Here is a 115,343-nt window from a genome sequence, read left to right as displayed (position 1 = left end):
ATGCTATTCCTAATCTTTACTAAAATACTGTGCATAATCACGTGGTTTAATATTAATCACGTTTGTACCTAAATGTAAGTCATATTTGAGGTGATTAGCAATGATGCAAAATGCCTCCGTAAGATGAGTAAGTTATCGTGAAAAAACAGAAATTAACGCTAATGCATGTGCTGACTACATCAGTACTACTCTCTATGAGCTCATTGAGCTTTGCAGAATTAATTAATCATGCTAATTCTGCACCGGGGCAGGCGAGCATCAGTTGGTCATCTGAAGATGCAAGCCAATTCTTAAATAATGATAGTCTCAAAGCTTCTACTTCCTCTTCAGAAGAGTATACCCCTCAAGCAACAACCACGATTACAACAACAATTCGTAAATCTACAGGCCCTGCGACCTCAACATCACCAACCTCTCAGATTCTTGATAACAGTCGCTATAGTAATCAACCTTCTGTGAACGCGCGTGCAGCATTGGTCATGGATGCAAATACGGGTGAGGTCTTATTTAGTAAGAACACGAATACTGTTCTACCGATTGCGTCTGTTACAAAATTAATGACAGCTGTTGTGATCGCAGATGCACAATTAAATATGTCTGAAAATATTACGCTGCAAAGCATTGATTTTGCAGGTGCGGGTGGTAAAAACTCAAGCTCGACATTGCGTGTAGGTGACACAATGAATCGTGCTGAAGCCTTATTATTCGCTTTAATGAAATCTGAAAACCCTGCAGCTGCGGCTTTGGCTCGAACATATCCAGGAGGTCGTGCGGCTTTCGTCTCTGCTATGAATAATAAAGCACGTGCCTTAGGGATGTATTCATCTAAATTTACTGAGTCTACAGGTCTAGATCCTCGCAATGTTGCTTCTGCGCGGGACTTGGGCATCTTGGTGAGTACCGCATCACAGTACGGTCTTATTCGTCAATTTTCTACGACGCCAACCTATGATTTTAACCTCGGTTATCGTGTGTTGAAATCGAATAATACGAACTCTCTCGTTCGTAACGGTGGCTGGAATATTAACATTTCAAAGACGGGATTTATTAATGAGGCTGGGCGTTGTGTGGTGATGCATACGACTTTGAATAATCGTCCAGCTGTAGTTGTGCTTTTAGGGGCAAGCAATACTCAAGCTCGTAATGATGATGCTGTTCGCTTAATGCGTTGGACCAGTCAGTTACCACGTGCGATCTAGACCATAAATAAAAAACCCTGCATCTGCAGGGTTTTTTATCATGCAATCTTACATATTAGACAAAATTGAATCGCGTACTTGATCCATTGTTGCATCAATAGAAAGCATAACAGCATCAGAACATTGTTTGATTGCAGTATCAGGATCTTTAAGACCATTACCTGTTACAGTACAAACGATGACTGAACCTTCAGCAATTTTACCCGCTTTAATATCGCGGATTGCACCACCAATCGAAGCTGCAGACGCAGGCTCAACAAATACACCTTCATACATGGAAAGCAAACGTTGAGCTTCTAAGATTTCAGCATCTGTTAATTCATCAAACCAACCTTGAGAGTCACGTACTACCGCTTTCGCATGGTTCCAGCTTTGTGGGTTACCAATACGGATTGCTGTTGCAACAGTTTCAGGGTTTTGAACAGGTGCACCACGTAAGAATGGTGCTGCGCCAGAAGCTTGATAGCCAACCATCGTCGGTAAACCTTCAGGTTTAGGACCAGTGAACTGATCAGTTTCAGCATCATAAATTACTTGCTCAAATTGATCCGCAGGTTGGTTTGCAACAGCTTCAGTATAACCCATCCAGTGTGCAGTGATGTTACCTGCGTTCCCTACTGGTAAGCAGTGATAGTCAGGTGCACGACCTAATTCATCAACGATTTCGTATGCAATCGTTTTTTGACCTTGCAAACGGTAAGGGTTGATTGAGTTTACGATAGTTACAGGTGCTTGGTCAGCAACTTCTTTAACAAGGCGCATACCGTCATCGAAGTTACCACGAATTTGCATTGTGATCGCACCATACATCATTGCTTGAGCCATTTTACCCATTGCAATTTTGCCTTCTGGAATTAAAACAAATGCTTTAATACCAGCGCGAGCAGCATAAGCGGCAGCGGCAGCAGAGGTATTACCTGTAGATGCACAGATAATCGCTTTAGAGCCTTCTTCAACCGCTTTAGTGACTGCCATGGTCATACCACGGTCTTTAAATGAACCAGTCGGGTTTAAGCCTTCGTACTTCACATAAATTTCAACATTTTTGCCAATTAAACGTGGAATATTCGCAAGCTTAATCAGTGGTGTATTACCTTCGCCTAGGGAGATTGCACGAGTAGTTGCAGACACTGGTAAACGGTCGCGATAACGGTCAACTAAACCAGTGTAACGATTGGCATTAGACATGATGATGTTCCAATTGTGTGTAGAGCTGGAGAGGGCAGCAGTACCCTCTACCCGAGATGATTAATTATCAAGCGATTCTAAACGAATTCGTACAATTTCGCCATGGATGACGGGTAATGCTTGAATTTGTGAAAGCGCTTCATCCATTTTTGATTCAACAATAGGATCTGTCAGAATCACGATAGGAATAAGGTCTTTTAAGCGAGGTTGCTGCATAATGGCATCAATACTGATTCCTGCACGACTCAAGATCGTAGTAACTTCAGCAAGTACGCCTGTTTGATCTTCAGCATTAATACGGATGTAGTAACCCGTTGTCATTTCTTCACGACTTAGAATTGGTAAGTCTGTGAGTGCTTCAAATGCTAATTGTGGAATAGTTCCAGCACCGTCTTCAGTATAAGAAATGTCACGAACGATATCGACAACGTCAGCGACTACGGCAGAAGCAGTTGGACCAGCACCAGCACCAGCACCATAATATAAAGTTGGGCCGACTGCGTTCGCTTGTACGAGAACAGCATTTTTAACGCCGTTTACATTTGCGATCAACTGGTCATCTGGAATGAGCGTTGGGTGAACACGTAGTTCAATGCCTTTTTCTGCACGACGTGCAATACCTAAATGCTTAATACGGAAGCCAAGATCTTCGGCGTACTTCACATCTTGAGCAGTAACTTTGCCTATTCCTTCAGTAAAAACTTTATCAAATTGAAGTGGAATACCAAATGCACAAGATGCAAGAATGGTTAACTTGTGAGCAGCATCAATCCCTTCTACATCAAAGGTTGGATCTGCTTCAGCGTAGCCAAGTTCTTGCGCTTCTTTCAGAACGTCCGCAAAAGCACGTCCTTTTTCACGCATTTCACTTAGGATAAAGTTGCCTGTACCATTAATGATGCCTGCAAGCCAATCGATTTTGTTGGCAGCTAAGCCTTCACGAATTACTTTGATAATTGGAATACCGCCAGCAACAGCTGCTTCATAGGCGATCTGCACAGCATTGTCTTCAGCAAGTTTAAATAATTCGTTACCATGTTCAGCTAAAAGCGCCTTATTTGCAGTGACAACTTGTTTGCCATGAACAATTGCTTCTTTGATGACTTCATAAGCAGGGTGAATACCGCCCATGACTTCAACAACAACATCAACATCAGGTTGACGAACGATATCAAGAAGGTCGGCACTTTGTTTAACTGAGTCAGGAAGATTTAAATCTGGGCGAGGGCGACGAGTACCCACATAAGTAATTTGAATTTCACGACCGGTGCGACGTCTAATTTCAGCAGCGTTTTCTTGTAATAGTTTAAGGGCACCACCACCTACGGTTCCAAGACCGAGTATTGCCAGACGAACTGGTTTCACGTCACACTCCAAAAAATATGTAAAATTTTATTGAACCTAGATCATAGCTAAAAAAAGAGGCAGACTCTAGGGTCAATCGAGTTAAATATTGATGTATAAAAAGCAGTAATTTATCTCATAAATATTAGTTATTTAAGCTACGTAGTATTTCATCTGCTGTCATGTATCCACCAAGATAAACACCTTCTGAGCTGTAAATTGCAGGCGTTCCATTTACACCCATTTTTAAACCCATTTGGTACTGATCTTTAACAGGATTTTCACAGTTGGTATTGTCCAATTGTTGACCTGAAATAGCTTGATCAAATGCAATTTTACGATCTTTACTACACCAGACACTTTCCATTGCTGGGAAATATTGTTCTCCACGTGGCCATGCGATATAACGAACTTCAATTCCTTTGGAATTGATTTCATCCATATGTTCATGCAATTTATGGCAGTAAGGGCAGCTGATATCTGTAAAAACGTAAACGATATGTTTGGTTTTAGATTTAGCTGGATAAATAATGAGATCTTCAGCTTTTAACTGGCTTAGTAATCCTTTACTCAATGCCGACTGGAAGGATTGTCCAATATCTTCAACTTTTTTATTACCTAAACGTAGTAAATCACCTTGGAAAATATATTGACCATCTGCAGTAGTGTATACCGCAGTCATACCCTCTAAATTGACCCAGTAAAGATTTGGTACTTCGGTTGGTTGAATGTCGATAATTTTGGCATTGATATTGGCAGTTTTAAAATTTTTCTCTAACTTTTGAATCAAGCGTTGTTGCGCATTTCGCTCAGTTAAATTTGATGCTTGGCCCGTTGCTGGTGCAGTTGCCGTTAAAGTCCCATCTGATTTTTGTGTGTCTTCAGATTTGGAGCATGCACTGATAAAAAGCGTCGTTGCAAGGGTAGAAGCGAATAAAATTTTCGAACGGGTAAATAACATAAACAACCCTTTTAAAGTTTTCAGCATTATTTTTACTGTGCTAAGCATAACAAAAAATATTCTCAAATCGTAAATTATAGCTTAGTGCTACAAAATTCAGATCGATGACTTAGCCACGGGGATGATGCTGAGCATGAAGTTGTTGCATGCGAATTTGTGCAACATGCGTATAAATTTGTGTTGTCGATAAATCACTATGCCCGAGGAGCATTTGTACCACTCGGAGATCTGCACCGTGATTGAGCAGGTGAGTTGCAAAAGCATGTCTTAATGTATGGGGGGATAGCTCTGTCGCTATACCTGCTTGGAGGGCATAACGTTTGATGGCATACCAAAAGTTTTGACGGCTCATAATCCCGCCATGTTGGGTCAGAAATAAGTAATCTGTAGCACTTTTATAGAGTTGGGGGCGAGCTTCTGCTAAATATTTTTCAATCCATTCCACAGCAATTTGCCCCAAAGGAACTAAACGTTCTTTATTTCCCTTGCCCAAGATTCGCAAAAAACCCTGATTGAGATTGATGTGATCTATTCTTAAATTAATCAGTTCGCTCACGCGTAAACCACAAGCATAAAGGACTTCAAACATCGTGCGATCACGCAAGCCTAACGCTGTGTTTGTATCTGGTGCTTGAATGAGTGATTCAACATCTTGCTCAGATAAATCTTTAGGTAACGCTCGTCCTAACTTGGGTGTTTTATGTGCGGCTATAGGATTATCTGTTCTTAAATTTTGCTCTCTTAAAAATTTATAGAAAGACCGAAGTGCCGATAAAGTGCGAGCAATTGATCGAGGACTTTTCCCTTGTTTGGTGAGCTCAATCAGTACATCTGAAATATCATCATGTGACCATAAGGTCATGGGGCTGATTAACAGAGTACTGCATTGGACTAAATCTGTGAGATAGGCATTTCGGGTGTGTGGGCTAACAGACTGAGCGATTAAATAATCTCGAAATCCGTGTAAGAACGAAAGTTGTTCTGGAATTTGAATGGGTGCAGGAACTCGAGGTTTCTTATTAATCATAGGGATATTCGATTGGGAAATTCGATTGATTTAATTGAGATTATCTAATGTAGTGTAATTTTCTATGCATGTCGATGTGTTATAAGAAGATGCGAATCATTCTTGATGAGAGTGCGGTAATAATTCTCATTTGTATGTATACTGTTCAAAATTTTTTAGGGTTAGGTACGGTGCGTTTATCTGATTTGAAAGTCAAACAATCTGCCATCATTACGCAAGTGCATCGCACTGTAGATGGTACTTCTACAGATATGGTGGCAAGTCGTTTAGAAACGCTAGGATTTGTTGCCGGAACTAAAGTACAAGTCATTACGAAAGGACTGTTTGGCGGTGATCCAATTCTCATTCAAGTGGGTTTTACTCGCTTTGCCTTAAGAAAAAATGAAGCACAAAAAATTGAAATAGAAGGAGTGTCGGCATGAGCGATGCGTTGCGTGTTGCCCTTGTTGGTAATCCTAACTGTGGTAAAACTTCATTATTCAATCATTTGACTGGAACACGCCAAAAAGTAGGTAACTATGCAGGTGTAACCGTTGAGCGAAAAATTGGTCACTTCACGCTAAACTCTGGTAAAGCGGTTCGTGTTTTAGACTTGCCAGGAACGTATAGTTTAGACGCAACTAGTCCAGATGAAGAAATCACCCGTGATGTTGTTTATGGGAAAATTGCGGAAGAAGGTCATCAAGATGCATTTTTATGCGTTGTTGATGCAACCAATCTGAAGTTGCACCTTGGTTTAGTTTTGGAGTTGATCCAATTGGGTCGTCCAATGCTACTCGTACTTAACATGATGGATGAAGCTCGTCGTCGTGGAATGCAAATAAACACCCAAAAGCTTTCTGAGCGCTTAGGCATTCCAGTTGTAGAAACGGTTGCTGTGCGTCGCTCAGGTATTGAAAACCTGATGAATGCGCTAGATCATGGCAAATATGCTGTTCCTCAAACTGAGCTGACAGGTTTGAAAGGATCTGATCACGACAAAGTTGAAGCGATTGTCAAAGATGCCGTTCAATTTGTTGAATTTGATGATAAACGTTCAGTTTTTCTCGATAAAATCTTTCTGCACCCAGTACTTGGTCTATTCAGTTTAGCGGTGATGATGTTCATCATTTTCCAAGCAGTTTTTGCTTGGGCGGCACCCTTCATGGATGGTATTGAGACGTTCTTTGGCTGGTTGGGTGAAGTCGTTGGTGAGAATATTGCACATCCATTACTCAATAGTTTAGTGGTTGATGGAATTATCGCGGGTGCAGGTGGTGTAGTTGTCTTTTTGCCTCAGATTCTCATCTTATTCTTCTTTATCTTGGTGCTTGAAGAATCAGGTTATTTACCCCGAGCGGCATTCTTACTTGATAAGTTGATGTATAAAGCAGGTCTTTCGGGACGTGCATTTATTCCATTACTGTCGAGTTTTGCGTGTGCAATTCCTGGAATCATGGCATCACGGACTATTAGTGATCCAAGAGACCGTTTGACCACGATCTTTGTTGCGCCATTGATGACTTGTTCAGCTCGTTTACCCGTCTATGCGTTGTTGATTGCAGCTTTTGTGCCTTCTCAAACGGTTTGGGGACTATTTAACCTTCAAGGTTTAGTGCTGTTCGGTCTATATATGGCAGGGATTGTGAGTGCACTGATCGTATCGTTTGTGTTGAAGTTTTTCCAAAAAGATAAATCTCAACATATGTTATTGATGGAACTTCCAAGCTATCGTTTTCCAGATTTGAAAAACGTGTGGATTGGCTTGCTTGATCGAGCAAAAATCTTTTTGAAGCGAGTCGGTGGAATCATCTTTGCGCTTTCTATTTTATTATGGTTCTTGTGCACATTCCCACAACCACCAGAGGGTGCAACATTACCTGCGATTGATTATTCATTTGCGGGGATGTTAGGTCATTTGATGCAACCAATCTTTGCGCCATTAGGCTTTAATTGGCAGATTTGTATTGCTTTAATTCCAGCCATGGCTGCGCGTGAAGTTGTCGTTGCTGCTTTAGGCACCGTGTATGCTTTGTCTGCTGTTGATGAGGATGCGATGTCGGAAGGCTTGGCATCACTGATTAGTAGTGGTGGGGATTTGGGCTGGTCTTTAGCAACAGGATTATCACTTTTGGTCTGGTTCATTTATGCACCACATTGTTTGGCGACATTAGCGACAGTGAAACGCGAAACAGGTTCTTGGAAGACAGTTGGCTTTATGACCGTCTATTTATTTGGTTTAGCGTATTTTATGTCGTTTTTAACCTATCAAGTCGCGACCAGCGTGTTAGCTTAAATCTGAAGAGTTGAGGAGACTGAGATGATTGAAATTCTAATTATTACGGCATTGGTCCTTTGGAGTGCATTGGTCGTATTCAAAAAGGTTTTTCCACAGACGTCAAATTCAGCCTTTATGAAACTGTCAGATGCCACGGAAAGAAAAGGGTGGAAGGCACTATCAAAGTGGCTTAAACCCAAAATGACTGCTGGTTGTGGCGGAAATTGCGCTTGTCCTGTTTCAGACAAGGAAACACCCAAGTTAAACCCTCAAGCTGTGAAATGGAAGTAGTTTACTTCAATAAAAGAACCGCCTAAATTGGCGGTTTTTTTACGCATGGACACAAAATAATGTCAAGATTATGAAATCAAAAAAAGCATTCAAAGCAGCAAAGTGCTAACATTTCGGCAGTTTCTAATTAGACTAAAATATGGGGCAGAAATGTTAATACAGCGTGGTGGATTAAAAGTTGTCGCAGGACTCGGAATTTCGGGTGTTGCTGCGGTAAATTTTCTACATGAAAAAGGCTATCACGTTGCAGTAACAGATTCGAGGACCTCTCCACCTGGACATGATCAAATTCCACCTGAAGTCCAAACTAGCTTTGGGAAATTTGACGAAGAAATGTTGTTGTCTGCTGAGGAAATTATTATCAGTCCAGGGCTTGATCCTAAACTGCCAGTGATTCAAACAGCGCTTGCACAAGGCATTCCTGTTGTCAGTGAAATTCAAATTTTAAGACGTGCGACTGAAAAGCCTATTGTTGCAATAACAGGTTCTAATGCAAAAAGTACAGTGACCACCTTGATCGGCTTAATGGCGAAAGATGCAGGCAAAAAAGTCGCTGTAGGGGGGAATTTAGGACGTCCAGCCTTAGATTTAACCAAAGATGATCCAGAGCTATATATCTTAGAACTATCCAGTTTCCAATTAGAAACTACATCGAACTTAAATGCTGAAGTTGCTGTCGTCTTAAATATGAGCGAAGACCATCTCGATCGTCATGGCGATATGATGGGATATCACACGGCCAAACATCGTATTTTTCAAGGTGTCAAGAAAGTGGTCTTCAATCGGGATGACTCTTTGACACGTCCCTTAGTACCTGATGCAACGCCAATGCAGAGTTTTGGGCTCAATGCACCAGATATGAATCAGTATGGTGTACTCAGAGATACTGATGGCACGATGTGGCTAGCAAGGGGGCGTGAACGTTTATTGAAAAGTTCTGAGATGTATATTCAAGGGACACACAATGTCGCAAATGCACTTGCGTGTTTAGCTTTAGGTGAAGCGATAGGTCTACCATTAGAGGTCATGCTGGAAACTTTGAAAACCTTCAAGGGGTTGGAACATCGCTGCGAATTTGTCAAAGAAGTGCAAGGTGTTCGTTATTATAACGACTCAAAAGGTACAAATATTGGGGCAACCTTAGCAGCATTAGACGGCTTAGGTGCGGCGATCGCAGTACAGAAAGCTAAAGTTGCCATCATTTTAGGTGGTCAAGGTAAAGGGCAAGATTTTACTGCTTTAAGAAAATCATTAACGGAATTTGCAAAACTCGCGGTACTCATTGGTGAAGATGCGCCAGTGATTGAACAAGCAATTCAAGGCACAACCACAATTCTTCACGCTACATCATTAGAAGAAGCAGTAAAATTATGTCAAGCAAATACACAGCAACATGATGTGGTATTGCTTTCGCCGGCATGTGCAAGTTTTGATATGTTTACTGGCTATCCACAACGCGGACATCAATTTGTTGCTTGTGTGAATGCGCTGCACGAAGAACAATAAGGACGAAGATATGGCTGAGTCAGCTCAGACAACGATTGATAAAGTGAATAAAATTTACCAACGTTGGTTACCACGTATTCCAAGTGAAATTACATCAAGGAATGTTCTAATTTTTTGTGTGATTGCACTGCTCTGTATTGGAACGGTGATGGTTGGTTCAGCTTCTATGCCTTACGCAGAAAGATTGCATGAAAATCCATTCCACTATGTCATCCGCCATGCCATATCCATCGTGGTTGCGTTTGTCGCAGCAATTTTAGTTTATCGTGTTTCGTTAAATACCTGGTTTAAGAACACATTTCCGTTATGGATGATGACTATGGCATTGCTTGTCGCGGTGTTATTAGTCGGTTCGGAAGTGAACGGTTCGACGCGTTGGATTCGAATCGCAGGATTTACCTTCCAGCCTACTGAAGCTGCGAAAGTGATGATGGCTATTTTTACTGCAGATTATGTTGTCCGTCGGGCAGAAGAAGTGCGGAATAATGTGAAAGGGCTGGCACGATTAGCAACAGTAATGCTATGTACAGTTGGTTTGATTATTGCTGAACCTGACTTAGGTGCAACGGTAGTGGTTGCCTTAACGATGTTAGGGGTGTTCTTTCTTGCAGGTGCGCCACTAATCCAGTTTGGTATTGCATTGGGTGCCATTATCATGGCATTTGTAGTGCTGGTTGTGTTCGAGCCTTATCGTTTCGAGCGTTTAATGTCTTTTACCAATCCATGGGCAGATCCTTTAGGTTCTGGTTATCAGCTTTCAAATGCGCTTATGGCCTTTGGACGTGGTGAATGGTTAGGGGTAGGCTTAGGCCATAGTATTCAAAAAATGTCTTATCTCCCTGAGGCGCATACGGACTTTATGTTGGCTATTTTGGCAGAAGAGTTCGGTTTCATGGGTATTACGGTTGTTCTCGCACTGTCATTTCTTATGGTGGGTGCGTGTATTCGAATTGGGCATCGTGCCATTCAGCATCAATTTTTGAGAGCGGGTTATTTGGCTTACGGGATTAGCATTATTTTTGTTCTGCAAATTATGGTAAATGCTGGCATGAATATGGGGCTGCTCCCAACAAAAGGTTTAACTTTACCATTTATTAGTTATGGTGGTTCATCTCTGATTATGTGTGCTGTCATGGTCAGTTTAATGCTGAAAATTGAAGCAACAACCCAAGAAAAGAATCAGGCTAAGGAAGTATCTAGCTTTTAAAATACACGATTGTATCTTAAGCATTCAAATCTGATGATGGTGGAGTACTATTTTGCTGCAACACCATTGTTGGCATATGTGTGCCACAGTTTAAACAGGTGACTTGACCAGATTTGGGTTTTGATAGTGGAATCAATGGAATAAAAAATAAAGAAAAATAATTGCGTTGTTGTTTAATTTCATAATTGCTATGTGTACGACAGACTGGGCATAGAAATTGCCCCTTTTCCGTTTTGATGGTTTTAGGTCCTACCCCAAAAATAAAAAACATAATGAACTCCTGATTAATCTATCTAAATGGAATTCAAAAACATTTTCAGCTGAATAACAAGCATGATTCTGTATGGACACTATTCAAAAACATCTTGTATTGTGGTGCCAACTGGAATTTTCTTACGATCCCATTGTTGAATTGCCTGTAGAAGCATGCGATTTGGTTGATCTAGATCAACTGGATCTTGTCCTAATGCATGAATAGCTTTGTTCAAGAGTTGGGGGGCTTGGGTGAGATCAAGTGCTACAGCTAAATTTTGCTTAGAAAGCTTTGTACCATCTTTATTCATTGCTAGGGGCAAATGCATATACTGAAGTTCAGGGTAGCCCAATAATCGCCCTAACCAAATTTGTCGTTCAGTGTTATCCAGCAAATCAGCACCACGCACAACATGAGTCATTCCTTGTAGATAATCATCCACAACCACGGCGAGCTGATAATTAATAATACCGTCGCGACGTTTAAGAACAAAATCTCCTAATTCATTGGTCAAATTAGAGCAATGCTGACCTTGTAAAAGATCCTCAAAACAAATCAACTCGTCTGATGTTTTAACCCGAATGGCTTGTTGATCGTGTGGTAGTTTTAAATCGCGGCAAGTACCGCTATAGATATGATTAGAGCCTAAGATTTTGCGTGTACATTGGCAGGCATAGGTGAGGTCACGTTGCTGAAGATCATTTAAGACCGATTCATAGATGTTTAAACGGTCTTTTTGAAAGATAATTTCGTCATCAAACTCGAAACCGAAAGCTTCAATACATGACAAGATATGTTCTTCACTACCAGGATATATGCGAGGGATGTCTGTATCTTCAATTCGTACAACCCATTTGCCTGCATGAGATCTTGCTTCACAATAGCTTGCAACAGCTGTAATGAGTGATCCAAAATGAAGAGGGCCGGTTGGCGATGGCGCAAACCGGCCCACATAAGCCATCCTGTTGTCCCCCTCCTTTATCAAAGGAGGGGTTAGGGAAGGATTATTAAATAACATGATTAACCGTTATTTTGTTTCTCTTTAATTTCAGCTAAAGTTTTGCAATCAATGCAAAGCGTCGCTGTTGGACGAGCCTCTAAACGACGTAAGCCAATTTCGATTCCACAGGTTTCACAGAAACCATAGTCATCATTTTTGATTGCTTCGATAGATTGTTCAATTTTGCGAATTAACTTGCGTTCACGGTCACGAGTACGAAGCTCAATCGCAAACTCTTCTTCTTGCGTTGCACGGTCATTTACATCAGGCAATGCAGTATTTTCATCTTGCATTGTATTTAATGTTCGATCCACTTCTGACATTAACTCGTCTTTCCATGCCAATAAAATTTGACGGAAATGCTCAAGTTGACCTTCAGACATGTATTCTTCATTTTTTTTCGGCTGATAAGGCTCGATGCCAAATAGACTCGCTGTAGTACCGCCTTCGGAAGTCTTTGGCTTGGTCTTACGCACGCGTTTTACTTTTTCAGCAACTACGTTGTTTTCTTCCAAGACTTGATTTTGGTTGTCATTCGCCATAAAGGGCATTCCTCATCATATGCGTGTTTGCGTACGCAAAAAATATGGTGATATGCAAGTGTTTTTATCGCTTCCGATAGATTGTTGCTATCGGGGGCGTCATCATATAGATTTTTTATCAAAGATGAAAGCTATGAATATCTGTTTTGGACTGTTCAGATTCCATTCGGACAGATAACTTAATCCAAAACACTTTAAAAGAAAAGCTAATAACCTGAAATTTCTTTATTAATATTTTGCGCGAAATTTTGTAGGCGATGAACACGTGTTTCAAAGCTACCGTCAGTTTTCAGTAGTAGGCTGCGATAGCCTGGTGCAAGGTCATCAAAGGCAAAATCTTCAGTCTTTGGTTTAAACTGAACGGAGGTAGAGGGCGTTGACAAAAATTGAATATTTTTCCAAACATTCAACGAATCTTGGTGCACATGTCCAAAGATCACTGCTTGAATGTGTTGATACTCTGCCATGATCTGTGTCAATTGATCTGAATTTTTTAAGATGTGTCGATCAATCCACTTGGACTTCATTTCAAGTGGGTGATGATGACACGCCAAAATGACAGGATGCTGCTGTGTTTCCTGAAGAATCATTGATAAATGATTCAATTGTTCTGCTTTAATCCAACCATCTACTTTGTGGGGCACAGCACTATTTAATAGGACGATTTTCCACGTTTCGAAAGTTAACACGGCCGGTATAGGATCAGGCGCTGCAAAAGGAAAATATTCGGCATCATCATGATTGCCTGGAATTTGATAAAACGGAATATTCAAATTTTTCATGAAACTCAAATATCGGTGATAAGTTGCCTCATGTGGTACCTGTGCCAAGTCACCTGTATGAATAATCGCATCAATGTCTTGATAGCGATTTAAAATATCATTGATCACTGCATGAAAACTTTGTTCAGGATTTATCTGAACAAACGGCGTGTCAGGATGATCCATGAGATGAGTATCGGTAATTTGGATAATGAGCTGATCATTTTTATTCTGTTTGATTAAAGGCGTCATAAATTACCTCAGCGCTATAGAGGTAGTGGCAATGTGCTGTTTGAGCCATTGCAGAGCCATGATGACAGGTGCATTACACAATCGTTTGGATGCCAATAATTGTTCAAGATCTGAATAAGCTAAGATATGCAGTTGGATATTCTCACCTTCATCTGGCATACCATGAATACCACCTTGCTCAGGAAGATCTGCTTCTGCAACATACAAATGAAAAACTTCATCGCACGCACCAGCAGAAGGGTAGAAGGTAAATAAATGTTCCAGATTACGAATTTCACAACCAGACTCTTCTAAACTCTCACGCTGAATGCATGTTTCAGGTGATTCATCGCCATCTAATACGCCTGCAATGATTTCTAGTTGCCATGGGGAGATAGGATCATCGATTGCACCAATTCGGAATTGTTCAATCAGTGCAAAGCGCTTGAGTGCATCATTGTAGATGAGTACACCAGCAGCTTCTTTTCGATGCACTAATTCACGATGAATTGTTGGGGTATAAGTATTCTCACCAAATAAACGATGTGTGATGCTCACTTTCTCTATACGAATGAATCCTTGATAAAGGGATTCGCGAGAATGGACCTTAAAATCTTTATTATTGTAGGTGGCTTTTTCAAGAATTTTCATTCGTATACGTTAGGACAAAAATTTATTTCATCCTAACTGAGATTGCATTAAAGAAAAACAGATTTTTTAATTTTTACAGCTTCTGATACAACTTTTGTCCTTGCTTATGATACTTATTTTTCATGGCGTTGAGACCTGATTCAATCTCTTGATTTAACTTGAGATCTAGGTTATCAGACTGCTGATTTTGAGCGTATTCACGCACATTTTGGGTAATCTTCATTGAGCAAAATTTAGGTCCACACATCGAACAGAAATGCGCTGATTTATGTGCCTCTTTAGGCATGGTTTCATCATGCATACTACGTGCCGTATCAGGATCTAAACTTAAGTTAAATTGATCTTCCCAACGAAACTCAAAACGTGCTTTTGAAAGCGCATTATCACGGACTTGAGCACCTGGGTGTCCTTTGGCGAGGTCTGCAGCATGTGCTGCAATTTTATAGGTGATAATGCCATCTTTGACGTCCTTTTTATTGGGTAGACCTAAATGCTCTTTAGGTGTTACGTAACAAAGCATCGCTGTTCCATACCAACCGATCATGGCTGCACCAATTGCTGAAGTAATATGATCATAACCAGGTGCAATATCTGTTGTTAATGGTCCTAATGTATAAAAAGGTGCTTCTTTGCAAACCTCAAGTTGTAAATCCATATTTTCTTTAATCATATGCATAGGAACATGACCAGGACCTTCAATCATGACTTGCACATCGTGTTCCCAAGCTCGATGGGTTAATTCTCCTAATGTACGTAGTTCGGAAAATTGGGCTTCGTCATTGGCATCTTGAATGCACCCAGGGCGCAAACCATCACCTAAGCTGAATGAGACATCATAGGCTTTCATGATCTCGCAGATTTCATCAAAATGGGTGTATAAGAAATTTTCTTTATGATGTGCAAGACACCACTGCGCCATGATTGAACCACCGCGTGAAACGATGCCCGTTAAGCGATTGGCTGTGAGAGGAACATAGCGCAATAAAACACCAGCATGAATCGTGAAGTAATCAACCCCTTGCTCAGCTTGTTCGATTAAAGTGTCTTTAAAAATTTCCCATGTAAGATCTTCTGCTATTCCATCCACCTTTTCTAATGCTTGATAAATCGGAACAGTTCCAATAGGTACAGGGGAGTTACGAATAATCCACTCGCGTGTTTCATGAATATTTTTACCAGTAGACAAATCCATGATGGTGTCAGCACCCCAACGTGTTGCCCATGTCATTTTTGCCACTTCTTCATCAATGGATGAACCCAGTGCTGAGTTGCCAATATTGGCATTAATTTTCACTAGGAAATTGCGTCCGATAATCATCGGTTCGAGTTCAGGGTGATTGATATTGGCAGGAATAATGGCACGACCTGCAGCGACTTCTTGGCGTACAAATTCAGGTGTAATTTCTAATAAATTTTTTGCACCAAAGTTTTGACCAACATGTTGGCGAATATCCACACCTTCGCGTTGCTTTTGGTTTTCTCGAATCGCAATGTATTCCATTTCAGGCGTGATAATACCCTGCTTAGCATAATGCATTTGCGTGACGTTATGTCCTGGTTTAGCTCGACGAGGTTTCTGGATATGTGCGAAACGAATGCCAGCTGTACGAATATCTTGAAGACGTTCTCGCCCAAATTTTGAGCTTAATGTCGCGAGTTGTTCTGTATCTGCGCGCTCTTCAATCCATGTATCTCTGAGGTTTGGTAGGCCTCGATTTAAATCAATTTGAATCTCAGGGTCGGTATAAACACCTGAAGTGTCATACACCAAAATGGCAGGATTATACTCACCGCCTAAGCCCGTTGGTGTATCGGAGAGTGCAATTTCACGCATGGGTACGCGAATATCTGGACGAGAACCTTGAACATAGACTTTTTTTGACGCTGGTAAAATGCGGGTGAGATCTTGAGCATCTTGCTCATGTTGAGCAGAGAGATCTGTATTTGAAAGATTCGTTAATTGGTTCATTGCAATGATCCTTATGAATGACATCAACGAATCAAGCACGACCAAAAACGGTGGCGGAATTATCCTGAATGAATAACCTAGAACAAAGTTTTTAGATGGCTTGATTCCTACGCAGGTATTAACCTGATCAGGTTCAACGGTACTCACCATCAAAACAATGTTTTAGGTGATCTCAGCGAGTTATTACTCGCGCTCCGTCAAGCGATGCCAAAATATTAACATATAAAGTCAGATTAAAGTCATCAGACTATGATGCATAACAAATTGCGTCTTTAAAGCAATTACGACGATTTTCAAGATCAACAGTTTTTAAGTTTAAATAGTGACTTAGCTGTATAAGAACTTGCGGATTTTGATCAGTCTGATTTGAAGTTAATTTACTTTTTTGTTGTGAATCCAGTTCGATAAATTTTAAGAAAAGTCTCGCTTGATCTGCTAAACGACTATTTTTCATATTTGCGAGTTGTTCGATTTCAGCTAAAGCATCGGGTGCAATTTCAACACGTCCTTCAAAATCATGAGAAACAGGATCATGTTTGAGACCTTTAAATAATAGATTTGAATAAAAATGATAAAGGTACTCTGCATCTAAACGGAAACTGCTTTGAGGGTATTTTTTTAGATAATTTTCCCAATACTGGGCACGTCTAGAAATCTCTTGTGCTTCAAGATGAAAATGAGGATCTTCAAATTGTGCTTGCTGATTTTGTTCAGCAAGTTCTTGCATAAATGCTTGTTCTGCCTCAGGGAAATAGGGGGCAAATACTCGTGCTAAATAATATGGGTTTCTTTGATAGGTTGCTTGGTGGTTAATATCGACGAGATCAATATACGCTTGACCCTTATGCCGAAGTAAATATTGATCTCGTGGATGTAATTTTTCAATTTGTGATTGTTGAATCGTCGGAAATTGCGACTGGTCATGAGCATATAAATCAAAAGCTTTCTGCTGTTCAGGTGATCGATCTAAACTTAAGAAATTTCTATACATGATGTCTGCCAAACCAATCAATTCTTTCTGTTCCTGAAATGGCATTAAGGGAAGACAAAGTCGAATATCTTGATTGATTTGCTCAATGGCGAATGTAGTCCGTTGAGCAGTTATCCCGAGCATTTCTTTTTTGAGTTTTTGACAAATGAGGTTGAGATCAGGTGTGGTGTTCTGGTTTTGGGTTGGGTTTGGAGATTCAGTAGGTATTTCTTCGGAAATCGGTTTTTGACACGCAGTTAAGCCAAGACTTACGACTATAAGAGTCAATAATTGACGAATAGGCTTAAACGTGTGCAAAAATGACTTCATTGAGATATCAAAATACAGTTAAAGTGTGAAATGAGGCGCAAATAGATTTTCACTTATTTTAAAACCGTACAGTGAAATTTATTGTAGTTGCTTCGCAATCAAGCGTTAAAATAATGTATGAAAAACATACATCAATGCGCATAATTCAAAATAATTCTCCGGATTAAATGAAAAAATAATAAAATTGATACGTAAAAAGTTCGATTAAAGATTATATTTGCAACATCCTATTCTAATTACTTGTTATTCAAATGCTTAAGGTACTGTGAAGTCATTATCATGAAAAAAACTCTACTTGCAGTCAGTTTAATTGCGCTTAGCCCGATGAGCTTTGCATTGAACCTCGTTGAAGCCTATGAGCGAGCAAAGCAAACCGATCCAAATTGGCAAGCCAACGTTTTGCAGTATGAGGCTGATCAGTTAAATATAGGTTTAGCAAAAGGTAATTTGCTGCCGACAGTAACTGTTTCAGGAAATGTGACGCGTAAAAACCAAGATGTAAATCATTCAAGTACAGAATCGAATCCTTTTTTTAATAGTTCTGACCTGTTGGCATCGACATCGACCACTCGTCAAATTGCGATTACTGCACGACAACCCATTTTCAGAATGGATGCTTGGCAGGGATATAAACAGGTAAAAACCTCAGTTCAACTGAGTGAAGTCACTTTAAAACAGCAACAGCAACAACATATATTAAATGTCTCTGAAGCTTATTTTAATGTACTACGTCAACAGGCTTTAACGCTCACTAACGCTCAAGAAGAAAAAGCATTATTCGAGCAGCTCAATATGATGAATGCCAAACTCAAAGAAGGTTTAGTTGCTGAAAGCGATGTGAGCGAAGCGAATGCACAATATCAAAATGCGCGAGCAAATCGAATTGCGACAGGTGTTCAATTAATCTTGGCACAAGAGCAACTTGCTCAGTTGATTGGACCTTACCAAGAAAAGCTCGCTGTTTTAAGTGATGATTTCGAGTATCAAAAGCCTGTACCGAATATCATGAGTGAATGGACTAAATTAGCTCAAGAACAGAATCTTGAAATTCTACAAGCGCGTTTGCAACGTCAATATGCCAATGATCAGCGACGTGTAGAGCAAGCGGCGCTTTATCCTCAAGTCGAAGCCGTAGCCACTTATGGATATAGTGAACAGTCACCACAAACAGCTATATCGAGTGATGGACAGTTCGATCAGGTGGGTGTAGAAATGAACTGGAATGCCTATACCGGTGGGCGAACTAAAATTAATATTGATAAAGCGACAAAAAATGTTGAAAAGTCGGAACGCCAATTAGAAGCTGCGATACGTAAAGCAACCACAGATGCTAAAAAATCTTACCTACAAATTGATATGGATAGTGCTACATTGCAAGCGCGCAAAGCTGCCATGGATTCTTCAGCATTAGTCGCGAAAGCATCCCAAGCTCAGTATGATGAAGGGCTTAAAAGTATGGTTGATGTGTTGCTTGCGCAAAGAAATGCTTTTGCAACGCGATTAGATTTTGTGAATGCTCAATATGATTATGTGTTGAATGTGTTGAGGTTGAAGGCTTCTGTGGGACAATTGAATGAAAATGAGCTTCGTCAAATGAATGCATGGTTAGTTGAAAAATAGAATAAATTGATTGTTTTGTCATCAAATATTCACAATTGATATGCTTTAATATGGCAAAAATTTCAATCCATTCACGCTGTGTGGAGTAATAAGACTTTGAGCTCTAATAATCCTGTACTTAGCCACCATATTTCTTCTCAATTTAACGAAGATTTGCAAGATGTCCATACCAAATTTATGGCGATGGGTGGTTTGGTTGAGCAACAAGTTGCTAATGCCATTCATGCTCTTTTAGATACAAATGTGAATTTAGCTGTAGATGTCCAATTTCAGGATAATACGGTAAATCGCTATGAGCGTGAAATTGATGAAGGTTTGACTTTGATTTTAGTGCGTCGCCATCCTGCTGCAAGTGATCTGCGTATGGTGATTGCAATGAGCAAGGCCAATACCGATTTAGAACGTATTGGTGATGAAGCAGCTAAAATTGCACGTATAGCCCAAAATCTATGTGAAGAAGGTGAATCACCTCGTGGTTATATGGAAACACGTCATATCGGTAATCAAGTGCGAGTAATGATTCATGATGCATTGGATGCATTTGCACGTGTTGATGCAGAGCAAGCACTTAAAGTATTGTTGGCTGACGCAGATATCGATCGTGAATATCAATCTGCTACACGTACATTAATGACCTACATGATTGAGGATCCTCGTCATATTTCTCGTGTTCTGAATGTCATGTGGGTGCTGCGTTCTTTGGAGCGTATTGGTGACCATGCGCGAAATATTTCTGAACAAGTGATTTATATGGCTAAAGGCTATGACGTACGACACACCAGTGTGGAAGAGATTGAAGAAAAAGTTCAAGGTAATCATTAAAATAGAATTCATATAATACACAAAAACCTCGAATATCGAGGTTTTTTTATGTGATATTAAACTTGATTTTTGTAAAAGATATAGACAAAAAAATTCCTAGATTTTGGGGGAAATCTAGGAAGGAAAACTGATGAAACAGTACGCTGTTATTATTATTTGTTCACTCATAATCTTGCTATGAAATAATAATATTCAAATTATGTGTAAAGTTCAGCTGCAAAAGTGTGATTTTGTGTAATTTAATATTTGTGAAATGTAAAACTTATCACACTTTAGTGTCCTGCCCAATCCTGCCTATTTCATTAGTTTATGTCAACTATTATTATGATCTAAAAGTATTATAGAATCGTTGAAATAAAAAAAGCCCTGAATATCAGGGCTTTTTTCAAATTCATACTTATGCAGATTTTGCTTCAGCAGGTGCAGATAACATATGACCTGTTTCTTCAAAATTAGAATGCCAAGAGAGCGCTTCTGTAAGTAGGTGAGGGGTTTGTCCACCTTTAGCACATGCACGATCAAAATAGTCGTTTAATGCATCTTTATACAATGGGTGAACACAGTTATCGATGATTGCACGTGCACGTTCGCGCGGTGCAAGACCACGTAAATCAGCAAGACCTTGTTCAGTCACAAGAACGTCTACGTCATGACCTGTGTGATCTACGTGAGATGCCATCGGCACTACAGATGAAATGTCACCGCCTTTAGCGATTGATTTAGTCACGAAGATTGCGATATGCGCATTACGTGCGAAGTCACCTGAACCACCAATACCATTCATCATTTTTGAACCACATACGTGTGTAGAGTTCACATTGCCGTAGATGTCAAATTCAAGCGCAGTATTGATCCCGATAATCCCTAAACGGCGTACCAATTCTGGGTGGTTTGAAATTTCTTGAGGGCGTAATACAAGTTTGTCTTTGTATTTCTCAAGATTGTTGAATACTTTTTCACCATAACGTGCAGAAAGTGTAATTGATGAGCCAGAAGCGAATTTCATTTTACCAGCATCAATTAATTCAAAAGTACAGTCTTGAAGTACTTCTGAGTACATGATGAGATCTTCAAAATTCGATTCTTTAAGACCCGTTAATACCGCATTGGCAATTGAACCAATACCTGCTTGTAATGGACCTAAATTTTTAGGAAGACGTTCTTCAGCCACTTCTTTTTCAAAGAATTCGATTAAGTGGTTTGCAATTGCTTGAGTCTCATCATCTGGTGCAGTGACTGTTGATGGAGAATCATGCAATTCGCTGTTAAATACGATGCCAACAATTTTAGCAGGATCGATATTAATTGCGTGTGTACCAATACGCTCATCGACTTGAGTGAGTGGAATCGGCTGACGTGTCGGACGATAAGATGGGATATAAATATCGTGCAAGCCTTCGAATGCTGGGCTTAAATTTGTGTTAATTTCAACAATTACTTTTTCTGCAAAGATTGCAAAGCTTGCTGAGTTACCTACTGAAGTCGTTGGAATGATGCCACCATCTTCAGTAATTGCTACAGCTTCGATGACTGCAATATCAGGCTTTTTCAATTGTTTATTACGCATTTGTTCAACAGTTTCTGACAAATGCTGATCAATAAACATTACTTCGCCTTTATTGATCGCCTTACGCAAAGTATTGTCGACTTGGAAAGGTAGACGACGAGCCAATACGCCAGCTTCAGTTAACTGTTTATCTAAGTCATTACCCAAAGACGCACCAGTGATTAAAGTGATCTTTAAAGGGTTTGTATGAGCGCGTTTTACCAATGCCAATGGAACTGCTTTAGCTTCACCAGCACGCGTGAAACCACTCATACCTACGGTCATGCCATCTTCAATAAACGTTGAAGCTTGTTCAGCTGAAATGACTTTTTCATGAAGTGACTCTAAACGAATGCGATCTAAAGACATGGTTTACTCTTCTCTTGATATTCTGGATCTGGCACCGATTGTACCGATCAAGCGAGCCATTTTGCATACCTGTTAGGCTAAGGTCTAATTTTTTCAAAAAATGCGGATATAAAGATATATTATGGTTTGTAAGATATTGTTTTTTATTTTTAATTTTCATTGTGGTGAATAATTAAACCAATTCAACCGTTCAACTATTCACCATTCATCAAAATCGTTCGGTGATGGTTTGCCTGATTTTATCTAAGGTGCTATTGGTTGAAATATCAGCAACTTGAGGTGTTGAAAGGGGCAGTAGAATGACCGCTTCAAGACCTCCTTCAGGACGATTATGAATTTTTAATTCACCTTCATGAATATCGACAATTCGTTTTACAATGGCTAAACCAAGACCACTCCCTTGGATGGTACGTGCTTCATTGCCACGTACAAAAGGTTGCATAAGGTCTGCAATTTGATCTTCTGGGATTCCATCACCGTGATCAGCAACACAAATTTTTAGATGATCTCCCTCGACTTTCGCACTTAGCTCAATGGGTTCAGCACCATAACGCTTAGAATTATTAATTAAGTTACCAATTAAGCGCTTGAGGGAAAGCGAACGAGCAGTAATCAGTGGGAGTTCTTCTGGTTCAAAGCGAATATCCAGGGGTTTAAACTGAATAACCAATTCTTGCAAAAGGGTATTGATATTGGTTTCTTTTAGGTCTTCATCTGAACCATCACGCATGTAAGAAATAAACTGATTAAGAATGGCATCCATATCATCCACATCAAAGATTAAGCCTTCTTTCAAGAAGTCATCATCTGACATCATTTCAGCACTCAGTCGAATTCGAGTGAGCGGGGTTCTTAAATCATGTGAAATACCAGCCAACATAATTTGACGATCACGCTCAGTGAGCTCTAATGTATAAATCATATGATTAAAGGCTTGGTTGACCTGGCGGATTTCCAAAGGTCCGTGGTTCGTCTCAAGATAGGGGGCTTTTCCAGTTTTACTATAGCTATTTGCTGCATTTTGAAGTCGGCGTAGTGGGCGATTGAGCTGTCTCACTAAAGTTAAGATAATCATGGCTGAAATCAGCGGTACGCCAAGAAACCATGCCAAAATCAATTCGGGGCTATAATTTGCATAAGTTTTTAACGGTTCTTGAACCCAATTCCCGTTCATTTCTGGGGTTTGAATCCAAATACGTGGGCTAGGTTTAAATTGGAAATAGACGGTGACCTCAGGCACGTCGAGCTCTTTGGCCAAACGTTTTTCAACTTGGTTCGTAAAGAATTCAGCAATGACTTTATCGCGCTGGTTGGGGAACGCAGCAGGGTCTGTAACGTATTCAATTCCAACACGCTGTTTTAACCATGTGTCAACATCAAGTTCAGTGTCACCATGAAAAATTCGAAGGTCGGGGTTGTTGATAATTTCGAGTTCAACCGCAAGGTAGCGTGCATGCTGTTGAATCTCTGGTAAATAGAGGGTTTTCCAAAAAAACCAAAGTGACATAAACAGACTAAAGAACACCACAAAAACAACCAAAACTGTTGTTCGCATTGCAGCGGAGCGCGGCTTGATTTTGTCAAGAAAGCGTTCCCATTTCGTTCGTTTTCGCTCTGAATACGCAACAAATTCATTAAATTTTTGTGGGTCAATAGGATCAAGTTTCACGGTCTAACCTGAGAGTTTGGGCTGAAAAAGAATAAGTGCATGTAATTGTTTAATACATAAAATAAAGACCCCGACATCATTGATGGCGGAGTCCATTGTTTAAAAAATTATTCTGCACCATCTGGTACGAATACGTATCCCACACCCCACACCGTTTGAATATAGCGTGCACGAGCCGGATTTTCCTCGATTAAACGACGTAAACGAGAGACTTGAACATCAATAGAGCGTTCCATTGCTCCCCATTCACGACCACGTGCCAAATTCATTAATTTATCACGTGTCAACGGTTCACGAGGATGTTGCACCAATGCTTTGAGTACTGCGAATTCACCAGTAGTTAAGGTCACCACTTGACCCTCACGAGTCAATGTTCGAGTCGATAGATCGAGTGACCAAGGACCAAATGAAACCACTTCAACATTCTGGCTTGGTGCCCCAGGAACCTCACGCACTTGTCGACGTAGTACAGCTCGGATACGAGCTAACAATTCATTTGGGTTGAATGGTTTTGGTAGATAGTCATCAGCACCTGCTTCAAGCCCTGCAATACGATCAGAGTCGCTACCACGTGCAGTGAGCATAATAATAGGCGTGTCAATGTTAGACTGCCTTAAACGACGACAAATGCTCAAACCATCTTCTACAGGAAGCATAAAATCTAAAACGATGAGCGAGAAAAGTTCACGTTGTAATAACCGATCCATTTGCGTGGCATCATGTGCGGTTTTAACCACAAAACCTTTATCTTCTAAAAACCGTTGTAAAAGGGTACGAAGACGCACATCATCGTCGACGACCAGAATGCGTTCAACTCTGTCAGTGTCATTGTGTACTACATCAGTATTTTCAGCAGGTACAACTAAACTCATGATGCACTCCCTTAAAAGTTGTATTTATAAATAGTCATTTGTCTCAGTATAATGCCTAAGTTCTTGTTAAGACTATGTATCAAATTGCTCAAAATTACAATTTTAAGTGTGTTCTGAAACCAAATCACAACATGTATTGACCTGTTTTTAAGCAAATAATTTAAAATAAAATCGCTATTCAATATGAAGCTAATTTGAAGTGGTATTGAAAGCAAAAAATTTACATCAAAATCAGAAAAATAAAGTGATTATAAAGAGTTAAATGTTTTAGTTCATTGTCAAAGTGATGACACAATGACGCATTACACTCAAATAATTGATCAGAGATCTCACTAGAAGCTTTTTCTCTGGGAGATAAAACTAGAAAAATTGAGACTTTTATTTAAAATTTCATTGCAAATATTCAAAACAATTGTGGATTTTATAGTCTCGGTCTTTATAATCACTAACTTTTAGTCCTTATCCTTGTGGAATTTAACACGATGACTGACTTAGTTCAGCAGTTGGCAAGTGAACTTGCCGTACGTCCAAACCAAGTAGAAGCTGCCATTAAGCTGATTGATGAAGGTTCTAGTGTTCCATTTATTGCACGTTACCGTAAAGAAGTAACTCAAGGCTTAGACGATACGCAGTTACGTCAACTGGATACCCGATTAACTTACCTTCGTGATTTATTTGAACGCCGTGAAAAGGTCATTGAATCACTGAAAGAACAAAATAAACTCACGGATGATTTGTTAGCTCGCGTCAATGCCGTTGAAACAAAAAATGCATTAGAAGAAATTTACGCACCGTATCGTCCAAAACGTACAAGTAAATCATTTAAAGCAAAAGAGGCTGGTTTAGGCCCAATCGCTGAAAAAATCTATAATGAAAATGTTGAACCTGCAGAAGCTTTAGCAGGATTTAATCATGAAGATTATCCTGATTTAGAGAGTCAATTAGACGCTGTTCAGCATATTCTCATTGATGACTGGGCACAAAATATTGCACTCACGACAGAGCTTAAAGCGATGTTTGCAAAAACAGCAGTGTTAAAAAGCTTAGTTGCTAGTGAAGAGAAAAAAGAAGTTGGTAAAAAATTCCGTGACTACTTCGATTTTTCTGAAAATTTAAACAAAGTTCCATCACATCGCTTATTGGCAATGTTACGTGGACGTCAAGAGAATGTACTCGGTCTAAAAGTTGATGGTGAAAATGATGCTCCTTTGGCGCGCATTGAAACTGAATACAATCTTGATCAAGTTCAACCTCAAGCCCGTCAAGATTTTCTGAAGCAGACTGCAAAATTATTCTGGCTCGGCAAAGTCCGCCCTACAATTGAGCATTCACTTCTGACAGAAAAGCGTTTGGCTGCTGAAGCAGAAGCAATGCAAGTATTTGCAGAAAATTTACGTCATTTACTTTTATCTGCACCAGCAGGTTCACGTACTACTTTAGGTGTGGATCCTGGTATCCGTACGGGTGTGAAATTGGCTGTCGTGAATGCATCTGGAGATGTACTGGCACACAGCACGATTTATCCATTCGCACCTAAAGAAGATAAAGAAGGCTCAATCAATGAATTGGCACGTTTATGCCGTGAATTCAATGTTGAGCTAATTGCTATTGGTAACGGTACCGCGAGTCGTGAAACAGAAGCTGTTGTTGCGGAAATGATGGCTGCTCATGCTGATCTTAAATTAACGCGCGTGTCTGTATCTGAAGCAGGTGCTTCAGTATATTCAGCATCTGAATTGGCTTCACAAGAATTACCAGATTTAGACGTATCGATTCGTGGTGCAGTATCTATTGCGCGTCGTTTACAAGATCCATTGGCTGAACTTGTGAAGATTGATCCTAAATCAATTGGTGTAGGTCAATATCAACACGATGTGAATCAAACAGGCTTGGCAAAAACGCTTGAAGCTGTAGTGGAAGACTGTGTGAACTCAGTTGGTGTAGATGTGAATACAGCATCTTCAGCGATTTTGGGTTACATCGCAGGATTAAACAAATCTATAGCACAGCAAATTGTAGACTACCGTAAAGAGAATGGTCGTTTTGATAATCGTCAAGATTTGAAAAAAGTACCACGCTTAGGTGAGCGTACTTTTGAGCAAGCTGCAGGTTTCTTACGTATTCAAGACGGTTCAGAGCCATTGGATGCTTCAGCAGTTCATCCTGAGTCTTATGGTTTAGTCAACAAGATTGTTGAAGCGAAAGCGACCACTGTAAAAGATATTATTGGCAATACTGAAATCATTCGTCAGGTTAAACCTGAAGAGTTTGTTGATGACAAATTTGGTTTACCAACGATCCAAGATGTTTTGGCGGAGCTTGAAAAACCAGGTCGTGATCCACGTCCGGAGTTCCGTACAGCGAAGTTCCGTGATGACATTACTGAGGTTTCACAACTGACTGAAGGCTTAGAGCTTGAAGGTGTAGTGACCAATGTAACGAACTTTGGTGCATTTGTTGATGTTGGTGTTCATCAAGATGGTTTAGTTCATATTTCAGAACTAGCGAATGAATTTATTTCTGATCCACATAAGTTTGTGAAACCAGGGCAAATTGTTCAAGTGCGTGTGTTACAAGTTGATGTGGAACGTAATCGTGTGAATTTATCGATGCGTCCTGCAGGATCTGAAGCACCTGCGAAGGCACCGCGCCAGCCACGCCGTGAAACTCAAGGCCAGCAAGAGCAACGTGGTGAGCGTAAACCACACGCGAAGCGTCCTCAGCAAGCACGTCCATACGGTGATCGCCCACAACATGCGAAAAAACCTCAGCAGCAGAAACCACAAGAACAGAAGATTGGTGGTTTAGGTGCATTATTATTACAAGCAGGGGTTAAAGGTTCGAAGTAATCTTTAATCAGGTAAAAAACCTCCCATATGGGAGGTTTTTTATGCTTATGTTTTTAAATAAATGAAGAACATCAAGGTGATTTATTTTAAATGTAAACTTTAAGATGGTATAAAATAACAATAAAAACTTAATAATCAATTAGTCACTTCAAAATTATTTTTAACTTTATAAGTCATATAATTAAGAGAAATTAAACATGAGTATATCTCAAAATGAAGAGCTGAAACCTCGATTTTATAGTCGTGATTTGCTCTCAGGTCTGGTTGTTTTCCTTGTTGCACTTCCGCTTTGTTTGGGCATAGCTCATGCATCAGGTGCACCACTCATTTCAGGCATCATTGCTGGCGTGATTGGTGGAATCGTTGTTGGTTTTTTTAGTGGCTCACATATCAGTGTATCTGGTCCCGCTGCAGGCTTAGTGGCGATTGTATTGACCCAAATTGAATTACTACAAGGTAATTATCAAGCCTTTTTGTTCACATTGTTTTTAGCTGGAATTTTACAAATATTATTTGGTATTTTTAGGTTAGGTGTTTTCTCAAATTTCGTACCCACCAATGTGATTTTGGGATTGCTTGCCGCGATTGGTCTGTTACTGATTATCAGTCAATTACCTAAATTGATTGGTTTGGATGTCAAAGGCTTTGTTTTGATTGATCAATGGTCAATTCAATCTGTACTGAGTCATATTGATATTGGCTCAGGATTAATTGGTCTAAGTTGTATTGCGTTAATCCTACTGTGGGATAGTAGTAAATTAAAAAAACTGCCGCTGCCTTCAGCCTTGATTGCGGTGATATTTGCTGGACTTCTTAACTTTATCATGTTGAAAATCGGCTCTCCATATGCAGTAAACCCTCAACAATTGATTAATCTTCCGAATATCTTTTCTGGTTCAGAAACGATTTTCCAGTTTCCAGATTTTTCGTATTGGAATAATAGTTTAATTTATACGGGTGCAATTACATTAGCGGTGGTGGCTTCTCTTGAAACACTATTGAATTTAGAAGCTGCCGATAAGATGGATCCACAAAAGCGCTCATCACCACCGAATCGTGAATTATTTGCACAGGGGGTAGGAAACTCCATGTCAGGATTGATCGGTGGTATGCCGATTACCTCAGTCATTGTTCGTAGTTCAGTGAATGCAACCAGTGGAGCTAAAACTAAATTTTCTGCAATCTTTCATGGTTTTTTACTAATTGTTGCAGTGGCGGCGCTCACCCCATTGATCAATGCGATACCGCTATCTTCATTGGCAGCAATCTTAATCTTGACTGGATTTAAACTGGCAACACCAAGTTTATTTAAACGGATTTATGCGCAGGGTTGGAAACAATTTTTACCTTTTATTGTCACGGTAGTTGCAATCATTGCAACTGATTTACTGAAAGGCATCATGATTGGTTTAGTGATCAGTTTATTGATTATCTTACAGAGTCATCTACACCGTGGTGTACGTGTGATCCATGAAAAACATTTGCATGGCTCACTTACCCGTATTGAATTAGCACCGAATTTAAGTTTTTTAAATCGTGCCGCACTCGTCACCGCTTTAGAAAAAATTAAACCGCATGAAACGGTGCTAATCGATGCATCCAATACCTATTATATTGATCCAGATATCTATCAAATTATTAAGGACTTTCAAAGTGAAGTCGCGGTAAAACAGGGGATAAAAGTTAATTTACAAGGTTTTAAAGCGCATTATCCTGAAATAAAAGAGGACGAGCTCGATCTTGATGTGAGTACGCAAGAACTCCAAAAACAGCTCAGTCCTGATCAAGTTTTACAGATGCTAAAAGACGGGAACTTGCGTTTTATTAATCATCAGCGTTTACACCATAATATTGCTCGCCAGATTCAAGTCACGTCAAATGCAGGGCAACATCCTATTGCTGCAGTGTTGGGTTGTATGGATTCTAGAGCACCGACAGAGCGCATTTTTGATGTAGGAATCGGTGATTTATTCAGTTTGCGTATTGCTGGAAATATTGCTGGTCAAAAAGTCGTGGGCTCTTTAGAGTTTGCATGTAAAACCAAAGGTTCAAAACTGATCGTGGTATTGGGGCATACGGACTGTGGTGCGGTAGGATCTGCTTGTCATTTATTTGAGCAAAAAGTGGATTTGAGTCAACTAAAAGATACACCGAACGTTCAGCATTTTTTGAAGCCGATTATGCAGGCGGCGGAAACAGTCAAAAATGATATGAGTAATTATCAACTTACAACCAATTTTATTGATGCCGTAACTGTGTTAAATGTGCGAAATAATATTAATTATATTATTAAAAATAGTGACACGTTAAGAGACATGATTGAGCGTAAAGAGATTGGGATTGTTGGCGCAATCTATGATGTGAAATCTGGTCAAGTCAACTTTTTATCTTAAATGATCTCATTTCATCAGTAAGTGATATTAAAAACCTCCCAAATGGGAGGTTTTTAATTTATCCATTAATCATGGGGACAATCCAGCTGGTTAAGATCAATAAAATCCCGAGATGACCTAATTTTCGTGAAATTTTTACGAATTTTGGAACTGATTGTTCGATCTTTTGTGCATAGTCTTGTAGGTTGGCAGCTTTAGTTTGGCGGCTATGCCACAAGAATACGGCAAGATCGATACAGATGAGAATAGTTCCTACATCTGCGACTACGTCTAAAACTTTAAATTCTTGAGTATAAAAACCGAGAGTAACTTGATAAATGAGGAATATCGCAAATGCGATGGCTGCACATTGCAGCACTAAAGCTAAACCACGCATAAGTACAAAGCATAAAATCAATAAGATGCAAGGTTTATAACATAACTCTGCCGCCTAACGAATGATCTCAAAATTTTTTTTACGCCTAGATTTGAACCCAATCATGATTAGCACTAAATAAGATTCGGTAAGATCAAGCTGAATGCAATAGTGCCTAAACCTATTTTTGACAAATGATATGCATAAGACTTTGGTGCTTTGGCATGATTCATCTGCTGTTGATCCAATTCAGTTTTATTTTGAGCATCGGCTGGTTTTATGTTGAATCCCAGCTCAAGCAAAATTAAAAATAAACCTAGCTGTAATAAGGTGTCGAATGAGTAATGTTGCTGAATAATCATGCTCATGATTTGAGTAAAAATCAAAACAGCAACTGCTAGAAAAAATAATCTAAAAAAATAAATTTGAGCCATGACAAACTCCTATTTTATGTTTTGATCATGGCATTTAATTCTTAAAGAATAATTAAAATCACACAGTGAAAATGTAACAAGATCATCTCACAAAGTACTTAAATTAACTTGTTCGATCACCAATGTTCGCCAGGAAATAGTCGGGCATATGCACGCTGTACAATGTTTAATTTCTCTTGGCGACCGACAGAAGCAGTAGAGCTTGGAAATAAATTAAATCCAATCGACATCAATTTATTATTAATATCAGGTGCAATTGCATAAGTAATTGATGCAAGCTTTCCAAGACCAGTCGCTACCTTTTTTGGACGGTTCACAATAGCACCAGCGATTAAATCTGCAGCTTGATTCGGTGAAAGTGCTGGCACGTATTTATATATTTTAGTTGGAGCGATCATCGGCGTTCTGACCAAAGGCATGTAGACCGAGGTGATAGCGATATTATGCGCATGGACTTCAGCTGATAGGCAACGGCTAAATGCATCCAATGCAGCTTTTGAAGCGACATATGCAGAAAAGCGTGTAGCATTGGCTAATACACCAATTGAACTAATATTAATAATATGTCCACGTTCACGGTCTATCATATGTGGAAGGATATTTAAAATGAGGCGAACAGCACCAAAATAGTTGAGTTGCATCGTGCGTTCAAAATCGTGAAAACGGTCGATGGACTCATGGACTGCACGGCGAATCGAACGACCTGCATTATTAATTAAAATATCAATATGTGTGACGCTATTGAAGATTTGTTGCGTTACAGCATCGATTGAACTCATATCATTCAAATCACAAGGAAAAATGTCAGCTTTTCCCCCTTTTTGCTCAATCTCATATTTTACTTGTTGTAAAGTTTCCTCAGTTCGTGCCACCAATAATACATGCGCACCTGCCGCAGCCAATTGATGTGCAACAGTTAAACCGATACCACTGGACGCGCCTGTAATCAGAATATTTTTTCCATGGACACGTTTTTTAAAACGCTGTTCTAATTTTTTATTCACTTCATTCTCCCTGTAAATGCAATGAATTGTGGAACACGTATTTTTAAACGTGTCATACAAATCAGCATAGTGGAAAAATGAAAATAAACCATGGCATAAGTTTATGAATTTATTGTAAAAATTAGAGTAAATGCTCTAATTTTTTATTGTGGTAATACGAATAAAATAATTGAAAAAGACGATATGGTAAATGAGGATAAAGCCCCAGTCATGAGGCTTTATTTCTAATGTATTACCAAGATTAAACTTGAGCGAGCGCTTGTTCTAGGTCGGCGATTAAATCGTCAGCATGTTCGATTCCAATAGATAAGCGAACCATATCCGTAGAAACGCCAGCAGCTTTTAACTCTTCTTCATTCAGTTGGCGATGCGTTGTAGTTGCTGGGTGACATGCTAAGCTTTTTGCATCACCGATATTCACCAATCGTGTGAATAATTGTAGGGCATCTATAAAGCGAGTTCCGCCTGCTAAGCCATCCTGTACACCAAATGAAAGAATTGCTGAAGGTTTGCCCTTAACGTATTTCTGAGCTAAAGCATGTTGCGGGTGATCAGGTAGTCCTGCGTAATTTACCCATTTTACTTTTGGATGAGCTTGTAAATATTGAGCAACTTTTAAAGCATTTTCAGTATGACGTTCCATACGTAAACTTAATGTTTCTAAACCTTGCAGGATTAAGAAAACATTTTGTGGGCTAATCGCTGCACCTGTGTTGCGTAATGGCACGACACGAGCACGTGCAATATAAGCTGCTTCACCAAGCGCTTCGACATAGTTCACGCCGTGATAGCTTGGATCGGGCGTATTTAACGCTTTAAAACGATCTGGATATTTACCCCAAGGGAATTTACCGCTGTCAACAATGATACCGCCGATCGAATTACCATGTCCGCCGATGTACTTGGTTAGAGAGTGAACAACAATATCTGCACCAAATTCAAAAGATTTTTGAAGTACTGGTGTAGCAACTGTATTGTCCACAATTACAGGAATGCCAAGTTCATGTGCAAGCTTAGAAATCGCTTCTAAATCAATAATATTGCCGAGTGGATTACCAATAGACTCAACGAAGACTAATTTAGTTTTTTCATCAACAAGTGCTCGCAAACTTTCTGGATTTTGATAATCGAAGAAGCGCACTTCGATCCCTTGTTTTGGTAGCGTATGTGCAAATAAATTATATGTACCACCATAAAGTGTAGATACGGAAGCGATATTGTCCCCAGCTTCAGCAATGGTTTGAATGGCATAGGTAATGGCTGCCATACCTGATGCAAGTGCTAATGCGCCGATCCCACCTTCGAGTGCTGCAATACGTTGTTCAAGCACAGCAGTCGTTGGGTTCATAATTCGTGTATAAATATTCCCAGAGACCTTTAAATCGAATAGGTCTGCGCCATGTTGCGTATTATCAAATGAGTAAGACGTCGTTTGATAAATGGGTACCGCAACTGCTTTAGTCGTTGGTTCAGGTGAGTATCCAGCATGGATGGCGAGGGTTTCGTCCTTATATGTCATTTTGAGATCTTCTTGTGGTTTAAAAATTGTTCAATGAGAATATAGCACCCTAATCATATTATAAAATTTATAAATATTGAAAAAGTTATCTAAAATTCTCATATGTTGCTCATTTAAAAGCCATATTCTTGTGCACTTTGAATGGTAAGTTTGATGAAAAAATAAACTTGTAACATTCCTTGCAAGTTCGGGCGTATGGCTTATGTTTTTATCGTATTCATCGTATAATGCTCCCTAATTATTTGTCCGCGATTTGTATTTACAGCGGATTTTGTTTTTTTTATAGAGGAGTCCTACGTGGCCCAATATATTTACACGATGAACCGTGTGTCTAAGATGGTTCCGCCTAAGCGCGAAATCCTTAAAGACATCTCTTTATCATTTTTCCCGGGCGCTAAAATTGGTGTTCTTGGTTTAAACGGTGCAGGTAAATCTACCTTGCTTCGTATTATGGCTGGCGTAGATAAAGATTTCTCTGGTGAAGCTCGTGCACAACCAGGTATCAAGATCGGCTACCTTGAGCAAGAGCCGCCATTAGATGAAACAAAAGACGTTCGTGGCAACGTTGAAGATGGCGTTCGTGAAGCACTTGATGCATTAGCTCGTCTTGATGAAGTTTTCGCTGAATATGCAGCTGAAGATGCCGACTTTGATGCACTTGCAAAAGAGCAAGAAAAGCTTGAAGCAATTATTCAAACTTGGGATGCGCATAACTTAAATAACCAGCTTGAACAAGCAGCGGCAGCGTTAAACTTGCCAGCTTGGGATGCTGATGTCACTAAATTGTCAGGTGGTGAGCGCCGTCGTGTGGCACTTTGCCGTTTGCTCTTGTCTAAACCAGACATGTTGCTTCTTGACGAACCGACGAACCATTTGGATGCATCATCTGTTTCATGGTTGGAACGTTTCTTAAAAGATTTCCCTGGTACAATCGTTGCGATTACGCATGACCGTTATTTCTTGGATAACGTTGCTGAGTGGATTCTTGAGCTTGACCGTGGTATGGGTATCCCTTATCAAGGTAATTATTCTTCTTGGTTAGAGCAGAAAAATGCCCGCTTAGAGCAAGAACAGAAGCAAGAAGAATCTTTTGCTAAAGCATTGAAAAAAGAACTTGAATGGGTTCGTTCTAATGCAAAAGGTCAGCAAAAGAAAAATAAAGCACGTATGGAACGCTTTGAAGAGCTTAACTCTCGTGAATTCCAACAACGTAACGAAACGTCTGAAATCTACATTCCACCTGGTCCACGTCTAGGGAACAAGGTTGTGGAAGTTGAAGGTATTAGCAAATCGTTTGGTGATCGTACGCTTTACAAAGATTTATCTTTTGTTGTTCCACCTTGTGCGATCGTGGGTATCGTGGGTGAGAACGGTGCGGGTAAAACCACACTATTCCGTATGATGACAGGTGAATTACAACCTGATACAGGTACGGTAACGCTAGGTGAGTCAGTTAAAGTGGCTTACGTGGGTCAGATTCGTGACACCTTAGATAACAATAAAACGGTTTGGGAAGAAGTTTCTGGCGGTTTAGATATCTTACGTATTGGTGAATATGAAATCGCATCACGTGCATATATTGGTCGTTTTAACTTTAAAGGCCAAGATCAGCAGAAGCGTGTAGGTCAATTGTCAGGTGGTGAGCGTAACCGTTTACAACTTGCGAAAATTCTACAAATGGGCGCAAACGTTATCCTTCTCGATGAACCATCGAACGACTTGGATATCGAAACTTTACGTGCGCTTGAGGATGCAATTTTAGTATTCCCAGGTACTGTAATGGTCATCTCGCATGACCGTTGGTTCCTAGACCGTATTGCAACGCACATCTTGTCATTCGAAGGTGAAACACCAGAATTCTTCACAGGAAACTATGCTGAGTTCGAAGAATACCGTCGTAAACGCGATGGCGATGATCTAGTGGCTAAGCGCCAAAAATATCGCAAAATTGGTGGTTAATTCCATCTAATAAAAAAACCAGCCTTCAGGCTGGTTTTTTATGAATTAATTTTATGAAAATGCTAAAAGACTATAAGCTTGAAGTAGAGTTCTTTTTGCATTTTCATTTCCAGCATTCGCTGATTGGTTCAGCCATTTTTCAGCAATTTGATAATTTCGATCCAAACCTAGTTCACCATTTAAGTAACTCAGACCTAATTGATATTGTGCTTCAGCATTCCCACGTAATGCATCACGTAGGTATAACCACATTTGATTTCGAGGGTTTAAGGATGTGGATGGCTCGAGATTGGATAAATTAGCCGTTCGAGTACGTTTTAGATCAAAGAATAGTGATTGAAATAGTTTTATTATCATTATGGTTCTCCTTGCTTATCCATGCAAAAATGAGATCTATTTCATTAAATTATGCTCTTTTGAAGGTTTTGTCTACTACTCATATATAAAATTGAAATTTATTTAATTTTAAGTCCTAAAAGCTCAAATGAGCTTTTAGGACTGATGAAAATAAACAATTAATTTTCCCATTCGTGATTACATTCACGACATTTCCATTTCTTTTGAGATTGCATGAAGGCTTGCATCGAAATTTTGAAATCTGGTAAATCTTTCCAGAACATCACACCTGCAATCACTGCAATTAAAAATACGATCACAGTTGCAATTTGAAGTGTCTCGCCAGCACCATTGCTAAAAATCATCAGTACAACGCTAATAATGACCAATAATAGGAGTAAAAATAGAGTGGGTACGAGGATAATTAAGCTTTTAGGAACATTTGGTCGTACAGCAGGTGCATTGGCACTTGCTAAAGGAAGAATTTTACGACTTTGACATTTAGGGCATTGGTACTGCATGAGCGCTCCGTATTTCTTTTGCTTAATTCTATAACATCGAAACTAAAATCAAAAATGTATAGATGAAAAAAAACCACTGATCGAGGTCAGTGGTTTTTTAGAATTTGGCGTCCCTACGGGGATTCGAACCCCGGTTACCGCCGTGAAAGGGCGATGTCCTAGGCCTCTAGACGATAGGGACTTATGAGGCAACACAGTCAATGCTATAAAAGCAATCTAGGTATCAAGCTAAGTGCTCAATCTGTGTGAGCGCTATATTAGGGATATAACACTCATGCGTCAATAAAAAATTTAATTAAGCTTCATCAACTGCATCATTTTTCGGCAATTTTAAGCTTTCATTCAATTTTTCCCATACTTTAAGCTCTTTTTTACTTGGACCGCCAACGATTTCGAGTGCATGACGCAGGCGAGCAAAAGTCAAATCAGGACCAATGGTCACCATGGTTTGCATCACTGGCGTTGAAGCAGTAGAACCCGCAATGGCAATAAAGAACGCAGGCATAAAGTCACGTAATTTAATTTCCATTTGTGCAGCTAAATCCATTAGCGTTTGGCTAACAGTGTCATTATTCCAAGTAAATAAGCTTTCTAAGCGCCAAATTGCAAATTGTAGGCTTTGACGAACTTGCTCTTCAGATAACTTTTTACTTTCGAATTGTGCTTTAGACAGTGTAGGGAAGTGATTAAAATAATGTGCTGACCAATTCACTGCTTCAGACAATAGGTTAATACGTGGTTGGATTGCAGCCGCAATTTCTTCTAACTTGGCACGATCTGCCTTCCACGCCAATAAAGTATCTAAAAGCTCAGCAGGGCTAAGTGCTTTGATCCATTGCCCGTTTAACCAATTGAGTTTTTCTACATCGAAAATTGGACCCCCAAGAGATACACGTTGGATGTCAAAATTCTCGATCATCTCAGCCAAATTGAACTTTTCGCGTTCATCTGGCATTGACCAACCCATACGACCCAAATAGTTTAATAATGCTTCTGGTAATACACCGATATCCTTGTAGTAATTGATTGAAGTTGGGTTTTTACGTTTAGATAGTTTTGATTTATCAGGGTTACGTAAAAGTGGCATGTGGCAAAGCACAGGCATTTCCCAACCAAAATATTGATAAAGCAATTGGTGTTTAGGTGCCGATGGAATCCATTCTTCACCACGAATCACGTGAGTGATTTCCATTAAATGGTCATCAACAACGTTTGCTAAGTGGTAAGTTGGTAGGCCATCGGTTTTCAGCAGAATTTGCATGTCGACTTGTGCCCATGGGATTTCTACTTCACCACGCAGTAAGTCATTAAATTTACAAATCCCTTCTTCAGGTACTTTCATGCGAATAACATGCGGTTCGCCAGCCGCTAAACGTCTTTCAACTTCTTCTGGCGTATGTTTTAGACCACGACCATCATAACGAGGAGATTCACCACGTGCTTGTTGTTCTGCACGCATTTGATCTAATTCTTCAGCAGTGGCAAAACAATAGAATGCATGACCTTTTTCAACCAGTTCTAACGCATATTTTTTATAAATATCCATACGTTCAGATTGACGATATGGCGCATGAGGGCCACCCACATCTGGACCTTCTGACCAATTTAAACCTAACCAGCGCAATGAATCGAGAATCATTTTTTCTGATTCAGGTGTTGAACGGAGTTGGTCTGTATCTTCAATACGTAAGATAAATTCACCGCCATGCTGTTGAGCAAAGCATAGGTTAAATAATGCGATATAAGCAGTACCTACATGGGGGAAACCTGTAGGAGATGGTGCAATACGAGTACGAACTGTCATAGCCAGAAAAAGTTATCAAATAAAAATTGGTTTTATTATAGCAAAAAGCCCAGTGGCTTAATGATTAATTCATTAAATCGGACTGGGCTAAATTTGGCTCAATTGGGGAGATTGAGAAAAATGGTGCTTAAGATGTGTGCTGAGGAAATAAACTTTGTAAAAAACGCGAAAACTGTTGGTGTTGCGATGCTAGGAAGTTTTGCGTTGGAGCATTCTTAATAGAGGTGATCACTTTAATCTGATCCATCTCTGAAGAAGGTTTGTTCTCAGCACGTTCACGTTTTTGTTGAGTCAATGCGCGTTCGATAGGTGTTAAAGACTTTTCAGCAACACTAGAGTTTTGTAGTGATTTGGCAGGGTTTTGTAACGCTGCTGCATGTGTCTGGCTCATACCAAAAACACATAAAGTTAAGCTTAACGCTTGTAAATAGCACAAATTCATTTCAATTTTCCCCTATTTTGAATTTATTGTAAGAGTAATTAGGTTTACATTTTAAACATAAAATTCACAAAAGTACAAATGCATCACACTTTCTTACAATTTGTTATTCAACAATCCTTAAGTTACTCAACCTGTAGCTGAAATAAATTTTGCCTCTTTTTATCAATAAAATATGGAGATTTGGTGAAGATATGATGTTATGCGGTAAATTTTAAAGAGAGTATAAGTGATAAAAATGCAATTCATATGAAGAAAATGTATATAAAATTTAGATATTTACAATGATTTAATTCGTCTATTGAATACATTGTGACTGAAGTAAATAAAAAATATAGTGCAATTCATAAACGTAATAAAAAAGAGATTTTAATGAATAAGCACTTTTTCAATAAATTATTGGGCACAATGAGTATTGGGGCATTGTTGTTCAGTATGACTGCACAGGCGAATACATCATTTTTAAATGTTTCTTATGATCCCACTCGCGAATTTTATCAAGAATATAACCAAAGTTTCGGTGAGTTTTGGAAAAAACGTACTGGTCAAGACGTGCAATTTAAGCAATCTCATGGTGGATCTGGGAAACAAGCACGTGCTGTAGCAACAGGATTACAAGCAGATGTTGTGACCTTGGCACTTGCAAATGATATTGAAGAAATTGTAAAAGCAGGTTATATCAATAAAAATTGGCAAAAAGAATTTCCCAATAATTCAGCACCCTATACATCTACCATTGTTTTTTTAGTAAAAAAGGGCAATCCAAAAAATATCAAAGACTGGAATGATTTAGTCAAACCAGGTGTTGAGATCATTACCCCGAACCCAAAAACAGGTGGTGCGCCACGATGGATTTATTTATCTGCATGGGGCTATGCACTTAAACAGCCTGCCGGAAATGATGCCAAAGCTCGTGAGTTAGTCAAACGATTATACAAAAATGTCAAAGTGTTAGATTCAGGAGCCCGTGGATCACTCACGACTTTTGCTGAACGTGGAATTGGTAATGTTTTACTGTCTTGGGAAAATGAAGCGCTCTTAGCGACGCAAGGTTTGGGGCAAGATAAATTTGAAATTATTTATCCATCCATTTCAATTCTAGCTGAGCCTTCTGTTGCCATCGTAGATAAAACCGTAGATAGAAATGGGAATCGTAATCTCGCAAAAGGATATCTTAACTATCTGTATTCACCTTTGGGGCAGGAATTAGCTGCTAAACATAATTTTCGACCACGTAATGAAAAAATCGCAGCTAAATACAGTACTAAATTTCCAAAGGTACAATTATTTACCATCGATAAAGTATTTGGTGGTTGGGCGAAAGCGCAGCAAACGCACTTTGTAAATGGCGCTATTTACGACCAAATTTCAGCAGAAAAATAATCTATTTTTAGAACTTATGTGAATGGATAGCGATATGCTATCCATTTTTAATTATAAGAAATCCATAAAATACTATATATTTGAATATAGACTGTATTTAAGATGATTTATGAATTAATTCATAATCTTGAAAGAAAAATGGTAGCAATATAACGTAAATCACATGTCCAAATTAAATTGATGAATATGATTTTATTTCATATATTTAGATTAATTATGTATATCTAGATTTTTTGACTATGAAAACTCAATTTAAAGCCTTGCTTACAGCGGGCTTACTCGCAACAGGTTTATCGTTCAGCGTATCTTCTCAAGCAGCACAACGTGATTTCCTGAATGTATCTTATGATGCGACTCGTGAATTTTATGATGAGTTTAATCAGTCATTTGGTCAATATTGGCAGTCAAGAACTGGAGTGAAAGTCAACTTTAAACAATCTCATGGTGGCTCAGGTAAACAAGCACGCTCTGTGGTTGATGGCTTGAAAGGCGACGTTGTCACTTTGGCTTTGGCAAATGATATTGAAGAGATCGTAAAATCGGGTCAAATCAATAAAGGATGGCAAAAAGAGTTCCCTTATAACTCTGCACCTTATACATCAACCATTGTTTTTATGGTGCGTAAAGGTAACCCTAAAAAAATTCAGGATTGGCAAGATCTTGTTAAGCCGGGTGTAGAAATCATCACACCAAACCCTAAAACAGGTGGACTACCACGCTGGGTATATTTATCAGCTTGGGGTTATGCACTCAAACAACCAGGTGGTAATGAAGCGAAAGCAAAAGACTTTGTTGGCAAGATGTACCATAACGTCAAAGTGATGGACTCTGCGGCGCGCGCTTCTATGACGACATTTGCTGAGCGTAAAATTGGCGATGTGTTGCTCACTTGGGAAAATGAAGCACTGGTCACTCAAAAAGCCTTGGGCAAAGATCAGTTTGATATTGTTTATCCATCTATTTCTATTTTGACAGAGCCTTCTGTTGCCATCGTTGATCGTACTGTAGATAAAAATGGCAATAAATGGTTGGCAACTGGCTATATCAACTATTTATATTCACCATTAGGTCAGGAGATGGCTGCTAAGCATTTCTATCGTCCGCGTAATGCTGAAGTGTTAGCAAAATACTCAAAACAATTTCCTAAGTTAAAAACATTCACCATTGATGAGGTTTTCGGTGGTTGGGCAAAAGCACAACAAGCACATTTTGTGAATGGTGCGATTTTTGATCAGATTTATAACAGTCGTCGTTAATATACTGAAGTAATTGAAAATTAATAAAAAAGCCTCCAAGTGAGGCTTTTTTATTTGAACATTCCAGTGAATGAAACGGTTTTGCCTATAGAAAGTAAAATTTACCTACAAAAAGTCGTTTGGAGCTTTATTAAAACAAGGTAATAATGTGCAGTTAAATTTTTAGATGTTCTGAAACGTTATTATGTCGCATATTTCTGTATTACTTCATGAAACTGTAGATGCCCTATTGGGTGGGCGTAATACAGGGATTTATGTAGATGGCACCTTTGGTCGAGGAGGTCATACTCGACTTCTCTTGTCCAAATTAGATGAACATTCTCGTGTCTATGCCTTTGATAAAGATCCGCAGGCTTTGGCTGTGGCTGCTCAGTTAGAACAAGAAGATCCAAGATTTACCATTATTCATGCAAGTTTTGCAGATATTAAAATAGCCTTAAATCAACGTGGTGTTGAAACTGTGGATGGTGTTATGGCAGATTTGGGTGTGTCATCGCCACAACTTGATCAGGCCGAACGTGGTTTCAGCTTTATGAAAGACGGTCCACTGGATATGCGAATGGACAACTCTCAAGGCTTAACTGCAGCGCAATGGTTGGTTGAAGTTGATGAAGAGCATTTAGCGAATATTATTTTTCAGTATGGTGAAGAACGATATAGCCGCCGCATTGCGAAAGCGATTAAAGCAGCAGGTTATATTGAGACTACAGGTCAATTGGCTGAAATTGTAAAAGTTGCCCATCCGAAATGGGAAAAAAATAAGCATGCTGCGACACGTACATTCCAAGCAATTCGAATTGAAATCAATAAAGAATTAGAAGATGTGCATGCTTTTTTACCTGAAGCACTGGATATGCTTCATAATGGAGGTCGATTAGCGGTCATCAGTTTCCATTCCTTAGAAGATCGAATTATTAAACAATTTATTCAAAAAGAGTCGACTTTAGCTGAGGATGATGGTTGGGGCTTACCTCAGAAACCTAAAGAAACTCGTCGTTTGAAAAAAATTGATCGCGTACGTGCAAGTGAAGAAGAAGTGAAACAAAATCCGCGTTCTAGAAGTGCTTGGTTGCGAGTTGCAGAGCGAATAAATTTTAAAGGCGAATAATGAAAAAGGAAAAAGACGTAGAACAACAGGAACTGGTAGCAACGACCTTGGTGCGTAAAAAAATACTGATCTATAGCGTTTTAACCGCTATGGTCATGGTGAGCGCATTTATGGTGGTCTATCAGGTCTATTCTTATCGTCAAGATTTTCGTGAATTCAATACGCATATGCGTGAGCTTGAAGACATCAATGCTGAATGGGGTCGTCTACTTATTGAGCAACAGACATTTGGAGCGACTGCACAAATTGGGACACGTGCAGTGACACAATTACGTATGTATTCACCACCAACATCACAGACTGTGGTGATTTCACTTCCTGCTGAAACCGCGAAAAATCAATAGGCACGCTGAATGGTTGATAAAAGCAAAACAAAACAAACACGTAAAAAACAGCAGCCCATTACACAGAAAAGAACCGTTGCTGTAGATATGTGGCGTTTCTATTTAATGTGGGGCTTAGTCCTGACATTTTTTGTAGTATTGGTTGCACGTGCCTTTTATGTTCAAATTGTGAACAAAGACTTTTTGCAAAATAAAGCCAATGCCAAAATTTTACGTACTGAAAAATTAAGCGCGATGCGAGGGGTTATTAGCGACCGTAATGGCGTTCCCTTGGCTATTAGTACACCAATTATGAAGGTGGTGATTGATCCTCAACATTATTTTGAAACTAAAGCAACTTTTGATGAAATCACTGAAGAGTTAAAAAAGAATCCAACCAGCCGTAAATTAAAAAATCAGTTACCACAGGAAAACCTGAATTTAGATGAGCTAGCAGATGCAGTTGGGTTGGATCGAGCTGACCTCAAAAAGCGTGTTCAAGATCGAGCTCGTTCACGTTATTTAGTATTGAAAAAAGAAGTACCACCTGCTCAAGCGGCTCTGTTAGCACAACGTAATTTTGCTGGCGTATATTCTGAAAAATCATATAAACGTTATTACCCACAACCACAACCCAACTCTCAAATCATTGGTTTAACCAATACCGAGGGAACAGGGATTGAAGGTTTGGAGATGCAGCTGAATAAGCGGCTTGCAGGGGTCAATGGCGAACAGAAAATTGTACGTGATAAGCATGGTAACCGTGTTCAAGTTCCAGAAGTTATTAAAGAAGTTGAAGCTGGGGAAAATATTACACTGAGTATTGATTCTCGATTGCAATACATTATGTATCGAGAGCTTACCGCGGTAGGCGTGGCAAATAATGCACGTTCTGCTACAGCAATTGCGGTCGATGTCAAAACCGGTGAAATTCTAGCGATGACCAGTTGGCCGTCGTATAACCCGAATGATAAAAAAAGTTTATCCAATAAAGATGCAATGCGAAATCGCGGTGCAGTTGATTCGTTTGAACCAGGTTCGACGATGAAACCATTAACGGTGGCGATGGCGCTTGAAAGTGGTAAGTACACTGCAAACTCAGTCGTTAATACCACGCCAGGGTCGATGCGTGTCGGTAATCATACAATTCGTGATACACATAATTATGGAGCGCTTACTTTAGGTGGCATTATTCAAAAATCCTCCAACGTAGGTGTAGCGAAAATTGCCTTATCTTTGCCTTATCCGACTTTACCAACGTTCTATAAGCGTCTTGGTTTTGGACAGCGTTCGGCTGTCAAATTCCCTGGTGAAAGCCCAGGTCTGATCTTACCGCCAAGTAAATGGAATATTTCAGAAGTTGCAACCATGTCCTATGGATATGGTCTTAATGCCACGGTACTACAATTGGCAGACGCTTATGCCATGTTGGCAAACAAAGGGAAGAAAGTTCCATTAAGTTTGTACAAGTTGGATGAAGCTCCTCAAGGTGAACAAATGATTGATCCTAAAATTGCGGATCAAGTCTTGTTAATGATGGAGACAGCAACATTACCAGGCGGTACAGCGACTCGTGCTCAAATACCAGGTTATCGCGTTGCAGGTAAAACGGGTACAGCACACAAATTACGTGCTGACCGTAAAGGTTATTCGACCAATGAATATCGAGCTTTATTTGCAGGTGTTGCACCTGTAAGTGATCCACGTTTGGCGATGGTCGTCGTGGTCGAAAATCCAAAAGGCACATATTACGGTGGTACTGTCTCAGCACCTGTTTTCGCAAAAGTAATGCAGGAGTCGCTGAGACTGTTAAACGTACCATTGGATAAACCCTTAGATACTCCAAAATCCATTCCATAGGTGATGAATGTCGATTACATTTCAACAAATCTACGCTGTAGATCATCCAGCAGAATGGATGCAACAAGCATTTAATGGCTTCCAATTAGATAGTCGTAAAGTTGAAGCAGGACAAGTGTTTATTGCTTTGACCAGTCTTTCTCAACCTGAAAAAACTGCAGAGTATGCACAGAAGGCATTAGATCTTGGTGCTTTGGCTATTATTTCAGAACAAGATTTAGGTTTAACGCCAAGTTTGATCGTTCCGAATGTGCGTATGCTCATGGGACAATGGCAGAAAGATTATTTGCAACAGACACAGCCAGTAAATCCACTTCGAGTATTGGCTGTCACGGGAACCAATGGTAAAACGACCATTTCAAGGCTTGTTGCAGAGCTACTGATGTTAAGTAAGTACCCATGTGCTGTGATGGGGACGACAGGAAATGGGATTTTGCCTCACCTTGAAGCATCTACACATACCACGTTAGATGCATTGCATATGCAAAATCAATTGCATGCTTATGCTCAGCAGGGGGCTAAGTTTGCTGCTATTGAAGCCAGCTCCCATGGTCTTGAACAGGGGCGTCTCAATGGAACGCCAATTGAAGTTGCAGCTTACAGTAATTTAAGTCGCGATCATTTGGATTATCACAAAACTTTAGAGGCCTATGCTGAGGCAAAATCACGCTTATTTCAGTTTGAGAGCCTTAAAGTTGCAATTATCAATATCGATGATGCTTACGCAAATATCATGCTCAAAGCGGCGGAGCAAAATCCAGCAAAACCTAAAATTTTGACTTATTCCACCACTCGACCCGCGGATTACCGTGTTGAAGAGATTCAATATAGTTTAGACGGTGTTCATTTTGAATTGGTGACCAAGACCCAAAGCTATTTAGTGCATAGTCCGTTATTAGGTCACTTTAATATTGAAAATGTGGTTGCGAGCTTAATCTCTGTTGAACAGGCGGGTTTAGATTTATCTCAGTTAGTCGCTTTAGTTCCTCAGTTAAAAGGCGCGCCAGGGCGTATGCAAGTGTTGCGTGATCAAGATCGTTTGTTTGTCGTGGATTATGCGCACACTCCTGATGCATTAATTCAGGTTCTTAAAACATTAAAACGTCATGTTTCACAGCAATTATGGGCTGTGTTTGGGTGCGGTGGTGATCGTGATCGCGGTAAACGACCATTAATGACACAGGCTGCTTTAGATCATGCAGATGTTGTATTGCTTACCTCAGATAATCCACGTACTGAAAACCCAGAACAAATTTTTGCTGACATGAAGGCTGGAATTGAATTTTCGAACAGAGAGGTTCATGAAATTCATGATCGTCGTGAAGCGATTAAGTTTGCAGTGAAAACAGCGAAAGCAGGTGACATTGTTGTGATTGCAGGCAAAGGCCACGAAAATTATCAAGAGATTGATGGTGTTCGTCATTGGTTTGATGATGTGGTAGAAGTCCAAGCAGCCATTAAGGGTCAGCATGCGACTGAGCCAGCATCTTATCCAGCAGACTAAGGAATCATTATGCACACATCTACTACAAGTACTGCGACACTTGTCCCATGGACTTTGTCTGATCTTGTTGCCGCAACTCAAGGGTATTGGTTGAATGATAAAAAACCGACTGGAGAAGTAAAGCGTATTTTGACAGATTCACGTCATGTGGAGTCGGGGGATGCTTTTTTAGCCCTGAAAGGTGAGCGTTTTGATGCGCATGACTTTGTTCAACAAGTGGCTGAAAAAGGCTGTCAGATTGCGATTGTTGAACGGCCTTTAGATATCGATATTTATCAGTTGGTGGTAACAGATACGAGATTAGCATTAGGTATGCTTGGTGCATTTCGTCGCGCTCAGCATACGCAATTAAAAGTTATAGCACTGACTGGTAGTAGCGGCAAAACGACGACTAAAGAAATACTTGGTAGTATTCTTGCTCGCAAAGCACCGACATTGATCACGCGAGGTAATCTCAATAATGATCTGGGTGTGCCTATGATGCTATTGGAGCTTCGACCAGATCATGAATATGCAGTGATGGAGCTCGGAGCTAGTCATCAAGGAGAAATTGACTATACCTCGAAGCTTGTTCAACCTCATGTTGCGGGTATTATTAATATCGGTACGGCTCATCTTGGTGAGTTCGGTGGGCGTGACGGAATTTGTAAAGCTAAATCTGAAATCTATGGTCATGTTTCAGAAACTTCGATCGTGCCAGCAGCTGATGATTATATAGACCAGATCCGTCAAAGTGTAAAAACAACAAAAACCTTAAGTTTTGGAGAAGGTGGCGATGTCTATGCTTCAGATATTCAGCTGAATCCACAAAGTGCACAATTTAAATTGCATACGCCTGTAGGTGTCCAACCCGTGGATTTACCTTTTGCTGGTGAGCATAATGTTCAAAATGCTTTGGCAGCTGCTGCATTTGCATTGTCATTAAATATCAGCTTGGATGATATTGTCACGGGTTTAGAACAAGCTGTGGGTGCAAAGGGGCGTTTGAATTTTATTCAAAAAAATGATTTTTTATTTATCGATGATACATACAATGCCAATCCGACGTCGATGCGTGCAGCGGGTGAAGTGCTTGCACAGCAAGAAGGTATTCGTGTCATGGTGATTGGGGATATTGGTGAGTTAGGTCCGACTGCTGCTCAACAACATTATTTACTCGGGCGAGATTTGGTTTCGATTCGCGGACTCAACTTTGTTGTTGCTGTTGGTGAGTTTGCACCAGCAACACAGGAAGGCGCACGTAGTACTCAGTACGGGAAAAAGTTACAAGCTTTCCTCAATCAAGAGCAAGCTCTACCATTTTTAATTAGTCTAATCGAAACACATCAACCGCAAAAAATGAGTTTCTTATTCAAAGGTTCTCGTTATACCCATATGGAAACGTTGATGGCAGATTTGATGGAGAAACTCTAAATGCTGTTATGGTTATTTGAACAACTTTCCGGCTATCACAGCTCGTTCCAAGTGGTTCGTTATTTAACATTACGTGCGCTGCTCAGTGTCTTGACAGCACTCACGATAGGTCTAGTCCTTGGTCCTGTCATGATCCGTAAGTTACAAGCTTTAAAATATGGCCAAGCGGTAAGTTCTTTCGCTCCGGAAAACCATGCCAAAAAAATGGGAACACCAACCATGGGTGGTCTCCTTATTTTGCTTTCTATTGGGATTTCAACTTTACTTTGGGCAGATCTTTCAAACCCTTATGTTTGGATTGTGCTTGGCGTGATGGTGATATTTGGCGCCGTAGGTTGGGCGGATGACTGGATTAAAATCCGTTATAAAGACAATGCAGGTTTGCCAGCGCGTAAGAAGTTTTTTTGGACATCTGTCGCTTCTTTGGGTGCAGGGATATCACTCTACGTAATAGCGACTCAGCAAACTAATCCTGTACACACTGCGAATATGTTGGATTTGCTGATCCCTTTCTTTAAAGATCTTACAATTCCTTTATCGGTAATACCTTTAGGGATCGGTTTTATCATATTCACTTATTTAGTGATTAACGGTGCGTCGAATGCTGTTAACCTGACTGACGGTTTAGATGGTCTTGCAATTATGCCAATTGTATTGGTTGCGGCGGGCCTAGGGGTGTTTGCTTATTTGGCGGGTGATGTTCGTTTTGCAAATTATTTACATATTCCCTATGTGAAATATTCATCTGAACTCGTTGTTATTTGTGCTGCAATGATAGGTGCAGGTTTAGCATTCCTTTGGTATAACGCGCATCCTGCACAAGTATTTATGGGTGATGTTGGTGCCTTGTCGCTTGGAGCGATGCTGGGAACTATTGCGGTGATGGTACGTCAGGAAATTGTATTTGCAATTATGGCGGGTGTATTTGTAGTCGAAGCAGTCTCTGTATTCTTACAAATCGGTTCGCTTCGTATGCGAAATAAACGTGTTTTCCTTATGGCGCCGTTACATCATCACTATGAAAAGAAAGGATGGCGTGAAACACAGGTGGTCATCCGTTTCTGGATTATCACAATTATGCTAGTAGTTTTAGGTCTAATGACCTTAAAATTGCGCTAAGCAAGAATCAAATGAGATCAAGTCGGCTTATGCCGACTTTTTTTCATCGCTAAAATTTTTTGGAGAAAATGATGAATCTGTTGATGTGTCCTGTTTGTCGCGAGGCATTGGCACTTGAGGGGAAAACATGGCGCTGCAAGAGTAATCATAGTTACGATATTGCAAAGCAAGGTTATGTGAATTTGCATGTCGTACAGCATAAACATAGTAAAAATCCAGGGGATACCCCTGAGTCTGTTCAAGCTAGACGGTCGTTTTTATCAGCGGGATTTTATGCGCCATTACAGCAAGCTGTCGTTGCTAAAATCCGAGAATTACGTATTGAAAATCTTTTAGATATTGGTTGCGGTGAAGGATATTACACCAATGCAATGGAAGCTGAAGCGATACAAGTTGTGGGGGTGGATATTGCTAAAACTGCAGTTCAGGTAGCAGCAAAATTAAATCAAAATGTCACTTGGGTTGTGGGTACGGGGGCTGTGTTGCCTGTTTTAAGCGAGACTATCGATTTATGTACCAGTTTATTTAGTCCTATTCCCGAGGCGGAAATATTACGTGTATTAAAACCATCGGGGTATTTAATGGTTGTTACCCCAGGTCCACAACATTTATATAAAATGCGAGAAGCACTATTTGAAGAAGTAAAGGCACATGAGCCACATAAATTTGTAGCACAGTTGAGCGAGCACTTTGAGTTAATTGATGAAAGCTTAATTCAGGCACCATTGGTGTTGAACCAAAATGACCTAAAGTGTCTTATCGCAATGACGCCATATGCTTATAAGGCCAAACCTGAACGGCGTGACCAATTAGAGCAAGTTGAAAAATTTGAACTGAGTGCAGAGTTTCAGATCTATATTTTAAAAAAGAAAAGTTAAAAGAAGCCCTCTTTTAGAGGGCTTTATTTTGGTTATTGAACTTGATTAATCAAATTTTCGATTGAATCTCGTTTAACTTGTGGTGTTGAATTCATATCCGGTGGTGTCGACGACGTCGGCGTTAACGGTTGATCGTTATCTGGTAGATCATCAAAATCGCGATCATTCGTTGGTGCTACCACTGGAGCAGGGCGATAAATTGGACGAGCTAAAGGTGGAGTTTTATCTTTTTGCTCATGGTTTAATGTATGTACACGACCACGTTGTTCTCGAGTTAAAGGAGCTTTTGCATTTTTATCTAAACTTACCCAAGCATATGGTGTATTGGCAAGAGACTTCTCCATAAAGTCACTCCAAATTGGAAGAGCAGCGATACCCCCATATTCACGACGACCTAGTGTAGTTGGTTGGTCGAAACCTACCCATGAAACTGCGACTAAATTGCCGTTAAAGCCAGCGAACCAAGCATCTTTTGCATCATTAGTTGTTCCTGTTTTACCTCCTAAATCACCACGACCAATTTTTAATGCTGCGCGACCAGTACCATGCTGAATTACGTCTCGTAAAATATTCGCCATATCAAATGCTGAGCTGGATTTTAAAATTCGATGTGCTTGACGATATTGGCTACGCTCTTCATCAGTTAAAGTGGGTTGCTTATCCTCTAAAGACTGATTGGTAACTTCAATAATTTCGTCGTCTGGTGTTGTTGCTTCAGCAGAGGTTGTATCTTGCTTCTGAGATTTAATACATGAAATACATGCGTATTCTGGATTGGCTTGATAAATCACTTTGCCGTAAGCATCCTCAATACGGCTAATGAAGTGAGGTTGCACGCGGAAACCGCCATTGGCAATTGCGGCATAGCCTGTTGCCATTTGCACAGGGAGTACTTGAGGTGTTCCTAATGCAATCGTGTAGTTACGTGGAATCTGATCTTCCTGCAAACCAAAATCCATAAACAATTGGCGAGTACGTTCTAGACCGACTGTTTGTAAAAGGCGAACAGAGACAGTATTACGTGACAAATATAAAGCCCGACGTAATGGAATCATCCCCAGATAGCGCCCATCAGAATTGCGTGGTGACCATTTACCAATGGTAATGGGATTATCACTAACCATGGTATGCGGCGTCATACCTCGTTCAAGTGCAAGCGAGTAGACAAATGGTTTGATAATAGAGCCAGGTTGACGCCAACCTTGCAATGCACGGTTAAATTTCGATTGATAAAAATTATATCCACCAACGATCGCGACAATGGAACCATCATTTGGATTAAGTGCAATTAACTGACCTTGTACACGAGGTACCTGTACCAAGGACCACATACTACGATTTTGATTTGGACGTAGACGAACAATATCTTTGACTTTCACAATTTGCGAGGCATTGCTCGGTGCGCCACCCACACTATTGGCATTGCGATAGCGTCTCGCCCAAGACATGCCAGACCAAGGAACAGTGACTGATGAACCATCTTGTAAAGTTGCTTCAAAAGAATTACTTAAAACTTTAGTGACTTCAGCAGGGTAGGTGTTTGCAAATGGCACAAAATCTTTTAAGGGTTTGTCATGAGCTTCTGGGCCACGCCAGCCATGACGACGGTCATAATTTTCTAAACCAACACGAACTGCTTCTTCGGCAAAGGCTTGACGATTGTAATCAATAGTGGTGTAAACCTTATATCCAGAATCGATCGCGAGATCGCCAAATTTTTTGACGAGTTCCGAACGAACCATTTCACCGACATAAGGGAATTTATTGTTAATACCGCGATCAGGCATGTCCAAGGCGATAGGCTCTGATACTGCATCTTCATATTCAATTTGACTGATATAACCCAACTGTAGCATACGACCTAAAATCCAATTGCGACGTTCTAACGCACGTTCAGGATTGGCCACAGGATTATACTTAGAGGGTGCTTTAGGTAATCCTGCAATCATTGCCATTTGGGCAATTGAAAGATCGTCTAAATTCTTGTTGTAATAAATTTTTGCTGCTGCGGCAATACCATAGGCATTTTTACCGAGGAAAATTTTATTGACGTAGAGAGTTAGAATTTCTTCTTTTGATAATTTTTGTTCAATTTTACGTGCTAAGAAAATTTCGGTGAGTTTGCGCTTGAGAGTTCGTTCTGGTGTTAAATAATAGTTTTTAGCCACCTGCATGGTAATTGTAGAACCACCAGTTTGAATGTCAGAACCCGTGATCGATTCACTGACTGCGCGTCCTAAACTTTTAAAACTAATACCGCTATGCTCAAAAAAAGAAGAGTCTTCTGCAGCTAAAAAAGCATGAATAAAATCTTGTGGGATTTGCTCATATTCAACTGGAACAGAAAGTTTGCCACCATATTCTGCGATTAATTGGTTATCTGCTGTATAAACTTGCAGCGGTTTTAATAATGGAGCCTTCTTAAAAGCAGTCATCTCTGGCAAAGATGGTGCAATATAGAGATACATTCCATAAAAGCCCATTGGAATTGTGACTAAGATAATGATAATCAGCAAAAAAAAAGGGTGAATCTGTCCACAACAAGATAGCTTTTTCATAACAAGTAAGTTTTAATAGGTGCTAAAGGCAAACTAATAGAAGGTCAGTATAGCTTCTCATTTAACAGAATGTTAGTTGAGTTATTATATCCGCAAAAAAATTAGACCAAGTGTAGTTAGTTTGTATTGTGCTGTTGTTGGGGACAAAAAAATAATAGGAATTGCATTGTGCTTAGACTATATCGTAAGCCAAATAAGGGGTTAGTGGGGGTAGATGTTAGTTCGACCTCTGTTAAGCTATTAGAGCTATCAGTTAAAAACGGTCGCTATTGGGTTGAAAGTTACGGGTTAAGTCCATTGGTTGATGGGAGTGTTGTTGAAAAAAACATCCTCAATCAGGATAACGTGGCTGATGCTTTAGAGCGCGCGATTAATATTGCAAATCCGCAATCGACGAATGCTGCTTTTGCGGTACCTACATCTATGGTGATTCACAAGGTCATCGAGATGGATGCCGACATGAGCGATGATGAGCGTGAAGTTCAGATTCGTATGGATGCTGAGCAATATATCCCATTCCCACTTGACGAAGTCAGTTTAGACTTTGAAGTGCTTCCTGAGCGATTAAACAATCCAAACAGAGTGAACGTTCTACTCGTTGCGACACGTACTGAAAACGTGGACTCTCGTATTGAAGTATTGGATTTGGTCGGCCTTACCCCAAAAGTTGCCGATGTTGAAAGCTATGCACTGGAACGTAGTTTTGAAGTCTTTGCAGATACATTGCCGATTGGTGCAAATCTTGTTGGCGTTCTTGATATTGGTCATACCATGACGACTTTATCAGTCATGCAAAATGGCAAAATTATTTACACGCGCGAACAAGTGTTTGGCGGTAAGCAATTGACTCAAGATGTGCAAAATCGTTATGGCTTATCTTATGATGAAGCTGGGCGTGCTAAAAAAGACAACACCTTACCAGATGACTTTGAAACAGAAGTTTTAATGCCATTCCTTGATGCAGTGATTCAACAAGCAGCGCGTTCATTACAGTTCTTTTTCTCTTCTTCTCAATTTAACGAGATTGATCATATTTTATTGGCGGGTGGTAATGCCAATATCCCAGGTCTTGCAAAAATGATGCAACAAAAATTGGGATATCGCGTCACTATTGCTAATCCATTTTTACAAATGGGCTTTTCTCCTCAAATCGACCTGAAAAAAATAGAAAATGATGCACCATCATTATTGGTGGCGTGTGGCTTGGCATTGAGGAGTTTTGATTAATGGCTAAAATTAATTTACTCCCTTGGCGCGAAGAGCTAAGAGAACAGCGAAAAAAGCAATTTGTTTATATCTGTATCGCAGTGGTATTACTTGCGATTTTATCGGTTTTAGCAGCTTGGTTCTTCTTGAATCATAAATTGCAAGACCAAGAACAAGCAAACCAACTTATTGTAAGCACCAATCAAAGTTTAGACGTTCAATTAAAATCCTTGGAAGGATTGCAAGAACGTCGAAATGCAGTGATTGAGCGGATGAAACTGATTCAAGGTCTTGAAGGTCAACGACCTGTTACTGTGCGTTTAGTAGATGAATTGGTACGTGTTGTTCCTGAAACAGTGTATCTGACGAAATTTACCCGTACTGGTAATAAATTTACCATCGAAGGTAAAGCTGAAAGTCCGAATGCGGTAGCAGAGTTATTACGTGGTTTAGAAGCTTCCCAGTGGTACCGAAATGCATTTATGAATTCATTCTTGGCTGCGCCAGAAGTGAAGGAAAAAGCACCAAGTTCGGTAATCCCTCGAGTTGAAGAGTCTTACGGTACATTTATCGTGACTGTCGACTTGGGTGCAATTGCTCAACCGATAGCAGATATGGACGCGAATAATGTGGGAGGTGCACCATGAGTCGTAATGATTTAAATGACTTTGATTCAGATGTCACTGCACTAAAAAAGAAGTCCATGACTGTTGAAAAGTTCTTTCAGCAATTTAATACTTTGGACTCCAATAACTACGGTAGTTGGCCACTGTCTGTAAAAATTACCTGTTGGATTTTTATTTTCCTATTTGTTTGTGCTATTGGTTACTTTTTGGTGATTAAACCAAAACTTGAATCAATTGATCTTGCTAAAGCACAAGAGGCAAATTTACTGACAGAGTTTAAAGAAAAGGATTCTAAGCTCCGTAATTTGCAGCAATACCAAGCACAGTTGCAACAAATGGAAATGAATTTCAATGAGCAATTACAACAATTGCCAAAAGAAACAGAAATTCCAAGTTTAGTTGAGGACATCAACTTAACAGGTGTAAATTCAGGGCTCAAATTTAAAAATATCCGTCTCGAAAATGAAGTGGCTCAAGAATTCTTCATTGAGCAGCCAATTTCGATAGAAACGACAGGTGATTATCATTCATTTGGGCGTTTTGTGAGTGGAATTGCGTCTTTACCGCGTATCGTGACTTTGCATGATTTTGTGATTACAGCGACGCCAAGTACAGATAAAAAATCTGATATTCCACTGATCAATTATTCATTAAAAGCCAAAACATATCGTTATGTTGCATCGACTGAAGATACGGTAGGTTCAGCGGTTGTTCCACCAGCTGATATGCCAGCAGGAGGACAATAATGAAATCATTTAAGCTTTTGTGCGGATTAATTATTGCAACGACTTTGGTGGGATGTGATTCGCGTATTGATGCGGTCAATCAAGAAATGGCGAATATTCGTAGCCAGCCGCCTTTACCCATAGAACCGGCACCTGTATTTAATCCAGTTCCAAATTTTCTTTACTCGGCACATCAACTTCGAAGTCCATTCTTGCCAAACTCATTGGCAACAGAGCTAAGAATCATGTCGGGTAAACGTGTTTATCCTAATTTTAATCGTCAACCACAGCCTTTAGAAAGCTATGCATTGGAAACGTTAAACTTCAAAGGAAGTTTAAAACGTAACAATGGCCAGATTCTCGCTTTGATTCAAACCCCTGATGGTGAGATTGAGCGTGTGCAACGTGGTAATTACATGGGGATGAACCAAGGGCGCATCGTGAAGATAACGCCGACTCAAATCGATCTGATTGAAATTGTTTCAGATGGTCGAGATGGTTATATCGAAAGACCGAGAAGCTTAGTGTTGCTTGGGCCTGTTGGTTAAGACGAGTTAAGGAATAACAATGAAAAAGAGTATGCAAAATTTTTGGGGTGGGGATCGACAGTATATGAACCGTTTTCTTCGTCAATTCGCTATGACCACTGTTTCTATAGCTGTTATGCAGGCAGCGGCGGCTAAAACTACGATGACTAATATTGTGCCTTTGCAGGTGCCAGGTCAAGGAACAGAAATCCGTGTCATGTTTAACGGATTACCTCCACAGCCACAGTCGTATCAATTGGAAAATCCATCTCGACTGGTTTTGGATTTTATGCAGGCAGGTCAAACACTGGCGAATACTAAAATACCTGTGTCGACCACTGAAGCAAACTCAGTTGAAGTCATTTCTAATGATCAGCGTTCACGGTTAACTGTCAATTTAACGCAGAAGGGGAGCTACACGACACGTGTTGAAGGCAATACCTTTATTTTAAAAATAAATAATCCAAACTCTGCGAAAGTGGCAACACCAGCGGCGCCAGTGGTTACACAAGCCAAAGCAGCAGAACCAGCGCCTAAAACAAGTGTTTTAAAGCCAGTCATACGTCCTAATCTGACGAATAACGTTACACCTGTTGCGGCTACAACTGTGGCAACGACACCTGTAACGCCAACACCTGTGATTCCTGTTGCAGCACAGCAGGTATTGAAACCAACTGCACCAACGCCTACGGTTTTAAGACCTGCCGCTCCACCTGCACCAGTGGTTCGTCAGCAAGTTGCAGCACCTGTACCACCTCCAGTAGCTCCTGTTTATCAGCAGCCTGTTGCGTATACACCGCCAGCACCTGTCGCTTATCAAGCAGTACAACAAGGACTGCAAGATATTGGTTTTGAGCGCGGTAGTGCAGGTGAGGGACAAGTTGTACTGAATTTAAAAACAGCAGATACACCAGTAGATGTACAACAGCAAGGTAGCAAAGTTGTGGTGCGTTTCCTCGGTAACAAAATTCCATCGCATTTGGTGCGCCGTTTAAACGTTAATGATTTTGCGACGCCTGTCTCTACAGTAGACGCTTATAATGATAAGTCGAATGGTGTAATTTCCATTCAGTCGAGTGGTAGCTTCGAATATATGGCTTATCAAACAGATGGTAAGTTAACGATCAGTCTAAAACGCCCAGAAGAGAAAAAAGGCTTAAGCAGCCAAAATCGTACACCTAAATATACAGGTAATAAGATTTCTCTCGACTTCCAAGACATTGAAGTGCGCCGCGTATTACAATTGTTGGCTGATTTTACCGGCATTAATATGGTGACTTCGGATTCAGTTCAAGGGAATATTACATTACGCTTAAAAGATGTGCCTTGGGATCAAGCGCTTGATATTGTAATGAAAACCAAGAACTTGGATAAGCGTCGCAACGGAAACGTGATTTGGATTGCACCTGTTCCAGAATTGATTAAAGCCGAAGAAGAAGAGGCGAAAGCCATTGCACAAAGTGTGAAATTGGCACCATTGCAAACCGAATATATTCAATTGAGCTATGCCAAAGTTGAAGATATTGAAAAGTTGATTACTGAAGGTCGTAACAGCCGTTCATCTAATGGTAATAATACAAATTCAACAACTGACCCATTGGGGGACAGTGTCGGGTCATTATTAAGTCCACGTGGTACAGTTTCAATTGATCCACGTACCAATACATTGATCATTAACGATACAGTTCAAAAAATTGATCAAATTCGCAAGATGATTGATTTATTGGATGTTTCTGTAAAACAAGTCATGATCGAAGCTCGTATTGTACGTGCGACAACAGATTTCACTAAAGAAATGGGTGTGAAATGGGGGGTAGTATCGAAAGGTGTTGCAACCAATAATGATCTTTTGGTTGGTGGTAGTGATCAAACGCTGTGGGATTTAAAATCACCAAGTGAGGATGGTCGTTATAATATTCAACGTCCTGATAACTTAAATGTGGATTTAGGTGTGGCTGGGGCTGCAGGTAAAATTGCATTTGGTTTAATCAATATGTCTGATTTTATGCTGGACCTTGAGTTGTCGGCACTACAAGCTGATGGCTACGGTGAAGTTATTTCTACACCAAAAGTTCTCACTGCTGATAAGCAGCAAGCGAAAGTTGCTTCGGGTCAGGAAATTCCTTACCAAACCACTGAAACTGCAGGTGGTGCTGCAACGGCGACGACTTCCTTTAAAGAAGCATTGTTAAGCTTAGAGGTAACGCCAAGTATTACACCTGATGGTAAAATTCAAATGAAATTGAATATTACCAGTGATTCACCAGCAGGTTATGCACAGAATGGTGAAATCATTTTGAATAAAAATCAAATTGATACCAATGTGCTTGTGAACAACGGTGAAACTGTGGTGTTAGGTGGTATTTTCGAGCAAGAAACGATTTTTAACCAAACCAAGGTGCCTTTCTTTGGTGATATTCCTGCTGTTGGTCGTCTATTCCGTAAAGACAGTAAAACAGAGAATAAGCGTGAGTTATTAATCTTTGTGACACCAAGAATTGTTAATGACAGGCAAACTAGAAACAATTAATATAGTTTCAATGAAAGCAATTCAATAGGTGACTCCTTGCCAAGCAAAGAGTTTGAAACCCTACCGAATATTTATTTGGTAGGGCCCATGGGAGCTGGTAAAACAACCGTTGGTCGACATCTTGCAGATTTACTTCATCGAGAGTTTCTTGATAGTGATCATGAGATAGAAAGAAAAACTGGGGCGACCATCCCATGGATTTTTGAGAAAGAGGGTGAACAGGGATTCAGACATCGTGAATCACTGGTAATTGATGATTTAACATCAAAACAAAATTTAGTTGTTGCGACGGGTGGCGGTGCAGTTACTCAGTCGATTAATCGATCTTATCTAAAAGATCGAGGTATTGTGATTTATCTTTATACTCCCGTAGAAATACAACTTCAAAGAACCTACCGTGATAAAAATCGACCTTTATTACAAGTCGAAAATCCTGAACAGAAATTACGTGAATTATTGAATATTCGTGATCCGCTGTATCGTGAAGTTGCACATCATATTATTGAAACGAATCAAGGTGCTGCGCGTGATTTGGCACAACGTATTCTTAATGTGATTGTCGCAAAAGAATTGAATTAAATTTGTTTTATTGGCTTATAACATCATGCAAACCTTATTCGTTGAACTCGGTGAACGCCGTTATCCTATTTTCATTGGTAGTGATTTAGATCCGCAACAATTACTTGAACCCTATATTCATGGGCAACAGGTCATGATTGTTACCAATGAAACGGTTAAACCGTTGTATTTAAATCACTATGTATCAGCTGTGGAAGGTTTAGGTAAAAAAGTTGAGACATGTGTTCTACCTGATGGTGAATGTTATAAAAATATTGAACATTTGAATTTAATTTTTGATGCCTTGCTTGAGGCAGGATTTAACCGAGATTGTACAGTGCTTGCCTTGGGTGGAGGGGTGATTGGTGACATGGCTGGATTTGCATCAGCTTGTTTCCAACGCGGAGTGTATTTTATTCAAGTCCCGACCACGCTGCTATCGCAAGTCGATTCGAGCGTTGGCGGTAAAACTGGAATCAACCACCCATTAGGCAAAAACATGATTGGTGCATTTCAGCAGCCACAGGTCGTGCTTGCGGATATGGCGCAACTTAAAACATTGCCTGAGCGTGAGTTGTCAGCAGGTTTGGCTGAAGTCATTAAGTATGCCCTATTAGGAGATGTTGTTTTTCTTGCATGGCTTGAGGAAAACATGGATGGTCTCGTTGCACAACATCCAGAATTACTTGCTGAAGCAGTGTACCGCTCTTGTGCACACAAAGCGCGAATTGTGGCCAATGACGAGAAAGAACAGGGTGAGCGTGCATTACTGAATTTAGGTCATACCTTTGGACATGCGATTGAATCTTATCTGGGATATGGTGAATGGTTACATGGTGAGGCTGTGGCGACGGGAATGGTGATGGCGGCAGATTTATCTTATTTAATGGGGTGGATCACAGAAGCTGACCTTGAACGTACAAAAATTATCATTCAACGTGCGAAATTACCGATAAAATGTCCTCAAATTCCACTTGATGAATTTTTGGCATATATGTCTCATGACAAAAAAGTCCTGAATGGTCAATTACGTTTAGTGCTCTTGAAGTCGCTAGGGCAAGCAGTAATTACCAAAGAGTTTGATGTGGAATTAATGAAACAAGCGATTTTACGTAATCAAGCATAATCTTAGGTTTTCTCATGACGGTACGCCACTCATCCCCACGCACAGCGCAACAATATATTTGGTTGATCGGTGGCATACTGTTTTTAGTCGCATCTTTTGTATTCTGGATTTTGACTGATAGCAAAGAGTTGGTTACTCAGTCTAAGCAAATTGAAGAAACTCAAGTCCAGATTCAACCTGAAAAGGTGGCAGCAACAAATTATTTGGGCGGGCTGACTGATCAAGTGCGACCTTTGGAATTAACTGCGCGTAAAGTGGCTTCAGGAAACCATTCGCCTGAATTTAGAGGCACAAAGTTTATTCAAGACAATAAAAATAACTATTATATCGAACTATTTCGCGTTACCAATGAAGATGTAATTAAAAGTTTTCTTAATAAGCAAACTGATCGTAAACCATACATTTATTTTCGTTTGAGTGGTGAGGATCAAGTTGAACAGTACATTTTGGGTTATGGGCTGTTTATGGGGGAAGGTGCTGCCAAGACAACTTTAAATGGATTGGATTTAAAGTTACCACCTTCTGTAGCGCCTAAAGTTGCTGGCTTTAATCAGTTTGTGGGTCAAGTCAATGACATGGGTTCTGAAGAACTAACAACTGCAAAATTATACGAAATTAAATTACGACCTGCAGCTGTACCATTGATTGATGAGTCATTGCTGGTTCGTCCTAAGCCAACCCCTGTGGTTGATCCTGCTAAGGCAACAACCAATGTGACTATTACAAGAAAAGATCAGTCAGGAAATGTGGTTGATGTGAGACGTTCGCAATCGAATGTTGACCCTATTTCGAGCGATAATTCAAAGAATAATACGGATAAGCGGAATCAAGAGGCTCAAATTAGTGATCCATTTAATTAAAATGTTATAAAATGGCGCAAAATTAAACGAAAGCATAATAAATTTGCACATCATTGGTGCGATAAAGTGGTTCTAATTTGGTGCCTTTTCGGTTAATAATGACAAAATAATTGAAATAAAACGCTTGCACGGAATAAATAAATATTGGCATAGATTTTGCTTTTATTGGTGCACTGATTAAGTAAATTGTCCCTATTTTGGAGCGAAGACCTTAATTTAGTGTGCGATTTAGTCAAATTGATCTGCTTTAAATGGGTGCAAATCGTCTCGTACATTTGTGAAATTAAATCAGAAAAGACGTTCAATAACGAAAGACATACAGAATCATGTCTTTGTTTTATAAAGAAATCGTATTTGAAGAATAGATAAGTTTTGCCCAATGAGGGCCATGTTGAAGAAGGGTACGCTATGCACATGCCATCGCCTAATACTGTAGCTCCCGCTAAAGGTCTATACCAACCGGATGAGTTTAAAGATAACTGTGGTTTCGGATTAATCGCCCATATGCAAGGTGATGCGAGTCATGACTTGGTCAAGACCGCGATTCATAGTTTAAGTTGTATGACGCACCGCGGTGGTATTGCTGCAGATGGTAAGACGGGTGATGGATGTGGTCTACTGTTGGCTATGCCTAAGCAATTCTTCCGTGAAGAAGCAAAACGTTTAAGTGATATTACACTCAGTGAAATTTTTGCAGTAGGTACAGTTTTTCTTAGCCTAGATCCTGCAATTGCTGCACATGCAAAACAAGTGCTGACTAAAGAAATTGAATCAGAAGGTTTGCGTGTAATTGCATGGCGCTTAGTGCCAACCAATAATGAAGCATTAGGCTCAATTGCGATGCAGTCTTTGCCAGCATTTGAACAAGTAATTGTTAACTGTCCAATGGGTGTTGAAGAAGTTGAGTTTAACCGTAAGTTATTCTTGGCTCGACGTCGTGCTGAACAAAAATTAAGTCAAGATAGTTCATTCTACGTTACAACACTTTGTTCAACTGTGATCTCTTATAAAGGCTTAATGATGCCTGAAGCGATTGCAGATTTTTATACAGATTTAGCTGATCCACGTTTGGAATCACACATTGTAGTGTTCCATCAGCGTTTCTCAACCAATACATTGCCACGTTGGCCATTGGCACAACCTTTCCGTTACTTAGCGCACAATGGTGAAATTAATACCATTACAGCAAACCGTAACTGGGCGATGGCACGTACACCAAAGTTTGAAAACCCGCTCTTGCCTGGTTTAACTGAGCTCAACCCAATCGTAAATCGTACTGGCTCTGACTCTTCAAGTTTAGACAACATGCTCGAGATCTTGGTTGGTGGAGGTATGGATTTATTCCGTGCACTACGCATGCTCGTTCCACCAGCATGGCAAAACGTTGAAACTTTAGATGCTGATTTGCGTGCATTCTATGAGTTTAACTCTAAACATATGGAAGCATGGGATGGGCCAGCAGGTCTTGTGATTCAAGATGGTCGTCACGCGATTTGTATGCTTGACCGTAATGGCTTACGTCCTGCACGTTGGGTAATTACTAAGAATGGTTACATCACACTTGCATCAGAAATTGGTGTCTGGGGTTATGAACCAGAAGATGTAGTATCTAAAGGTCGTGTTGGACCAGGTCAGATCTTAGTCATTGACACTTTCACTGGTAAATTGCTGGATACTAAAGACGTCAGTAATCATCTGAAAAAAATGCGTCCTTATCGTCAATGGTTGCGTGAAAATTCAGTGCGTATCCAAGGCAGCCCAGAGTTAGAAGAATATCTATGTGATCAAGGCTTAAAAGGCGATGCTTTAAAAGCAGCGCAAAAAATGTTTATGGTGACATTTGAAGAGCGAGATCAGTTATTACGTCCAATCGCTGAAAGTGGTCAAGAAGCGGTAGGTTCGATGGGCGATGATACGCCGATGGCAGTATTGTCTCGTCAAGTACGCCATGTAACAGATTACTTCCGTCAACAGTTTGCTCAAGTAACTAACCCACCAATCGATCCATTACGTGAATCGATCGTTATGTCTTTAGAAACATGTTTGGGTCGTGAACAAAATGTATTTGAACAAGGTCCAGAGCATGCGGATCGATTAATTATTTCAAGTCCTGTACTGTCAAACTCTAAAATGCATCAAATTCGCACTTTAGGTCGTAAGGGCTACGAGATTGCAGATATTGATCTAAACTATGCAGAGACTGAAGGTCTAGAAGCCGCGATTACACGTATTTGTGAAGAAGCAGCGCAAGCAATTCGTGATGGCAAAACCCTATTGGTGATTTCTGATAAGAAAATCCGTGAAGGGTTCTTACCAGCTAATGCAGCGATGGTAACGGGTGCTATCCACCATTACCTCATCCATGCGGGTTTACGTACAGATGCAAACATTATTGTTGAAACAGCTTTAGCGCGTGATCCACACCAATTTGCCGTAATGCTTGGCTTTGGCGCAACAGCAATTTACCCATATCTTGCATATGACGTCATTAACGATTTAATTGCGAAAGGTGAGTTATTAGGTGATCCGATTCATGCACAAGCGAATTTCCGTAAAGGCATTGAAAAAGGATTGTTGAAAGTCCTTTCTAAAATGGGTATTTCGACCGTTGCTTCATATCGCGGTGGGCAGTTATTTGAGGCTGTTGGTTTATCTGAAGAAGTTGTTAATAAATGCTTCACAGGTGTTCCAAGCCGTATTAAAGGTGCGACTTTTGTTGATCTTGAAAATGATTTGAAAAAATTAGCAGAAACCGCGTGGAAATCACGTAAGCCAATTGAGCAAGGTGGTTTGCTGAAATTTGTATTTGATAAGGAATATCACGCATTTAACCCAGATGTAATTAATGCTTTACATAAATCTGTACGTTCTGGGAAATATGAAGATTTCAAAGAATATGCTGAGCTTGTAAATAATCGTCCAGTGGCAACCATTCGTGATTTATTTAAACTCAAAACAGAAAATTCAATTCCACTGGATCAAGTTGAATCTGTAGAAGCGATTCTTCCGCGTTTTGACTCTGCAGGGATGTCTTTAGGGGCATTATCACCAGAAGCACATGAAGCGATTGCCATTGCAATGAATACAATTGGTGGTCGCTCGAACTCAGGTGAGGGTGGTGAAGATCCAGCGCGTTACGGCACAATCCGTAACTCAAAAATCAAACAGATCGCATCAGGTCGTTTTGGTGTAACGCCTGCTTACTTAACGTCTGCTGAAGTACTGCAAATTAAAGTGGCACAAGGTGCAAAACCGGGTGAAGGTGGTCAGTTGCCAGGTGGTAAAGTGAATGGCTTAATTGCACGTTTACGCTACTCTGTACCAGGTGTGACATTAATTTCTCCACCGCCGCACCACGATATTTATTCAATCGAAGATTTATCCCAGTTAATTTTTGATTTAAAACAAGTTAACCCTCAAGCGATGGTCTCTGTAAAACTGGTATCTGAGCCAGGTGTGGGTACGATTGCTGCGGGTGTTGCAAAAGCCTATGCTGACTTTATCACCATCTCTGGTTATGACGGTGGTACAGCAGCATCGCCATTGTCTTCGATTCATCATGCGGGTTCGCCATGGGAGCTTGGTCTTTCTGAAGCGCATCAAGCCCTTCGTGTAAATGATTTGCGTGGTAAAGTTCGCGTTCAAACGGATGGTGGTTTAAAAACGGGTCTAGATGTCGTGAAAGCAGCTATTTTAGGTGCGGAAAGCTTCGGTTTTGGTTCTACACCAATGATTGCGTTGGGTTGTAAATACCTCCGTATCTGCCACTTAAATAACTGTGCGACTGGTGTAGCGACTCAGCAAGATCATTTGCGTCAAGAGCACTATATCGGCGAACCACAAATGCTCATTAACTTCTTCACCTTTATTGCTGAAGAAACACGTGAGTGGTTGGCTGCATTAGGTGTATCAAGTTTGAAAGACTTGATTGGTCGTACCGATTTACTAGAAATGCTACCTGGTGAAACAGATAAGCATGCTCACCTAGATTTAAGTGCTTTACTTGAATCACATCCAGCTGCTGAAGGCAAAGCTCAATATTGCGAAGTCGAAGGAAATGCACCATTTGATAAAGGTGTTTTGGCTGAGTCTATGATTGCAGAAATATTGCCTGCGATTGAAGCTGGTACAGGTGGTGAATACAGTTTTACCATTGGTAACTGTGACCGTTCTATTGGGGCACGTGTTTCAGGTGAGATCGCTCGTCGCTATGGTAACTTAAGTATGGAAGCACACCCTGTTAAAGTGAATTTGACAGGTACTGCTGGACAATCACTTGGTGTATGGAATGCGGGTGGTCTGCATATCAAGCTTGAAGGTGATGCGAATGACTATGTGGGTAAAGGTATGGCGGGTGGTCGTATCTCAATTTTCCCACCGAAGGGTTCTCCTTTCCAAACACAAGAAACAGCGATTATCGGTAATACATGTTTATATGGTGCAACAGGCGGTAAATTATTTGCTGCAGGTACAGCTGGTGAACGTTTTGCTGTTCGTAACTCAGGCGCGTTCGCGGTGATTGAAGGTGCTGGCGATCACTGTTGTGAATACATGACAGGTGGTATTGTGACGGTACTGGGTAAAGTTGGTCATAACTTCGGTGCAGGTATGACAGGTGGTTTTGCTTATGTACTTGATTTAGATAATGACTTTGTTGATCATTATAACCACGAGTTGATCGAGCTTAATCGTATTTCGACCGAATCAATGGAAGAACATAAAGAGTTCTTAAGCCGCATTTTAGATGAGCATATTAAGGAAACTGGTAGTGCTTGGGCGTACAAGATCCGTAACGAGTTTGATTTCTACAGCCGTAAATTCTGGTTGGTGAAACCGAAAGCTGCAAACTTGCAGACTTTATTAAAAACAACTCAAGCTGATCCTCAATAATTCCACTACTGCAGATATATAGGCAGATGCAGCTGAACTAACAACAGACTGCATCTACCCACGGAGAGAGACATGGCAGAACGCCTTAATAATGACTTTCAATTCCTGGATGTCGCACGCCAAGATCCAGAGAAAAAAGATCTCAACGTCCGCAAAGCTGAGTTTGTGGAAATTTATAAACCCTTTACAGCTGAAGTTGCGAAAAACCAAACACATCGCTGTTTAGGTTGTGGTAACCCTTACTGTGAATGGAAATGTCCAGTACATAACTATATTCCAAACTGGTTAAAACTGATTGCTGAAGGTCGTATTTTTCAAGCAGCAGAGCTTTGTCATCAGACCAATACACTGCCTGAGGTGTGCGGTCGAGTTTGTCCTCAAGACCGTTTGTGTGAAGGGGCTTGTACGCTGAATGATGGATTTGGTGCGGTGACCATTGGAAATGCTGAAAAGTATATTAATGATACGGCATTTGCATTGGGCTGGCGTCCTGACATGTCTCATGTCAAATGGACAGATAAAAAAGTCGCGATTATTGGTGCAGGCCCTGCAGGTCTAGGTTGTGCGGACATTTTGGTGCGCAATGGTGTTAAACCTGTCGTATTTGATAAGCGCCCAGAAATTGGTGGTTTGCTGACCTTTGGTATTCCTGAATTTAAGATGGAAAAGGACGTGATGAAACGTCGTCGTGAAATCTTTACAGGCATGGGGATTGAATTCCGTTTAAATACAGAAATTGGCACAGACATCACTATTGATCAATTGCTTGCTGATTATGACGCTGTCTTCATGGGTATGGGAACGTACACATACATGAAAGGTGGTTTCGCAGGTGAAGATTTGGAAGGTGTTTATGATGCGCTTGATTTCTTAATTGCCAATGTGAATCGTTGCCAAGGTTGGGAGAAAGATCCTTCAGAATTTATCAGTGTCGAAGGTAAGAAAGTTATTGTACTCGGTGGCGGTGATACTGCTATGGACTGTAACCGTACTTCAATCCGCCAAGGTGCAACATCTGTCACTTGTGCATACCGCCGCGATGAAGAAAACATGCCAGGTTCACGCCGTGAAGTTAAAAATGCGCGAGAAGAAGGTGTTGAATTTCAGTTCAATCGTCAGCCGATCGAAATCGTGGGTGAGAATGGACAGGTCACAGGTGTTAAATTTGTGACGACTCAACTCAGTGAGCCTGATAGTCGTGGTCGTCGCAGTCCTGAACCGATCCCAGGTTCAGAGGAAATCTTACCTGCTGATGCAGTGCTGTTGGCCTTTGGTTTCCGTACAAGCCCTGCAGAATGGTTTAATGATGTAAGTATTAATTTAGATGGTTCAGGTCGTGTCGTTGCTCCTGAGCAGCAACAATACAAGTTCCAAACTTCTAATCCGAAAATCTTTGCCGGTGGAGATATGGTGCGTGGTTCTGACTTGGTCGTAACTGCGATTTGGGAAGGACGTCAAGCTGCTGAAGGTATTTTAGATTATCTTGATGTTTAAACGAAAACACGCCTTACAAAAAATCCTACTTCGGTAGGATTTTTCATTTATATGCATGACTTGTTTGACAATCTCTTGTTGAATGTTCAAAAGTATCCAATTCAAGAACTATCTTAAGAATCATGTAATTAAATTAAAAAAGAGAATGGAGTTGTAATTTAATTTGCGACTTTATTGGCAAAAAATATAATTTATTTGTCTGTGTGGTTATTTTTGCAATATTAAATCTGATTTATTCTGACAGTATGAATAAGAAATGCTATATCCATATAGGCTCTAAAATGACAACTACACAAATCGCCAAAGATAAATCTTATTTAAATCGTCCAAAAGCGATTGGGATTACCGTACGACGTTTAAATTATAATCCTAAAGCCATTCGACGCCATTTTTTCGCGAATTCTCCTGTCATGTCACATTTGTTGACGGCACTTTCTTCTACCTTTCCAATTGGTGAACAATTCTTTGTTCATAGTGTTCGTAATGTACGAGATAAAGTGAAAGATGAAAAATTACAAGCGCAGATTGCAGCATTTATTGGTCAAGAAGCGATGCATTCAAAAGCACATGCGGAATTTAATGACGCTTGGCGCCGTGATGATTATCAACTTGACAACTTTCAAGCATGGTTAGCGCGACGTGATGAATTTATTCGTACTACCCATCCAAAATTGCAGTTAGCAATTACCTGTGCTTTTGAGCATTTTACAGCGTTATTGGGTGGTTATATTCTTCGTCATCCTGAAGTCCTGTCGACCTTAGATGAAGATGCAACTAAGCTTTGGGTGTGGCATGCAATTGAGGAAATCGAACATCGAGCAGTTGCATTTGATGTCTACCAAGCGGTATACAAAGATACCAAAGTGCGCCGCAATATTATGCGTAGCGTAACCACAGGTTTTGCGAGTCTTACATTTTATTCAGCGACTCGATTATTTTGGCAAGATCGTCGAAAAAGCTTACCGAAGGTCAGTGGAAACTTATATGGTATTTACCTGATTTCTAAAATGATGATCGAGCTAATTCCAGAATATTTATCATATTACAAAGAAGATTTTCATCCTTCTGAAATTGACTATACGGATATCGTGAATCATTGGAAGGCAAAATTAGCTGAAGAATATCAAGTGGAAGGCTTCCAAGAGCATCCCCAACCTGTACTATATAGCTAACAAAAAAAACCTAGCGAAAGCTAGGTTTTTTATTACTTAGATGAGTCTTGATTAAACTGACGCATTCTTCTTTGGCGCTGCCAAGGGAGAGGGCGGTCTAGTGCTTCGGGGACATCGCCTGATGTAGAGCGTAAACGTAAATGTAATGCAGCTTGTGCAATTAAATTTGCCGATACAGGCGCCGTAATAAAGGCAAGTAATGTAATCAGTAGTTCAGCAAACCCAAAGCGACTATGAAAAGCTGAATAAATCATAGCTGCTATTAAAAAACTACCTAAGCCTAGTGTGCTCGACTTTGTAGGTGCATGCAGACGCATGAACAGATCGGGTAACTTTACGATTCCAATTCCACCTACAAGGGTAAAGAAGGCACCGATAAGAAGGAAGAATGAAACTAAGATTTCCATGATGAGCTGAGTATTCATATTGTTCTCCTAGTCCACCACATGGCCTGTCGTAAAATAACGAGCCAATGCTGCTGTGGATACGAATCCAAGCATTGCCACCAACAATGCACCTTCGAACAATGAAGTACTTGCCCAAAAAATTCCAAGTACCACGACCAAGCAGGTTGCATTCAGAAATAAAGTATCTAGTGCGAGTAGTCGATCTACAATAGAAGGACCAATGACTAAACGCATTAAGCAGAGCAGCATTGAAATCGTAATTCCAATCAAACTAATTCCCAATGCATAAAGTAAGATCGTCATGCTGAATCTCCTTGTTTCACATGGAAAATCGCCATAAGTGGTGCTTCATAGCGTTGTTTGATTTCCAAAATATCAGCTTCAGGATCATCTGAGTTAATTGAATGAACCAAAATGTCACCGCGTTCTTGGTCGATTCCAGCACTCACTGTACCAGGTGTAGTCGTAATGATCATTGCCAATAAGCTGTTGACCTGATCATGATCAGTATCTAATGGAACACGATACCACTTGGGATGTAGACGGTCAGTTGGTCCAAGCACTTGCTTAGCGACACGGATATTACTGATGATAATGTCCCAAAGTACGACCAAAATTAATTTGCACGCTAAATCCCAATGAATATTGGGTGTGCGAACGATAAAAGGTTGTACCAATTTTGGGATGACTAAACCAATCACAATGGCAACTAAAATATCAAAAAACTGAGCGCTTTGTGCCAGCATTAGCCAACTTATTCCCACAATCACAGAAACAAAAGGATGCGGGAAAACTCGATCGAGTAGAGAACTTTGTCGTTTCATTTATTGCTCCATCGGTTGAAGTTTAGATTGAACTTCTTCAGGCTGAAGCTGATTCAATTCTTGCTCTTTAATTTGACGTTGCTTGTACTCAGAGATATGTTCTCCTTCGAGTGCCTTCTCGCTTACGATATGTGGAATATAATGCGCATTTTGGTCTGCAGATTCCCCGCCATATTTTGTTTCTGGAAGATAATTGGGATCAAATGGTTGTACACTAATTACTTCACCACGTTCATCCATTTTTAAAACAGCAGTAATATATTGTTCTGAATCATTTAACTGATTTGCAGTTTGTTGAATATACTGTGTGACTGGATGAGCAAATATCACATAAGCGATTAAACTTATAATAAAGACAAAAATTGTGGTGTCATTACGTGGAGGTGCCTTGCTTGGTAACTTTTGATATTCATGATAAGACTCTTGATTAGGGTCATTTTCTGGTACAGTTGAACGCCATAAAATAACGAATCCTAAACGAGTGAAAGCTATGATACTAAGCAAGCTTACAATCAGAATGACAATAATAATGAGCAATTGATAGCTAGATACAGAGGCCGCTTGAAGGATAAATACTTTTCCAAAGAATCCACTGAAGGGTGGAAGCCCTGCCATCATGAGTGCAATAATGAAGAAGCAAATCGAAACTAGCGTCTGCTGTTTCATGATTGGTGCGATTTTTAGATGATCTTTGAATGCACCACGCTGCGAAGTAATCCAACCGCATAGCAAGTAGAATGCAGCGGCAATAATCGTACTATGCACGAGGTAATATAGCGCTGCAGCCCAAGCATCTGCAGTCATCAGAGAAAGGGCGATTGCAATCGTTCCTATAGACGATAGGATCATGAAACCAACAAAACGACGCATTCGCTCTGCACCAATCGCACCAATTACACCATAAATAGTCGTAATTAAACCAATTGGAAGCAGCCAAGTGCTGAGAATTTCTCGCGAAAGCTCATCGGTGAATACGGTTCCATTCACACGTAAAATGGCATAGATACCCACTTTGGTCATGATGGTGAATAATGCGGCTACAGGGGTCGTGGCGACGGCATAAGTTTTAGGTAGCCATAGTCCGACAGGGAGGATTGCAGCCTTGATACCAAAGACTACAAACAGCATTAATCCGCCTGCAACTGCCATATTGTACTGATCACCTTCAAGTGTACGTACAATTCGACCCACATCAGCCATATTCAGGCTACCAGTATTACCATAAATCATCCCTAAGCCAATCAAAAAGAATGCAGACGCTAATAGGTTGATCGTTACATAGTGAATACCAAGTTGGAAACGTGCTTTGCCTTGACCATGTAGAAGCAATACATATGAAGCCATCAACAGCACTTCAAAGAAAACAAACAAGTTAAATAAGTCGCCTGTTAGAAATGCACCACATAATCCCATGAGTAAAAAATGGCTCATTGCATGGAAATAGCGTCCACGTTCATCCCATTCTTTACTTGCAAACCAAATAATTGGTGTCGCAAGAGCATAGGTGAGCACGAGCATAAAGGCTGCCAAACGATCTAGTACAAGTACAATGCCAAAAGGAGCTGACCACTCGCTTAAACTATACACATAGATCTGACCAGAGTTCGCCTGAATTAAGTAAATGATTGCAGTCGCTAAACCAAGAAAAACCGATGTTAAACTGATTCCACGACGCCAAGGTTGACGCCAGTCATGCGCTAAAGATCCTGAACCTGGATTACCCAATAGCACTAAAATAAATGCAGTAAATGTCGGAATTAAAATACTTAAAATTGGCGAGTGGGTGAGCCATAAATCATAAAAATTCATCATTAAGGCTCATCCTCTCTTGGGTCTGTATTGATTATTTCTTCTTTAGAGTCAACATGATCAGTACCCGATTCATAACGACTTCTCAATGCTAGTTGCACGATAAAAGCAGTTGTGGCAAAACCGATTACAATTGCCGTTAATACAAGTGCTTGAGGTAATGGATCTGTAACTTGAGTGGCATTGGTTAAAATCGCAGGTGAATTTAATTGAATCCGCCCCATTGCGAAGAGAAATAAATTGACTGCATACCCTATCATGGCCAAGCCTAGTACCACAGGGAAAGTGCGGGCACGTAAAATCAGATAAATACCAGTGGCAACCAATAATCCAATAGCGGAGGCGAGTAAAAATTCTAAACTAATCATTCTTTACTCCTTCGGTACAGGGCCGGTGATGCTTGAGTTGCGTGAGTCGCCTAAAACGGAAATCATGAGCATTGTTGCACCAACGACTGTGACATAGACACCAACATCAAATGCTGCAGCAGATGGCAAATGCATTTTTCCGAGAATGATCGGCTCTACATAAATATGAGCACTGGTCAGGAATGGTCGACCCCAGAACCACGCAGCGACCCCAGTCAGACCAGCAATAGTTAAGCCAGTACCAATCCAAATTTCATAAAGACGCCCAGACTTTGCTCGTAAGAGTTGTTCAGTGTGATCTTGACCTAGTGCAATGTACTGAATCACAAGCGCCATTGATGTAATGAGACCTGCGATAAAGCCACCCCCTGGAAGATTATGTCCGCGTAAGAAAATATATAAGCTGACGACTAAGGCAATCGGAAGGACCCAAGATGCGGTCATTCGGAACATCAACGGTGATGGATTAAAGCGATAGGTTAAGCCTTGTGTAATGGTCGTACCATGAGCACGCATTCCATCCATTAAACACAGTGTCCCAATCGCAGCAATACCCAGTACTGTGATTTCACCAAAGGTATCAAATCCACGGAAATCGACTAAAATTACGTTCACAATATTTGAACCACCACCGAGTGGTAGAGATTGTTGAACAAAGAACCATGAGATTGAATTGTGATCACGCGTTAGAATCATCCAAGTGATCCAACCGATTCCTAGGCCTCCGATGATTGCAATCACCGCATCTCTCCAACGACGAGTGCGTGAAGATTCATAAGGCGTAAGTTGTGGTAAGAGGGACAGACTCATCAGAAGTAAAACAGTTGTGACAACATCGACTGTGATTTGTGTGAGTGCCAGGTCTGGTGCTGACATCGTAACAAAGACCATCGTCACGACAAGACCGACTGCTCCACTGATAAGAACGGCTTTAATGCGTTCATGGTGAAACCAAAGCATCATCCAGCACGCTGAAAACAGTAATAACCAAAGCACGATTGCAACCAATGGTGCATGCGTCAGTTCGCGTGTACCTGCATAAATACCTTGACCAATGAGAGGCATGGAGACTAAAGCAACAGCAAAAATTAATATCCACAATAAATAGTTTTGTAGAGAACCTGTTTCTGTTGCTCTTTTTAATTTTCGCGAATTTAAGAGCAAATGTTTGAGAAAGAGATCAAACAGGACTTTACCTTGAAGTTTGCCAAGTATTGGATCAAGGTCAATGTCACGAATTCTACTGTTCTTCGCAAGACTAAAATAAAAAATAATACCGCCAATCAATGCAATCGCACTCATCAATAAAGGCACGTTAAAGCCATGCCAGATTGCTAGATGTACGCCTTCAAAAGCTGGAAGGTTGGTGCTTGCTCGTGCACCAGCATTGACGATATCGCCTACTAAGAGCGCTGGTAATAGACCAACTGCAATACATAATGTAGCTAATAAAATTGCAGGTGCACGCATACCAATTGGTGGTTCATGCGCATCTTTATTTGGAATCGCTTTGCCTAAATCACCATCAAAAAATACGCCATGAACTAAACGAACAGAATACGCGACAGCAAACAGACCCGCGAGTGTTGCAATAATTGCTGCGAAGACACCTATACCACCTGAGAGATTCGCTAATAGTTCAGTAAAGAACATTTCTTTAGATAAGAATCCATTGGTCAGTGGTACACCAGCCATTGAGGCTGCTGTGATCATGGTTAAAGTCGCTGTAAATGGAAGTAACTGCCATACCCCACTGAGTTTTCGTAAATCACGGGTACCTGTTTCATGGTCGATAATGCCGGCGATCATGAATAATGCTGCTTTAAAGGTCGCATGGTTAATGATATGAAAAATAGCTGCAGCCACAGCGAGTGGTGAACCAATCCCCAGTAAGCAAACGATCAAGCCTAAATGACTAATGGTGGAGTAGGCGAGCAAACCTTTTAGATCTTCCTTAAAAATGGCAAAGAATGCGGCCATACATAAGGTAAATAAACCAATGAATGTGACGAGGTTATGATACAGAGCAGAACCAACAAAGATCGGCATTAAGCGCGCCAGTAAGAAAATTCCGGCTTTCACCATTGTCGCTGAATGCAAATAAGCTGACACGGGTGTTGGAGCAGCCATTGCATTTGGCAACCAAAAATGGAAAGGGAATTGAGCACTTTTGGTGAATGCACCTAAAAGAATAAGGAGCAAGGCTGGCACAAATAAATGACTCGATTGAATCTGTGCCGTCATATTGAGGATTTGATCAATTTGATATGTGCCAGTGATTTGACCTAATAGAATAAAACCACCGAGCATGGCTAAACCACCCATACCCGTGATGGTTAAGGCCATTCTTGAGCCACGCTGTGCTGCTTCGTAGTTACTCCAATAACCCACTAAAAGGAATGACGAAATACTCGTCATTTCCCAAAAGACAAGAAGAATAAGTAAATTATTAGAAAGTGAAATGCCGAGCATGGCGGCCATGAACAGCATCAGTAAGAAATATAGCTTACTTAGAGAGTTTTTATGATTTAAATAATAATAAGCATAAATATAAATGAGCGTCCCAATCCCTGTAATAAGGAGGGAGAAGATCAAGCCTAATGCATCAAGTCTAAAGCTTAAGTCGATACCAAACTGTGGTAACCATGACCAATGTTCAGAGATGACTTGACCTTGAAAGACGTCTTTGGCTTGAGTCAGCAACAAGATAAAACATGTTAAGCTGACTCCAATTGCCCCTAATGCTGTAGCCCCGCGAGAGATTTTTTGCAGCCAGAGGACAAGAAAAGTGCCAAGTATTAATGGTAACAATATAATAATCGGTAGCACACTCGTATCCATAGAGTTGTAGGCCGGAACCTATGATGAGTTTTATCTTTCAAAAGCTTGAGGATGGCAAAGAGTCATCCAACTACTTAAACTTTGAAAGCCGAACGAATTTTAAAAACAAAAACAAGTTGTGTTGCGCAACTTGGAAAGCTAATGCAAAGAAATAGACATTTTTTGATTAAAAAATGAATGAGTAGATTTTATTACATGTATAAAATTACATCAAACTTTTTAGCTACACAATTCAGAATTATAGCGAAAAAAAGCTTAAATTTCTGTTTAAATTGAGTGAGTCATACCCGATTAATTCATCTAATTCCAATCAATTAGGGTGATGAAATACTTGATAAATCTCCAGCTTGGAGATACTCAATAAAGCGCTGTTTTTCTGACACTGATAAATTTTTGAAGTATTCAAACAAACGCAAGCCATCAAGCGTATCAGTAGATCGACTCACTTCAGTGATTTGATCATCTTGTAAATCATTAGCCATGAGTTGAGCAAATAGTTCATCATATTGTTCCCTGATTTGGTTTTGTTCTACTTCAACAATTTTTCTATTTTCTAACTTAAAATGTTGTACATCTACTTCATTGTTTAAAATCAATTCAGAGCATGCAGATGCGATAATTTGAATTTGTGGGAATGCTTCATGCAAACGGCTGAGTACGTTTTGCACAAAATCTTCATCTACTTGAGCATCAATATTGTCAATTAATAGAATGCCTTCACCATCAAGGCATGGGTCAATACTATGAGGATTCAGGAGACAAAGTCGTCTGACAATATCACCTACTAAACACAACCATTGACGATACGAATTAGATAATTGCGAAAAAGGAATTTCTTGACCATTTTGTACCAGCATCAATTGGATCTTGGGCGTGTATTCAATATAAATGTCACTGATCGATGGGAATAATGTCTGGATGGCTTTCTTGAGTGCTTTGAGTGATGGTAGTTGCATCTCTGCTTCAAGATTCAATAATTTTGCAACTAAATCCTCTTGGTCATGATGAGAGGATAATTTTTGATTGGTTTGAATTTTTTGAAAAACTTGTGCTAATCGTGCATTTTCGATGTCACTAATTTCACGAAACCATTCGAAGAACCGAGCAAAGGTTGTATAAGGGAGTGCTGCAAGTTCGTAGGCTGCATGTGTTTGTAATACAGCAGGATTATTTTTGCTTAGCAAATTCACTTCGTTGATAAAACGATCAGAAGGATAATAGGCCACCATAGGCATGCCTTGAGCAGGATCTTGTTTGATCGCTTGTTGATAAAGATGAACGAGTGATTCTAATTGAGTCGTTAGCGCTTTACTATGACCTACACCTTTACTGGTTAATGTTTTATAGAGTTGCCATTCGCACAAACCCTCTTCATTGTTTTGCACGGTCGCAGCCTGTTCAATAGATCCAATATCCGTGGGATATTGAACACAAATATCTATTTTGGCTTGAATGTGTTTGTGCTTAATATCCGAATCAAGCATGACTACACCAGCGGTTCTTAAATCTTTGGCGCGTGCAGCAAACCACGTTAAAGCTTGATAAATATTTTTAATAATCGCAGTTTTACCAGAGGCCTGATCACCTAAAATAATAGATATTGGTCGTTGAGTTGGATCAAATTTAATTTTTATATCTGAAAAATGATAACAGTGACGTAACTGAATAGATTGAACTTTCATATTTTGCCTGCAACTTATCGTAGGGGATTATGCTGTTGCTTTCGTTATAATCGTGGATTTAAGTTTGAGTTGTTGTATTAAATCATAAATATGATGAATATTTAAGCTGCTTTTTGCTCGTGTACATGCAACATAAAGTAAACGTAATTCTTCATCGCTAATTTTATGTTCTAGTCCATTAATTTTAAATTGGTAATCATCTTCTAAATGCACGCGATTCCATTCTAAACCTTTAGCTTTATGAGCGGTTGAGATTACATAGTCCGCTTGTTCAATCGGTGTGATTTTGGCAAGAGCTCGTTTGAGTGGATCTGTACCATGTTCATCAACCAATTTAACCAAAGGCTTGATGTCGCTACCATCATTTGTTTCACAATATTCATGCACATCATGCCAAGAGTTAAACCAAGCTAACTCTGGAACGTCCGTTACTCTTTTACCTTGTTTAAGTAAGCTTGCAGCGTCAACAAAGCGATTTAATTTCGCATGATCTGCTTGCAGGCTCACTTTGTCCCCTTGAACTAATCCTGAGAGTAAAAGTTCCATCGCGCGTGCGTTAGTACGGCACAAAATAGCATCTCGCATTTTGGTATGAGGCTTGTTGACGACTTTTGATTGGAGTTCGGGGTTGCCAATCAACGGAACAGTCTCATTGAGTGCGCCTAATAAGTGATTAGCAACTTCAGCGATATCATCACCAAAACGGAATGAAGTGGTTAGGCGCGATTCGGGTAAAGGCATTTGTTGCATCGCATTGACTGCCCCACGCCATGCATAAATTTGTTGATGTGCATCGCCGACATAGATGACTTGCGTACTTTTTTGCTTGAGTAAAATCCCCAGCATCAGGGGGTCAGCATCCTGTGCTTCATCAAACAATACATAGTCTGCGGGTATAAAAGGATCTGATAAAGCCCATAATTTGAGATAGATATCATGCCCAATGCCAGCCTGATGATTAGGGTCGATTGATTCTAACCAACGACGTTCGACTGCAGGATAGAGGTGTTGCTGTAATACCGCAATATCGTCAGCATGTAGCCAACTTGGTGCTTGAATATGTCGGGGTGCAGGATATTGCGAGCTTGTTGAACAGAAATAACTAACAGCATTAGCAACTAAGCCCGCCAAACGACTAGGCATAAGCGCATATTTTTCGTAACGCCCCCCCATGAGTCGGCGTAATGTGATGGGTTGCAAACGGTATTCTTTGGCAATAAAGCTCGGGCTCAAGCGTGGGAGTCTAAGTTTATCTGTCACTCCACGTGGAACGCTTCGAAATGCTAAAGAGTGGAATGTACGACAATCCACGCGCTGATGAAATTTTTGTTGAGCCTCGCTGGCAATCGCTTTGTTAAAGGCAAGATACATACCGCGACGCTGTTGCATCGCATCACTGACTAATTTAAGCGTTGTTGTTTTACCTGTACCTGCATAGGCAATCACTTTGAAGGATTGACCAGATTGCGCTTGTTGAATCGCAATTTCTTGTTCTAAGGTAGGTTTGACAATGACAGACACAGGTTGATAAATCTTCAATGGTTTTAAAAATGATCAGTGAGTATAGCAAGAATTTACAAAGGGGAGAGTTCAATCTTCTTCTTTTTGGATGGGGAGTCTTCGGCGACTTAAAAAGCCGAATTAAATAAAAAAGCCATGTTTGAACATGGCTTTAAAGAGTAAATTAATGCGTGCGATTTGCTTTTTCAACAAGTCCTGACAGACCCTGACGTCGTGCAAGCTCATTTAAAACGAGTTGAATATCAAGATCGAAGTAACCCAGCATCACTATGGTATGGAACCAAACATCAGCAACTTCATAAATTAAATCATTTTGGTGATCCAGCGTCGCTTCTTGTTTGAAATCTTTAGCAGCTATTACCGTTTCAAAACTTTCTTCACCAATTTTTTCAAGTATTTTATTGAGACCTTTATGATAAAGCTTTGCCACATAAGAAGAGTCAGGATCTGCAGATTTACGTTCTGCCATCATTTGACCAAGATAATGTAATACATCGACTTGCTCAGCTTGAGCTGTTGATGCATTCATCACTTTACTATGCGCATTCTCAGACTTTTCGCCATAAATTTGGTTCGGATCTTTCAATTGAGCGTCTACAATTTCCCAACCGTTTGATGTTAAGCGGCGATAAAAACATGATTCACGTCCCGTATGGCAAGCAATGCCACCATGTTGCTCAATTTGAAGAACGATCACATCAGCATCACAATCTAAACGAATTTCATGCACAGTTTGGAAGTGACCTGATTCTTCGCCTTTATGCCACAATTTGCTGCGTGAACGAGAGTAGTAAACAGCTTGATTTTTTTCTGCTGTAAGTGCCAAAGACTCACGATTCATCCAAGCCACCATCAACACTCGACCTGTTTGATGATGCTGAGCAATGGCAGGGATTAAACCTTGTTCGTTAAATTTTACTTCATCGAGCCATTGCGTATTGTTCATAAGGATTTCACCAGAATTAAATGAGACACTACAAAATTGTAGGTCATTAGTTTAAGCGAATAAATCTTTGTAGGGGAGAGTAGAAATTAATTTATTTAAGATCTTGCATGTATTCTTCAAAGTTTTGCTTATGGATCATTTCTAGGAATGCATCCCCTAATCGTTGACTTTCAGCTACAGACTGTTTCCAAAGCTCGATTCGTTTTTTTTGATCAAGCCCTTTCAGTGTGAAATCTTTGCGATCAGGAAGACGTCCTAAAGGAAGTGATCTTAAATAAGACTCAGAGGGTGAAATCAATACGGTTCGTGCTTGATATTCAGCATTAGATCTACGTTTTTTGAGGAACTTATCGAACCAACCTGGTGTTATTTGATCTGTAAAATGAGGGTATAGGACAATCCCATGACTCGGTAAAGGTAGATCAATATGATAATCGATTAGCCCGCCATCACGATAAGCAGCGACATCTGCACCTTCGATATTTCTGACCGCCGGCATCACAAATGGAATGGATGCAGATGCCATTAACCAATCTTCTAAATTTTTTTCAGTCAACGCATAATCAAGGTGTTCGAATTCATTTTTGATGAGTGAAAGTCGTGAAGCGTTGTGTGGTTGGGCAATTGTACGTTGCATGAAGTGCCCAATTTTAGCTCTCGAAAAAGTATTGAGACCGATAATGCCAGCGACTGCACGGGCAAGCATAAGAGGGTGATCACTTTGAAATTTTTTCGATGACTTTACTGCCAAAATAGCCAGATGGTAGTCGGGATGATCAATAATTTGATTGGTTTTACCTTGAAGGAGGGCTTTAAGCATGCCGCGACAGACGTCTCCAACTTCAATAATATTCATCTTAGGTCGAAATTCAAGATGGGTATATAAGTCTGCTAATTTGGATGTGCCTGCTTGTGCACCATGCGCTGCAATACTTGCAAAACGCCAACTCCCAATGGATGAGCCAATTAAAGTCCGTTTTTTGGGTGCTTGAGCAAAGAACTCACCAAAAACAGCTTGGTCCAATCCTTGAATTCCAATACCTTTGGGACCACCTGCTGCTCCAGGAACAAAATCAACCGCACTGGCTTGTAGACCTTGTTCTTGAATGATCTTTTTTGCTTTATAACCTACATGAATATTCAAGCAAGGTTGAGTGTTCTTGAGGATATGTGTCATAAGCAATTCAGCGACTAAAACCTATTGAAGTAGTAAGTTTTGACATGAGATAGTGAACTTATTTCACCATACGCCAAATGGCAATAAAGGATGCCAATACAATTAAAATCATGGAGATAAACCATGGTGCGATCACAGCAATTGAGAGCAGAATTGCGATTACACTTCCGAAAATCCAACTACGCTTTTGCTGATGCTCCATTTGTAAGCGCAGCGTTTGAAGTTCATTCAATTGTTTAGCATGCCATGCAGACTGATTTTTTAAACCGTTAAGACTGTCAATCAGTAAAGTTGGTAAATCCTGAGCACCTAATAATAAGTCGGGAATTTTTTGTCCTAATTCTTTAATATTTTTTTGAGGGTTCATTTGGGCTTTAACCCAATCCGTTAGAATTGGCTTTGCTAACTTCCAAATATCTAATTCAGGATAAAGGTCTGTACCTAAGCCTTCAACATGTACTAAGGTTTTAAGCAATAACATCAGTTGCGGTGGAATTTCTAAATGAAAACGTCGAGCGATGTCCATCACTTGGATCAATATGCCTGCGAAATCTAACTCATGCATCGGTTTCGAAACCATAGGTCCTACTGTACGACGCATTTCACGTGCTAAAGCATCTTGATCCGTGCCTGGTGGAATCCAACCTGCTTGATGCACAATCTGAATCAATTGCATAAAATCACTGTTCATGACTGCCAGCAACATACGTGCTATCGTCATTTGATCTTGCTTGGAAAGCTCGCCCATGATGGCGCAATCGAGCGCAATAAATCTTGGGTTTTGCGGATTAATCGTTTCTACGAAAACATTACCCGGATGCATATCTGCATGGAAAAAATTATCGCGAAACACTTGAGTAAAAAAGATTGTTAAGCCTTTTTCTGCTAAGTCTGCACGATTCATTCCTAAACGATCAAAGGTCGCAGTATCTGAGATAGGCACACCAGTGATACGCTCTGCCACCATTACATCCGGACTATCCATATATACTTCAGGCACATACATCATGCTTGAGCCAGTAAAATAATGGCGCATACGTCGTGTATTTTCGGCTTCAAGAGTCAAATCGAGTTCATTTAAAATGATTTGACGATAATCTTGAATAATTTCTGATAGATGTAAAGCACGGGCAGCTTCTAGCCTTTTTTCTAAATAGTGACCAAGCCATTCTAAAATTTCAAAATCTTGAATAATTTGAGCACGTATATTCGGGCGAGTTACTTTCACGACAACTTCACGCCCATCGTGAAGAGCAGCGGTATGTACTTGAGCAATTGAAGCAGCAGCTAGCGGCTTATCATCGAAGCGCGCAAATAATGTGGAAACATCTGCTTTAAGCGAATCTTGAATTCTTTGCTTAGCCACTCCAAGATCGAAAGGTTTAACACGATCTTGTAATAACACCAATTGTTGTAATATTTCTGGTGGAATTAGATCGCGACGCGTAGAGAGGAGCTGCCCTAATTTAATTGCGAGTGGCCCCATTTCTTCTAAAGCTTCTTTAAGCTTTAAAGGATTTTTACGTTCTCGACTAGAAAGTGCAGCAGGATGCAAACGTATAAGATTCAGCAGGGGGCGAACCCTTGCAGGAATATCTTCCGCAGGAACCAACGTGTCGAGTCTATAGTGCGCAGCTATACGCCAAAGTTCGATTAAACGTCTAATGTGCGGAATCATATATGCAATTACCTGAAATCTACGAAGGGTTAAATTTTGATTTTAAAAGCTGAATTTTTGCTTCTAGTCGATCAATATCTTGATTAAGCTGGCGAGTTCCGTGGAGAAGATCGTCCATTTGCCAACGTGGTGCGAATAGTCCGGTATCTTCTTTTAAAAAGTCTTCCGCAAAAAAAAGATGAGATTGAAGTGACTTAATTAAATGTTGTGGTGCTAATTGAACCTTGCCGATTTGACTTGCAAGATTAGGTCCGATCCAATCACTCAATTGCGAAGCGAGGTCTGGCTCAGCATTTTGTATAATTTTTTGAATGTCTTGCAGAAGGCGATAGTCACCTTGAACGGGGATATTGCCAATGTCATCTGCTAGAAATAGTTTGCACAAGTCGACCACATTATTAACATGCAATGTGGAATCTGCTTCAGTAATCGTGTGAGCTTGCTCCCAAGGCCGCTGTTCGAAAATAGAGGGTTGAGTGCTATGACCTGTTACTGTTGGTTCTAAACGAACTTTATTTTCATCAAAAAACACATCAACGGAAAGTTGTGGTGTATCAATCACAACACGAAGCATTTTCCCTTGTAACTGGTTAAATTGGATACGAGTAATCGCATCCAAATTAATCCAATGATGTATGGTTTTTTCAACTGCACCCAGTGCTAAGATTGACCACATGACGAAGTGCTACCTGCGGTTAGAGTTTAAAACCACGGTGAACTGCAACAATACCACCTGTTAAATTGTGATAATCGCAGTTTTGGAAGCCCGCATTTTCCATCATGCTTTTCAATGTGCGTTGATCTGGGTGCATACGAATTGATTCAGCAAGATATTTATAGCTTTCAGCATCATTTGCCACAATTTTACCCATGATTGGTAAAGCAGTGAATGAGTACAAATCATAGAGTTTTGAGAAAGGCTCAAACACTGGTTTTGAAAACTCTAATACAAGTAAGCGACCACCTGGTTTAAGTACACGATACATTGCTGCAAGCGCTGCATCTTTGTCTGTTACATTACGTAGACCAAAACTGATGGTGAGTAAATCAAAACTGTTGTCTTCGAAAGGCTCGAGGGTTTCAGCATTCGCCAGTACAAAATCAACGTTGGTACAACCCGCGTCGATCAGACGGTCGCGACCTACATTCAGCATGGATTCATTAATATCAGATAATACAACATGCCCAGTAGGACCAACTTCACGGCTAAATACTTTCGCTAAATCACCAGTACCACCAGCGATATCTAAAACGCGTTGCCCACGGCGAACGCCAGACATATTAATGGCAAAACGTTTCCACAAACGATGAATACCAAATGACATTAAGTCATTCATAATGTCGTATTTCGCGGCAACTGAATGGAAAACTTCAGCGACTTTTTGCGCTTTCTCTTCAGAATTTACGGTTTTATAACCGAAGTGTGTCGTTGGTCCAACGTTTCCAGTATTCGCACCACGTGGCAAATTATATTTCGGCACTGAAGAATGTACTGGCGTATCTGTCAGTTGCTCTTGTAGCGATTGTTGCTGACCTTGAGGTGCGCCAGTTGGTAATGGATCTGTTAAAAAAGGACTCACGTTGTCTTTATTATTTGCCGGCTCAACCTGAGCATGAGGCTGTTGATTTTCATTAGACATTCGAGTCACTCCTGAACACAAATAATATTAAATCTGAATTAAACTGCATAATGACAGATTCTTCAGTTTTTTTCAGTCTAGATTATGCAATTGATATGAATAATATACAGAATTAAAGCGAAGTTTCATCCATGAAATGAGAAGATGTTCTTTTATTTTCGATATTCTGACCAGACGCTTTTACGCTTTTTTGGCTGATCAGAATCTTGGCTGATGAATTTTAATTAAGCGATTTGGAAGGGATTTTCTTTCCCTGTGTGGACATTATTTACAATGATTCGCTCTTTTTCAGTAAAACTCCGAATGAAGGTGGCAGCCGATTTCATTGGTTTCATAGCGACAAAGCCTTCACCAATAAAGTCATACATCAGTTCAAAATTATATTTGCTTGCTGCACCTTTACACATTTTAAACGCTGTGTGCATGATGAATGAACGCATGTATTTGTCCAGACTCAGACCGAGCTCATCCAACAGATTGAGTTGTTCATGGCGCGCTTGCTCTTGATCTAAAGCCACTAGAGTTTCACGCATCATTTCATCAGTAATGGGTTGGTCTTTTGGATAATGTTGGAGTAAATACTGTGCAACTTGTTCATCCAATTGCATTGCCAAGACCGCTAGTCCTACAGACTTTAATCCGGTTTTAATGGCATTTTCTGGAATGATTTTTTCAGCTTTGTGTGCGTATTTTAGTAAACGTTCGATTTGCAATGCTAGGTCATCAAATTCTGGGCCACCATAAAGACGGTTAATAAAATATTGAGCCATCAGCTTATTTTTATCTTCAGCGAATAACTCAGCATGTGTGTGAAGTATGCGCTGTTTTAGCCAATTTTGAGCACCATTTAACCTTTGTTTAAGTGCCGGATCCTGATGATAATTGAGTTGTTTGTATTGTTCTAAAAGTTGATCTAATGCAGCAAGTTTGGACATGTTCTAGCTCAATTAAAAGGACTGAAAAAAGCATAATAGGTTGGATTGCGCTCGACTATGACTGTTGAAATCTAAAATAAAACCTTTCAGGTCAGTCATGGATGAAAAGACAATTGCAATAAATTGTACCTGAAGATTTAAGTTGATACTGTTCCTTGAGTATACTGTCGAAAATACAATAATTTTGAGTGGGCTATGTCTGAACCAAAACAACAATCTGATAAAAATACTGATCAACCCGAAGATAAGAACAAAACATTTGATGCAGATCAGATCAATTTGGACTTAATTGAAGCACAATATGTACTCAAAGATACACGCGGTAAAAAAAATGCCAAAAGCTTAGTGGTGTTGGTAAGTGGCATCGAGTTAGCAGGTAAAGGAGAATCGGTTAAGCAATTAAGAGAATGGGTCGATCCACGATATTTGAAAGTCAAAGCTGACCCTCCTCATCTTATTCAGCCAAATATCCCATATTGGCAACCTTATGCACGTTATATTCCTGCTGAAGGGCAAATGATCGTCATGTTTGGGAATTGGTATAGTGATCTCTTAGCCACATCCTTACATGTTTCACAACCATTTGATGAAACCATGTTCGAAAATTATTTGCAGCAAATGCAAAGTTTTGAGCAGGATTTAAAAAATAATCATGTTGATGTCGTGAAAGTTTGGTTTGATTTATCGTGGAAATCATTACAGAAGCGTTTAGATAAAATTGAACCTTCGGAGCAGCGTTGGCATAAATTGCATGGGCTGGATTGGCGCAATAAAAAACAATATGAAAATGTACAACGATTGCGTCAAAAATTTACCCAAGACTGGGTCATTATCGATTGTGAAGATGAAGTATGTCGTGATCAGAAATTCGCAGAAGTTGTATTAGCGCGACTGAAAGATTTGCCAAATCATCCTCAAAAAATGCGCCAAAAATGGCATCAAGCGGATATCCCAGAAATTTTAACGTCCCCCAATGAAGCAGTACTTGAAAAAGATCAGTATAAGGCTGAACTCAAGAAACTGACCAAGAAGGTCGCTGAAGCATTACGCGCAGAAGGACAAAAAACGGTGATCGTTTTTGAGGGGATGGATGCCGCAGGTAAAGGTGGTGCGATCAAGCGTATTGTGAAAAAGCTCGATCCAAGAGAATATGGAATTTATAACATTTCTGCGCCCGAAAAGTATGAATTGGCGCGGCCTTATCTCTGGCGTTTTTGGAATAAACTGCTTGAAGATGAAAAAATCTCGATTTTCGATCGTTCTTGGTACGGTCGTGTATTGGTGGAAAGAGTTGAAGGTTTTGCAACGGATGTAGAGTGGAAACGTGCATATGATGAGATTAATCGCTTTGAAAAAGATCTAGTAGATACGCAAACAGTCGTTATTAAGTTTTGGTTGGCCATCAGTCAAGAAGAGCAAGCCAATCGTTTCAAAGCACGAGAGGAAACACCGCATAAGCGTTTTAAAATTACGGCTGAAGATTGGCGTAATCGCAAACGTTGGGATGATTATTTATTGGCTGCAGCAGACATGCTCCATCGAACAAATACCGAAGATGCGCCGTGGTATATCATTGCTACCAATGATAAATATACTGCACGCCTTGAAATTTTGAAGGCAATTTTGAAACAATTAAAAGTAGATGTGTAGAACTGGTGAGAGATATAAATAAAGCCCTTACAGGGCTTTATTTATACGTCTAAGGTTTTATGGGTTAAGCGTATTTCACAACATTTGCTTGTTGTTTTTGTTGAATGCTTTTGGCAAGTTTATAGCTTTCTTCAACATGAGCCTCAGCCACTTTTTTCATGACAATATAACCCAAGCTAGCTGCAATAATTGAACCGCCCAATGGAATAAACTTAGTCACTTGCTTGGTCAACACTTTGGCTGCCATATTGTTCAGCGAAGCTTTAGCGGCAGTACGAGCCACGACTAGACCAGAAAACTCGAAACCGCGTTTGCGTAGTTCGTTCCAATGGATTTTTTTGGTTTGAGGATCAAAGACGCTGATTTGTTCAGGAGCTAAGCCAAAGCGAGCATTAATTTCTGGAATTAAAATTGACAACATACCTACGTCAATCACAACATCTAAAAAGGGCACTGGAATGACAGCAACACCTGCTGAAACATAAGAGCGTTTTTTGACGAGATCAAGACATTCATCTCGAATTTGTTCTAAATTTAAATTTGGGTCGATTGTTTCTGGAATTTTATCAATTTTCATTTATTTATCACCTAATCAAAGTCTATGGTTCTCGATCCATCACATGATGAACATAGCGCGAGATGAAAGTTTTATTAAAGTCATAAAGTAAAAGTGACATAGTCAGATTAAGATGTATAGTAATTTATGTTTATGATTTTGTTCACACAACTTCATAACGTGTTCGTTGTATGGTGAAAGGGACCTTATGGGAATTCATGTAATTCAAAGTCAGCGCATTGAAGTTTTGGTACAAGGCATCATCACGACTCAAAAGCGTCCCACGAACAACCCATTTGCAGTCCTACAGCAACAACATTTTGTGGTGCCTTCTGCGGCAATGCAAGAGTGGTTAACCCAACGGTTATCTGAGCACCAAGGCATCAGTGCAAATACATTTTTCCATCAACGTATTCGTGGCTTTCAATGGTATGCCTACCAGCAAATTTTGAGTGACAAAGATAAAGTACGTAAAGCGAATATTCCACGTCTGATTATGAAGTGGCGTATTTTCCAAGCACTCAAACCTTTTATACAGCGTGCGCATAATCAGCTTGAGGTTGAACATCCTTTATTCCCATTAATCACACGTATCTATGACAGCGCAGCACGTATTGAACAGTCAAATGAACAATATCGAAAAAAAATGAGCATGTTGTATTGGGTGTCTGATCAAGTGTCAAAATTGTTCAGCAATTACATGATTTATCGAGCAGATTGTCGCCGAGCATGTGAATATGATTGTCGTTGTCCTGAAAATTGGATTCAGGTATGGGGGCGTAATGAAGCACTCAATATTGAACAACAATTACAATATTTAAACGATCAAGCTTCCAGTTTTAAATTTTCGCAGGCACAACAATTAGAGGCTTGGCAACGTTGGTTATGGCTCAATATTTTTCATGAAGACTTTGTTGAAATGCAAAGTATTGATCATGATTTTTGGGCTGTACTTCGTGATGAACAGCAACAGAAAATAGCCCTCAAAAAACTACCACAGCAACTGATCGTTTTTACACTCTTGGATTTACCACCAAGTCAATTACAGTTTTTGCGCCGTTTGGGTCAGTACATTGATGTGTTGATTTTGCATTACAATCCCTCACAAGAATATTGGGCGGATAGTGTCGATCCGAATTGGAAAAAACAATATGACTTAAAGCTTAAAGAGCGATATATCGAAAAGTTTCAGCAAAAGCATCAAAGAAAACCAGCTGATAATGAAATTGAGCAGTTTTTTGAGAATTTTAGTCTGAGCTTTAATGGGCTGGCACGTGAGTCCAGACATCCCTTATTAACACGAATGGGCAAGCAGGCACGTGATCACTTTTCTCTGTTGTCTAACCTTTCCTCGGGTGATGAGGGGCAATGGATAGATGCTTTTGTGGATGAAGCACCGCAGCATTTACTGAGCCAATTGCAATCAGATATTTTACATTTGGTTGAACCTCAAGCTCAAAGTTATGTATTAGATCCAGCAGACGATTCAATCCACATTCATGTTTGTCATTCCGCTGTACGACAGCTTGAAGTCTTAAAAGATCAATTGACCCGATGGCTTGCTCAGTCAACAGCAGAAGCACCACGCCGTCCGAGTGATATTTTAGTTCTTGCGCCTGATCTGAAACAAATTGAGCCTTTGATACGGAGTGTGTTTCCGCAAAAAAATACTGCAACAGGTGTTTATCTGCCAGTAAAGCTAGCTGGTATCACGCAGTTAGATACAGTATTTGCATGGCGTTCAGTGTTAGGGCGAATTGAACTGATACAAAGTCGATTTACCATTGATGATTTTGCTGATTGGTTGAACTTAGCAGCGACCCAAGTGAGATATTGCTTAGACATTAACGGGACTGAGCGCATCTTATTTTTGTTAAGACAAGCGGGATTTCGACGAGGTTTGGATAAACAACATCTGCAAAAAACATTGGCGGAGTATGATCAAGACTATCGGTTTAGTTTTAAGTATGCCTTAGATCGTTTGGCGCTGGGTGTGGCTGTTCCAGTTCATGCGATGTTTCAGGAGACCTTAAGTTCTCATCTAGTGGGCTCGGGTGATTTTCACTTAATCGCCACGCTCATTGAAATATATAAGCACTTTACAGAGCGTCGAGATTGGCTCACGACGATTGAAATCGAAAGTGAACAAGAGACGTCAGAGCATGTTGAATTTTGGCTCAATCGTTTAATTTTAGAAGTTAATGAGTTTGAAAGCGCTGGTGTAAGCTCGTTAGAGATGATTAAAGAGATTATTCAAAAGCAAATAAGAATGCTAACGCTGGCAAATTTCTATGAAGAACATGATCAAGCCATTCTTAAAAACATACGTTTGCCTTTGAGCTATATTCTGACTGAAATCCAAAGCACCCTTGAATCGCAACTTGATTATGCATTGCCAACTGGACAAATTACATTTAGTCAAATTGGTTTGATTCGGCCAATACCGTATAAGTTAATCGTCATGATGAATTTAGATGGGGGGAAGTTTCCAAATCGGGAGAGTCATTTACCTTTTGATTTAATGGATTTACTCAAGCCAATGATTGGTGATCGATCACGTTTGGACGATGATCAAGGTGCTTTTTTAGACGCTTTGTTATTGGCCAAAGATAATCTCTGGCTATTCTATAATGGTTTTGATGTAGCCGATGGTGAAGTACGAGATCCATCGAGTAGTGTTCAGGAATTACTCCAACATCTCGCGTGGATCATAAAAACATCAGATCAATCTTCCTCGAATCCTCTCATTGATATTGATGGCATTCAAGTTCATCAGAATTTGAGCACACTCTACACGGTACATCCTTTGCAACCCTTTGATCCTGATGGTTTTCAGCAACAGCATCAGCGCTATGAAGATGAATGGTATGCCGTGGCTTCTAACCTCAATCGTCAGGATCAACGTGGTCATAGAGAGGCTTGGATTAATACCACGCTTGAATTGAATCAGGACATCATGGTCTTGGATGCTGAACAATGGATCAAAGATATTTGTTTTCCTGCGCGTCTTTATTTAAAAACCGTAGGCGTATCTAATTTAAAGGATCAGGATTTACCTGAGGTGAATGAGCCGTTGTTATTAGATGGATTGGCGCGATACTCTATTCGTGACTTTTTACAACAGCAGCCTAATGTTTCGAAGCTTCAGACTGAATTACTCAGTGACCAGCTTCCTGTCGGTAAATTACAAGAAGTCAGTTTGAAAATGAGTCTGTTAGAACATCAGCAGTTATTAAAAAGGCAAAAGTACTATATTGATGAGCCGACCAAAATCACTCAGCGCGTCATAGCAATAGATGATATACATCTTCAAGTGACCGTTCCTCAAGGGGATGAGACGAGTTGGGTGAGTGTTTCAACATCCAGTGCACGCGCACAACGACGAGCACATGTGTGGTTAGAATACTTATTTTGGTTAAGTTATCGAGACTTACCAGATCACCTTGCAACTGAAATGCAGCGCATCCAAATCTTTAGCGATAAAACCATCATGTGTACTGGCGTGACGACGAAACAAGCTAAGGATATGCTTTCCCAATGGATTCATGCATATAAACAAGCTCAGATAGAGCCTCTCGTTTTACCTGCAGCATTGCTGATGAAACTTGCGGTAGATGGAAAAGCATTAGAATGGGTCACTGATGAAGAGGGTCATCAGCAGTTAAACAACTTCGATAAGCTATTAAATGAGTGGAATAAAAGCGATGCCTTTCTGAGTTATAGTTTAAATGACAGCGAAGAAAGTCATTTGCACCGAGATTGGCAGTATATTTTACAAGATTTAGATGCTGAGCACCTATTAAAACAAGCGTGTGATCAGTTTGCTTATGTCTTATATCAGCCGATATATATGTATCAATCGGAGGCTGAAATATGAGTCAAAAGCCTATAGTCTCATATCATCCAATTGTGGATATGCATTTCACTGGATTGCATTGGATTGAGGCTTCTGCGGGGACTGGAAAAACGTATACGCTCTCCAGCCTCATGGTCAGAATTTTATTAGAAGAATATTTACCAAAGCAGATTATTGCGACGACATTTACACGCAAAGCAGCGGCTGAATTGAAAAGTCGAATTCGTGCACGTTTAATCGAGGTACTCGGACTTTTAGAGTCATGTCGTGAGTTAACTCAAGATCAAGTTCAAGCGCGTGCAAAATTAGAATCAGATATTTTATATCAAGTGATTTTAAATCAATTTTCTGGCTTGATTGCATATGCGTGTGCACGTTTAAAACTGGTAATAGATCAGCTTGAAGAGCTCTTTGTTGGGACCTTGGATAGCTTTAGCCAAAAGCTTCTTCGTGAATTTGCATTTGAGAGCGGTAAAATTGAACGAATGCAAATCACCAATGATGCAAAACAATATACGGTTCAGTTAATTCATGATGAATTACGGGCATGGATTCAACAGCAGCCTCAATCAACTGTAGATTATTTGCTGCTTAAGAAAAAAATTAAGTCACAAGATGCTTATATCGATTTAATTGAAACGAGTTTGAATTTTTCCTCTGCTTATTTCAAAGCAGTGCCAGCGCCGACCATAGATGTAGACGCTTTCAGAACTCATGCAGAGCGCTTCATACAGATCGAGCTTGAAACGCTAGATTCATTAACAGACTTTTATGATACTGAAGGGCAGTATTATGCTGTAGTCGCAAAGAAGTGGCGCGATCAAGATAAATTAAAAATTACACTCACGCAGTTGTTGCCTGAATTCCTTGATCAAGTTAAATCCCAAGGCATTGAAGTCATTTTTGCGTCGCATCTCAGCACTCATCTTACTCAGTTGAATGAATTAAGAAAAAAAGTTCTCAATAAATGTCCCGTCGATGTTTTGGCGGCATTTGAGCAACATCCTATTATTGTTGAACTTGCTGAGTTTTTTAAACAGTTTGACAAGCTCAATCAACAACTCGAGCATTTGGAGAGTTATTTACAATATTATTTAGCACAACAAGTAAAACAACGTTTGCCAGAGTTGTTACAGCAAAAATCAGAAACCACATTTTCACAGCAAATTCGAACTTTGGCCGAAGCACTGCAGGGAGCGCAAGGTCAGGAGTTTGCAAAGTACGTTCACGCGCGTTACCCACTTATTTTAGTGGATGAGTTTCAGGATACCAACCAAGATCAAGATGATATGTTGGCGCAGATTTGGAGACATCCAAGTCGTGTGAAGCAGGGTTGTATGATTATGGTGGGAGACCGTAAGCAAGCGATCTACGGTTTCCGCGGTGGAGACATGCTCACGTTCCTAAAAGCATATCAAGATGTTGAAACTAAAGCAGGGCGTTTTTACCAACTTGTGCATAATCATCGCTCAGTGAAACCATTGGTCGAAGTCGTCGATGCTTTGTTTCAACAACAAATGGATTTTGGTGAACAAGTTGAATATACGCCTGTTACAGCAGGTACTCGATCGCATCCATTATTGATCCAATCCGGTTTAGAAAATTATGCTCCGCTTCGTTGGGTTCAAGTAAATGATAAGGAACACGAGTTAGAGCAGGTTGCTTGGAAGATACGGGATTTGCTCAATCAGGCTGCCCAAAGTCAGCTATATTTCAAAAAGCAGGGGCAACGTATTGAACTTCAGGCAGATGATATTGCGGTTTTGTCTCGTAACAATCCTGATTTAGAAAAAGTTCATCATCACTTATTGATGTTAGGCATTCCTGTGAATCGACCTTCACGAAAAAGTGTCTTCAAAAGTGGAATTGCTCGAGATGTTGGTGCAATTTTGGCAGCGATCATGAATCCATTTGATGAAGCTAAATTAAAGAGAGCTTTACTTACACGATTGATGGGTTTTAATTTACATCGCTTTTTGCAACTTCAAATTCAAGCAGATGGCTTAAGTTTATTTATCACGAAATTTGAAGAAATTCGTGAAATGTGGATGGGCCAAGGCTTTTTAACAGCATGGCAAAGTTTCCTCACAGAATTCAAAGTTTGGACAAACTTGGTTGAGCAATTCAGCTATGACAATGAACGCGAAGTGGTCAATCTGCGACACATTTCAGAGTTGTTGAGCCAAAACAGTGATGAGTTAAGAGGTATGCATACCCTTTATCATTGGTATATGCGACAGCTTTCAAATCCGATGGAAAGAGAGTGGGAAATTGAAAGACAATTGAGTAATCAAGCAGGCGTTCAACTTTTAACTATTCACCAATCTAAAGGATTGGAGTTTAAGATTGTATTCTTGCTTGGCGCAGATCGTAAACTGTCAGATCGAAGCGAACTTAACTTTTCAATTCGTGAAGTGCAGGATCATGTAACTGGAAAGTCCGTCGCACAACGTGTCGTGGCGTTAAAGCGTGAAGAATTATTGGAACCATTAGAGGTTGAGCAACATGACCAACGTGCTTTGGCAGAGCATCGACGATTATGGTATGTGGCCTTAACTCGAGCACAACACCGCGTTTATGCAATGATGAGTGATCAAAAAGGGCAATCTATTTATGGTTTGGCGTATTGGCGTGGTCATGGTGCGAACCAATTTCAGCATGCTTTCAGTTTAGATGAGCCATGTTTAGAGAAATGCCCTGAGAAAATAATCGCAAAAAAAGAACATCATACTGTTCAAATGATTGCGCAGAAATATCCTCAAGTTCATTTTTATCCTAGAGCCAAAACCAGTTTTAGTTATCTCGCACAACATTTGAGTCATCAACAAATTAAAGATCGTATGGCGGCTCAAGATATGATCGAACATCATGCGAGTGATGAGGTCAATACTGTGACGCTCGTGACTCCATATCAATTTGAGGATTTGGATCATCAACAACCTTTGAGTTGGATTCGTGCTCATTTTCCGATGGGAACATTAGCTGGAAATTTCCTACATGAAATTTTTGAACATATCGATTTTCAAGATCGCCGAGATTGGACATTAGAAATTCGCCGCCGTTTTAAAAATGCCTATTCAGGTTTATGGGAGCTATTATTCGCTAAATTTCAATCAGATTTTCCTCAACATCATGATGCCGAGCAACATCTTTTAGAAATGATGGCTGAATGGTTAGCAGAGGTTTTAGAGACACCTATTCAACCTGAATTTCGACTCAAACAATTAGTACCTGAAGCACATTTGGCTGAATTTCCATTCTATTTGGCTTTAGCAGACCGAATATTTGGTATTCAGCGTATTCAGCAATTATTTTTAGAGTTTGGGTTTAATATGCCCGAATTCAATGCTGCAAATTCAGCACGTTACCTCAATGGTTCAATTGACTTGGTTTATTATGATGGGATGCGCTATCACATTGCCGACTATAAGAGTAATTATCTCGGAAATCATGTGGAAGACTATTCAGCTCAAGCTATTCAGCTGAGCATGACGCATGCAAGTTATTGGCTACAAGCAGCCCTATATTTGGTGGCATTACATCGCTATTTAAGTATTCATATTGATGACTACAACATCGATCGAGATCTTGGTGGTGCCAGTTATTTATATTTACGTGGGATGAATGGCACTGACCAATATGGATTTAATTATTGGCGTCCTAGTTCAGAATTTATTCTAAGATTAGATGCAATATTGGGCTATTTTGCTGAGGATAAAAACAGCAAAATAGCATGAATATTTAAATGAATTTATTATTAATCATTAATTTATCTTGTGGATAATATTGATGATAAATGTGTAGATAACTATGAGGATAACTGTGTGGAAATTAATCAGAATGAAAAAGTTGATGTTCCTCAATGGGTAACAACTTGGGCTGAATATATCCTAAATCAGTATCTTTCATCAGATGATTTAAATGAACAATCCATTAACACCATTGAACAAGTTCTGATGGCATCTACTATCGGCGATAGTTGTATTGATTTGAAAGGGAATGTTATCCAAGATCTGAGTAAGCTACTCGTGAGCGCAGAGCTTGCAGAGCAACAGGTCGCGCCTTTTGTTTATGATCAGAACTATTTGTATTTATATCGCTATTGGCAATTAGAGCAGCGTTTAGCTCAACAAGTTTATCGTTTAAAGCAGCAAACGATAGTGCCTGCAGATTGCACAAAATATGAAAAATTATTAACCGATCCATTTCAAAAGCAAGCTCTGGAAATGGTATCAAGGCAAGCGCTGAGTATGATTACGGGTGGTCCAGGTACAGGGAAAACGTATACTCTAGCGCGTATTATTGCTGTATTAAATGAGTCGAATCATCAGTTAAGAATCGCAATGGCTGCACCGACAGGGAAAGCTGCACAGCGAATGAAAGAAGCATTGCAAAACTCATTAAATGACGATGCAATGCTCAATATGGGTTTGGATATTGCCCACTTAAAGCAGCAAAATACGTTAACGATTCACCGTCTTCTAGGTTTAGGGCATAGCGCTCAACCTAAATACAGTCTGAAAAAGCCATTACCCTATGATGTGGTGGTGATTGATGAAGCCTCAATGCTTGATCTCAATCTCGCGACGATGCTTTTTGAAGCGATTCCAGACCAATGTCGTTTGATCTTGTTAGGGGATGCACAGCAGTTGGCCTCGGTTGATGTGGGGATGGTATTGGCAGATTTACAACAAGTAAAAGCGCTTAAAGACCATCACGTCAATTTAGTGACCAGTAGAAGATTCAAAGCAGGTGCAAAAATCGGTGATTTGGCAAGGTTCATCCAATCACATGAATGCTCACCACAAAGCTCGAAAGTTGATGTATTGGCTAAATTTGAGAAGGAGATTTGTAGAGCGTCTGAAATCCAACAGATTAATTTAGCTGAGCTTCAAGAGGATCTTGTTCAACTAGAGTATTTGAATAAAGAATATTCAGATCAAGATTTAAAAGCCTATTACCTTAAATTAAGCTCGGGGTTTACGGATTACTTTAAAGCACTCAACCTTTATGTCAGAAATGGATATCAGCAGCAGGATGTGGCTGAAATTATCCAAAAATTTGATGATTATAGGATCTTAGCTGCAGTGAGACATGGACATTTGGGATTGAATCGTTTGAATGATGAAATTGAAAGGGAGCTATTTCAGCACATGCGGATATCACGACACGACCTTTGGTATATTGGTCGCCCTGTCATGATGACATATAACGATTATCAACTCGGGCTTTCTAATGGTGATATTGGGATATGTCTCAGACATCGCCAGTTTGCTGATCAATTTGAAGTATATTTTCCAAGTCTTGACCAATGGTTTCCAGCATCACGTTTACCAAAGTCAATGCAAACCTGTTATGCGCTGAGCATTCATAAGTCGCAAGGTTCTGAATTTAAACACACTGCAGTTGTATTAGATGAGTTTGCGTCACGTCTATTGAGCCAAGAATTATTGTATACCGCGATTACGAGGGCAAAAAAAGCAGTCAGTTTATTGGTGGATACTGATGCTTTATTTGAGGCAATAAACATTAAAACAATAAGAAAAACAGGTTTATTGAATAAATTAAACACTTTATTTATATCTAATATTTAACGATTGGTTGAAAATAGAAAACCTTTGTAGGAAATATCTTACAAGGATTCGAGAAATTGGCGCATAGAGCTTCGTACAATTTTTTGCGATGATTGCTTGCATAAAAGGTTCAACACGGAAAGTTGAGCAATATCGCATAATTACAATAATTTATAGTCGAGAGACTGCGAACTTACAATGATGTAAGTGATAAAAGAGGAAACTTACAGCCGCTAAGCCTTGTAGTTTTGGGAGAGACTACAGGGCTTTTTTATATACATATAAGATTAAATTGATTACATAATGTACGTAATTTCTTACATAAAGATCAGAAAACTGCGACTTGTGTTGCATAATGAATCTGGCAAAATAGTCATATAAGGAAATGAAACCTTAAGAACAAGGACCGTATTAATAATAAATGTGTGTGCAGCACTTACAATAAAAATATAAATAACAGAATCATAACTAAAATATAAGAATCTACAGCGCAAAAAAGGCCCTATGACTTGTCATAGGGCCTTTTTTAACCGTTTATCTCAATTTTAATTTTTAGGCATCTTTATACTTGTTTTGACTTAATGATTCTATTAAAGTGAGTAAAAATTATCACTTTATAAAAAAACCATGAAAAAATTCATAATTTTAATCATTTTGGTGAGTCTTGTTCTGTTTGGGTTGTATAAATGTTTTAAGCCTGCAGATCAAACTAGTTCCTCAGTCGCTCAGATTGATTCTCTATCTGCTTCTGAGCGTGGACAGCAAACGCCAATATCGCCTAACGAAGATAAAGTCGAAGATTTAAATGAGTCTGAGAAGATGCCTGTTACTGATTCTCCAGATTTAGTAGATCCGAAGAGCGATTTTTCGATTAAGCCTATTGATCCAGAAACTGATCCAGCCAATCAAGTGTAATTTTTTACCCTGCGCACTAAAAACATAACAACGGAGAACAATTATGTTTAAAACTTTATCATTAAGCGCATGTTTGAGTGTTTTGATGGTCGGTACTGCAATGGCTCAAATGAGTCCTGTAGCAGCTAACGCTAAATTGAACAATCAGGCAAAACAAAAAGTGTCGAAAGGTGGTATTAATCTGTCGGCATTATTGAACAACAGTTCAAATGATCTAATCGTTGAATATCATATTGACATTAATCATTTAGAAAATAATCGCGCTCAACTTCGTGAACATCTTGCTCAAAAGAAGCAATCGATTCAATCGAACTTTAAGCGTTTAGGTGGTATTCAATTACTACGCGATTATAATGCCTTACCATATAGTTTTCATCGCGTTCAAAAGCGTGACACGCTCGTAAGCTTATTGAATGACCCGAATGTAAAAGCAATTTATCCAAATAATATTTCTTATACGACAGCATCTCAAAGTCTACCATTAATTGGTCAAGTGCCTGCAGCTGCGCAAGGCTATACTGGTGCGGGGACAACAATTGCTATCTTAGATACAGGTATTAATTACCACCATTCAGACTTTGGTAATTGTACAGCGCCAGGTGTACCATCATCCACTTGCAAAGTTTCGGATTCTATTGAAATTGCTCAAGAAGACGATACATTAGAATTAGATGTTAATGGACATGGAACTAACGTTGCAGCAATTGCTTCTAAAGTTGCACCAGATGCAAAAATTGTGATGCTTGATGTGTTCACCGGCAGTACAGCTAGAACTGGTGGTGGCGCATCCGATTATGACATAATTGGTGCCTTGAACTGGGTAGCGAACCATGCCCAAAGCAAAAACATTAAATCAGTAAACTTAAGCATTGGTAATGGACGTAGTTATTCCTCAACTTGTACTAGTTCCGTACTTACAGATTCTTTTTCGAAGTTGAGAGGCTATGGGGTATTACCAGTAGTTGCATCTGGCAATGATGGCCATCTGAGTGGTATATCCTATCCAGCATGTACTGCGGGTGCAGTCAGTGTAGGGGCAGTTTATGATGCTAACGTAGGTTCGATTGCATTTAGCAATTGCTCTGACAGTGCAACTTATAGCGACAAAGTAACGTGTTTCAGTAACTCTAGTCGTAATTTAACTTTATTGGCGCCTGGTTCACGTATCACCGCTGGTGGATATACAATGGATGGTACTTCAATGGCTGCACCTCACATTGCTGGTGCTGTTGCTGTGTTACGTGCGAATAATGCTTTCCCGAATGAATCTCTGGATCAAATTGTTGCACGTATGACGTCTACGGGAACTTTGGTTACGGATCATCGTAACTCAATTCGAACACCTCGTTTGAATTTAATTGCTGCGTTAAATGGTGCTCCATCTACTCCAGCACCACAACCCCCTGTTATTGACCCACCTGTAGTGACGCCAACTCCTACGCCAACACCAACGCCAGCACCAAAACGTAACTGTCGTACTTTCTTTTTTGTGACAATCTGCACTGGTTAATTAATAGCTAATAGATGAAAACTTTAAAAAAAAGGCATCTAAATGATGCCTTTTTTACATTGATATTAAACACGTTCAGTTTCAGATTGATCAGTTCCAAATAACGCGCGTCTTTTTTCCTTAGGAATACTTGGGCATTGGTTGGATATTTGATATAGCACTTTTGCTAAAGCGGCTAAATGTGTGCCTAACACAGATTTCCCTGTATTTAAGAACGATACACTGATATCCCGTTGAGGATCTGCCCAACATAAAATATTCGAGAAACCTAGATGACCAAAAGCTTGTCCAGTATTTGGGCCAAATACACCGATTGGATTACTGCCTAACATCGGACCAAGTGCATAACGCATAGGTGCTAAAAGGTTACGGTCTATTGTTGTATTGGATGTAGGGAGTGTTGCTCTGAAGACCGTTTCTGAATTGATAATTTGCTGATCTTGATAACGACCACCATTAAGTAACATTTCAAAAAAACGATTGGCTTGTTCAGCACTGGTATAAATATTTCCTGCAGGGCAGACGGTATCCATAAAACGGGGATCATTGGTGACATCCACTGCCAGTTGCAGTCCTCCGCCTAATACACGATTGAGATATAGGTCAGTCCCCAAAACAGGGTGAATCCCAGTTGGATAATTTTTTGCAACTAAATGACGTAGTTCTGGTTTTAAACCATAGTTGAAGAAAGGTAAATTCATTGGTTTTTCAATATGTTCGTGCAAGTAATCACGAATATCTTGTCCTGTTACACGTTCAACCAATTCTCCTAAAATATATCCAGCAGTTACAGCATGATAAGAGAGTTGCGAGCCTACGGGTGCAATCGGTTTTGCTGCATAAAGATGCTCCAGGATCCCTTGACGATCAAATAAAAGCTCTGGAGTGACCTCAGTTTCAATTTTAGGAATACCGCCACGGTGTGATAACAAATGAAATATGGTGGCGCGTCGTTTACCGTTAACACCAAACTCTGGAATATAGCGACTCACTGGATCAAGTAAGTTAATTTTCCCTTGTTGATCTAACAAATGCACTAACATGGCATTAACGATTTTAGAGGCAGAAAACATACAGACCGGTGTTTCTGGTGTCGCAACTTTAGAAGGGTCTGTTTGATAGTTTGGACCAAGTTCTGTGTAACCAATACTGCGATTAATTAATATCTGACCCTTGCGACGTAAACACATACTGATCATTGGATGATTGCCAGTACGATAAAGTGCTTCAACACTGTGCCAAATTTTATCAATTTGCTGTTGCGTCATTCCCCCAAGTTCTGGCGCAACTTCGTCTTTATGACGAGTGATCGTAGTTAAGTCTTTTGGTGCTATGCACGTATTTGTAGAGAGTAATTTCACGTTCATTCCATGTTTCATTGTTTTTATAACAGGCAAGTTTGCCCTGCCAAAAAACAAAAGTCAGTATCTTTAACGACATGAATTGATGATTGTTTCTGCCAGAAGTTATTGAGCGGATAATTTTGCTTTTTGAGGGGGGTTCCTTTAAAATAGCACGCTGCTGTAGTGATGCACGGCAGTCAATTCCGCTTTGAAGAGCGTCATTGATTTGTATCAAATACTTTTAAATAAGCATCTCGGAGAAATCGAATGGCTTTAACAAACGCAGATCGCGCAGAGATCATTGCTAAATTTGCTCGCGCTGAAAACGACACTGGTTCACCAGAAGTTCAAGTAGCTCTTTTATCTGCTCAAATCAATGACTTACAAGGTCACTTCAAAGAGCACAAACACGACCACCATAGCCGTCGCGGTCTTATCCGTATGGTTAACCAACGTCGTAAGCTTCTTGACTACCTTAAAGGTAAAGATGCTACTCGTTACAGCGATTTGATTGCTGCTTTAGGTTTACGTCGTTAATTCGATTTAAACTTTATTTTCGGATTATTGCATGTTGAATGCTGTATTGCTGAAAACTAAAGGCGATCTAGTTTCGACTAGATCATGGGGAAGGGGCGAATAGTTTCGCTCCTTCTTTGTGTTTAAAAATAGTGTTTCTAGTGAGGTCGGCTTCTAAGCTTTGTCATTTAAAACCTGTGTTGTGAATGCCAAACCTTAGGGGTCTCCACTAGAATAAAATCAGGAAAAAATAGAACATGTCGATGTTTAATATTATTCGTAAAGAATTCCAATTCGGTCAGCACCAAGTTGTGCTTGAAACAGGCCGTGTGGCGCGTCAAGCAAATACAGTAGTGATTACCATGGGTGGTGTGACTGTATTGGTTGCTGTTGTTGCTCAACCGACTGCGAAAGCAGGTCAAGACTTTTTCCCACTGACTGTTAACTACCAAGAAAAACAATATGCTGCAGGTCGTATCCCAGGTGGTTATGGTAAGCGTGAAGGCCGTGCATCTGAAGCTGAAACTTTAATTTCACGTTTGATCGACCGCCCAATTCGTCCGTTGTTCCCAGAAGGTTATTACAACGAAATCCAAGTGACTGCAACAGTTGTATCATCTGACAAAACTATGGAAGCTGATATTGCTGCAATGTTAGGTACCTCTGCTGCACTCGCAATTGCAGGTACACCATTCCGTGGTCCAATTGGTGCTGCACGCGTTGGTTTAATTAACGGTGAATACGTTCTTAACCCAAGTCATGAACAACTTGCTCAATCTGACCTTGACCTTGTGGTTGCAGGTACAGAAGCTGCTGTTCTTATGGTTGAATCTGAAGCGAAAGAACTTTCAGAAGACCAAATGTTGGGTGCTGTATTGTTCGGTCACGACGAAATGCAAATTGCAATTCAAGCGATCAAAGAATTTGCTGCAGCTGCTGGCGCGAAGGAATCTGACTGGGTTGCTCCAGCGAAAAACGAAGACCTTCGTAGTCAATTGAAAGCAGCTTTTGAAGCGAAAATCTCTGAAGCGTATACGATTGCGGTTAAGCAAGACCGTTATGCAGCACTTGATGCACTTCATGCTGAAGCGATTGCTCAATTCGTTCCAGAAAATGACGAAACAGGTATTGCTGACGAAGTGAACGAATTATTTGAAGACCTTAAATATCGTACAGTTCGTGACAATATCTTGTCTGGTAAACCACGTATTGATGGTCGTGATACTAAAACTGTTCGTGCAATCGACGTACAAGTGGGCGTATTAGATCGCGCGCACGGTTCTGCATTGTTCACACGTGGTGAAACTCAAGCACTTGTAACAACAACTTTGGGTAACACGCGTGATGCATTAATGGTGGATACCCTTGCAGGTACGAAGACTGATAACTTCATGCTTCACTACAACTTCCCTGCATACTCTGTAGGTGAAACTGGTCGTGAATCTGGTCCTAAACGTCGTGAAATTGGTCATGGTCGTTTGGCACGTCGTGGTGTTCAAGCAGTTCTTCCACCAGCTGATCGCTTCCCGTACGTGATTCGTATCGTATCTGACATCACTGAATCGAATGGTTCGTCTTCAATGGCGTCTGTGTGTGGTGCTTCTTTATCACTTATGGATGCAGGTGTTCCACTTAAAGCGCCAGTTGCAGGTATTGCAATGGGTCTAGTGAAAGAAGGTGAACGTTTCGCAGTTCTTTCAGACATTCTAGGCGACGAAGATCACCTTGGCGACATGGACTTTAAAGTAGCAGGTTCTGCAAACGGTATTACTGCACTTCAAATGGACATCAAGATCGAAGGTATTACTGAAGAAATCATGGAAGTTGCATTGAATCAAGCGTATGCAGGTCGTATGCATATCTTGAATGAGATGAATCAAGTGATTTCACGTGCTCGTCCTGAAATCTCAATGCACGCACCAACATTCCAAGTGATCAGCATCAATCCTGATAAGATCCGTGACGTGATTGGTAAAGGCGGCGCAACTATTCGTCAAATCACTGAAGAAACCAAAGCAGCGATCGATATCGAAGATAACGGTACAGTACGTGTATTTGGTGAAACTAAAGCAGCGGCAATGGCTGCAGTAGCGAAAATCCAAGCGCTTACAGCAGAAATTGAACCAGGTACAATTTACACAGGTAAAGTCATTCGTATCGTTGAATTCGGTGCGTTCGTCAATATCCTTCCTGGTACTGATGGCTTGCTTCACATTTCACAAATCTCGAACGAGCGTATTGCGAATGTGACAGACGTTCTTACTGAAGGTCAAGAAGTTAAGGTACAAGTTGCGGATGTTGATAACCGTGGTCGTATCAAACTTACAATGAAAGACATTGAACAAGCTTAATCATTTAAGCTAATTCTAAGCCTTGTGTGGTGCTTCGTTTAAACGAGTGTTAAACAAGGCTTTTTTTATGGCACGATCAAAATGTTCTCATTTAAAAATAACTAAAATGAAAAAATTTAATTATTATTATCATCAAGATGACGGGTATATTTATCTGAGTGAAGCATTATCGACTGATGTTGATGCAGAATTTATATGGTTGAGTTTTGAACGCCACGAATTGATTCAAAATACAGAGACGTGGCAACGATATATTTTTGAGAACACTGGAATTCTGTTGAACGAATTTCATCTTAAAGACATTCAAAACCTTGAGCATCCTTGCGTATTTGATGCATTGGATGATTATGATTTGTTGATCTTTAAAAAATTAATCACCCCAGATGATCACATTCAAATTCAGAATGGTCATTCAGCTGAACAACAAACTGCGGACATTGTTACAACGCCGGTAAGTTTTGTCATGACATCAAATGTTTTAATCACAGTGCATGAACGAGGTAATCGTGTATTTGAAACATATCTTGAAAGAGTGCAGGCGATTCAAACACGACCTATAGAGCAACAAAATATTCCACGAAAATTAGCACAGAGCCCTGTAGATATTGCGCTTAGATTACTGAATATGATGGTGGATGGCTATTTAGGTTTACGTGTACCACTAACCAAACGTGTGGAATTTTGGCAAAGAGAACTATTACAAGGAAATCAAAAATTTAATCGATGGAATCAACTGCTGCAAGAGATCACCGCTTTTCAACAAGTTGAAAATTTGTGTGAAGAACAGGTTGAATGCCTACAAGAATTAAGAGATGAAATTGTCGAAAATTATCATCATATTAAAGCTAAACGTAAGGCAGAGAAGCAAAATTTAATGCTCGTCCGAATGGATGATTTAATTAGCCATATTGAAAGAATACAAAAGCACAGTGTTCGGTTAAACCATGCAGTACAAGCCGCTATCGATTTGCACTTTTCAGCAGTGGCCAATCAAACCAATGAAAATATGAGAATTTTAGCAATTATCACCGCTGTATTTGCACCACTGACTCTTCTTACAGGTATTTACGGAATGAATTTTGAATTTATTCCAGGATTAAACTCACCGCATGGCTTTTGGTATATGCTCACAGCCATGTGTGTGACAACACTTTTGTTAATTTGGTATTTTTATCGTAGACAAATGGTCGGGCGCGGTGAAAAAAGTGTGATGGAATTGTTGGCTCAACAAAACCAGCAGCAACAACTCGGTTTGTTTGCATTTTTGGAGTATGAACCGATTCAAAAAACATTGAAAGGTACGCTCCGAGAAATGGGGCGTTGGACTCGATTAAAATAGTCAACGTCACATAAGGCACTTATGCTTTAAGTCAGAATGATAAGTGCCAGATTCACCGTTATTTTATAATATTAAATTGAAATTACTGAGTAAGGTTCGTCTGCGCTTGTTTGAGCAAACGATACATTTCATCTTTTAATTTAAGTTTTTTTCGCTTTAGAAACTCAATATCATCATTAATTACATTAACTGGATTTAGTTCCAAATGCGTAATTTCATGATCTAGCGTTTCATGTTCCTCGAAAATTTTAGCGAAGTGAGGGTTTTCTTCTCTTAAAGGCTGAATAAGTTCACGGAACTCAGGGAAAAGGTTTTTCAGCTTTTTATTGCATTCTTTAACTTTCATTGATGGTTTAATCCTTTCATTCTAATCAATAAAAAATAAATGCATGTAACAGTACATGCATTTATGTGGGCTTGCTTTATTTGAAGTATTTCACTTGCTTGCGCAATTGTTGTACTTCATCTATCAGATCCATCATCATGGCGACGGCAGGGAGACTTGCTTCAAAATCCCGTTGCAAGCGATAAGCTCTCCGTGCTCGAGTAAGTTCTTCACCAAAAAATTGATGGATTTTTTGCTCAGAACGAGCAGGTAGAATCTCATATTCAAGTAATTGCAAAACCCATTCAGGACTTTGTCCGCATGCTTGGGCAAAATGCTTTAAATCAAAAATACATTGGTCATCAATGATTTCAGCCTCTAAATATCCATTTTTGTACACTTCTCGGTACTGAATCGTTGTCATGATTCACCTCCTTCATCACGAGGGTTGAAATGTGTAAATGCTTGAGCAAATTGCTCATATGCCTGTTTTTGCTGCGGGGATTCTGCTCTTGGATAAACAATATTCAGGATTAGATAAAGGTGTCCCGGGGGGGAAGAGGGAATCCCTTTTTCTTTAATACGGAGTTGTTTGCCATAAATTGTATGTTGAGGAATGCTGACTTTAATCTTTCCAGAGGGGGTTTTTAGCTCGATGTCTTGGCCTAAAGCAGCTTCCCAAGGACTAATGTTAATGTGATAGTAAATGTCTGCCTGATCGACATATATGCTGTCAGTGGTTTGATAATGGATCTGTATATAAAGATCTCCATTTTCACCGCCCGATAAACCAGCTTGTCCTTGACCTTTGAGCCGAATTTGTTGACCGTTTTTCATCCCTTTCGGGATTCTAATTTCAAGGGTTTTTCGCTGAACTTCAGGTTGTCCATATGCATTAAAAGTGGGTATACGCAATTGGATGGATTGAGTGACACCTTCAAAAGCGACTTGTAAGGGCACTTCTATACAGGCATGTTGATCTTCACCACGAATTGGCTGGGATTTATATTGGTGTGAGCGCTGTGCATAACCTCCACCAAAACCTGTACCAAAACGCCCAAACAAATCTTCAAAGCCAGAAAATTCATGATTTGTATGGTTTTTAGTATCCGAGAAAGGAGACTGACTATTCAACTGATCGAGTTGTTGATCGTACTCTTGTTTTTTTAAAGGATCACTTAATGTGTCATACGCAGTATTAATCGCCTGCATTTTTTTTTCGGCATCAGGTGCTTGACTGATATCGGGATGGTATTTCCGAGCCAGTTTTCGATATGATTTTTTTATTTCCTCAGGACTCGCATCGCGATCTAGTCCGAGTTCCTCATAATAATTATTTGCCATTAAGCAAAAATAACCGTTGATTAACTTTTAATCATTATGAGCAGACTTTCGAAGACTACAATATGTTCAGATGGTGAATAATTGTTTCAATTTCTTACAACCAAAAAAATCAGCAAGTAAAACTTGCTGATTTTCGAAGAGAACTGTTAAGGATTAACTGAGGTGCTCGCCGAATAGACCGAGTGCTTCTTCAGCAGTAAATCTGTATTGAGTGTTACAGAATTGACAGTCCATGGTAATAGGGTTCTGTTGTTCTAAAATTTCACGCACAGATTCAGCACCCACCTGAATTAATGCTGTAGAGCAACGCTCTTTAGAACATGTACAGCCAAATTGAAGTTGTTCAGCTTCAGGTAGTCTGACTTCTTCTTCATTATATAAGCGATACAAAATTTCTTGCGCATCTAGCTCAGTAAGTTCATCTGTTTTTAAAGTTTCAGTGAGCATGGTTAGACGAGGCCAGATATCTTCATCAACCTTTTGCTGCTCTTCATCATTGTTACGCGGTAACAATTGAATCAAAAGACCACCAGCGCGTTGAGCAGTACTAGCTAAAACGATCTTGGTTGGGATTTGGGCAGATAAATCATAATACTGCATGAGGCATTTAGCTAAATTCGGCTGATCTAAAGGCACGATACCCTGATAGCGTTCGCCAAATTCAGGTTCAATATTAATAAATAAAACTGGACTGACCAAAGTTTTCAGAACGATGCTGCTGTCTGATGCTTCTTCAAAACGTGGATCAGCTTCATATTCAGCTAATCCGCGTACTTCACCGAGGTGATTACATTCAGCCATAGCCCATTTTAAGGTGCCAGAAGCTTGAATTTGGAGGCTAATACGTCCCTTAATTTTAAGTGTGCTGGCCAACAATGCAGTTGCACTGAGCATTTCGCCCAATAAAATTTGAATCGCAGGTGCATAGGCGCGTTGCGCTAAAATTGTTTTAAGCGTATCTTCAAGATGTACGACTTCACCACGAACAGGGCTGTTATCAATAAAAAAACGTTGACGTAAATCAGACATAAAATTCTCCAAATCCCTGTCTAGATGGTGACGATATTGTAAATCACAAGTTAAAATTCTTCATCTCGACAAACATTAATTTGGTTTTGCGAGTGCTTAGCGCGTCGTTCTATAGAACTTACTTCAGAATCAATGGTTTCATCTAAACTTTCTAAAAGTGGTTGATGTTGTTGCGCATCATTTTCAAAAATTTGTTCGAGTTCCGCTAAGAAATTTCGATAGCTTTCAAAGACTTTTTGATCATCCGTATAGATGCGTTGTTGCTCAGCTAATAGACGCTCATCATAGTCTCTAAATATTTCAATACTATGTTGAGCATGTTCTTGACTTAAACCTAACGCGGTTAAGGTGCGAAATGCCATACCGAGTGAAGATAGAAAAGTTTCACGCCAAATATGCTCAATGCCTAAGTCTTTAAGTAAATGCATATGATGTCGATCACGGGCACGGACGATGAGTTTGAGCATTGGATAATTCAAACGTAAATGGCGAGCAATATTCATCGACATTTCCACATCGTCTACAGCAAGTACAAATGCCTTAGCATGCTCGATGCCTGCAGATCTCAATAAATCAGGGGAGGAGGCGTCTCCATAATAAATTTTACCACCGTACTTTCTCACAAAATCAATTTTTTCTAAATTATTATCAATGGCTGTAAAGCTGACATGATTGAGATAAGCAACGCGCGCCACTATTTGTCCGACGCGTCCAAAACCTGCAATGATTAATGTTGAATGAGTGTCTGGTAATGGGACATCTTCAGCGCTATCAGTCTTTCGATCAAGATATGGAATGAGCCATCGTTGTGCAAGCCAGAAAATGACAGGGGTGAGTGCCATCGAAATTGCAATGATCAGAATCGTAGGGGATAACACTGCTTGAGTAATTAAACCTTCGGTATTCGCAACAGCTAAGATCACATAAGCAAATTCTCCTCCTTGAGCAAGACAAATGGCAATCAATACACTGGTTTTGCATTGAAATTTAAAATATCGTGCGATTGCAACCATGCTTAATATTTTTATGATGATCAGCACGAATGCCCCACCAAAAATGAATAGCGGCTGATCTACGAGGAGATCAATCGGTGTCATCATGCCTACGCTCATAAAGAATAAACCGAGTAGTAAACCTTTGAAGGGTTGAATGCTCGATTCCAGTTCATGGCGAAACTCAGAATCCGCGAGTAATACACCTGTCAGAAAAGCACCGAGCGTGGTGCTTAATCCGAGCATATCCATAAACAGAACGACAGCCAAAACAATGAAGAGTCCAGCAGCCGTAATGAGTTCAGTGGCACCACTCTGTACAATGAATCTAAAAAATGGTCGCATCACATAGCGACTAAATAAAAATAAGCCAGTAAACGTTGCAACAACAGCGGCAAAATAAGCAATACCATGATGTGTAGACTGATTTCCCGCGAGTAGGGGAATCAGGGCGAGTAAAGGAATAGCGGCAATATCTTGAAACAGTAAAATAGAGAAAGATTGCTGACCATGCGCGGTATTCAGCTGCTGCTTTTCTGCAAGTAATTGCATGACAAATGCTGTAGATGATAAAGCAAGGGCAAGACCAATTACGACACTAGCAGCAAGATGCTGATGGAAGAACAGCCAAATGGTTGCGACAAGAATTATACCTGTGATCAAGACTTGAGCACTTCCAATCACAAATATAGAGTGACGCATATTCCACAAGCGCTGAGGGCGTAATTCTAGGCCGATTAAGAACATCAAAAAAATCACGCCGTACTCAGCTAATTTCATTAATGTTTCGGCATCATTGGTCACATTCAATGCACTTGGACCAAGTAATATTCCTGTAAACAAATAACCTAAGACTGTCGCAATACCAATTTTTTTTCCGAGCGGAACAAAAATTAATGCGGCAGCTAGAAAAATTGTGATTTGTAACAACAATGGCATTGGCCTTCCCTAAAGTGGAATGTTGGACTGATGAAATTGTAATCGTGTCTGCTTTAGCTGTGTAAATTTAATTCAGGTCTTCGACTTTGATAATTTAACTCTATTCATGATTAGCTTAGCTCTTGAGGATCTATATCAATACTGAGCTTCATCGTTGAAGGTTTTTGTTGAAGCACGAATGGCCACCATTCTCGTATATAGAAATGCATTTTTGCACGATCTGATGACAATAAAACCACATGTGCCTGATAACGCCCAGCCTTTCGCTCCATTGGCGCAGGAATTGGACCCCAAATCTCAATCAGCTCACCAGTATGTTGTTGGAGCGATTGTGTCATATTGGTTAAAAAATTGAGATTTTCTTCCTGACTACGCGATTCACAACGTATTAATGCTGCATAGCGCATTGGAGGGAGTAAAGCAGCTTGACGATCATGAAGTGTTTCACGAGCAAAAGCACGATAGTCTTTATTAATGAGCGTGTTGAGTAGAGGGTGATCAGGTCGTAAAGTTTGTAGATAAACCTCACCTTTTTTTTCACCTCGTCCTGCACGACCTGCAACTTGAACAATCAATTGGGCTGTTCGTTCCGTTGCTCTGAAATCAACACTGAGTAGGCCACTATCAATATCTAAGATTGCAACTAAGGTTACATACGGAAAGTGATGACCTTTGGCTAACATTTGCGTACCAAGTAAAATCATCGGTTTACTTTGATGAATTTGCTCGTAAATTTTTTGCCAACTCCCGACACGGCTCGTGGAATCACGATCTACTCTGACCACAGGAAAGTCTGGAAATAAAAGTTGTAAATTCTCTTCAACTTTTGCCGTGCCCATTCCAATCGGCTTCAAGGTGTGTTGCTGACAAGAGGGGCATTGATCAGGCAGTCGATTAATTGTCCCACAGTGATGGCAATGCAGGTGCTCATATGGTTTTTTATGAAGCGTAAAATGTGCATCACAATGGGGACAATTGGCTTGCCATCCACAGCTTTCGCAGATCAGGACAGGTGCATAACCACGTCTGTTTAAAAAGATCAGTACCTGTTCTTCTTGATTGAGTCTTTTTTGAATTTCTTTAATGAGTTGTTCGCTTATACCATGCTGTTTTTGAGCAATCTTTAGATCAATTAAATGAATTTTAGGTAAGCTTGCACCTGCGGCACGTTCATCGAGTTTCAGAATCGTTAATTTTTTTTGCTCCACCAAATGATATGAGTCAATACTTGGTGTTGCTGAGCCAAGGACAATGGGGCATTGCTCTAAATAAGCGCGATAGAGAGCAACATCACGTGCATGGTAGCGAAAACCTTCTTGTTGTTTGAATGACAGGTCATGCTCCTCATCTAAGATAATGAGCCCTAAATTTGGCATGGGGGTGTAAATCGCAGAGCGTGTACCAAGAATAATGGAGGCCTTCCCTGTTTGAGCATATTGCCAAGCTTGGAGGCGCTTTGTGTCATTCAGTCCGGAATGCAACAAGACAATATTGCAGTGAAAGCGAGATTGAAATCGACTGATAGTTTGAGGGGTTAAGCCAATTTCTGGTACCAGTACCAATACTTGCTGACCTTTTTGTAAAACCTCTTGCATGACTTGCAAATAAACTTCAGTTTTTCCGCTTCCAGTTAAACCATCGAGTAAAAATGCTTGATAGCGATTTTGTGCTTTTAAAATGGATTGAATTGCTTTTTTTTGATCATCATTTGCAGTCAATGGCATTTGAGCCAGCTGTACAGGTTCAGGACTAAAGTCCTGCTGAATCAATTTGCATTCGACGATTTCTTTCTTTTCAAGCGCTTTTAATGTTGCTGTTTCCACACCACTCAAATTCAGTATCGTCTCGGCAGTCCCTTGAGGGTGTAGCTTTAAAATTTTATAAGCCTCTTGTTGTTTTAAAGATCGAGCCACTTTCTTTTCAGCGTCTAAATTTAAAACTTTCCAAGAGTGAGCTAATAAATTATAGGGTTTACCCTGCCTTAAAAATGTCGGCAAAGTGGTATGCATGACTTCCCCAATGGGGAATTGATAATATTGAGCAGACCACTGCGCGAGCTGAATGATCGTAGCATTGAGTATGGGTTGCAGATCCAAGATTTCAGTGATGGGTTTCAGTTTGATTTTCGGATCTAATGGCGTTTCTGGTGCGATCTTTTCAAGTACGATTCCGACTAAGTTTTGACGACCAAACGAAACAAGAACACGGCAACCTATGTGTATAGTTTGGTATTGTTCTGCAGAAACTTCATAATCAAAACAATCATATAGATAAACTGGCACCGCGATGCGCACTCGATAAACAATTTGGCTTAATTCTGAAATATTTGTCATATATAGTCGTCAATCAATATGGTGAAAACTTATCGTGGATAACCAATGCTTGTGATAGAGTGTTCAAGTTGTTGCAAGTGATCAATATGAATGAAGAGAACGGTCTAAGGCAACTCTTAAGACATCATAATTAGGAAAATTAGAGCATTATCATGCCCGCATATCAATATACTGCCATCGATGCTTCAGGAAAGCAGCAAAAGGGTGTGCTAGAAGGTGATTCAGCCCGACAGATTCGACAACAGCTTCGGGATAAACAATGGATTCCAGTACAAGTTGATGCTGTAGAACAAAAAGACAAGCATCGAACTGGTGGTTTTTTTCAAAAAAAATTTACAGCTTATGACTTAGCTTTGATGACTCGCCAATTATCCGTATTAGTTGCAGCGGGGATCCCACTTGAGGAATCATTAAGAGCAGTTGCCAAACAAAGCGAAAAAGCTCACGTGCAAAATTTGATGTTATCTGTAAGATCAAAGGTTTTAGAAGGTCATTCCTTGGCTCAAGGGATGCAACAATCTGGCAGATTCCCTGAACTTTATATTGCAACGATTGCTGCTGGTGAACGATCAGGACACTTAGATCTTATTCTCGATCAATTGGCTGATTACACTGAAAATCGCTTTGCGATGCAAAAGAAGATTCAAGGTGCAATGATTTATCCTATTATTTTGATGTTGATGTCTTTCGGTATCGTAATGGGACTCATGACCTATGTAGTACCAGACATCGTTAAAACTTTTGACCAAAGTAAAGATGCGCTACCTTGGATTACGGTTGCTTTAATGAAAGCCAGTGATTTTATACGTCAAGCTTGGCCATTTGTATTGGTTGCATCGGCGTTGGGATTCTTTCTATTGGTGCGTTTTTTAAGGACTGCCGCAGGGCATTATGCTTTTGATCGTCTCACGTTGAAGTTGCCATTATTTGGAAAACTATCACGAGGTATTAATGCCGCCCGCTTTTCAAGTACCTTATCTATCTTAACACAATCTGGTGTTCCTTTGGTCGACGCGTTGAAAATTGGTGCAGCAGTAAGTAGCAATTGGGTTATTCGAGATGCAGTCAATGTCGCGGCTGAAAAGGTCACAGAGGGTGGAAATTTGGCGACGCAACTTGAACGCTGTGGTTATTTTCCACCGATGATGGTGCAAATGATCAAAAGTGGTGAAGCCTCGGGTGAGTTGGATCGAATGTTAGAAAGAGCTTCGACGATGCAAGATCGAGAGGTTACTACATTGATCTCAACATTATTGGCGTTGTTGGAACCACTAATGTTGGTGTTAATGGCTGCGATTGTATTGGTGATCGTGATTGCTGTCATGTTGCCAATCGTCAACATGAACAATATGATTTAAACAGATTCAATAAATTCTAATAATGAATGAAATAGCGAGTGAAAACATGCGAAACAAGATGAAAATGCGAAAACAATCTGGTTTTACCCTGATCGAAGTGATGGTAGTGATTGTGATTTTAGGTGTGCTTGCAGCACTGATTGTGCCTAATGTCATGGGTCGTGGTGAGAAAGCGAAGGTTGATACCACAATCATTACGCTGAAAGGTGTTGCAGGTGCATTGGATCAATACAAATTAGACAACAACCAATATCCATCGATGCAAGATGGTGGCTTGGATGCTTTGGTCAATCAACCAGCTTCAGCAAAAAATTGGTTACCTGGTGGTTATGTGAAGGGTGGTTATCCTAAAGATAGTTGGGATAATGATTTACAATATGTGATTCCTGGTTCGGAAGGTCGTGCATATGATCTTTATTCATTCGGCGCAGATGGAAAGCAGGGTGGCGAAGGAAATGATGCTGATATCTTTTACACACCATAAATGAAAATCATTATTAAAAACCATTCATGGTATTAATCACTTCACTTAATCGAATTAATAAATATCGAGTGAAGTGATAATCTTTATTATTTGATTTTATCTGGTTAAGTTTTTGATAATTATAATTTTTATAAATAATTGGTTTTTGAGATTTATAATAAGAATTATTCCCATATTTAATGGTTACAAGAAACAGAAAATATGAAGAAAATTAGGCTTTTTATTTTAATTTTTCCCTGCATAATGGAGCCAACAGCTTAGCTTGATAATAAGGGCGAATGATGAAAGCATTAATATTGTCAGATGAAATCAATTTATTTCATTGGACTGTGCTCAAGTCTGCACTGCTTATTTTGAGCTTATTGCCTATCAGTCATCTATTTATTGATCTTTGGTCAAATGCAGATGCAAGCAGTCAAATCATGATCGGGTTTCTGGCGATTAGTGTATTTAGTGCGATTACGATTTTAAGTTTTTATAGTGCACTTAAAGCATCTGTTTTGACGCTGTCTGATGTATCTTCAACATTTGAAGCGCTGCTGATTAAAATTTATCGATCTATTCCGATGTTGAGTTTGATGGCAATGCTGTCTTACCTCACAACACAAATTTAAAAAAACCGAGCATATTTGCTCGGTTTTTTTGATATAGAACGTATATTTGATTTGAGCCAAGTGTTATCGACGAGATTTAAAACTGACATCGACAACACGTGGTCTAAAGTACCAACCCATCACCAATAAAATCAATGACAATCCCAATATTGGCCAATCACTGAATCTCGTATACCAAGTTTGCCCTTCCATTGCAGGTAGATCACCACGAAGAACCGCTTTTTGATCAATTGGGGCTTGGCTGACGATTTCCCCTTTGTGGTTGATAAAAGCAGTCACACCTGTATTGGTTGCACGAATAAACCAGCGTCCATTTTCTTTTGCTCGCATTTGTACCATTTGTAAATGTTGCCACGGACCAGCGGTACCCGTAAACCACGCATCATTTGAAACGGTGACGAGGAAATCACTATTTAGTGCATTGCGTCGGGTTAGGTTCGGATAGGCAACCTCATAACAAATCGCAGCAGCTAATTTGTGGTTGTGAATTGAAAATGGAGCTTGATCCTGTGGACCACGTGAAAAACCGCTCATTGAAGGATCATTTTGAAGCGCAGGTAACACCCAACTTAACAGGCCAGACAGCGGAATATATTCACCAAAAGGAACGAGACGCTGTTTTTTATATAAGCCTGTAGCTTCATCACCGGATGCCATCATGGAGTTGTAATAACGAGGATAACCCAATGCCTTCGATTCATTTAAATCCCAATATGGAATGCCTGTTACCCAAGCTGTGTTGGTACTTTTGGCTTGCTGATCCATTGCATCTAAAAATGGTTCGATATCTGATTGAAACATTGGGATTGATGATTCAGGCCAAACCACCAAGTCACGTCCCCATTCTGATCGTGTTAATTGCGCATAGATTTCAAGTGTCTTTACTTGATACTCAGTTAACCATTTTAAATCTTGAGGAATATTACCTTGGATTAAAGAAACGCTCAGCGGTGTTGATTTTTTTTCTTCAACAAAAGTTAAATAGGATGCGCCCCATGCACCTAGTAATACAATTGAAACTGGAATAGCCCAAAAGTAGCGTCTTCGTAGGATTTCAACAAGTGCAGATGCAATGAGAATGACCACGAAAGAAACTGCAAATACACCAAATAAAGGTGCATAGCTATCTAAGAAGCGCTCGGTAAAAGCATAACCTGCAAATAACCAAGGGAAACCAGTAAATACCCAAGTTTTTGCCCATTCAAAGAATACCCATAAAGGGGCAAAAGTAAGTGGTGTTTCTGGAAAGAATCGACGATATATCCAAGTTTGTATTGCAGTAAATAGCCCCATCACCAAGGCCATAATCGCAATCATGATGACACTTAAAAACGCAGATGTATCACCATACACATGGATAGAGGTGTATAACCAGAATGCACCTACAAACCATAATCCAAAACCGTAAGCCCAACCGATGAGGAATGCTTGTTTAGAATTCCGCTTACTGAGTGTGGCATATAGCAATGCTGGCGATAATATTGCCAGCCACCACCAATAAAAAGGTGCAAGTGCGAGACTAAAAGTCGCACCTGCTGTTAAAGCAATAAGGAGTGGATAAATGAAAGGTAATGATTTTTGTTTTTCTGAAGGACTCAATAATTTTTGAAAATAGGCTCTCATTTACGCACAGCTCGAATCAGATGAATAGTACGGACATCTGCTTCCACAATGGTAAATTCCCAATCTCCCAATTCAATCACTTGGCCTTGAAGATCGCTGACTAAACCAATTTCTTGCAGTAATAGTCCACCCACAGTTTCCACTTCATCATCGGAAAATTCAGCATTTAAAACATTGTTAAAATGTTCAATTGGTGTAAGTGCTTGAACTAACCACGTGTTACTGCTGTTGCTGGTTTGATCTGGAACAATGAAATTGGCTTCTTCATCGACATTGTCATGTTCATCTTCAATTTCACCCACAATTTCTTCAAGAATATCCTCAAGTGTCACTAAACCCGAAGTAGAACCGTACTCATCAATCACAATCGCAATATGTGTTTGAGTGTTTTTTAGCATTCGGAGCACTTGATCAGAACGCGCGCTTTCAGGCACAAAGATCGGTTGGCGCATCAGCGAATGTACATTTACTTTCGAATCACGATCTTTTAAGAAAGGTAAGAGGTCCTTTGCCAAAAGGATACCAATGACGTTATCAGGTTGATCTGTTGAAAATACAGGGAAACGTGAGTGTGCTGACTCGATGAGAACATCAAGAATATCCAATAACTCATCATCTTCTTGTAAGCTAACCATTGAAGTTCGTGGCGTCATGACTTCACGAATTTTAGTCGCTGGAAGGTCAAAGATTCCTTCGAGCATCGCTACTGTATCTGGTTCGAGTAGTCGACGTGAATCTTGTACAATTTTTAACAGTTCATCTCGGGTTTCTGGGGCTGTGCCTAACCATTTGCGTAAGCCACGCATACCCCACGATGTACCTGATTCCTCTTGCATGATCTTTCCTAAAGACTCTTCAATTGAAAAAATAAGTTTTAATCATACCGAAGAAAATACGCTTGTCTATTGGTAAAATTTTGATTCCTAATGATCTATTTGATCATAGACCACTGTATTTGGAGTCTTTTTCTGAATTTGGGAGTGAAAAGATTGAATTATGATAAAATAATCGCCCAATCTTTTTAGGGCGATATTGAATGTCTGATTCTCAAGTTCAACCTCAAATCCAGTTGAATACACGTGGTTTACGTTGTCCAGAACCGGTGATGATGTTACATCAAGCCATTCGTAAATCTAAGTCTGGTGATGTGGTGGAAGTATTTGCAACAGATAATTCAACTTCTTGGGATATTCCTAAATTCTGTATGCATCTTGGTCATGAATTGCTGTTGCAAGAAGAACGTTTAGATGACAATGGGAACAAAGAGTTTCATTATTTGGTAAAAAAAGGTTAGCCCGCCTTGAATTAACGATTGAAACAATTCATATCGTTTAAAATTGATTTTTTCGTGTACAATTTGGGTTAAGAATATCTAAATAATAATGATTAACTCATTTTGACATGAAGAATTTCATCAATAATATTCAGTGTGCGATTGATCAGCTCGGCCTAACCGCCCAAAACAGAGCCCTCCACATCCAATTCAGTCATTCACAACTGAATAGCCAAGTCTTCCTACAACGCATCGATGGCAGCCATGCCCTTAACGAA

Annotated in this window: 91 protein-coding genes, 1 tRNA gene, 2 pseudogenes and 1 riboswitch; of the genes and pseudogenes, 46 read left to right on the top strand and 48 right to left on the bottom strand. The window is 40.0% G+C overall.

Annotation, left to right across the window (positions count from 1 at the left end; all coding sequences use genetic code 11):
• The first annotated feature begins 137 nt into the window (after nt 1-137).
• Complete coding sequence (locus AC1M9K_RS09960; protein WP_481589175.1) at nt 138-1,199, top strand: serine hydrolase; 1,062 nt, start codon at nt 138-140, stop codon at nt 1,197-1,199.
• A 48-nt stretch (nt 1,200-1,247) separates the two neighbouring features.
• On the opposite strand, the gene thrC is transcribed toward AC1M9K_RS09960, so the two are convergent.
• From thrC to xerD, 4 genes are all read right to left on the bottom strand, one after another.
• Nucleotides 1,248-2,387, bottom strand: a complete 1,140-nt coding sequence (thrC, locus tag AC1M9K_RS09955) for a threonine synthase (protein WP_092767330.1) — start codon at nt 2,385-2,387, stop codon at nt 1,248-1,250.
• A 60-nt stretch (nt 2,388-2,447) separates the two neighbouring features.
• Complete coding sequence (locus tag AC1M9K_RS09950; protein WP_092767329.1) at nt 2,448-3,752, bottom strand: homoserine dehydrogenase; 1,305 nt, start codon at nt 3,750-3,752, stop codon at nt 2,448-2,450.
• A 124-nt stretch (nt 3,753-3,876) separates the two neighbouring features.
• Complete coding sequence (locus AC1M9K_RS09945; RefSeq protein WP_481589174.1) at nt 3,877-4,692, bottom strand: DsbC family protein; 816 nt, start codon at nt 4,690-4,692, stop codon at nt 3,877-3,879.
• A gap of 109 nt (nt 4,693-4,801) precedes the next feature.
• Nucleotides 4,802-5,719 carry a site-specific tyrosine recombinase XerD gene (gene xerD / locus AC1M9K_RS09940; RefSeq protein WP_180028167.1) on the bottom strand — a complete coding sequence of 306 codons (918 nt, stop codon included), beginning with the start codon at nt 5,717-5,719 and terminating at the stop codon, nt 4,802-4,804.
• Nucleotides 5,720-5,889: 170 nt separating this feature from the next.
• Here xerD and AC1M9K_RS09935 point away from each other — a divergent pair, with 170 nt between their 5' ends.
• The 5 genes from AC1M9K_RS09935 to ftsW all read left to right on the top strand — a co-directional run bounded on the left by AC1M9K_RS09935 (nt 5,890) and on the right by ftsW (nt 10,980).
• Nucleotides 5,890-6,141, top strand: coding sequence for a FeoA family protein (locus AC1M9K_RS09935; protein WP_035264089.1), 252 nt, complete (start codon nt 5,890-5,892; stop codon nt 6,139-6,141).
• On the top strand, nt 6,138-7,994 hold the full coding sequence (gene feoB / locus AC1M9K_RS09930) for a ferrous iron transport protein B (protein ID WP_092767324.1): 1,857 nt from the start codon (nt 6,138-6,140) through the stop codon (nt 7,992-7,994). Before AC1M9K_RS09935 ends, feoB begins: the two co-directional genes overlap by 4 nt.
• A 24-nt stretch (nt 7,995-8,018) precedes the next feature.
• Complete coding sequence (locus AC1M9K_RS09925) at nt 8,019-8,267, top strand: DUF6587 family protein (RefSeq protein WP_481589173.1); 249 nt, start codon at nt 8,019-8,021, stop codon at nt 8,265-8,267.
• Nucleotides 8,268-8,417: 150 nt separating this feature from the next.
• Nucleotides 8,418-9,773 (top strand): UDP-N-acetylmuramoyl-L-alanine--D-glutamate ligase, encoded by a 1,356-nt coding sequence (gene murD, locus AC1M9K_RS09920; RefSeq protein WP_092767322.1) that lies wholly within the window; start codon nt 8,418-8,420, stop codon nt 9,771-9,773.
• Between the two features lie 10 nt (nt 9,774-9,783).
• Nucleotides 9,784-10,980, top strand: a complete 1,197-nt coding sequence (gene ftsW, locus AC1M9K_RS09915; RefSeq protein ID WP_481589172.1) for a putative lipid II flippase FtsW — start codon at nt 9,784-9,786, stop codon at nt 10,978-10,980.
• Nucleotides 10,981-10,996: 16 nt separating this feature from the next.
• On the opposite strand, the gene AC1M9K_RS09910 is transcribed toward ftsW, so the two are convergent.
• The 7 genes from AC1M9K_RS09910 to AC1M9K_RS09880 all read right to left on the bottom strand — a co-directional run bounded on the left by AC1M9K_RS09910 (nt 10,997) and on the right by AC1M9K_RS09880 (nt 17,687).
• Entirely contained in the window at nt 10,997-11,251 is a 255-nt protein-coding gene (locus tag AC1M9K_RS09910; protein ID WP_481589171.1) for a zinc-ribbon domain-containing protein, read from the bottom strand.
• Between the two features lie 79 nt (nt 11,252-11,330).
• Nucleotides 11,331-12,194, bottom strand: a complete 864-nt coding sequence (gene gluQRS / locus AC1M9K_RS09905) for a tRNA glutamyl-Q(34) synthetase GluQRS (RefSeq protein ID WP_481589170.1) — start codon at nt 12,192-12,194, stop codon at nt 11,331-11,333.
• 59 nt (nt 12,195-12,253) lie between these two features.
• On the bottom strand, nt 12,254-12,775 hold the full coding sequence (gene dksA, locus AC1M9K_RS09900; protein ID WP_035263919.1) for an RNA polymerase-binding protein DksA: 522 nt from the start codon (nt 12,773-12,775) through the stop codon (nt 12,254-12,256).
• A 206-nt stretch (nt 12,776-12,981) separates the two neighbouring features.
• Nucleotides 12,982-13,788, bottom strand: a complete 807-nt coding sequence (gene cpdA / locus AC1M9K_RS09895) for a 3',5'-cyclic-AMP phosphodiesterase (protein WP_481589169.1) — start codon at nt 13,786-13,788, stop codon at nt 12,982-12,984.
• Between the two features lie 3 nt (nt 13,789-13,791).
• Nucleotides 13,792-14,418, bottom strand: coding sequence for an NUDIX domain-containing protein (locus AC1M9K_RS09890; RefSeq protein WP_481589168.1), 627 nt, complete (start codon nt 14,416-14,418; stop codon nt 13,792-13,794).
• 73 nt (nt 14,419-14,491) lie between these two features.
• A complete protein-coding gene (gene thiC / locus AC1M9K_RS09885) occupies nt 14,492-16,387 on the bottom strand; it encodes a phosphomethylpyrimidine synthase ThiC (RefSeq protein ID WP_481589167.1) in 1,896 nt (631 codons plus the stop codon).
• A gap of 87 nt (nt 16,388-16,474) precedes the next feature.
• Nucleotides 16,475-16,594: riboswitch (TPP riboswitch) on the bottom strand.
• Nucleotides 16,595-16,634: 40 nt separating this feature from the next.
• A complete protein-coding gene (locus tag AC1M9K_RS09880) occupies nt 16,635-17,687 on the bottom strand; it encodes a hypothetical protein (protein ID WP_481589166.1) in 1,053 nt (350 codons plus the stop codon).
• Nucleotides 17,688-17,966: 279 nt separating this feature from the next.
• On the opposite strand from AC1M9K_RS09880, the gene abuO reads away from it, so the two are divergent.
• Together abuO and phoU are read left to right on the top strand one after the other, a co-directional pair.
• A complete protein-coding gene (gene abuO, locus AC1M9K_RS09875; RefSeq protein ID WP_481589165.1) occupies nt 17,967-19,307 on the top strand; it encodes a multidrug efflux outer membrane protein AbuO in 1,341 nt (446 codons plus the stop codon).
• Nucleotides 19,308-19,403: 96 nt separating this feature from the next.
• Complete coding sequence (gene phoU, locus AC1M9K_RS09870; RefSeq protein ID WP_035263928.1) at nt 19,404-20,129, top strand: phosphate signaling complex protein PhoU; 726 nt, start codon at nt 19,404-19,406, stop codon at nt 20,127-20,129.
• A 397-nt stretch (nt 20,130-20,526) separates the two neighbouring features.
• Here phoU and AC1M9K_RS09865 read toward each other — a convergent pair whose 3' ends face one another.
• The 3 genes from AC1M9K_RS09865 to ompR form a co-directional block, all read right to left on the bottom strand.
• Nucleotides 20,527-22,044 (bottom strand): acetyl-CoA hydrolase/transferase family protein, encoded by a 1,518-nt coding sequence (locus tag AC1M9K_RS09865; RefSeq protein ID WP_481589164.1) that lies wholly within the window; start codon nt 22,042-22,044, stop codon nt 20,527-20,529.
• A 208-nt stretch (nt 22,045-22,252) separates the two neighbouring features.
• Nucleotides 22,253-23,713: an ATP-binding protein gene (locus AC1M9K_RS09860; protein ID WP_481589163.1), complete on the bottom strand. Its 1,461-nt coding sequence runs from the start codon at nt 23,711-23,713 to the stop codon at nt 22,253-22,255.
• 107 nt (nt 23,714-23,820) lie between these two features.
• A complete protein-coding gene (gene ompR, locus AC1M9K_RS09855; protein WP_035263934.1) occupies nt 23,821-24,585 on the bottom strand; it encodes an osmolarity response regulator transcription factor OmpR in 765 nt (254 codons plus the stop codon).
• Nucleotides 24,586-25,067: 482 nt separating this feature from the next.
• On the opposite strand from ompR, the gene AC1M9K_RS09850 reads away from it, so the two are divergent.
• Together AC1M9K_RS09850 and AC1M9K_RS09845 are read left to right on the top strand one after the other, a co-directional pair.
• The gene (locus tag AC1M9K_RS09850; RefSeq protein WP_481589162.1) at nt 25,068-27,434 is read left to right on the top strand and encodes a Tex family protein; all 2,367 of its coding nucleotides are present in this window, start codon (nt 25,068-25,070) and stop codon (nt 27,432-27,434) included.
• A 197-nt stretch (nt 27,435-27,631) separates the two neighbouring features.
• The gene (locus AC1M9K_RS09845) at nt 27,632-29,827 is read left to right on the top strand and encodes a bifunctional SulP family inorganic anion transporter/carbonic anhydrase (protein WP_481589161.1); all 2,196 of its coding nucleotides are present in this window, start codon (nt 27,632-27,634) and stop codon (nt 29,825-29,827) included.
• A 58-nt stretch (nt 29,828-29,885) separates the two neighbouring features.
• Here AC1M9K_RS09845 and AC1M9K_RS09840 read toward each other — a convergent pair whose 3' ends face one another.
• From AC1M9K_RS09840 to AC1M9K_RS09825, 4 genes are all read right to left on the bottom strand, one after another.
• Entirely contained in the window at nt 29,886-30,203 is a 318-nt protein-coding gene (locus AC1M9K_RS09840; RefSeq protein WP_092767300.1) for a hypothetical protein, read from the bottom strand.
• A gap of 113 nt (nt 30,204-30,316) precedes the next feature.
• Entirely contained in the window at nt 30,317-30,616 is a 300-nt protein-coding gene (locus AC1M9K_RS09835) for a hypothetical protein (RefSeq protein ID WP_035263939.1), read from the bottom strand.
• Between the two features lie 116 nt (nt 30,617-30,732).
• Nucleotides 30,733-31,620 (bottom strand): SDR family NAD(P)-dependent oxidoreductase, encoded by an 888-nt coding sequence (locus AC1M9K_RS09830; protein ID WP_092767298.1) that lies wholly within the window; start codon nt 31,618-31,620, stop codon nt 30,733-30,735.
• Between the two features lie 241 nt (nt 31,621-31,861).
• On the bottom strand, nt 31,862-33,139 hold the full coding sequence (locus tag AC1M9K_RS09825) for an O-acetylhomoserine aminocarboxypropyltransferase/cysteine synthase family protein (protein ID WP_035263942.1): 1,278 nt from the start codon (nt 33,137-33,139) through the stop codon (nt 31,862-31,864).
• Between the two features lie 297 nt (nt 33,140-33,436).
• On the opposite strand from AC1M9K_RS09825, the gene ettA reads away from it, so the two are divergent.
• Entirely contained in the window at nt 33,437-35,098 is a 1,662-nt protein-coding gene (ettA, locus tag AC1M9K_RS09820; RefSeq protein WP_035263944.1) for an energy-dependent translational throttle protein EttA, read from the top strand.
• Between the two features lie 51 nt (nt 35,099-35,149).
• Here ettA and AC1M9K_RS09815 read toward each other — a convergent pair whose 3' ends face one another.
• From AC1M9K_RS09815 to AC1M9K_RS09795, 5 genes are all read right to left on the bottom strand, one after another.
• The gene (locus AC1M9K_RS09815) at nt 35,150-35,455 is read right to left on the bottom strand and encodes an SEL1-like repeat protein (protein WP_051586493.1); all 306 of its coding nucleotides are present in this window, start codon (nt 35,453-35,455) and stop codon (nt 35,150-35,152) included.
• A 158-nt stretch (nt 35,456-35,613) separates the two neighbouring features.
• Complete coding sequence (locus AC1M9K_RS09810) at nt 35,614-35,955, bottom strand: zinc-ribbon domain-containing protein (RefSeq protein WP_035263946.1); 342 nt, start codon at nt 35,953-35,955, stop codon at nt 35,614-35,616.
• A gap of 105 nt (nt 35,956-36,060) precedes the next feature.
• A tRNA-Glu gene (locus tag AC1M9K_RS09805) sits at nt 36,061-36,136 on the bottom strand.
• 114 nt (nt 36,137-36,250) lie between these two features.
• Nucleotides 36,251-37,759, bottom strand: coding sequence for a glutamate--tRNA ligase (gene gltX / locus AC1M9K_RS09800; RefSeq protein WP_481589160.1), 1,509 nt, complete (start codon nt 37,757-37,759; stop codon nt 36,251-36,253).
• A gap of 127 nt (nt 37,760-37,886) precedes the next feature.
• Entirely contained in the window at nt 37,887-38,201 is a 315-nt protein-coding gene (locus tag AC1M9K_RS09795; RefSeq protein ID WP_092767291.1) for a hypothetical protein, read from the bottom strand.
• Nucleotides 38,202-38,606: 405 nt separating this feature from the next.
• On the opposite strand from AC1M9K_RS09795, the gene AC1M9K_RS09790 reads away from it, so the two are divergent.
• The 9 genes from AC1M9K_RS09790 to AC1M9K_RS09750 all read left to right on the top strand — a co-directional run bounded on the left by AC1M9K_RS09790 (nt 38,607) and on the right by AC1M9K_RS09750 (nt 49,042).
• Nucleotides 38,607-39,581, top strand: a complete 975-nt coding sequence (locus AC1M9K_RS09790; protein WP_481589201.1) for a sulfate ABC transporter substrate-binding protein — start codon at nt 38,607-38,609, stop codon at nt 39,579-39,581.
• Between the two features lie 239 nt (nt 39,582-39,820).
• Nucleotides 39,821-40,837 (top strand): sulfate ABC transporter substrate-binding protein, encoded by a 1,017-nt coding sequence (locus AC1M9K_RS09785; protein WP_481589159.1) that lies wholly within the window; start codon nt 39,821-39,823, stop codon nt 40,835-40,837.
• A gap of 184 nt (nt 40,838-41,021) precedes the next feature.
• The gene (gene rsmH / locus AC1M9K_RS09780; protein WP_481589158.1) at nt 41,022-41,945 is read left to right on the top strand and encodes a 16S rRNA (cytosine(1402)-N(4))-methyltransferase RsmH; all 924 of its coding nucleotides are present in this window, start codon (nt 41,022-41,024) and stop codon (nt 41,943-41,945) included.
• Nucleotides 41,945-42,289: a cell division protein FtsL gene (gene ftsL, locus AC1M9K_RS09775; RefSeq protein WP_092767285.1), complete on the top strand. Its 345-nt coding sequence runs from the start codon at nt 41,945-41,947 to the stop codon at nt 42,287-42,289. Before rsmH ends, ftsL begins: the two co-directional genes overlap by 1 nt.
• A 9-nt stretch (nt 42,290-42,298) precedes the next feature.
• A complete protein-coding gene (gene ftsI / locus AC1M9K_RS09770) occupies nt 42,299-44,128 on the top strand; it encodes a penicillin-binding protein PBP3 (protein ID WP_035263956.1) in 1,830 nt (609 codons plus the stop codon).
• 7 nt (nt 44,129-44,135) lie between these two features.
• Nucleotides 44,136-45,632: a UDP-N-acetylmuramoyl-L-alanyl-D-glutamate--2,6-diaminopimelate ligase gene (locus AC1M9K_RS09765; RefSeq protein WP_481589157.1), complete on the top strand. Its 1,497-nt coding sequence runs from the start codon at nt 44,136-44,138 to the stop codon at nt 45,630-45,632.
• A gap of 9 nt (nt 45,633-45,641) precedes the next feature.
• The gene (locus tag AC1M9K_RS09760; protein ID WP_481589156.1) at nt 45,642-47,045 is read left to right on the top strand and encodes a UDP-N-acetylmuramoyl-tripeptide--D-alanyl-D-alanine ligase; all 1,404 of its coding nucleotides are present in this window, start codon (nt 45,642-45,644) and stop codon (nt 47,043-47,045) included.
• Nucleotides 47,046-48,164, top strand: a complete 1,119-nt coding sequence (gene mraY, locus AC1M9K_RS09755) for a phospho-N-acetylmuramoyl-pentapeptide-transferase (protein ID WP_092767279.1) — start codon at nt 47,046-47,048, stop codon at nt 48,162-48,164.
• 71 nt (nt 48,165-48,235) lie between these two features.
• Nucleotides 48,236-49,042 carry a putative RNA methyltransferase gene (locus tag AC1M9K_RS09750; RefSeq protein ID WP_481589155.1) on the top strand — a complete coding sequence of 269 codons (807 nt, stop codon included), beginning with the start codon at nt 48,236-48,238 and terminating at the stop codon, nt 49,040-49,042.
• A 32-nt stretch (nt 49,043-49,074) separates the two neighbouring features.
• On the opposite strand, the gene ponA is transcribed toward AC1M9K_RS09750, so the two are convergent.
• Entirely contained in the window at nt 49,075-51,600 is a 2,526-nt protein-coding gene (gene ponA / locus AC1M9K_RS09745) for a penicillin-binding protein PBP1a (protein WP_481589154.1), read from the bottom strand.
• A 168-nt stretch (nt 51,601-51,768) separates the two neighbouring features.
• On the opposite strand from ponA, the gene AC1M9K_RS09740 reads away from it, so the two are divergent.
• From AC1M9K_RS09740 to AC1M9K_RS09685, 12 genes and pseudogenes are all read left to right on the top strand, one after another.
• Nucleotides 51,769-52,827 (top strand): pilus assembly protein PilM, encoded by a 1,059-nt coding sequence (locus AC1M9K_RS09740; RefSeq protein WP_035263966.1) that lies wholly within the window; start codon nt 51,769-51,771, stop codon nt 52,825-52,827.
• A complete protein-coding gene (locus tag AC1M9K_RS09735) occupies nt 52,827-53,453 on the top strand; it encodes a PilN domain-containing protein (RefSeq protein WP_092767275.1) in 627 nt (208 codons plus the stop codon). The genes AC1M9K_RS09740 and AC1M9K_RS09735 overlap by 1 nt, the downstream gene beginning before the upstream one ends.
• Nucleotides 53,450-54,178 carry a type IV pilus inner membrane component PilO gene (locus AC1M9K_RS09730; protein WP_481589153.1) on the top strand — a complete coding sequence of 243 codons (729 nt, stop codon included), beginning with the start codon at nt 53,450-53,452 and terminating at the stop codon, nt 54,176-54,178. Before AC1M9K_RS09735 ends, AC1M9K_RS09730 begins: the two co-directional genes overlap by 4 nt.
• The gene (locus tag AC1M9K_RS09725) at nt 54,178-54,705 is read left to right on the top strand and encodes a pilus assembly protein PilP (protein WP_481589152.1); all 528 of its coding nucleotides are present in this window, start codon (nt 54,178-54,180) and stop codon (nt 54,703-54,705) included. Before AC1M9K_RS09730 ends, AC1M9K_RS09725 begins: the two co-directional genes overlap by 1 nt.
• Before the next feature lie 19 nt (nt 54,706-54,724).
• A pseudogene (locus AC1M9K_RS09720) lies at nt 54,725-55,075 on the top strand (type IV pilus secretin PilQ); the annotation flags it as partial.
• A 408-nt stretch (nt 55,076-55,483) separates the two neighbouring features.
• Nucleotides 55,484-57,214 (top strand): annotated as a pseudogene (locus tag AC1M9K_RS09715) (type IV pilus secretin PilQ); the annotation flags it as partial.
• Between the two features lie 36 nt (nt 57,215-57,250).
• Nucleotides 57,251-57,793, top strand: a complete 543-nt coding sequence (gene aroK / locus AC1M9K_RS09710; protein WP_035263975.1) for a shikimate kinase AroK — start codon at nt 57,251-57,253, stop codon at nt 57,791-57,793.
• A 25-nt stretch (nt 57,794-57,818) separates the two neighbouring features.
• The gene (gene aroB / locus AC1M9K_RS09705) at nt 57,819-58,898 is read left to right on the top strand and encodes a 3-dehydroquinate synthase (RefSeq protein WP_481589151.1); all 1,080 of its coding nucleotides are present in this window, start codon (nt 57,819-57,821) and stop codon (nt 58,896-58,898) included.
• A gap of 14 nt (nt 58,899-58,912) precedes the next feature.
• Nucleotides 58,913-59,758 (top strand): hypothetical protein, encoded by an 846-nt coding sequence (locus AC1M9K_RS09700; protein ID WP_481589150.1) that lies wholly within the window; start codon nt 58,913-58,915, stop codon nt 59,756-59,758.
• 414 nt (nt 59,759-60,172) lie between these two features.
• Nucleotides 60,173-64,648, top strand: coding sequence for a glutamate synthase large subunit (gene gltB / locus AC1M9K_RS09695; protein WP_481586813.1), 4,476 nt, complete (start codon nt 60,173-60,175; stop codon nt 64,646-64,648).
• A 72-nt stretch (nt 64,649-64,720) separates the two neighbouring features.
• Nucleotides 64,721-66,142, top strand: a complete 1,422-nt coding sequence (locus AC1M9K_RS09690; RefSeq protein WP_481589149.1) for an FAD-dependent oxidoreductase — start codon at nt 64,721-64,723, stop codon at nt 66,140-66,142.
• A 281-nt stretch (nt 66,143-66,423) separates the two neighbouring features.
• Nucleotides 66,424-67,314: a metal-dependent hydrolase gene (locus AC1M9K_RS09685; RefSeq protein WP_481589148.1), complete on the top strand. Its 891-nt coding sequence runs from the start codon at nt 66,424-66,426 to the stop codon at nt 67,312-67,314.
• A 32-nt stretch (nt 67,315-67,346) separates the two neighbouring features.
• On the opposite strand, the gene AC1M9K_RS09680 is transcribed toward AC1M9K_RS09685, so the two are convergent.
• The 14 genes from AC1M9K_RS09680 to AC1M9K_RS09615 form a co-directional block, all read right to left on the bottom strand.
• Nucleotides 67,347-67,739: a Na+/H+ antiporter subunit G gene (locus AC1M9K_RS09680; protein WP_035263996.1), complete on the bottom strand. Its 393-nt coding sequence runs from the start codon at nt 67,737-67,739 to the stop codon at nt 67,347-67,349.
• Nucleotides 67,740-67,748: 9 nt separating this feature from the next.
• Nucleotides 67,749-68,024, bottom strand: coding sequence for a monovalent cation/H+ antiporter subunit F (locus tag AC1M9K_RS09675; protein WP_481589147.1), 276 nt, complete (start codon nt 68,022-68,024; stop codon nt 67,749-67,751).
• A complete protein-coding gene (locus AC1M9K_RS09670) occupies nt 68,021-68,545 on the bottom strand; it encodes a Na+/H+ antiporter subunit E (protein WP_481589146.1) in 525 nt (174 codons plus the stop codon). The genes AC1M9K_RS09675 and AC1M9K_RS09670 overlap by 4 nt, the downstream gene beginning before the upstream one ends.
• The gene (locus tag AC1M9K_RS09665) at nt 68,546-70,357 is read right to left on the bottom strand and encodes a monovalent cation/H+ antiporter subunit D (protein WP_481589145.1); all 1,812 of its coding nucleotides are present in this window, start codon (nt 70,355-70,357) and stop codon (nt 68,546-68,548) included. It abuts the gene before it with no gap.
• A complete protein-coding gene (locus AC1M9K_RS09660; RefSeq protein WP_092767259.1) occupies nt 70,357-70,722 on the bottom strand; it encodes a Na+/H+ antiporter subunit C in 366 nt (121 codons plus the stop codon). Before AC1M9K_RS09660 ends, AC1M9K_RS09665 begins: the two co-directional genes overlap by 1 nt.
• Nucleotides 70,723-70,725: 3 nt before the next feature.
• On the bottom strand, nt 70,726-73,563 hold the full coding sequence (locus tag AC1M9K_RS09655) for a monovalent cation/H+ antiporter subunit A (RefSeq protein WP_481589144.1): 2,838 nt from the start codon (nt 73,561-73,563) through the stop codon (nt 70,726-70,728).
• Nucleotides 73,564-73,877: 314 nt separating this feature from the next.
• A complete protein-coding gene (locus tag AC1M9K_RS09650) occupies nt 73,878-75,245 on the bottom strand; it encodes an AAA family ATPase (protein ID WP_481589143.1) in 1,368 nt (455 codons plus the stop codon).
• Nucleotides 75,246-75,272: 27 nt separating this feature from the next.
• A complete protein-coding gene (locus tag AC1M9K_RS09645; protein ID WP_481589142.1) occupies nt 75,273-76,766 on the bottom strand; it encodes a UvrD-helicase domain-containing protein in 1,494 nt (497 codons plus the stop codon).
• Between the two features lie 163 nt (nt 76,767-76,929).
• Nucleotides 76,930-77,712 carry a bifunctional phosphoribosyl-AMP cyclohydrolase/phosphoribosyl-ATP diphosphatase HisIE gene (gene hisIE, locus AC1M9K_RS09640; protein WP_092767251.1) on the bottom strand — a complete coding sequence of 261 codons (783 nt, stop codon included), beginning with the start codon at nt 77,710-77,712 and terminating at the stop codon, nt 76,930-76,932.
• Nucleotides 77,713-77,803: 91 nt separating this feature from the next.
• Nucleotides 77,804-78,889, bottom strand: a complete 1,086-nt coding sequence (locus AC1M9K_RS09635; protein ID WP_481589141.1) for a patatin-like phospholipase family protein — start codon at nt 78,887-78,889, stop codon at nt 77,804-77,806.
• A 58-nt stretch (nt 78,890-78,947) separates the two neighbouring features.
• Entirely contained in the window at nt 78,948-80,567 is a 1,620-nt protein-coding gene (locus AC1M9K_RS09630) for an ABC1 kinase family protein (RefSeq protein ID WP_481589140.1), read from the bottom strand.
• Nucleotides 80,568-80,586: 19 nt separating this feature from the next.
• Entirely contained in the window at nt 80,587-81,243 is a 657-nt protein-coding gene (locus AC1M9K_RS09625; RefSeq protein WP_481589139.1) for a ubiquinone biosynthesis accessory factor UbiJ, read from the bottom strand.
• Between the two features lie 19 nt (nt 81,244-81,262).
• Nucleotides 81,263-82,207: a bifunctional demethylmenaquinone methyltransferase/2-methoxy-6-polyprenyl-1,4-benzoquinol methylase UbiE gene (gene ubiE / locus AC1M9K_RS09620; RefSeq protein WP_035264034.1), complete on the bottom strand. Its 945-nt coding sequence runs from the start codon at nt 82,205-82,207 to the stop codon at nt 81,263-81,265.
• Nucleotides 82,208-82,431: 224 nt separating this feature from the next.
• Nucleotides 82,432-83,142, bottom strand: a complete 711-nt coding sequence (locus AC1M9K_RS09615) for a DUF8198 family protein (protein ID WP_481589138.1) — start codon at nt 83,140-83,142, stop codon at nt 82,432-82,434.
• Nucleotides 83,143-83,337: 195 nt separating this feature from the next.
• Between AC1M9K_RS09615 and pap the strand changes: the two genes are divergently transcribed.
• Nucleotides 83,338-84,792: a polyphosphate:AMP phosphotransferase gene (gene pap / locus AC1M9K_RS09610; RefSeq protein WP_481589137.1), complete on the top strand. Its 1,455-nt coding sequence runs from the start codon at nt 83,338-83,340 to the stop codon at nt 84,790-84,792.
• A 64-nt stretch (nt 84,793-84,856) separates the two neighbouring features.
• Here the strand turns inward: pap and AC1M9K_RS09605 are convergent, their stop codons facing one another.
• Entirely contained in the window at nt 84,857-85,369 is a 513-nt protein-coding gene (locus AC1M9K_RS09605) for a hypothetical protein (RefSeq protein WP_092767239.1), read from the bottom strand.
• A gap of 187 nt (nt 85,370-85,556) precedes the next feature.
• Here AC1M9K_RS09605 and AC1M9K_RS09600 point away from each other — a divergent pair, with 187 nt between their 5' ends.
• The 5 genes from AC1M9K_RS09600 (at nt 85,557) to AC1M9K_RS09580 (ending at nt 97,202) form a co-directional block, all read left to right on the top strand.
• Nucleotides 85,557-89,225, top strand: coding sequence for an exodeoxyribonuclease V subunit gamma (locus tag AC1M9K_RS09600; RefSeq protein WP_481589136.1), 3,669 nt, complete (start codon nt 85,557-85,559; stop codon nt 89,223-89,225).
• Nucleotides 89,222-92,941 carry a UvrD-helicase domain-containing protein gene (locus AC1M9K_RS09595; RefSeq protein ID WP_481589135.1) on the top strand — a complete coding sequence of 1,240 codons (3,720 nt, stop codon included), beginning with the start codon at nt 89,222-89,224 and terminating at the stop codon, nt 92,939-92,941. The genes AC1M9K_RS09600 and AC1M9K_RS09595 overlap by 4 nt, the downstream gene beginning before the upstream one ends.
• Before the next feature lie 87 nt (nt 92,942-93,028).
• Entirely contained in the window at nt 93,029-94,798 is a 1,770-nt protein-coding gene (recD, locus tag AC1M9K_RS09590) for an exodeoxyribonuclease V subunit alpha (RefSeq protein WP_481589134.1), read from the top strand.
• A 606-nt stretch (nt 94,799-95,404) separates the two neighbouring features.
• The gene (locus tag AC1M9K_RS09585) at nt 95,405-95,692 is read left to right on the top strand and encodes a hypothetical protein (RefSeq protein ID WP_092767232.1); all 288 of its coding nucleotides are present in this window, start codon (nt 95,405-95,407) and stop codon (nt 95,690-95,692) included.
• A 43-nt stretch (nt 95,693-95,735) separates the two neighbouring features.
• Nucleotides 95,736-97,202 (top strand): S8 family peptidase, encoded by a 1,467-nt coding sequence (locus tag AC1M9K_RS09580; protein ID WP_092767230.1) that lies wholly within the window; start codon nt 95,736-95,738, stop codon nt 97,200-97,202.
• Between the two features lie 65 nt (nt 97,203-97,267).
• On the opposite strand, the gene AC1M9K_RS09575 is transcribed toward AC1M9K_RS09580, so the two are convergent.
• A complete protein-coding gene (locus AC1M9K_RS09575; RefSeq protein ID WP_092767411.1) occupies nt 97,268-98,563 on the bottom strand; it encodes a serine hydrolase domain-containing protein in 1,296 nt (431 codons plus the stop codon).
• 249 nt (nt 98,564-98,812) lie between these two features.
• Between AC1M9K_RS09575 and rpsO the strand changes: the two genes are divergently transcribed.
• From rpsO to AC1M9K_RS09560, 3 genes are all read left to right on the top strand, one after another.
• Complete coding sequence (gene rpsO, locus AC1M9K_RS09570) at nt 98,813-99,082, top strand: 30S ribosomal protein S15 (protein WP_035264047.1); 270 nt, start codon at nt 98,813-98,815, stop codon at nt 99,080-99,082.
• Nucleotides 99,083-99,324: 242 nt separating this feature from the next.
• Nucleotides 99,325-101,412, top strand: a complete 2,088-nt coding sequence (pnp, locus tag AC1M9K_RS09565; RefSeq protein ID WP_481589200.1) for a polyribonucleotide nucleotidyltransferase — start codon at nt 99,325-99,327, stop codon at nt 101,410-101,412.
• A 106-nt stretch (nt 101,413-101,518) separates the two neighbouring features.
• Entirely contained in the window at nt 101,519-102,751 is a 1,233-nt protein-coding gene (locus tag AC1M9K_RS09560) for a magnesium transporter CorA family protein (RefSeq protein WP_481589133.1), read from the top strand.
• 82 nt (nt 102,752-102,833) lie between these two features.
• Here AC1M9K_RS09560 and AC1M9K_RS09555 read toward each other — a convergent pair whose 3' ends face one another.
• From AC1M9K_RS09555 to AC1M9K_RS09530, 6 genes are all read right to left on the bottom strand, one after another.
• Complete coding sequence (locus tag AC1M9K_RS09555) at nt 102,834-103,097, bottom strand: HP1242/YdcH family protein (protein ID WP_035264053.1); 264 nt, start codon at nt 103,095-103,097, stop codon at nt 102,834-102,836.
• Nucleotides 103,098-103,173: 76 nt separating this feature from the next.
• On the bottom strand, nt 103,174-103,500 hold the full coding sequence (locus AC1M9K_RS09550; protein WP_035264056.1) for a chaperone modulator CbpM: 327 nt from the start codon (nt 103,498-103,500) through the stop codon (nt 103,174-103,176).
• A complete protein-coding gene (locus AC1M9K_RS09545) occupies nt 103,497-104,420 on the bottom strand; it encodes a DnaJ C-terminal domain-containing protein (protein ID WP_092767224.1) in 924 nt (307 codons plus the stop codon). The genes AC1M9K_RS09550 and AC1M9K_RS09545 overlap by 4 nt, the downstream gene beginning before the upstream one ends.
• Before the next feature lie 153 nt (nt 104,421-104,573).
• Nucleotides 104,574-105,449 (bottom strand): Hsp33 family molecular chaperone HslO, encoded by an 876-nt coding sequence (gene hslO, locus AC1M9K_RS09540; protein ID WP_035264061.1) that lies wholly within the window; start codon nt 105,447-105,449, stop codon nt 104,574-104,576.
• Between the two features lie 50 nt (nt 105,450-105,499).
• Nucleotides 105,500-107,380, bottom strand: coding sequence for a monovalent cation:proton antiporter-2 (CPA2) family protein (locus tag AC1M9K_RS09535; RefSeq protein WP_481589132.1), 1,881 nt, complete (start codon nt 107,378-107,380; stop codon nt 105,500-105,502).
• A gap of 110 nt (nt 107,381-107,490) precedes the next feature.
• Nucleotides 107,491-109,713 carry a primosomal protein N' gene (locus AC1M9K_RS09530; protein WP_481589131.1) on the bottom strand — a complete coding sequence of 741 codons (2,223 nt, stop codon included), beginning with the start codon at nt 109,711-109,713 and terminating at the stop codon, nt 107,491-107,493.
• A gap of 152 nt (nt 109,714-109,865) precedes the next feature.
• On the opposite strand from AC1M9K_RS09530, the gene gspF reads away from it, so the two are divergent.
• The 3 genes from gspF to AC1M9K_RS09515 all read left to right on the top strand — a co-directional run bounded on the left by gspF (nt 109,866) and on the right by AC1M9K_RS09515 (nt 112,169).
• A complete protein-coding gene (gspF, locus tag AC1M9K_RS09525; protein WP_481589130.1) occupies nt 109,866-111,071 on the top strand; it encodes a type II secretion system inner membrane protein GspF in 1,206 nt (401 codons plus the stop codon).
• A gap of 46 nt (nt 111,072-111,117) precedes the next feature.
• The gene (gene gspG / locus AC1M9K_RS09520) at nt 111,118-111,555 is read left to right on the top strand and encodes a type II secretion system major pseudopilin GspG (RefSeq protein ID WP_092767409.1); all 438 of its coding nucleotides are present in this window, start codon (nt 111,118-111,120) and stop codon (nt 111,553-111,555) included.
• A gap of 281 nt (nt 111,556-111,836) precedes the next feature.
• Nucleotides 111,837-112,169 (top strand): hypothetical protein, encoded by a 333-nt coding sequence (locus AC1M9K_RS09515; RefSeq protein ID WP_035264069.1) that lies wholly within the window; start codon nt 111,837-111,839, stop codon nt 112,167-112,169.
• Between the two features lie 63 nt (nt 112,170-112,232).
• On the opposite strand, the gene lnt is transcribed toward AC1M9K_RS09515, so the two are convergent.
• Together lnt and AC1M9K_RS09505 are read right to left on the bottom strand one after the other, a co-directional pair.
• Complete coding sequence (lnt, locus tag AC1M9K_RS09510) at nt 112,233-113,792, bottom strand: apolipoprotein N-acyltransferase (protein ID WP_481589129.1); 1,560 nt, start codon at nt 113,790-113,792, stop codon at nt 112,233-112,235.
• Complete coding sequence (locus AC1M9K_RS09505; RefSeq protein WP_092767211.1) at nt 113,789-114,628, bottom strand: HlyC/CorC family transporter; 840 nt, start codon at nt 114,626-114,628, stop codon at nt 113,789-113,791. Before AC1M9K_RS09505 ends, lnt begins: the two co-directional genes overlap by 4 nt.
• A gap of 200 nt (nt 114,629-114,828) precedes the next feature.
• On the opposite strand from AC1M9K_RS09505, the gene tusA reads away from it, so the two are divergent.
• The gene (gene tusA / locus AC1M9K_RS09500) at nt 114,829-115,086 is read left to right on the top strand and encodes a sulfurtransferase TusA (protein WP_035264077.1); all 258 of its coding nucleotides are present in this window, start codon (nt 114,829-114,831) and stop codon (nt 115,084-115,086) included.
• A 107-nt stretch (nt 115,087-115,193) separates the two neighbouring features.
• On the top strand, nt 115,194-115,343 hold a 150-nt coding region (locus tag AC1M9K_RS09495), incomplete at its 3' end, for a hypothetical protein (RefSeq protein ID WP_481589199.1).

Source organism: Acinetobacter sp. 24-47-67 (genome assembly GCF_056779735.1).
The sequence above is the reverse complement of the archived record's forward strand: the minus strand, read 5'-3'. Positions and strand labels throughout refer to the sequence as shown.

What these genes read in the sequence shown, in the direction of transcription:
- thrC (WP_092767330.1), bottom strand. Translation starts at nt 2,387, where the DNA reads ATGTCTAATGCCAATCGTTACACTGGTTTAGTTGACCGTTATCGCGAC.
- AC1M9K_RS09945 (WP_481589174.1), bottom strand. Translation starts at nt 4,692, where the DNA reads ATGTTATTTACCCGTTCGAAAATTTTATTCGCTTCTACCCTTGCAACG.
- xerD (WP_180028167.1), bottom strand. Translation starts at nt 5,719, where the DNA reads ATGATTAATAAGAAACCTCGAGTTCCTGCACCCATTCAAATTCCAGAA.
- feoB (WP_092767324.1), top strand. Translation starts at nt 6,138, where the DNA reads ATGAGCGATGCGTTGCGTGTTGCCCTTGTTGGTAATCCTAACTGTGGT.
- AC1M9K_RS09925 (WP_481589173.1), top strand. Translation starts at nt 8,019, where the DNA reads ATGATTGAAATTCTAATTATTACGGCATTGGTCCTTTGGAGTGCATTG.
- murD (WP_092767322.1), top strand. Translation starts at nt 8,418, where the DNA reads ATGTTAATACAGCGTGGTGGATTAAAAGTTGTCGCAGGACTCGGAATT.
- ftsW (WP_481589172.1), top strand. Translation starts at nt 9,784, where the DNA reads ATGGCTGAGTCAGCTCAGACAACGATTGATAAAGTGAATAAAATTTAC.
- AC1M9K_RS09910 (WP_481589171.1), bottom strand. Translation starts at nt 11,251, where the DNA reads ATGTTTTTTATTTTTGGGGTAGGACCTAAAACCATCAAAACGGAAAAG.
- gluQRS (WP_481589170.1), bottom strand. Translation starts at nt 12,194, where the DNA reads ATGGCTTATGTGGGCCGGTTTGCGCCATCGCCAACCGGCCCTCTTCAT.
- dksA (WP_035263919.1), bottom strand. Translation starts at nt 12,775, where the DNA reads ATGGCGAATGACAACCAAAATCAAGTCTTGGAAGAAAACAACGTAGTT.
- cpdA (WP_481589169.1), bottom strand. Translation starts at nt 13,788, where the DNA reads ATGACGCCTTTAATCAAACAGAATAAAAATGATCAGCTCATTATCCAA.
- AC1M9K_RS09890 (WP_481589168.1), bottom strand. Translation starts at nt 14,418, where the DNA reads ATGAAAATTCTTGAAAAAGCCACCTACAATAATAAAGATTTTAAGGTC.
- thiC (WP_481589167.1), bottom strand. Translation starts at nt 16,387, where the DNA reads ATGAACCAATTAACGAATCTTTCAAATACAGATCTCTCTGCTCAACAT.
- AC1M9K_RS09880 (WP_481589166.1), bottom strand. Translation starts at nt 17,687, where the DNA reads ATGAAGTCATTTTTGCACACGTTTAAGCCTATTCGTCAATTATTGACT.
- abuO (WP_481589165.1), top strand. Translation starts at nt 17,967, where the DNA reads ATGAAAAAAACTCTACTTGCAGTCAGTTTAATTGCGCTTAGCCCGATG.
- AC1M9K_RS09865 (WP_481589164.1), bottom strand. Translation starts at nt 22,044, where the DNA reads ATGTCTTTAGATCGCATTCGTTTAGAGTCACTTCATGAAAAAGTCATT.
- ompR (WP_035263934.1), bottom strand. Translation starts at nt 24,585, where the DNA reads ATGAGTTTAGTTGTACCTGCTGAAAATACTGATGTAGTACACAATGAC.
- AC1M9K_RS09850 (WP_481589162.1), top strand. Translation starts at nt 25,068, where the DNA reads ATGACTGACTTAGTTCAGCAGTTGGCAAGTGAACTTGCCGTACGTCCA.
- AC1M9K_RS09845 (WP_481589161.1), top strand. Translation starts at nt 27,632, where the DNA reads ATGAGTATATCTCAAAATGAAGAGCTGAAACCTCGATTTTATAGTCGT.
- AC1M9K_RS09840 (WP_092767300.1), bottom strand. Translation starts at nt 30,203, where the DNA reads ATGCGTGGTTTAGCTTTAGTGCTGCAATGTGCAGCCATCGCATTTGCG.
- AC1M9K_RS09835 (WP_035263939.1), bottom strand. Translation starts at nt 30,616, where the DNA reads ATGGCTCAAATTTATTTTTTTAGATTATTTTTTCTAGCAGTTGCTGTT.
- AC1M9K_RS09825 (WP_035263942.1), bottom strand. Translation starts at nt 33,139, where the DNA reads ATGACATATAAGGACGAAACCCTCGCCATCCATGCTGGATACTCACCT.
- AC1M9K_RS09815 (WP_051586493.1), bottom strand. Translation starts at nt 35,455, where the DNA reads ATGATAATAAAACTATTTCAATCACTATTCTTTGATCTAAAACGTACT.
- AC1M9K_RS09810 (WP_035263946.1), bottom strand. Translation starts at nt 35,955, where the DNA reads ATGCAGTACCAATGCCCTAAATGTCAAAGTCGTAAAATTCTTCCTTTA.
- gltX (WP_481589160.1), bottom strand. Translation starts at nt 37,759, where the DNA reads ATGACAGTTCGTACTCGTATTGCACCATCTCCTACAGGTTTCCCCCAT.
- AC1M9K_RS09795 (WP_092767291.1), bottom strand. Translation starts at nt 38,201, where the DNA reads ATGAATTTGTGCTATTTACAAGCGTTAAGCTTAACTTTATGTGTTTTT.
- AC1M9K_RS09790 (WP_481589201.1), top strand. Translation starts at nt 38,607, where the DNA reads ATGAGTATTGGGGCATTGTTGTTCAGTATGACTGCACAGGCGAATACA.
- AC1M9K_RS09785 (WP_481589159.1), top strand. Translation starts at nt 39,821, where the DNA reads ATGAAAACTCAATTTAAAGCCTTGCTTACAGCGGGCTTACTCGCAACA.
- rsmH (WP_481589158.1), top strand. Translation starts at nt 41,022, where the DNA reads ATGTCGCATATTTCTGTATTACTTCATGAAACTGTAGATGCCCTATTG.
- ftsL (WP_092767285.1), top strand. Translation starts at nt 41,945, where the DNA reads ATGAAAAAGGAAAAAGACGTAGAACAACAGGAACTGGTAGCAACGACC.
- ftsI (WP_035263956.1), top strand. Translation starts at nt 42,299, where the DNA reads ATGGTTGATAAAAGCAAAACAAAACAAACACGTAAAAAACAGCAGCCC.
- AC1M9K_RS09765 (WP_481589157.1), top strand. Translation starts at nt 44,136, where the DNA reads ATGTCGATTACATTTCAACAAATCTACGCTGTAGATCATCCAGCAGAA.
- AC1M9K_RS09760 (WP_481589156.1), top strand. Translation starts at nt 45,642, where the DNA reads ATGCACACATCTACTACAAGTACTGCGACACTTGTCCCATGGACTTTG.
- mraY (WP_092767279.1), top strand. Translation starts at nt 47,046, where the DNA reads ATGCTGTTATGGTTATTTGAACAACTTTCCGGCTATCACAGCTCGTTC.
- AC1M9K_RS09750 (WP_481589155.1), top strand. Translation starts at nt 48,236, where the DNA reads ATGAATCTGTTGATGTGTCCTGTTTGTCGCGAGGCATTGGCACTTGAG.
- ponA (WP_481589154.1), bottom strand. Translation starts at nt 51,600, where the DNA reads ATGAAAAAGCTATCTTGTTGTGGACAGATTCACCCTTTTTTTTTGCTG.
- AC1M9K_RS09735 (WP_092767275.1), top strand. Translation starts at nt 52,827, where the DNA reads ATGGCTAAAATTAATTTACTCCCTTGGCGCGAAGAGCTAAGAGAACAG.
- AC1M9K_RS09730 (WP_481589153.1), top strand. Translation starts at nt 53,450, where the DNA reads ATGAGTCGTAATGATTTAAATGACTTTGATTCAGATGTCACTGCACTA.
- AC1M9K_RS09725 (WP_481589152.1), top strand. Translation starts at nt 54,178, where the DNA reads ATGAAATCATTTAAGCTTTTGTGCGGATTAATTATTGCAACGACTTTG.
- aroB (WP_481589151.1), top strand. Translation starts at nt 57,819, where the DNA reads ATGCAAACCTTATTCGTTGAACTCGGTGAACGCCGTTATCCTATTTTC.
- AC1M9K_RS09700 (WP_481589150.1), top strand. Translation starts at nt 58,913, where the DNA reads ATGACGGTACGCCACTCATCCCCACGCACAGCGCAACAATATATTTGG.
- gltB (WP_481586813.1), top strand. Translation starts at nt 60,173, where the DNA reads ATGCCATCGCCTAATACTGTAGCTCCCGCTAAAGGTCTATACCAACCG.
- AC1M9K_RS09690 (WP_481589149.1), top strand. Translation starts at nt 64,721, where the DNA reads ATGGCAGAACGCCTTAATAATGACTTTCAATTCCTGGATGTCGCACGC.
- AC1M9K_RS09685 (WP_481589148.1), top strand. Translation starts at nt 66,424, where the DNA reads ATGACAACTACACAAATCGCCAAAGATAAATCTTATTTAAATCGTCCA.
- AC1M9K_RS09680 (WP_035263996.1), bottom strand. Translation starts at nt 67,739, where the DNA reads ATGAATACTCAGCTCATCATGGAAATCTTAGTTTCATTCTTCCTTCTT.
- AC1M9K_RS09675 (WP_481589147.1), bottom strand. Translation starts at nt 68,024, where the DNA reads ATGACGATCTTACTTTATGCATTGGGAATTAGTTTGATTGGAATTACG.
- AC1M9K_RS09670 (WP_481589146.1), bottom strand. Translation starts at nt 68,545, where the DNA reads ATGAAACGACAAAGTTCTCTACTCGATCGAGTTTTCCCGCATCCTTTT.
- AC1M9K_RS09665 (WP_481589145.1), bottom strand. Translation starts at nt 70,357, where the DNA reads ATGATGAATTTTTATGATTTATGGCTCACCCACTCGCCAATTTTAAGT.
- AC1M9K_RS09660 (WP_092767259.1), bottom strand. Translation starts at nt 70,722, where the DNA reads ATGATTAGTTTAGAATTTTTACTCGCCTCCGCTATTGGATTATTGGTT.
- AC1M9K_RS09655 (WP_481589144.1), bottom strand. Translation starts at nt 73,563, where the DNA reads ATGGATACGAGTGTGCTACCGATTATTATATTGTTACCATTAATACTT.
- AC1M9K_RS09650 (WP_481589143.1), bottom strand. Translation starts at nt 75,245, where the DNA reads ATGAAAGTTCAATCTATTCAGTTACGTCACTGTTATCATTTTTCAGAT.
- hisIE (WP_092767251.1), bottom strand. Translation starts at nt 77,712, where the DNA reads ATGAACAATACGCAATGGCTCGATGAAGTAAAATTTAACGAACAAGGT.
- AC1M9K_RS09635 (WP_481589141.1), bottom strand. Translation starts at nt 78,889, where the DNA reads ATGACACATATCCTCAAGAACACTCAACCTTGCTTGAATATTCATGTA.
- AC1M9K_RS09630 (WP_481589140.1), bottom strand. Translation starts at nt 80,567, where the DNA reads ATGATTCCGCACATTAGACGTTTAATCGAACTTTGGCGTATAGCTGCG.
- AC1M9K_RS09625 (WP_481589139.1), bottom strand. Translation starts at nt 81,243, where the DNA reads ATGTGGTCAATCTTAGCACTGGGTGCAGTTGAAAAAACCATACATCAT.
- ubiE (WP_035264034.1), bottom strand. Translation starts at nt 82,207, where the DNA reads ATGTCTAATGAAAATCAACAGCCTCATGCTCAGGTTGAGCCGGCAAAT.
- AC1M9K_RS09615 (WP_481589138.1), bottom strand. Translation starts at nt 83,142, where the DNA reads ATGTCCAAACTTGCTGCATTAGATCAACTTTTAGAACAATACAAACAA.
- pap (WP_481589137.1), top strand. Translation starts at nt 83,338, where the DNA reads ATGTCTGAACCAAAACAACAATCTGATAAAAATACTGATCAACCCGAA.
- AC1M9K_RS09605 (WP_092767239.1), bottom strand. Translation starts at nt 85,369, where the DNA reads ATGAAAATTGATAAAATTCCAGAAACAATCGACCCAAATTTAAATTTA.
- AC1M9K_RS09600 (WP_481589136.1), top strand. Translation starts at nt 85,557, where the DNA reads ATGGGAATTCATGTAATTCAAAGTCAGCGCATTGAAGTTTTGGTACAA.
- AC1M9K_RS09595 (WP_481589135.1), top strand. Translation starts at nt 89,222, where the DNA reads ATGAGTCAAAAGCCTATAGTCTCATATCATCCAATTGTGGATATGCAT.
- AC1M9K_RS09585 (WP_092767232.1), top strand. Translation starts at nt 95,405, where the DNA reads ATGAAAAAATTCATAATTTTAATCATTTTGGTGAGTCTTGTTCTGTTT.
- AC1M9K_RS09580 (WP_092767230.1), top strand. Translation starts at nt 95,736, where the DNA reads ATGTTTAAAACTTTATCATTAAGCGCATGTTTGAGTGTTTTGATGGTC.
- rpsO (WP_035264047.1), top strand. Translation starts at nt 98,813, where the DNA reads ATGGCTTTAACAAACGCAGATCGCGCAGAGATCATTGCTAAATTTGCT.
- pnp (WP_481589200.1), top strand. Translation starts at nt 99,325, where the DNA reads ATGTTTAATATTATTCGTAAAGAATTCCAATTCGGTCAGCACCAAGTT.
- AC1M9K_RS09560 (WP_481589133.1), top strand. Translation starts at nt 101,519, where the DNA reads ATGAAAAAATTTAATTATTATTATCATCAAGATGACGGGTATATTTAT.
- AC1M9K_RS09555 (WP_035264053.1), bottom strand. Translation starts at nt 103,097, where the DNA reads ATGAAAGTTAAAGAATGCAATAAAAAGCTGAAAAACCTTTTCCCTGAG.
- AC1M9K_RS09550 (WP_035264056.1), bottom strand. Translation starts at nt 103,500, where the DNA reads ATGACAACGATTCAGTACCGAGAAGTGTACAAAAATGGATATTTAGAG.
- AC1M9K_RS09545 (WP_092767224.1), bottom strand. Translation starts at nt 104,420, where the DNA reads ATGGCAAATAATTATTATGAGGAACTCGGACTAGATCGCGATGCGAGT.
- hslO (WP_035264061.1), bottom strand. Translation starts at nt 105,449, where the DNA reads ATGTCTGATTTACGTCAACGTTTTTTTATTGATAACAGCCCTGTTCGT.
- AC1M9K_RS09535 (WP_481589132.1), bottom strand. Translation starts at nt 107,380, where the DNA reads ATGCCATTGTTGTTACAAATCACAATTTTTCTAGCTGCCGCATTAATT.
- AC1M9K_RS09530 (WP_481589131.1), bottom strand. Translation starts at nt 109,713, where the DNA reads ATGACAAATATTTCAGAATTAAGCCAAATTGTTTATCGAGTGCGCATC.
- gspF (WP_481589130.1), top strand. Translation starts at nt 109,866, where the DNA reads ATGCCCGCATATCAATATACTGCCATCGATGCTTCAGGAAAGCAGCAA.
- gspG (WP_092767409.1), top strand. Translation starts at nt 111,118, where the DNA reads ATGCGAAACAAGATGAAAATGCGAAAACAATCTGGTTTTACCCTGATC.
- AC1M9K_RS09515 (WP_035264069.1), top strand. Translation starts at nt 111,837, where the DNA reads ATGAAAGCATTAATATTGTCAGATGAAATCAATTTATTTCATTGGACT.
- lnt (WP_481589129.1), bottom strand. Translation starts at nt 113,792, where the DNA reads ATGAGAGCCTATTTTCAAAAATTATTGAGTCCTTCAGAAAAACAAAAA.
- AC1M9K_RS09505 (WP_092767211.1), bottom strand. Translation starts at nt 114,628, where the DNA reads ATGCAAGAGGAATCAGGTACATCGTGGGGTATGCGTGGCTTACGCAAA.
- tusA (WP_035264077.1), top strand. Translation starts at nt 114,829, where the DNA reads ATGTCTGATTCTCAAGTTCAACCTCAAATCCAGTTGAATACACGTGGT.